Here is a 113,823-nt window from a genome sequence, read left to right as displayed (position 1 = left end):
TCAGAGCGTCTAGCGAAAGAGAAATCAGAGGCTGAGGAATTGGCGCGTAAAGAAGCTTTAAAAACAGCAGAAGATAAAGAAATAGACAATTTGTCAAACGTTATTGAAGATTCTCAAAAATTACAATCGGAATCAATTAAAAAATTCCAAAGTATAGTATTAGAAAAAGAGAAAGAATTAATGGCTATGCGTAAAGCAAATGATGATTCGGAAAAAGGAATTGTAGCTCCTGTTCAAGAAGTAGAATTTAAGAGCATGAGTCAAGCTAACAAAGCAATAGAATCATTAAAAAGTGAAATAGCATTAAACATAAAACAACAAGATCAGTTTATTGCGGAATATCAGACTTTGGCAGCAGAACGTTTGAAAAAAATACCTAATAAAAATGATGTTATTAACCAGTCTTATCTTAAAACAATAGAAAAATTAAAACAAGATAAAGCTCGATCAGAGGAAGAGAGTAAACAGTTAATTACTAAATTGGAGGATATTAAGACTCAAACGGAAATAGAAAAAAGACGCCGTATTAAACGTGCTAATTTTGAAGATGCTTCTGCTAAATATCAAAAAGATCGTGCTACTTTAAGTCAAATTAAGGCAAGCACAACTCCAACGGATCAAGCTTATAAATCAACAGATTTTGATTATGGAGATAGCGATCAAATGAATATGCAAATTGTTAAAAATGTACCTAATGAAAAAGCAGGTTTTTATATGGTATTAGCTACTCATAAGGATGAAGCAAGACGTGATGCTTTTGTGAAAAAAGCAATACAAGCAGGAGAAAAAAATATAGATTTCTTTTATGATATAAGTACAGGAACTTACTTTATCTACAGTAAACATTATGATGAAATAAATGAAGCGGATGAAGCTATGAAAAATAAAGGAGAAAAACCTTATAATGGTAAAATGGTAATTATTAAAATAGAAAAATAATTATTTTAGATTATATATGATTTGTTACTAAAACAAGTTCATAAGAAAATTATATAACTTTATGAGTTTTTAAATAATAAACGAATGCCCTATGAGATCGAGTTATTACTTATGTATTTTATTGTTCTGGAGCTTAGGATTTCATCAATCCTTTGCACAACAATTTAAGCCTTTTTCTGTTGTCAATCAGACAAATGGTCTTAATGCAGATATTTTATTAATAGGAAATAATAATTTATCGCAGCACTCAACTTTGCCATACGATGGAGTTGTAACTAATGATAGGATTAATCTGGTTTATGTTAATGTAGATGCTGCAGATCGAAGCGTTTACAATGCTAGTAAAGCTGAATTAAAAATTCCTACTGCTTACCAAGCCTGTCATAAAGTAAAATATGCGGCATTATATTGGGCAGGGATTTATAAAAATACAACTTTAGATATTAAGAAAGTTAAATTAAAACTTCCAAGATCTACAGTTTATGAAGATATATCAGGTACCCTTATCTATAATCAAACCACTGAAGTAAATAAGCCTTATGCAGCTTTTGCCGATGTTACTGATTTATTAAATAAATTGGTAGATATTCAAGGTGATTATACTGTGGCCAATATTGTTTGTTCAGAAGGTAACGACGCTTTAGGAGGAGGTTATTCAGGAGGATGGCATTTGTATGTTATATACGAAAATCCTAATTTGCCAGCTAAAAATATTACTTCTTTTAATGGGTTTACAAAGTTGAATAATACTAATTCTTTAGATGTACCTGTTAGTGGATTTAAAACAATACCTACAGGAAACGTAGGAGCTTGGGTAGCATTTGGAGCATTAGAAGGAGATCAACAAATATCAGGTGATTTTTTTAAAATTAATAATGTATTAATGCAACCTCCTTTTAGAAAAATCAACCAATTTACTTCTGATTATAAACAAAATTTCTTTAATAGTACTTTAACTGATCCTTCAGGACTTTTATCAGGTAGAACACCTAGTAGTAAGAATACCTTAGGTTATGACGCTGGTATTTTTAAAGTAGATAATCCTAGTAATTCTGTAATTAAAAATAATGATACATCAGCTTCTATTAATCTAGGGACAAATGGTGATCAGTACTTTGTTTTTTTTACAGCTTTTGCTGTTGATGTTATTGGACCTAGAGTCATATTAAGGAAAAATGTAACAAATAACGCAGGTTTAGATATTTCTAATCAAACCGTAGATATATGTGATGAAATTAATTACAATATATATTTTGATAATATAGGTAATGACGATGCACAAGGTTTAACATCTCATAAATATGGAACTAATTATGTATTGTTAAAGGATATTCTTCCTAAAAATGTAAGTTTCCAAAGTATTACATCTACAAATACGGCATTAAATACTTCAATGAAATATGAGACAAATCCTACAAATCCTAGGGAGTTGTTTATTTATATTCCTAAAGCATATCTAAAAAAAGATGCTCCAGAGTATTCAATTAAAATCAAGGTAAAAATTGCTTGTTCTTGTGATGAGTTTACAACAGCTTGCTCAAATGAAATTAAAAACCAAGCTTTTGTTGAATACAGTGGTGTTATTAATAATGCGGAAAATCACAATGATCCTAGTTATTCTCAAATAGATCCTAATTGTTTGGTAGGTTCTACAAATTCAACAAACTTCATTGTTGGTTTAGATAAGAAATGTAATTTCACTACAGAAGTTCTTTATTGTGGTAATACAACCACACTAAAAGCAGGAGATAATTATGGTAATTATGTTTGGACTGGGCCTGCAGGAGCAATTTTTACTCCTAATAAAACAAGTCAAGAAGTAACAGTAAATTTACCAGGAACTTATACTGTAACAGGCACAGATGCTATTTGTAGATCTATTGTTCAAACATTTAATGTTAAACTATACGGAGCAGATCTTGAAAATCCTCTAATTAAATACGATCAAAGTCTTACTCCTGTTCAGTGTACTGATTCAGGTGAAAGAATTCCTAGTATTTATCTTTGCGGTAAAGATGATAGTAAATTATTACAACCTAATATCGCAGGAGCTATAAAAGTAGAATGGCAATTATATGATGAAGCTAAAGCAGGTTGTGGTCCCTATAATCCTGTAACAAACTGTCCTGTTACAACAGATTCTTGTTGGAATAAAATAGTTGAGGCAAATGAATACACTGTTTCAAATGAAGGAAAATACAGACTTATTTATACTTTTATTGGAGGATGTACAAGAACTTTTTATTTTAACGTTTATAAAAATTTAATAGAAACTGAAGTTAAAGTATTACCTATTGTATGTGGTGCCCCAGGTTCTATAACAGTTATTAAACCTGTTAATAGTACCGGTAAATTTCAATTCCAATTAGTACAACCTAATGGAACGTTGGGTGTTTGGACCGTTAATCCTGTATTTCAAATATTAACAGCAGGTAATTACACAATAAATGTAAAAGATAATACGGTTCCTGGTTCTTGTCAAATTCCTATTAAAAACATCGAGGTACCAGCTAATAATATATCCGTTTTACCAACGGTTTCACAACCTAAATGTAATGGAGATTTAGGATCTGTTAATTTAGGTGTTTCTGGAGTAGATGGTCCTTATACATATACTTTATATCAAGGAACAAATGCCTCTGGATTAATCGTAGGAAACTCGGTTACTACGGCACAGGCATATAATATCTTTGATAATTTAACACCTGGTTTGTCCTACTATTGGATTGTTACCACTCCAAGTTGTACCAAAGACGGAACTTTTACTTTAATTAACCCTGCTCAATTGGTATTAAATGCCTCTATAACAAAACCTTTAAGTACATGTTCAGATGGCGAAATTACAATATCAGCAACTGGAGGTACTGCACCATACTTTTTCTATTTGAATAGTGCTCCTCCTGCCCCATTTTTAACAACTAATGTTATTTCTGTTACAAATCCTGGAATTAATACCATTACTGTATATGATTCTAATAACTGTACTCAAACAACTCAAATTAATGTTGTAAAAGTTCCAGCTCCTGTATATACAGTAAGCTATACTGATGTAAAATGTTATAATGATACTTCTGGGACCATTACATTTAATGTTACGAATGCAAATGGAAATACATTAGGATATAGCATTACTGGAGGTGCTCCTTTTACTAATAATTCATCGTTTACAAATTTAGCACCAGGTATTTATACACCTGTAATTCAATATACCATAGGTACTGCGGTTTGTACAAAAACAGAACCTAATATTACGATTTCTCAACCTGAAAATCCATTAACTGCTTCTGGAGGTGTTATGGCATTAGCCTGTAATACGACTGGAGGTAAAGGAATTATTCGTATCACAAATGTAGAAGGAGGAAAACCTTTCACTGGACCATCTCCTTATTTATACAACTTTGGGAATGGTTGGACTAACGTAAGCCAAATTTCAGTAGCTCCAGGTACTTATACTGTTTCTGTTAAAGATGCTGCTGATTGTGTGTTTCCAATGACGGTTACTTTAGATCCTATTCCTCCTGATCCAACAATTAACACGTCTGCACCTGCCTTTAATTGTAATGGTTCCGCTACGAGTACGGTTACCGTTAATAATGGTTCTACGGCTTATACATATACCTATTCTATCTCACCGGCATTGAATCCTCCACACGATCCTACTTCTAATGTATTCAAGAACGTTCAGTGTGGGAACTCTGTAATAACAGTAAATTATAATTTAACCAACCCTCCTACTTTTAGTAATTTATTAAAAGAAGATTTTGGATCGGGTCCTGATGTGTCTTCTCCAGGTATTAACCCTGCTTTTTGTTGGGAGAGACAAGTAGAGGCTACGAAATGTCATGGGAATAAACTTTTTGGTAACGGAGAATATACAGTCACACAATTCTTACTTAATAATCCTTATTCAGGTTGGTCTATTCCTTTGGATCATACTACTGGAGCAAGGCCAGGTAGATATTTAGCTGTAGATGCTGGAAATGCTATACCTAATAATGCTGTTTTATATAGAAAAACAATCAAAGATATTATTCCGAATCAGGATATTCAAGTTCGTTTTTATGCAAGAAATCTATTAAGAATTGGAAATACACAACCAGATGCTTCTTTAACAGTAGAGTTACAAGATAGCGCAGGCGTAGCTCTATCCTCTAGTTCTACAGGAGCTATACCTAAAACGGAAAAATGGGAAGTATACAACAAAACTATAAATCCAGGAAATAATACAACCCTTGATTTTGTTCTAAGATTAGAAGTTGCACAACAAAATGGTATCGATTTTGCTGTAGACGATATAGAAGCGTATCAATTGCCTATAACTTGTATTGCAACTAAAACTATTCCTGTAAATATCCCATGTGGACAAGCTTTTACGGCTCAAATTACATCTCATAAAGATGTGAGCTGCGCAGGATTAAATGATGCTACAATTACCATAGCTGCACAAAACTTTAATACAACTTCAGGGTATCAAGTATCAATGAATAATGGTGCTACTTGGATATCTTATAAAACATCTCCAGCAGTAGTACCTGTCCCTCCAGCAGGATATCCAGGATTTGTATTGGTAAAATACGACTTAACTGCTGCTAATGCAGGTTGTAGTTTTAATTTACCACAAGCCATAATTGTACCAGCTCAATTGCAAGTACAAACTAATATAACTCCAGCTACTTGTACTACTGGTGCTATTGTATCAGTTACTGCTACTGGAGGTACTCCTGCTTATCAGTACCAATTAGAAACTACTACGGGTGTTCCTGTTATAAATTATCAATCAAATAATAAATTTAATAACGTTGCACCAGGTGATTATGTGGTTGTGGTAAAAGATGCTAATGGATGCACACAAAAAACAACAATTACGATTGGTATTGCACCTAAACCAACTATACAGGTACTAGCAACATCTGATTTTTGTTATGATGGAACCAATGCTGCTACTATAGTAGTAAGTGCATCAGGTGGTACTCCAGGTTATCAATATCAATTAGAAAATAATACAGGAACTATTTTAATTCCTTTCCAAAATAATGCTACTTTTTCAAACTTAACACCAGGGAGTTATGTTGTAGTAGTAAGAGATACTTTTGGCTGTACTGCGGCTACATCAGCGCAACAAATTAATGCACAATTGGTAGCAACAGCTACTTTAACAAAAGATGCTGATTGTAATCCATCAAATCCAAATGCAGAAATTACACTTGCAATTTCAAATGGTTATCCAAATTATTCATATCAAGTAAGTACAGATGGAGGTGTAAATTATACTCCAGCAGTACCTACTCCTATAGCTAATTTGCCATTTAAATACTCAATACCTCCTGTTTTAGCTGATACTACATATCAATTTTTAGTAACAGATAGTAAAGGATGTAAAGTAACCACGAATACTGTAACCGTTAAAAAATTAGTACCTATAATTGCTAATCCTTCTACCGTAGCTGTAACCTGTAATGGAGGAGCGGATGGAAGTGTTACCTTTGCTCCTACTGGTGGTGCGGGTGGTTATCAAATTAACTTTAATAATGCTGGTTTCTCTAATCAGACTAGCTATGCTGGTTTGGCACAAGGAACTTATAATTATATTATTCGAGATCTTAAACTGTGTACTATTACAGGAACTATTACAATTAGTCAACCTAATATTTTAAAGGCTACAGCTGCACTAAATCCAAATTACACGTGTAAAACGAATGCTACTATCACAGTTACAGTGTTACCAAATGAAAATGGTGCTGGAGGTGTTGAGTATAGTAATAATAACGGTAATACATGGCAGTCATCTAACGTTTTCAGTAATTTAATTGCGGGTACTTATACCATAGTAGTCAGAGACAAAAATGGTTGTCGTTTTACGATTAACCCTCCATTTGTAGTAGTTCCATTAACCCCTCCAACGGATTTAACGGTTACTCCTACTTCTTCTATGACTTGTCCTGCTAAAACAATTAATGTACAAGTGACCGTTACAGGTGGTAGCTTACCTTTAAAAGAGTATGCTATAACAGATCCAGTAGCTGCGGCTGTAACAAATACTACAGGTGCTTTTACTAATCTATCTGCGGGTACCTATACCTTTGTAGTTACTGATGCAAAAGATTGTACGTATACTGAAAAATATACTATCAATCCATTACCAGATATGTCAATATCTAATCGAATTCTATCAGATATTAAATGTTTAAATGGAACTGAAGGATCTGTTGAAATATCGGTATCAAATTTTGGAACAGGTTATTCATACGTAGTAACAGGTCCTACTCCTTCTGTAGGTACAGGAACTACATCGCCTTTTGTATTAAACAATTTAAGAGCAGGAAATTACACAGTTGATGTAACTAATACTACAACAAAGTGTAAGATAACTACTTTATTTGAGATAAAAACACCTACAGTTGCTTTAGATGCAACATTGGATAAAGATCCTATTACTTGTACAAAACAAGGAAGTATCATTGTTAATGCTACTGGAGGATGGGGAGGTTATACCTATACAATTAGTCCTGCTGCGGGTACTTTAACTGGTAATATATTTAGTAATTTGCCAGCTAACAACTATACTGTAACTATTAAGGATGCAGGAGGGTGTCAAGTATCTAAAACAATTAATTTAACGAACCCAAATCGTCCTACGATTGCTTTAGTAGGAGCTTCTGATTTTTGTTATGACAATACAAACAAAGCATCTTTAGTTGTATCCGCTTCAGGAGGGATTTCTCCTTATAGTTTCAGTTTGAATGGAGGGGCTTTTGTACCAAGCAATACACCTACTGATAGCCATACTTTTAATGGGCTAATTCCAGGTACCTATACAATAGTTGTGCGAGATGCTTATGGATGTACAAATCCTACAGTATTCCAACAAACAATTAATAGCGAATTAAATGCAACAATTGTTTTAAATAAGGGATACGATTGTACGGCTACGCCAGATGCTGTTATTAATGGTAGTATTTCAAACGGTTATTTACCGTATGGCAAATATGAAGTAAGTTATAATGGTGGTGCTTACACCGTAGTAGGCACTATTACAGGTTCTACCTTTACATATCCTGTTTTATTAGCAAACTCAGGTACTTATAAATTCCGTATTACAGATGCTAAAGGATGTCAAATAGAGACTAATATATTAGATATAAAACCACGTTCGTTACCTAATTTATCTTTAAACATAACTAGTCCAACCGTAAAATGTCATGGTGATGCCACAGGTGCCTTTACTTGGACCGTTACAAACGGGACACCTGATTATACCATATCAGTTGTAAATACAACAACAGGTATTAATTATGGTACACAAACAGCTGGTTTACCTGCTGGTAATTATTCTGTTACTGTTACAGATGCAAAATCTTGTACTGATACTAAAACTTTCAGTATTACAGAACCAGCTTTATTAAATTATACAATTAAAATTAATCCTATTACTTGTAATATTGCAACTAATACTTATAATTTAGGTTCTATCTGTGTAAATACAGATTTAACAGGAGGAACATTGCCTATTACCTTTACATTAATTAACGCATCAGGTGTACAAGTAGGTACTCCGATTGTTGTTAATTCTTTACCATTAGCGGCTACAGTTTGTTTCCCTAATATTGATTATGGTGTTTATACTGTAAAGGCAGTTGATGCTAATGGTTGTTCTAAAGTAGTTCCAAATCAAATTGTATCTAGCCCACCTTCAGGTTTAACATTTGCTTTTACAGGTGTAGCTACTTGTGCAACAGGTGCAAGTTTAAAAGTGGATATTTCAGGAGGAGTTATCGGACCAGGTACTTATCAGTTTGGAATTGTTGATTTACCAGCTGCTCCATGGTCAACTACTCTTGTTAATTCTAATAATGGTGCTGCTTCTCATATTTTTAATGGTTTAATCCCAGGAGCCACTTATAGTATAGTGGTATATGATACAACAACAGGATGTTATCACTTCCAAACGGCCCCTACGACACCTTCGTTTATCAATCCTACTTTATCTCCGGTTATTAATAATGTGACGTGTAGAGGTGCTGCTGATGGATCTATTAAATTTACTTTAAGTAATTTAAGTGCAGGTGTTACTCAGTTTTCATACCAATTAGTTAATGCGGCTACTAATGTAAACATTGGAGCCCCTGTAATAATTAATTCGCCTTTTGTTTATCCATATTCAATTAATCCTTTAGCACCAGGTTCGTATAATATCTTAATACGTGAAATCAATGGAGCAAATGCAGGATGTGGAAAGACATTCGGTCCTTATGAAATAAAAGAGTCTGCAACGGATTTAATACTTGATTTGACAAGCACAAATGATAATTGTAAACCTAATGCTGGTATTATTACAGCTGCTGCTTCAGGTGGTACAGGACCTTACTTATATCAAGTATTTGTTGATTCTGGTGCAACTGGGGTAATAGATGGTACTGATCCTATAACGACAAATTCTGCATTTATTAGTTCTTTTAATCCATTAACCCATAAATCTAATGTATTTAATTTAGAAGGAGGAAAATATATAGTATATGTAAAAGACGCTAATGGTTGTATTAAATTTAATTTCATAACGGTTGCTGTAGATTCAGAACCAATTATTTCTGCAACGGTTAATAATTTATGTGCTGCTGAGGGTAATTTTGCTATTGATGTAGTACTTACAACTTCTGGTATTGCACCTCATGTGTATAGTATAGATGGTGGTGCTTTTCAAGCACAGACAGCACCGTTTACTATTTCTAATCTTTCTTCAGGAGTACATACCGTAGAAGTAAAAGATAAAAATAATTGTGGTAATAAGGTTACAGTTACAATTTTAAAACCTTTAAAAGCAATTGGAGATTTTACCTTACTTCCTACTTGTAATACAGCTACTGGTACGATTACTATTAAGGCAAATGATGGAAGTGGTAACTACAGTTATAGTCAAATAGCTCCTCTAGGAGCCACTAATTTAAATGGTATTTTTAATTCTTTAGCTCCAGGTAACTACACTTTTGAAGTAACGGATCTTACAACAAATTGTAAAGTAACTGTTCCTGTAAATTTAGCACCTGCTAAAGATGTTCTTTTCGTAGCAGCAACAGTTACTAATACTAAATGTATTGGTAGTAATGATGGTAGTATAACTGTAAATTTAGATACTACTAATACAGATGCACCGTACAAATATAGTATAGCTCCTGATCCAAACGGTGTGGGAGTACAAGATACGAACCTCTTTGCAGGTTTACCTTTAGGCAATTATGTTGTCACAGTAACTTCTGCAAGAGGTTGCTCGGCTACTCAAAACGTAAGAGTAGATGAGCCAACACCTATTAGCATTACCGCTGTAGCTACTCAGTTTGCATGTAATGCTACGAATGCTTATAATCCTGCAGAAATCAAAGTTACAAATGTTACAGGAGGTACAGGAATATATACAACTTATGAGTTTGAACTGGCTGGTGTTGTTTTACAATCTGGTGCTAGCTCTGCATTTAAAACACAAGATACAGCTGGTGGTTCTTACACAATAAGAGTGTTTGATTCTAACAGATGTATCGGAACTACAAAAGTTGATATTAATGCTATAACACCATTAGGAGCAACCATAGTTAAAAATCAAGCTATTGATTGTACTCAAAATGAAATTATTAGTATTAATGCTACAGGAGGTTCAGGTAATTATACTTACCAAGTAATTCCTTTTGGAGCAACTAACGTGGTTGCTGGACCAACTGCTAATCAATTTACAATTAGTGCAGCAGGTTCTTATACTTTCCAAGTAACAGATGCAACTACTGGATGTTTTATTCAAATAGGACATCAAATAAATGTATTTAAAACATTAACCGCTACTCTAGCACCTGATGCAAGTGTAAAATGTTTTGGAGATACTACTGGTGGAAGTTTATTATTAAGTGTTCAAGGGTATTCAGGACCTTATGCGTATACTTTATATGATAATACTAACACAATAGTTGCTGGACATAATGGTATTATAGTTGATAATACTGTAACCAATCCGTTTACTATATCAGGTTTACCAGCGGGGACTTATACAGTTAAAATTAAGGAAAATAACTTTCCTAAGTGTGATATTACAACAGCTTCTGCTACTGTAGGTACTCCTACACAATTGGCAATAACAGCTACTGTAGATAAAAATGATAATTGTAATCCTCTAGCAGGTATTATTAAAGTTTTAGGTAATAATGGTACTCCTACCTACTCCTATATTGTAGCGTTAGCTACTGATCCTGCTCCTACAGCTGCTTCTGTGGGATGGACAACTTCTACCGTATTTAATCGTGATGGAGGTAATTACATAGCTTATGTAAAAGATGCCAACAATTGTATCGCACAGGTGCCAGTTATTCTGCCTACTGATACGAATCCTGTACTAACACTCCCAGTGTTTGCTGCTAATCAATGTACTTCTAATGGTACTGATTATGTAATAACAGCAACTAGTGTTGTAGATGGAATAGCTCCTTATACTTATAGTATTACAAATGCTAATGGAACTAGCTCATTTGTAAATGTAATTGCACCGTATACCTTTAATGGATTAATTATAGGAAATAATACGATTACTATAAAAGATGCTAATGGATGTACCGACAGTAAATCAATTACTGTATATCCGCCATTAAATATCAATCCTACTATTGTTGCTCAGCCTACTTGTAATGCTAATGATGGTAAGATAACACTTACTGCTGTTGGCGGATCGGGTAATTATGAATATACGTATGGAGCTACAGTAAATGGTACAGGTATATTTACAGGTTTACCATTTGGAGATTCCACTTTTACAGTTAAAGATTTGACTACTGCTTGTACTAAAAATATTACAGTTAAATTAGAAAAACCAGATGATGTATTGATCGCTTCTATACTACCTACCTCTACTATCTGTAATGGAGATAGTAACGGAACGATTACAGTAAATTTAGAACCGGCTCCATCAAATGGAAATCCTATTTATACTTATGCTTTAGTTTTCCCTTCTCAACAATTGAGGCCAGCACAAACTAATAATGTATTTACAGGATTACCAGCGGGTAATTATACTGTTGAAGTTACTTCAGGTAGAAATTGTAAAGTAAAACAACAAGTTACAATCTCTCAGCCTGACGTGATGACTGTCCCATCTCCTGTTGTTAATCAGTTTGCTTGTACACTAAATACTAACTCTGTTAATGCTGCTTCAATTACTGTTAATGGCGTAACAGGTGGTTCTGGTAAATATGTAAACTATGAGTTTGTTTTAAACGGCAAGCAAGTTTATTTTGGTCCAGAAAAAACCTATTCAACAACGGATATAGTAGGTGGAAAATATACTATAAATGTATATGATGATAAAGGATGTAAAGGAACTGTTACAGCTGATGTAATTCCTTTTGTTAGTATTTCTGGACCTAATATTGTGGTAAATAATGATATTACATGTATTAGTGGTGAGGATATTACGGTAAGTGTTACTACTACAGGTGCACCGGTTCCTGTGTATAATTACAATGTAACTAATATCAGAACAGGAGCATCTATTACTAATACTACAGGTATCTTTACTAATTTAGGAAAAGATAACTACATGGTTACAGTTACTAACCCTGTAACGAATTGTAGTGTTCAAAAAATACATTATGTAGCAGATCCAAATACTTTTGCTATACAATTAGCAAATACCAAGGATGTAACTTGTAAAGGAAGTTTTACAGGTAGTACAGAGGTTTCCATAGTAGATACCATATTAAGTAATGGAAATCAAGCTGGAGAATTTAATTATACGGTTACAAATAACAATACTGGATTTAATTTAGTAGGAAATAGTGCTACTGCAGGACCACTCCTCATTAATGGGCTTTCTGCTGGTACTTATACTCTTAATGTTACTTTAGCTAAAAAACCTAATTGTACTTTCTCGTCTAATTTTACAATTAACGAACCGAACAATGCACTTACGATTGCCACTACTAAAGGATTATTAACTTGTACACCAGGTAATGATGGTTCTATTAGCGCAGTTGCTACAGGTGGTTGGGGTAATTACACCTATACTATATCACCGGTTGAAGGACAGCAATTATCTCCAGGTGTATTTACTGGATTATCGGGTAATTCAGCTTATACCGTAACAGTCAAAGATGATAAAGGTTGTTCTGTAAATCAGATAGTTAATTTATCTAAACCCGCTATTATTGATGCACCTAATATTGCACCAGTACAATTACGTTGTTTTGGTGTAAATGATGGAGTAGTACAAGTAGTAGGCGTAACAGGTGGTTATAATGTTCCTAATGATTATAATTACACTTTACATTATGTAAATCCTGTAGGAGTTACTTCAGGACCTCAAGCATCTAATACGTTTACTAATTTAGCTCCTGGACGTTATTATGTTATTGTGAATGACGCATCTAATTGTCCATCTAAACAATTATTCTTTGATGTATTACCTGCTAAAGAAATTAAAACCTCTTTATCGTTAGTACCTAATTCACAAATTTGTGATACAAGCCAAGCTAGTTTAATTCTTACAGCTACTGGAGGTACAGGTATATTTGAATATAGTAATTCTCAATCAGGACCATGGACACCATTCGTTTCTCCTTTGAGATTAAATAATTTAGCTGCTGGCATAACTTATAAATATTATGTTCGTGATACAAATGCTTGTGCTGGGGTTGAAACAAACGGATACACAATCAGTACTTTGTCACCATTTACGATTGATCCAATTTCACCTATCCAAGTAAATTGTTCGTATGACACAGCTAGAGTTGTTGCCCATGCAAGTGGAGGACAAGGAAACTATACGTATGTGTTATTACCTTCAAATATTTCTAATACTACAGGTATATTTATGAATGTCCCAGTAGGGAATCATACAATTCAAGTTAGAAGTGGTAATTGTACTTCTATAAGTACTCCTGTGTCTATTAGTTCACCAGCTGAATTAAAATTTGACTTAAAAGGAATTCAGACTACTTGTTCATACAAAAGAGATGGAAAAATTGTAGTAACCTTAACAGGTATTGATAATCGTAAATTACAGTATTCTATTAGTTCAGGGGATGGCTCTTATACACATCAACAAGTTTATACTGTTAACGATAGTGATTTAGCCGCTGGTACTTTTACAATTAGTAATCTAAAACCAGATACGTATGAGATAAATGTGTTTACAGTTGCTACTTCATGCCATCCACCAGTACAATCTGTACGTATTACAGCACCAGCAGAACTTAAAGGTACTGTGACTGGTATTGATGAAATATGTGCTAATGAAAATAGAGGAGAAATTCATATTACAAATATTCAAGGAGGTACAGGGCCTTATTTTGTAACAAAAGAATATAAAACAAGTTTTGATAATTCAACCCCACCAGTTGAAGTTGATGATTCAATTTATGAACCAATTAACAATCTAGACGGTGTGAACTCTCATGTATTTAATGGATTAGACGGTAAAAAATATTCTATTGCTATTAAAGATTCTAATGCTACAAATTGTAAAGCCTTATATTTTGTTACAATAGGTCCTGGTGATAGTTTTGAGCCTGTAATTAATGTTACTTATCCTTGTAATCCATTAACAAATAAACCAATGGTACGAATAGAAGTAACAAACAAATTAGACCCTAAAGGTGCTTTTGTTGGTAATTATAAATTTAGTTTAGATAATTTACCTGCTCAAACTAGTAATGTATTCTTATCTACTGATCCGAAATACACAAACCAGTTCTTAGCTCCTGCATTTCATACGGTATTTGTAGAAGGGCCTAATGGATGTCCAAATAACAATGTACTTCCAACTCCATTTATGGTAACTCCTCTAAATGAATTAGATGTTACATTAAGTATTTCAGGTCTTAATACCGCAATGGCAGTTGCTACAGGAGGTTCAGGTAATTATAAGTATACATTCTTTGCAGATGGACAACAGATGCAATCAGGATCTAATAATACTTTTATCTACTACCAACAGTATGAACAGATACGAGTAATAGTTACGGATGATAGTGAATGTAGTGATATAGATGTTAAACGCTTAACTTATATTCCTATTTGTATTCCTGATGTGATGACACCAGATGGCAATGGGGAAAATGATGATTGGGGACCTGGTTGTGTAGATCCTACAGTTTATCCAAGATTAGTGACACATATTTATGATCGTTACGGACGTCTAATTGCTACATTACCAGTAGGGTCAAGATGGAGTGGAAAATATAACGGTAAAGAATTACCTTCTGGTGATTACTGGTATGTTATAAAAGTAGATAATAATGATGGAAAAGAGTTTGTAGGTCACTTCACTCTTTATAGATAATTTAACTTTTGAGTTATGACAGTTCGTACACTATATAATCAAACAAAAAGAGCTTTTACAATATTGGCTTTTTCTGTAGTATCCTCAAGTATTGCTCAGGAGTTACACCTGCCTGCAGCTACTCAATATTTAGCAGATAATCCATTTGTTTTATCACCTACCTATGCTGGGATAGGTGATAATGCAAGGATTCGTGTTAATGGATTTTTTCAATGGGTTGGCATTAAAGATGCCCCTAATAATCAAGCCGCTTATTTTGATATGCGTATATTAGATCAATCGGGAATTGGTTTTCATGTTTATAATGATAAAAATGGAAATAGTCGTCAAATGGGGGCTAAACTATCATTTGCACATCATATCATTTTAGACTATCCAAGTAAACAATATTTTTCTTTTGGTCTATCTTACAATTACAATAACTTTAGACATGAAATTGAAAACTTTCAAACCTTTGATGGAAGCGTGAATAATGATCGACTTATTAATAATAGTAACTTTGATGTTGGTTTTCTATATAGAAAGAGTAAATTTTATATCAATTTGAATTTTAGTAATTTATTACCAAAAGACCTTAAGAAATTTCCTGTTTCACCAGAACCTAATCAATTGCGTAATTATCAACTTTATACAGGTTACCTTTTTAAAGGAAGTCGTGATTCAAGAACCGAAATAGAACCTTCTGCTTATTTTCAATATTTTGAAAGTGATGGACGTTCTTCTACAGATGTTAACCTTAAATACCGTTATATAGATTATCAGCGTACAGGTTATTTTTGGTTAGGAGCGACTTATCGTTTCTTAAATGATCAACCTATGAAGCCTTTGTCAATTGGACCTATGCTTGGATTAAAAAAAGGAGGGTTTTATGCTGGTTACGCTTATCAAGTTACAACCAATGAATTAGTAAAGTATAACTCAGGTACACACATGATTACTTTAGGATGGGATTTCTTTCAAGGTATTAGTAATTGTCCTTGTACACAAAATTCTTTATCTGAAGATTAGTCATTTAATCTAAAAAAAGTAAGGCTAAAAAACAGCTAGATTCTATGATTTAGCATTTTTTTAGCCTTTTTTGTTTTATTTTTGTATATAAAAAATTACAACACAATGAAAACTATTTTTGATATTGATTTTAAAGATAAAAAAGCATTAATCCGAGTTGATTTTAATGTGCCTCTAGACGAAAATTTTAATGTTACAGATACAACCCGTATTGAAGCTGCCAAGCCTACTATTGATAAAATCTTAAATGAAGGAGGGGCGGTTATCTTATTATCGCATCTTGGAAGACCAAAAGGAGTAGAAGATAAGTTTTCATTAAAACACATAGTCTCCAGAACAGCTGAAATTTTAGGTCGACCTGTAACTTTCGCATCGGATTGTATTGGATCTATTGCAGAAAATGCGGCAACGAATGTTAAAGCAGGGGATGTTTTATTACTAGAAAATCTACGCTTTTACAAAGAAGAAGAAGAAGGATCTGTTGAGTTTTCTCAAAAATTAGCTTCCTTAGGTGATGTTTATGTAAATGATGCTTTTGGTACAGCACATAGAGCGCACGCTTCTACTACTATAATAGCACAGTTTTTTCCTGATAATAAATGTTTTGGAACTCTTTTAGCTAAAGAAATTGAAAGTTTGAATAAGGTTTTAAATAATAGTATAAAACCTGTAACAGCTGTATTAGGAGGAAGTAAAGTTTCTTCAAAAATTACAGTTATTGAAAATATTTTAGATAAAATAGACCACATGATTATTGGTGGAGGTATGACTTTTACTTTTATTAAAGCATTAGGGGGGCAGATTGGTAACTCATTGTGTGAAGAGGATAAGTTAGATTTGGCTCTTGAAATTCTTGAAAAAGCTAAATCCAAAGGAGTTCAAATTCATTTACCTGTTGATGTATTAGCAGCTAATTCTTTTTCTAATACAGCAGATACTGAGTTAATAGATGTTAATTCTATTCCTGACGGATGGTTAGGTATGGATGTAGGTCCTAAATCATTAGAAACGATTAAAGAGGTTATTTTAAATTCAAAAACCATTTTATGGAACGGTCCTTTAGGTGTTTTTGAAATGGATCGTTTTGCAAACGGCACGATTGAATTAGGGAATTATATAGCTGAATCTACACAAAATGGAGCTTTTTCATTAGTTGGAGGAGGAGACAGCGTTGCGGCCGTAAAACAGTTTGGATTCGAACCAAAAATGAGCTACGTTTCAACAGGTGGAGGTGCCATGTTAGAAATGTTAGAAGGTAAAATCTTACCTGGAATTGCTGCCATTTTAAATTAATTAAATTTTAACATTTTTTATTATTGTAAATCAAAATTAGGTTTTATGTTTGTAAATCTAATTTAAATAGCTGAAAATAAGTTATTTAATAAATTAAAGCTGATGATTAGAAAGAAACTTGCTCTCAATCTATTTTTACTGGTAGCTGCTTTTGGAACGTATGCACAAAATAAGATTCCACAAGATTCTGTTTTAAAACCTATAGTTAAACGATCTTATTTAGATTCTATAAAAGGAACTTTTGTGGTTAATGAAACGTCAGATTGCATAGACAATCAACATATAAAGGAACTATCTAATACACAAGATATTTTTGATGGAATTGTTTCAGATATAAAAAATCTTGATTTAAATATAAAAGTAGACTTTGATTTGCCAACAGATGTATTCAAGGAAAGATTACGCTTATTAGATGAAAAGTCTCCTTTTAATATTGAATATAATCCACAATTAGAAAACTTAGTTAAAAATTTTCTAAAAAACCGCAAACGATCTTATGAACGTTTAATGGGATTATCTCAGTTTTATTTCCCCTTATTTGAAGAAGCAATGGCTCGTTATGATGTGCCTTTGGAAATCAAATATCTTTCCATTGTAGAATCAGCATTACGATCTAGTGCCGTATCCAGAGTGGGAGCAACAGGTTTGTGGCAGTTTATGTACGAAACAGGTAAACAATATGGTTTAAAAATTGATTCTTACATAGATGAACGTAAAGATACTTTTAAAGCTACCGATGCTGCTGCACGTTATATGCAGGGTATGTACAAAATTTTTGGAGATTGGGAACTTGTGTTGGCTTCCTATAACTCAGGAGCTGGAAACGTGAGTAAAGCTATTCGTCGTTCTGGAGGATTTCAAAATTTTTGGAATATTAAACATAAATTACCCCGTGAAACACAAGGTTATGTGCCTGCTTTCTTAGCCACCATGTATATTTTTGAGTATCATAAAGAACATGGATTAGTACCTTATAAACCTGTAGCAAAACATTTTGAAACAGATACTATTGCTCTAAAAAGAAAAGTAAGCTTTAAGCAATTAGCAAGTTTGTTGGATATGCCTGAGTCTGATATTGAATTTTTAAACCCTTCTTATAAAATGAAGGTTGTTCCTTATGTAACAGGTAAAAACCATTTCATTTGTTTGCCCAAAAAGAAATTAGCCATTTTGGCATCTAATGAAGATAAAGTTTATGCTTATATTGATCACCAAGAAAGTAAGAGAGAAAGACCCTTCATAAGACAAATTAAACCACGCATTGTTAAAGAAATATTTGATACAGAAAAAGGCATAGAAGAAAGCTTCGTTAATAAAACGGAATCTAAAAAACCTTTATTACAAAAATTTCATATTGTTAAAAAGGGCGAAGATGCGAGAAAACTTGCAGAGAAATATAACGTAGCAATTGCTGATATAAAAAGATGGAATAGATTAAGAGGAATACATCTTTTAAAAGGTTCCAGAATTCGTATTAAATACGATGAATCCAATACGATTGCTGCAAATGCCGTTCAAGAAATAGAAGAAAGCAATCCAGTTGCTTTAACTACAGGAGGAAACGGGTCTAAAATAAAAACAGTAGATTTAGTTAACAAAGAGGTAAAAATTAAAAATGAAGTAAATACAACTACTGATACACCTCTTTCTGAACATACTGTTTTACAAGGAGAAACACTTTATGGTATAGCTAAAAAACATCGTTTGTTTGTATCAGATTTAAAAAAATGGAATCAAATTGAAAATGGGATCGTAAATCCAGGAGATGTTATTAAACTAATTGAACCTAAACAAGAAGTTATTGTTCAGACCGATTTATACACCGTAAAAAAAGGAGATAATTTCGGAAAAATTGCTAAAAATTATGGTGTAACTGTTGATGAACTCATGCAGTGGAATGATAAAACATCAAAAGATATTAAAGTAGGAGAACAGCTAAAAGTTGAAAAAGCTATTGTTGCTAAAGTTGAATTGCCAAAAAAGAAACTTCCATTTGATGAGCAAAAATTATATATAGTTCAAAAAGGAGATTCGTTATTTAAAATTTCTAAAAAGTATAATACAACAGTTGCAGAGCTAAGAAAGAAAAATAACATAAAAGAAAATGATCTACAACCAGGAATGAAAATAAAAATTTAACATATACTAAAGGACGCACTAGCGTCTTTTAATTTTTTAAAAGAATTAATTATGCAGGAATTTAAAATAAAGCGTTTTGAAGAACTTTCTGTGAACGAGTTGTATGATATGTTGCATTTACGTTCAGAAGTCTTTGTAGTAGAACAGAATTGTCCTTATTTGGATATTGATAAAAAGGATTCGAAAGCAATTCATGTGTTAGGTTATTTAAATGGAGAATTAGCTAGTTATTGTCGTATGTTTAATGCAGGTGATTATTTTGAAGAATCCTCAATTGGTAGAGTCGTAGTTTCTCCTAAATATCGTAGTCTTAAGTTAGGTCATGAGTTGATGAAAGTTGCTGTTGATACACTAGAAACCATTTATAACCAAAAGAATATCACAATATCAGCACAAGAATATCTAGTCAAGTTTTATAAAACTCATGGTTTCATACAAACCTCCGAAGTATATTTAGAAGATGATATTCCACATATAGAGATGAAAAGAAAATCTTTTTAGGTACTATAACATAAACTGTGTAAGTATAAAAAAGAGGCTGTCTAAAAAGTTCGCAATCTTGTCATTTCGACCAAAGGGATAAATCACATAATACTGATTATGAGACTACTAACGTCGGAGTGATAAACTGCATGTTGATTTATTACTTTTTGGACAGTCTCTTTTTTTGTTTAAATTTAAATATAATACAGTTTTATGAAAAAAGAAGATTTATTATCGGATGCATTTTTGAAGCAATTCAAAACGGGCGAGGATTTAAGTGGATTTCTTGCTCAACTACAAAAATGTGGATTAGATGCAATTTTAAATGGTGAGCTAGATGCCGATTTGGGTTATGATAAACACGAAAAATCGACAAGATCTAATTCTAGGAACGGATATTCTACTAAAAAAGTTAAAACCTTTTTTAGAAAATCGAAGCTTCATTCAATCCTATAATTGTTCCTAAGAGGCAAAATATGGTTGATGGTTTAGAGAATGTAATCGTATCATTATAGCCAAAGGGATGAGTGTTAGCGATATTGAAGAACAAATTAGAGAGGTGTATAATTTTGATATTTCAACTTCCACCATATCTCGCATAACAGAATCAATAGCTAATGATAGAATAGCTTGGCAAAACAGACCATTAGAACCTATTTATTTAATTGTTTGGATGGATGGTATAGTGTTTAAAGTTCGTGAAAGTTCTAAGGTCATCAATAAGACTATTTATCTGGCTATAGGCTTAAATAGAGACGGTAAAAAAGAAGTTTTAGGATGTGGTTAGGCAAAAGAATGAAAGTGCCAGCTTTTGGCTGGGCGTATTGACCGATTTAAAAGCTCGTGGTTGAGGATATCTTAATTACAGCAACTGATAACCTCAATGGCTTTACCCAAACTATTAAAAATGTATTCCCTGAATCACAAACACAAATCTGTGTAGTGCATCAAATTAGAAACTCAGCGCGTTATGTAGTCTGCAAGGATAAGAAAGAGTTTTCAAAGGATATGAAGCTAATTTATGATGCTCCAACCAAACAAGCCGCTAAAGGAGCATTGGAAGATTTTGCAAGCAAATGGAATCATAAATATCCTTATGCGGTAAAATCTTGGAAAGAAAACTGGGAGGAACTCCACAGTGTTTTTTGACTTTCCAATAGAAATTAGAAAAATCATTCACACTACTAATCTAATCGAAAATCTAAATGAAAAAATTAGAAAATATACCAAAAATAAATTATTATTCCCAACAGATGAAGCTGTTTTAAAATCTGTATATTTGGCATTAAAAGAAGCAACCAAAAAACGGTCAATGCAATACAAAACTGGGGATTAATCCTCAATAAGTTCTTAACTATATTTGAAAAAAGGGTTCAACTTTAATAAAAAGTCAAACCCATTATTATAATTTACACACTTTTAGGGATAGTGTCTTTATATAGTTCAATTTTATTCCAACAACTGTATTTTCCAAATTGACTTTGCATATCTTGCCATTTCTCGTTGTCTAGAAATAAGTTTGCTTTCATTCCAAGTTTCAAACTCTTCAGTAATTCTTTTCGTAAATTTGGCATTACTCTTTGAAAACACCTCTTTTTTTACTTCAAATTTTGAATTATCTATTTCTCGATTCAAACTTTTTTCAAGCAATGCTAAATTACCTAATCTAAATATTGAACGATTGATTTCTTCATCTGTAAAATCACCCCAGTTTTCATCTGCACTTTCTGGCAATATATGTTCAATGGTAAATATATCACTTTCAAAAGAAATATCATTTGAAAATATTTTCTTTTCAATATTCCCTAAAATATATTTCACTATTTTATGGTTTCTAGTTGTTCTTTTAAAACTTTTTGAAATATAATCTTGCTCAAAATCTGCATCATTGATATAAATAGATCTCAGTAATTCTATATTATAGTTGCCATTTTTAAATATTTCAAGTGCAACTTTATTATAAGCATCTTCTTGATCATTAGGATTTAAGCCTCCAATTACATTATATCTAAATGAAATAATTGAACAGTATTTTACCAATTTTGTAAAATCGTCTATGTTTAATTTTTGATAAGCAATTAAAAACAAAGAATAGACTTGTCTTACTTGATAAAGTTTTAATTCATTCAAATAATTACTCAATTGCTTATTACTAAACCATAATTCATCATTTGGATTTTGTATAGCAGTAAAGATATCTGCATTTGTGTTCAAATCCCTAATTAAAGTAAAAGCTTGTTCTTTATTTAGGATCGATTTCTTTATAGTTTTAAATAAATTATTTTTTCTGACTATTTTATTTTTACTATTCCAATAATATCTCAAATATTCTTCAAATTTTTGACTGCCAAGTTTGCCTAAAACTTTGCTCCACAAAGATTCTAACTCCTCAATTTCTGATTTATGGGGTTTTGTCTCATCTACGATAGAAAACAAATAGTTTTTTAATAAATCAGAAGATGGTAATTGAACTCCTCTTGCATTAAGTGTTTCAAAAACTTTAAAAGCATTTAATGGATCTGTAACTTCAATTACAGTAAACGATAGTTTATCTACTATATTATCAACAAAACCAGCTAATTCCTCACCTGTTTTAAAAGTTTTTTTTGACTTATCATAAAACCATAAAAAACATTCTCTCAGATGTTTTTCTGATGAGTTTGTGTTTCTAATTGGCAAATCTTTTAACAAAACTAAATGTTGTCTATAATAATCATCACTATTTCTATTTAATTTAATTTTATTATCAGAAATCAATGTAACTGGATTTATGTTGCCAATATAACTGTTTCGTAATGCTTCTTTTCTTCTATTATTGTTATCGCTATCAACATTATTATTTATTAAATCATCCAAACATTTTAACACGGATAGGATTAGTAAACTCATCGTAGTTAACCTTTGTTGTCCATCAATAATAGAAAAAATTTTATTATTAGATGTTTGTAAAACAAGACAACCCATATAATGCTCAGATTCTTCATCTTCAAAGAGCGAAATAAGATCTAACCACAAATCGTCCCATTGTTCAACTTCCCAAGAATAGTCTCTCTGAAATTTAGGTATTTCAAAACGAAGACCATTACCGATTAATTGCCTATAAGTTTTATTTGAAGTATCTTGAATTCCTCTCATAATTGGAATTTTATCCCACCAAGTTAATAATTTTTCCTGGTACTATAATCACTTTATTAGGTGTTCTACCTTGTAATTGGTTTTGCGTGCGTTCGTCAGCCATAACTTTTTCTTGGATTTGCTCTACTGTTAAATCCAAAGGCAACTTAATCGTAAAACGCATTTTCCCATTAAAAGAAACTGGATATTCTTTTTCGCTTTCTACCAAGTATTTTTCTTCAAATTGAGGAAAAGCTACCGTTGCAATAGAACCTTCGTGACCTAAAGCATTCCATAACTCCTCGGCAATATGAGGCGCATAAGGCGAAATAATTACTGCCAATGGTTCTAAAATAGCTCTATGATGGCATTTTTGTTGTGATAATTCATTTACACAAATCATAAATTGGGAAACCGAGGTATTGAAAGAGAAATTCTCAATATCTTCCGTTACTTTTTTAATGGTTTTATGCAAAGATTTGTACATATCTGCCGTTGGTTCCTCATTAGTAACAATACTTCCATTATCATCAAAGTACAACCTCCATAATTTCTTTAAGAAACCATACACACCCGTAATACCCGCCGTATTCCAAGGTTTAGCTTGTTCTAGAGGTCCTAAGAACATTTCGTATAAACGCAACGTATCGGCACCGTATTCGTTACAGATGTCGTCTGGGTTGACTACGTTGTATTTCGATTTTGACATTTTTTCTACTTCGCGACCCACAATATAAGCCCCATCCGACTTCCTCGAAGGGGAAGAGACTGGCACGTATAGCTCACCATTGTCTAAAATGAATTCAGCGTCTTTATAATCGGAATACAAAGGATGATTTCTGAATTTCTGAATATCCAATTCATTTGTAATGTCGTTAATACACGATAAATCAACGTGAATAGGATGAACCTTTTTGTCTTTAATTAATCCTTTTGAATATATTTTTTTAGAATCTTCACTTCTATAAACAAAAGCACTCATCCCCAAAATCATCCCTTGATTGATTAATTTTTTGAAGGGTTCTTCGGTTGGTGCAAAACCTCTGTCTTTAAGAAATTTGTTCCAAAAACGAGAATATAATAAGTGACCAGTAGCGTGTTCGCTTCCACCTATGTATAAATCGACATTTTCCCAGTATTTTAAAGCTGCTTCACTTGCAAATTCATTTTCATTAGTCGCATCCATATAACGCATCCAGTACCAAGACGAACCTGCCCAACCTGGCATAGTATTTAATTCCAAAGGAAAAACAGATACATTATCAATTAACGTATTACTAACTACTGCACACTGTACACTATCCCACGCCCAAACTGATGCGTTTCCTAATGGTGGTTGACCATCTTCGGTTGGTAAGTATTTTTCTACTTCTGGTAAAATAATTGGTAAATGTTTCGCTTCAATCATTTGAGGCAATCCATTTACATAATACACTGGGAAAGGTTCGCCCCAATAACGTTGGCGTGAGAAAACGGCATCACGCAAACGGTAATTTACTTTGGCTTTTCCTGCTCCTATTTTTTCTAATTCCTCAATAACTTTCTTGGTTCCAGATTTGTAATCTAATCCGTTTAAGAAATCAGAATCTACTAATTCAAAACCAGATTTTTCCGCAAAAGCGCCAGCCTCCCCCGACCCCTCCAAAGGAGGGGAGGTAAGACTGAATATATTCTTAATTGGAATATTAAAGTGTTTTGCGAATGCGTAATCTCTTTCATCTCCAATTGGTACTGCCATTACTGCACCTGTTCCGTAGCCTGCTAATACATAATCGCCAATCCAAACGGGAATAGGTTCTTTGGTAAACGGATGTTCTGCATACGCACCTGTAAATACACCCGAAATAGTTTTTACATCGGCCATACGCTCTCTTTCTGAACGTTTTGCCGTTGCTTCAATATACGCATCTACCGCAGCTTTTTGCTCAGGAGTCGTAATTTGGGCAACCAATTCGTGTTCAGGAGCTAATGTCATAAATGTTACTCCAAAAATCGTATCAGGACGAGTTGTAAATACTTCTATATAGTTGAAAGTGGAAAGTCCAACGTCTGAAAGATCTTCTTTTGATTTTTGACTTTGAACTTTGAACTTAACAGTGGCTCCAACCGATTTTCCTATCCAGTTACGTTGCGATTCTTTCAACGATTCAGTCCAATCAATGGTATGAAGACCTTGTAGTAATCTTTCGGCATAGGCAGAAATTCGCATTGACCATTGGGTCATTTTTTTACGAATTACAGGATGGCCACCACGTTCTGAAACACCGTTTACAATTTCGTCATTAGCCAAAACTGTTCCTAATGCAGGACACCAGTTTACTTCGGTTTCTGCCAAATAGGTTAATCGATATTGTAGCAATATTTTTTGTTGCTCTTCAGAAGTGTATGATTTCCAGTCATTAGCCGTAAACACAGTAATATTATCATCAGATACCGCATTAACATTTGCATTTCCATCTTTTTCAAAAACGGAAATTAAAGTTGAAATATCTTCGGCTTTATCAGTATCGTTATTATACCACGAATTAAACAATTGAATAAAAATCCATTGGGTATGTTTGTAATAATCAGGATTAGAAGTACGTACTTCACGATCCCAATCAAATGAAAAACCTATTTTATCTAATTGTTCACGATAACGAGCAATGTTTTCGCGAGTTGTTTTTTCAGGATGTTGACCAGTTTGTATGGCATATTGTTCCGCTGGCAAACCAAAAGAATCATACCCTTGAGGATGTAATACATTATATCCTTGATGGCGTTTATAACGTGCCACAATATCAGAAGCGATATATCCCAGCGGGTGCCCTACGTGTAATCCAGCTCCCGAAGGATACGGAAACATATCTAATACGTAGTATTTTGGTTGGTTTGAATTGTTTGATGCAGCAAATGTTTTATTATTTGCCCAGTATTTTTGCCATTTGGCTTCAATTTCGTTGTGAAAATATTTCATATTATTTTTTATTTGGGTATAATGCCAAATGATTTTTAGTTTTAAAATAAATAGTTAAAAGTTTAATCAAGTTTTCCAATGAAACCCAGACCATAGGTTTTTTCATTTAAAATAGGATAAGCAATATAGCTCATTCTTTTATCTTTCTTTGTTTGGTCCCATTTAAAAGGACTCCAATAATGTACTACAATAGCGGATGCCATTCCTATACCTGCACCTGCGGCAACATCGCCAGGCCAATGACGTGTGTTAGCTACTCGTAAGACTCCTGTAGCAGTGGCAAATAAGAAACCAGAGGCTGCATACCATTTATTAGAATCTTTATATTCTAGATATTGAAGCATGGCATTTGTAAAAGCGGTTGCAGCATGTCCTGATGGGAATGAATTTTTAGCAGATCCATCAGGACGTAAGTCCCCTACAGAGTTCTTTAATCCGTGTACAATAGCAGCACTGATAGCATTTGAAACGATTTGATTTGTAATTATTTGCTTATATCCGTGCGTACTTTCAATACCTATGCTTTTACCACCTAAGGTTTGAACAATAGGAATATACTGTATATAATCATCAATTTTGGTACTAAAAGAAGCGCCAAATAATTGATTTTTAAAATCTAATAATTGATTACGCCAAGCCGGATTACGTAAAATAACACCAGATACTATTAATGTAGTAGGAATAATCATTTTCTTTATGTTAAAGGTATTATGATAATCTACCTTTTTTCCATGTATTGTATCTATTATTTGTGCAAAACTAGAAAAAGTGCATAAATAACTTATTAATATACAATAAATTAATTTTTGTTTTTTCATAATTTATCTAAAAAGTAATGGATAATCCTAATGTTTTAAAACCAGCCTTATTGGAACCTATCACATTCATTTCATATTTAGGTTTATTTAATTGTAATCCTATGTTTTTATTCACATCTTTAAATCTTCTTTTGGCAATATTTTTACCAGAAAAATATCCTATTAATAAAGCTAGAGGATAATCTGAAATCCAATGTACTTCACTTTGAACCATCTGAAAACACATACCTGCTATTAATGTATATCCAACAGGTTTAATCCATTTATAATCTGGATAATTGGTCGTAATCACGGTTAAAGCAGACATAATTGTAGTAAGATGTCCTGAAGGCATAGCGTCATAATGTGGGGTAGATTTTGCATAGGCTGAAAAACTAGGAAAAGGATTCCAATCGCCTCCTGGGTTACCATTTTCACGTGCGATAAATGGACTTTCACGTCCTGTAACTCGTTTTAAAAATTGAACATACACTCCTGATAATGCTAAACTTTCTATTAAGCCGCTGGCGGTTGATAACGCTCTATAGTCATTGTTAAACAAACCAAAGGTTGTAAATCCAGCTGTTAGTAATATAACTGTAGTACCATTTCCTATTAGATAAAAACCAGCGCCAAGATTTTTAGGGATATTCTGTAACGGACCAAATTTACCATATATATTATTAGAACTTAATCCTATACGATCTGAAAATTCACGTGATGAATTCGTGATTGATTGATCAAACGGAACTAAAAGAGCTGTACTTGCAACTGCTCCTCCTAAATACCAAGCATGATCTTTAGCAATAAAGTCTTTACTGGTAGTAACAAAATCCTTTGGTAAAAAAGTAATGGCATCTAAAATTCGAGGTTTGTTATAAATTCGACTCGTATTTGGATTGATTTGATAAGACTGTGTTTTTTGTTCTGTTTCAAGTTTATCGGTTTTGATTCCCACTAAAGTATCGTTACTTTGACTGAATAAACCTAGATTTAACAGTAAACAACAGTAAAAAGCTATTTTTTTCAACTCTTTTAAATTTTTAAGATCCTTGCAAATTTACATTTATTATAAGAAAGTGGAAACTTTGAGCATTATTAACTTTACATAAAGAAAATCTTTGTTATTTTTACCGCAAATAAATATACTGTATGAGTTCATCTTTTGATAAGTTTCAAAAACGTCGATTAATTACATCGTATTTTTCAGTAGTACTAAGTGTCGGTTTAGTACTTTTTATGTTAGGATTATTAGCATTGTTTATCGTTAATGCAAAAAAATTGTCAAATGATTTTAAAGAAGGTATTACCATGACCGTTTTCTTTAAAGATGATGCTAAGGATACCACATTAACAAAGTATGGAGAAATGCTTAAAGAAGCAAAGTTTGCTAAAGATTATATTTTTATATCAAAAGATCAAGCTGCTAAAGAGCATGAAAAAACATTAGGAGAAAATTTTACAGAATTCTTAGGAATGAACCCGCTTAAAAATTCTTTTGATATTCATCTACGTGCTGACTATGTTGAAAACGATAGCGTAGCTAAAATTGAACGTAAACTAAGGGAAAATCCCCTAGTCGTTGATATTTTTTATGATAAACAATTAGTGAAAATGGTAAATGAAAATGTTAAAAAAGCTAGTATGTGGATACTGATCATAAGCGGCTTTCTTACTGTGGTAGCTGTCTTATTAATTAATAGTTCTTTACGTTTATCCATTTATGCTAACCGTTTTATTATTAAAACCATGCAAATGGTAGGGGCCACTAAATCGTTTATCAGAAAACCTTTTATAGTAAGAAGTGTTAAATTAGGAATGATAGGAGCTGGTGTTGCTATTATAGGTTTGTTAGGTGCATTGTTTTATATAGATACTATTTGGCCTACTCTAGGTGTGTTTAACGATATGTTCTCAATTGTTAGCATTCTATTAATTGTATTTGGAATTGGAGTATTAATTACTTGGTTAAGTACTTATTTTGCTACACAACGTTTTTTAAATTTGAGAACGGATGACTTATATTAATTTTTAGATTTAAGTATTGAATGCCATATTTTAGTAGAGTTCATTCTGAGTTCTATTTTCTAAATTTTAAATTTTTTTTTATGGAAAATAAAAAACATGAATTTCTTTTTGAAAAAGTAAATTATAAATTTTTACTAATAGGTATTGCTATTATTGCATTAGGTTTTGTACTAATGGCTGGTGGCGGTAGTGATGATCCTACTGTTTTCAATCCTGAAATATTTAGTTTTAGAAGAATACGATTAGCACCAACCATGGTTTTAGCTGGTTTTGGTGTGGTCATTTATTCTATTTTCAAACAAGAAAAATAAAATAATGAAGTGATTTGTGAAGAGTAAATAATTTTGCTGACCAATTTCTTTTCGCTAATCAGTAATCGCTCAATTTAAAAATGGATGTACTCAAAGCAATTATTATCGCTATAGTAGAAGGGTTAACAGAATATTTACCTGTTTCTTCCACTGCTCACATGATTTTTACAAGTTCTTTTTTTGGCGTTCAAAATGATGATTTTGTAAAACTATTTCAAGTTTCAATACAATTTGGTGCTATTTTAGCGGTAGTTTTCTTGTATTGGAAAAAGTTTTTTGATTTTACTAAATTTAATTTTTATATTAAGTTGGCAGCAGCTGTTGTTCCCGCTTTAATATTAGGTAAACTGTTTGATGATAAAATAGAAGCTGTTTTAGAAAAACCCATTCCAATTGCTTTTGTATTAATAGTAGGAGGTGTTATTTTATTATTTATTGACCGTTTTTTTCAAAATCCTCAGATTACTTCCGAAGAAGAAATTTCTATTAAAAAAGCTATCACTATTGGATTTTGGCAATGTCTAGCTATGATGCCAGGAACGAGTAGAAGTGCTGCATCTATAATTGGAGGAATGCAACAAGGCCTCACACGTCACGTAGCTGCCGAATTTTCTTTCTTTTTAGCGGTTCCCACTATGTTGGCTGTAACTTGCTACTCTGTGTTTTTAAAAACGTATGAACATAGTCAAATGAAAGGCTATGAGTTAATCTTACAATCAAAAGACACTATTACAATGTTTATTATAGGAAATATAGTAGCATTTATAGTAGCCGTATTAGCCATCAAATTATTCATAGGAATAATCAAAAAATATGGTTTTAAACCTTGGGGCTGGTATCGTATTATTGCAGGAAGCTTATTGTTAATCTATTTTTCTATTAATAAATAAAACGTTGTACACAAAAGAAGACATATTAAACGGACAGATCTTATTGATAGACAAACCTCTCAATTGGAGCTCTTTTCAAGCGGTTAATAAATTAAAATATGTATTAAAAAACCGATTAGATTTACCTAAAAAATTTAAAATAGGTCATTCAGGTACCTTAGACCCCTTAGCAACGGGGTTACTGATTGTTTGCACAGGAAAATACACCAAAAAAATTCCTGAATTAATGGGACAAACGAAGGAATATACAGGTACTATACAATTAGGTGCTACAACTCCTTCTTATGATTTAGAAACACCTGTAAACGCTACTTTTCCTATCAATCATATTACGCCTGTACTCATAACAGAAACCGTTAAACAATTTATAGGTGAAATAGAACAAAAACCACCTGTCTTTTCTGCCTTAAAAAAAGAGGGTAAACGCTTATATGAGTACGCACGGACTGGAACCGAAATAGAAATAGAAGCACGAAAAACAACTATTTACGAATTTGAGATAACCCGAATTGAGTTACCTGAAATTGATTTTAGGGTCAGTTGTAGTAAAGGTACTTATATTCGCTCTCTAGCTCATGATCTAGGAGCTGCCTTAGAATCTGGTGGGCATTTAACGGCTTTAAGACGTACAAAAAGTGGTGATTTTTCTGTAGAAAAAGCATTAACACCTGATGCGTTTTCAGAATTAATTACTAATAATTAATTTTAAAATGAGATTATTCTAAAAGTGAAACCACATCTAGAGAAACATATATAAAATTCGGCATTGTGGTAAAAATTCATTTTTAATAGGCTTCCCAATATTTACTAATAAAAATAGGCTATCCTTCTTTTTAGGATAGCCTATTTTTAATTTTTAATTATAAGTTTTATGATGTACAAGTTCTTCTAGACGCATCATGATAGATGTTAATTCCTCCATTGTGCTTTTTCCTTTATCATGCAAATACCAAAGTTGTAATTCTTTTTTTGCTGTTTGATCTACTATCCCATGTTGAGCCTTATAATTTTTAATCAGATTAGTCGCTCCTTCAGGTCGAGGACCCCAAGTTGCTTTTAACTCCTTGTTTTCATTATCTAAAATAATAACTTTTGGTATAGCACGCGCATCATTAGTTAAAAAACAACTCATTAGAGGATCATTTGCATCTCTAAATACGAATCGTAAATTAATTTTATCCGTTACAGAACTTATCTTTGATAAAACAGGTGCTATTTGAGCCACATCTCCACACCAACCCTCTGCTAATACTAACCAAGTATATTCATTTTTTATATTTTTTAATTTTTCCAAAACATCTTCAGGAATCTGCAAAGTTTTATCTAAACGATTCATGCGAGTTTGGTTTAATTGGCTATAATACAGATGATCTTCCGACTGATCATTACCTGAAGACTTTCCTTGAACTAATAAGTCGGCTAGTGATTTTCTATACTCTGAATAGGTATAACTATTTAATAGACCTTGGATAATTTCTGTTTTCATAATAGTTAATAGTTTGTGTGTTTTTTTTAGATTTTCGAAATTATAATCTTCTAATAAAAATATTAAAATTAATTATATTATACGTAATTAATATGTAAATTTATATGTAAAAAAATATTTTTATTGTAACAAAAATTACATAATATGAAAAAAATACGTTGCAACTGGTGTGAAAAAGATGATTTATATCGTAACTACCATGATAATGAATGGGGTACCCCAGTGTACGATGATGAAACAATTTTTGAATTTTTGGTATTAGAAACCTTTCAAGCAGGGTTGAGCTGGTATACCATTCTTTGTAAGAGAGAAAATTTCAGAAAAGCTTTCAATAATTTTGATTTTGAAAAAATTGCAAAATATAGTCAAAAGAAGATGGAACTACTAGCACAAGATTCGGGTATTATTCGTCATAAACTTAAAATAAAAGCAACCGTAACAAACGCACAAGCGTTTATTAAAATCAGGGAAGAATTTGGAACTTTTTCGGAATACATTTGGGGCTTTGTAGATGGCAAACCTATAGATAATACTCCTCAAACGTTAAAAGATGTTCCAGCTACCACCGAAATATCAAACAAATTAAGTAAAGATCTTAAAAAAAGAGGATTTAAATTTGTGGGTTCTACCGTAGTCTATGCCTATATGCAGGCGATAGGTATGGTAAACGATCACATAGAAGATTGTTGGAAGAGGAATAACTGATTCAAAATTTAACATTTATAATTTAAAATAAAAGTTTACATTTGTCTCGTACTTTAGGGGTGTTTGCATAGCAAGCTGAGATTTTACCCTTTGAACCTGATCTAGTTCATACTAGCGTAGGGAAAAGTAAATGACTTCTTTTATAGCATCCTAAGCTATACCTGTGGCCATTCCTAAAGTGATAAAACTAACAAAGAATGGAACTTATAATTAATCAAGAAAAAAAAATATTTGAGAATGAAGCACTCACTGTGCAACAATTACTCGATATTGAATTACCTAATAAACAAAGAGGTATTGCAATTGCAATAAATGAACAAGTAATCCCAAAATCACAATGGGACAGTACTTCTATACAACCTAATCAAAATATAATTATTATTAAAGCTACTCAAGGAGGTTAAAATTCTAGATTTCTGAATATTACTTCTGTTTTTAAGATTTAAACCTATCCCAAAACTATTTATATAATTCTGTTAAGTATAAAACTATGGAAAATACAATCACTAGAGCACCTTTCCCGAACTCAAAAAAGGTGTACGTTCAAGGCGAAATACACGACATTCAAGTAGCAATGCGTGAAATTACTTTATCGGATACTAAACTAACTAACGGACAAGTAGAACAAAATCCACCCGTTACTGTTTATGATACTTCTGGTGCCTATACTGATCCAACTATGGAAATTGATGTACGTAAAGGGTTACCTCGTTTACGTGAACAATGGATTTTAGATAGAAAAGATGTTAATATATTAGATAGCCTAAGTTCTGAATATGGAAAACAGCGTTTAGCGGATAAAAAATTAGATCATTTACGCTTTGAGTACCTACATCAACCAATGCGTGCCAAAAAAGGAGCCAATGTAACGCAACTTTACTACGCAAAACAAGGAATCATTACTCCCGAAATGGAATATATTGCCATACGTGAAAACCAACGCATTGAACAATTAGAAACGGCACAAAAGGCGATGTGTCAGCAACACGTAGGGGAAAGTTTTGGAGCAAGAACACCTAAAGGCAAAATTACAGCCGAGTTTGTTCGTAGCGAAGTAGCAGCAGGAAGAGCCGTTATCCCAAATAATATCAATCATCCAGAAAGTGAACCTATGATTATAGGGCGTAACTTTTTGGTAAAAATTAATGCGAATATAGGTAACAGTGCAGTAACTTCAAGTATTGAAGAAGAAGTTGAAAAAGCTGTTTGGGCTTGTCGTTGGGGAGCTGATACTATTATGGATTTATCTACAGGCAAGAACATTCATGAAACTCGCGAATGGATTATTCGAAACTCTCCTGTACCTATTGGAACTGTGCCTATTTATCAAGCTTTAGAAAAGGTAAAAGGGGTTGCTGAGGATTTAACTTGGGAAATTTTCCGCGATACCTTAATTGAACAATGCGAACAAGGGGTTTCTTATTTCACTATTCACGCAGGTGTTTTATTGCGTTATATTCATTTGACGGCAAATAGAGTAACAGGAATTGTATCTCGTGGCGGTTCTATTATGGCAAAGTGGTGCTTATTTCACCATAAAGAAAATTTCTTATACACGCATTTTGAAGACATTTGCCAAATTTTAAAACAATATGATGTAGCCTTTTCATTAGGTGACGGTTTACGTCCTGGTTCTATTGCCGATGCCAATGATGCTGCTCAATTTGCCGAATTAGAAACTTTGGGTGAATTAACAAAAATTGCTTGGAAACACGATGTACAAGTATTTATTGAAGGTCCAGGTCACGTGCCTATGCACCTGATTAAGGAAAATATGGAAAAACAATTGGAATGTTGTTCTGAAGCTCCTTTTTACACCTTAGGTCCTTTAACTACCGATATTGCACCAGGTTACGACCATATTACATCGGGAATTGGAGCAGCCATGATTGGGTGGTATGGTTGTGCCATGTTGTGTTATGTAACACCTAAAGAACATTTGGGTCTGCCGAATAAAAAAGACGTGAAAGACGGAGTAATCACCTATAAAATTGCAGCTCATGCAGCCGATTTAGCAAAAGGTCACCCAGGAGCGCAATACCGTGATAATGCTTTAAGTAAAGCCCGATTTGAATTCCGTTGGGAGGATCAATTCAATCTTTCCTTAGATCCTGACACTGCTCGTGAATTCCACGATGAAACTCTACCTGCCGATGCGGCTAAAGTAGCTCACTTCTGCTCAATGTGTGGTCCTAAATTCTGTTCGATGAAAATTTCACAAGAAATTAGAGATACTGCTGTCGAAGAAGGACTTAAAGCCAAATCGGAGGAATTTATTGAAAACGGTAAAGAGATTTATGTATAATATGATGAATTCACAGAGATACATAAAGAAGCTATGTGAACTTTGTGTGACTCTGTGAAAAAACTTTGTGATACGAGCGAAGCGAACTAAAGAAGTAAACTCTGTGTAAGAACTTTGTGAAACTTAGTGAACCAAAAAAAATGATTCTACTATCAACAGAACATACTATAGAAAATGAAATTCAAACCCTGCATCAGTTATTTGATGCAGGGCTTACTCATTTTCATATCAGAAAACCTAACTACACTTTACAAGAAACAAAAGCATATTTAGAAAAAATTGACACTTATTTTCATCCATTTTGTGTAGTATATTATCCTGAATTAGTAAATGAATACGATTTGAAAGGAATCCATCAAACTAGTCAAAATAGAAATTCGATAGTAAAAAATACAAAAAGTTTATCCACCTCAACGCATAGTATTACAGAATTTAATGAACTCGATTCGGCTTATCATTATGCCTTTTTGAGTCCAGTATTTCCAAGTATTTCGAAAGTTAATTATCAAAATCCTGAGATTCTTCATCAAATTGCTCAACGTACAAATTTTAATACCCAACTTATAGCTTTGGGAGGAATTTCAGAAAAAAACATTTCCGAAGTACTTCTGTATTTTAACTCGGTTGCCTTATTAGGTGCTATTTGGTTACATCCTAATCCTATAGAACAATGGAAAAAATGTCAAAACATCGTCCTTTCGTACTCAGTCTAGCAGGCTTTGATCCTTCGGCTGGAGCGGGGGTTCTTGCCGATGTTAAAACATTTGAAATGCAGAAAGTATATGGATTAGCCGTGATTACTGGTAATACTATTCAAACGGAAGATAGGTTTCTCAAAATGGAGTGGATGAACACTTCTTGGGTAATTGATAGTCTCAATCATCTTGCTAAACAGTATGAAGTACAAGCTGTGAAAATTGGAATTATTCCCAGCTTAGAAACATTGGATACGTATCTAAAAACAATAAAACTCTTGTGGCCAAAGGCTAAAATTGTTTGGGATCCCGTTTTAAAAGCCACCGCAAATTATGAATTCACTCCGCTTATTTACGATTGTTTACCATCTATTTTAGAACAAGTTGATCTCATCACTCCTAATCATAATGAATTAGACATCTTAGTTCCTCAATCCATAAGCCCTCTAGAAAAAACTGAGTTATTGGCACAACATACGGCAGTTTTATGGAAAGGAGGACATAATATATCCCAACTAGGAACAGATTATTTGATTATAAGCCATGAAACTCATACTTTAAAACCCTCTACTAACAAAATATATCCCAAACACGGTTCAGGTTGTATTTTATCATCTGCCATCACGGCACATTTAGCTCTAGATAAATCACTTCCAGAAAGTTGTAAAAAAGCCAAACAATTTATAGAACAAACATTAAACTCAAATAAAAAATTATTAGCCTACTATGTTACCTAAAATTCAATTTATATCGCAGGGGGCAACGCCTGAAAAGCAACTTAATTCGATTCGAAAAGCCTTAGATGCGGGAATTACTTGGACTCAATTACGTTATAAAAACGCTTCTAAAATTGATGTTTTTAGATTGGCCGAAAAAGTTAAAAAAGAAACGGATCAATATAATGCTTTGCTTACCATAAATGATTTTCCTACCATAGCCAAAGCCATAGATGCTCACGGATTACATTTAGGACTTACTGATGGAAGTATTGATCAAGCACGTGAATTATTAGGTAATGTTAAAATTATAGGAGGTACAGCCAACACTCTTGAAGATGTACAACAACGATTAGCTGAAAGATGTGATTATCTGGGTTTAGGTCCATTGCGATTTACTACCACTAAAGAAAAACTAAGCCCCCCGTTAGGTTTTGAAGGTTATAAAAAAATTATCAATACCAGCTCAAATACAGCATTGGTAAAACCCATTTTTGCCATTGGAGGAATAGTAGAAAATGACCTCCCTAAACTAGTAGAAATTGGAGTGTATGGCATAGCCGTTTCTGGTTTAATTTGTAATGCCACACAACCTAGTCAAATTGTAAAACAACTCAACGAAACACTTTATACGTATGCTTAAAATAGGAAATACCACATTTAGCTCCCGATTGTTTGTTGGTACTGGAAAATTTGGTTCTAGTCAAATAATGGAAGAAGCTATTTTAGCCTCTGGTTCAGAATTAGTAACGGTAGCCTTAAAAAGAGTCGATTTTGAAACCGAAACCGATGCCATTCTTTCGCACCTCAACCATTCGCATATTCAATTATTACCCAATACTTCTGGAGCAAGAAATGTTAAAGAAGCTGTTTTCGCAGCGCAATTAGCTCGAGAAGCAATGGAAACGAATTTAGTAAAACTCGAAATTCATCCGGATCCAAAATATTTACTTCCTGACCCTATCGAAACCTTAAAAGCTACGGAAGAACTCGCTAAACTAGGATTTGAAGTCTATCCTTACATTCATGCCGACCCCGTTTTATGTAAGTTACTTGAAGAAGTAGGTACCGCGGCGGTTATGCCTTTAGGTTCTCCCATAGGAAGTAACAAAGGACTTCGAACCATTGATTTTTTAGAAATCATCATCGAACAAAGTAAAGTACCTGTAATTATTGATGCAGGTATAGGTGCGCCGTCCGATGCTGCTAAAGCAATGGAATTAGGCGCTGATGCCGTGTTAGTAAACACCGCAATTGCCGTAGCTGGAAATCCAGTAGCCATGGCACAAGCATTTAAAGAAGCCGTTATTGCAGGACGTAGAGCCTTTGAAGCTCAGTTAGCCAATCCGCTAGCACAAGCCGAAGCCTCTAGTCCGTTAACGTCGTTTTTATAGAAAAGTTGTCCGAAAATTAAAAAATCAACGCACCGTTTGTCACTCCGACGCAAGGAGGAGTCTCATAATCAATATTATGTGATTTTCTTCGCCTATTCGAGCAAAGCTCTCGGGGCTCCCGTTGATCGAAATGAGAAGATTGCGACCTTTTAGGACTACCTCTTAAAATCTAAAAATTATGACCTTTAAAACTGTATTTGAAAACTATTCTTGGGAAACTGTTGCTAACCAAATTGCTTCGGTAACGCATCGTGATATAGAAAATGTTTTGCGTAAACCTAAACGAACCGTTGAGGATTTTCTGGTGCTTTTATCTCCCTTAGCCCAAGAGTATTTAGAACCTATGGCGCAACTGGCTCATCAACTCACGCAAAAACGCTTTGGGAAAACTATTCAACTGTATGCGCCTATGTATTTGAGTAACGAGTGCCAAAATATTTGTACCTATTGTGGTTTTAGCCTTGACAATAAAATCAAAAGAAAAACACTTTCAGATAGTGAAATTCGTCAGGAAGTAAAAGCTCTAAAAGCTATGGGCTACGATCACGTTTTGTTGGTAACGGGTGAAGCTAATTATACCGTAAATATTGGTTATTTCCTAAATGCTATTGAAGTCATTAAAAACGATTTTGCCAATATTTCTGTTGAAGTACAACCGCTTTCACAAGAAGAATACGAACAATTGCATCAAGCGGGTGTGTATTCTGTATTAGTATATCAGGAAACCTATCATAAAGAAGTTTATAAACAATACCATCCTAAAGGAAAAAAGTCCAACTTCGATTTTAGGTTAGAAACGCCTGACCGAGTAGGGAAATCAGGGGTTCACAAAATAGGATTGGGTGTCTTATTAGGACTAGAGGATTGGCGAGTAGATAGCTTTTTTAATGCCTTACATATTGATTATTTACAAAAAACCTATTGGAAAAGCAAATACTCTGTTTCTTTTCCACGATTGCGACCTGCTGAAGGGATCATTGAACCCAATTTTATTATGGAAGATAAAGATTTGCTCCAACTTATTTGTGCGTACCGCATTTGGAATGAAGATCTTGAAATTTCGATTTCTACTCGCGAGAATGAACATTTTCGGAATCATATTATTCCTATTGGGGTCACAACAATGAGTGCTGGATCTAAGACTAATCCAGGTGGTTATGTTGTCGATCCGCAAACATTAGAACAATTTGAAATTAGTGATGAACGCCCTGTGGCTGAAATTGCGCAGTTGATTAGTGCAAAGGGTTATCAACCTGTTTGGAAGGACTGGGATAAGGCATTTAGAATTTAGAAATGACCTCTGTAAAACTTTGTGCTTTACTTTGTGAACCTCTGTGTAACAAAAAAATACAATTTAGAATTGAAAAATTGAAACACTCAGACTTGAAACCTATTTGTCTTCAAAAAATTAAAAGCTCCAGAGGAGCGATATATTACTATGCTTACAATATCCGATTATTTGCGTTATTCCAAACATCTTCTTGTGCCTGAAATAAGGGAAGAAGGTCAATTAAAAATCAAAAATGCTAAAGTCCTCGTCATTGGTGCGGGTGGTTTAGGATGTCCCATTTTGCAATACCTCACTTCGGCTGGTGTAGGTACGCTGGGTGTGATTGATTTTGATACAGTAGCTTTACATAACTTACATCGTCAAGTTCTTTACAACGAAACTGATATTAATTTACCAAAAGTTACGCAAGCAAAAATTGTCCTTGAAAAACTAAACCCATCAGTTAATATACAAATTTTCAAGGAAAAACTAACTTCTAAAAACGCTCCAGATCTATTTGAAAGCTATGACATTATTGTAGATGGTTCGGATAATTTTACTACTCGATACTTGGTAAATGATGTTTGTGTACAATTAGAAAAGCCTTTAGTTTATGGCAGTATTTTTAAGTTTGAAGGACAACTAGCGGTATTCAATCATAACGGAAGCAAACAACTTCGCGATATATTTCCAGATTCACCTAACCCTGAAGACGTTCCTGATTGTTCATTAAACGGCGTAATTAGTTCGTTACCTGGCATTATAGGTACGATGATGGCACAAGAAACATTGAAAATGATTATAGGATTACCGGTTTTGAAAAACGAATTAATTGTTTTTTCAACTTTAAACTGGCAATTTCAAAAATTTGAGTTTTAATAATCTTTTAAAAATAGATTCTAGATAATCTTTTGCTATTTTTGTTAAAAACACAAAAAATTGGACACATATCAAGCAATATTAATTCATCCAGATGTTTTTGGAGGAAGAATTTCAGGAAATTTACAGATAAAAACAAACGGAGTTTTTTTTGAATCCAGTTCTATAAATTATCACATAGAGTTTGCAAATCTATCCATTAGTGTTGGAGGTGCCTCTAATAGATTTATCTTTTTTTCTGATTCAACCATTAATTCCATTTCTGTTTATACTTCTGATAAATCCATTTTAAAAAATACTATTCTTGTATCAAATAATAAATTCAAACAAGAAATCAAAAAATCAAAAAGCACTTTAAACACCCCTCTTAAAGGAATAATAGTTTTTTTAATTATTATTACATTATTCATTACCTCTCTTTATCTTTTAAAAGATAAAATGGTGGAAGGAATAGCAAATCAAGTACCTATTTCTTGGGAGAAAAAAGCGGGAGATAAACTATTTAGTACATTATCTTTGCAATATCATTTTATAAAAAATGATTCATTAAAAAAGGAATTTATAAAAGTAGCTAAGCCATTATTTTGTCAAATTGAAAAAGAAGGTTATAAAATAGATTTACATTTTGTAAAAGATCCAACTATAAACGCATTTGCTCTACCAGGAGGAAAGGTTATTATTCAAACAGGGTTAATAAAAAATGCTAAATCTTGGGAAGAAGTTATGGGGGTACTCAGCCATGAGCTTTCACATGTAACAAAACGTCATCACATCAGAGGAATCATCAATAATTTAGGTGTTTTTGCTATTTTATCAGCTACCGTTGGAGATGTAAGCGCCATAGCAGGTACATTTATTAATATGGGGGGCGAATTAGCTTCACTATCCAATAGTAGAGATTTTGAAATTGAGGCCGATGAAAAGGGAATGAAATATCTAATAAACGCCAAAATAAACCCAGCTGGATTAATTTCTTTTTTTGAAACTTTAGAAAAAGAAGAAAAAACAATTTTAGATTCTACTTCAGTTAAAAACATAGATTTATCTTTTTTATCAACACATCCTGATACAAAAAGCCGTATCAAAAAATTAAAGGAACAACAAAAAGAAGATAAAACACAACATACGGTGTTGCCTAATACATTTAATGCTTTTAAAACAAAACTTTTAAACTTAAAATAAAACTATGAGAATTAAAACAGAAGGAAAACCTGCTTTTGCTTACGTAATGGTTGAACTCGAACCAGGAGAAACCATTGTTGCAGAATCAGACGCAATGTCTAGTATGTCGGCCGAGCTAGATTTAGATGCTAAATTCAATGGAGGATTTTTTGTGGGTTTGGCAAAAAAAATCTTAGGAGGTGAAAGTCTTTTTATCAACCATTTTACAAATAATACCAATAAAACACTTTCATTGCATCTAACTCAATCAACACCAGGAGATATAGAGATTAAAGAATTAGACGGTACACAAAGTTATTGTATTCAAAGAGGAGCCTATATTGCTTCCGAAAAAGGAGTTAAACTAAGTGTAAAATGGGCTGGTTTAGGATCGCTAATTGGGGGGGAAGGACTATTCAAATTAGTAGTTTCTGGAACTGGAAAAGTAATTTTTGGTGCTTATGGAGGTTTACTTGAAAAAGAAATAGATGGTGAATATATTGTAGATACAGGACATCTTGTAGCTTATGAACCTAATATGAAACTTAAACCACAACTATCAGGAGGTATATTTAGTAGTTTTTTTGGAGGTGAAGGCTTTGTTACTAGAATAGAAGGAAAAGGAAAAATATATATCCAAACAAGGAATTTATCTGGTTTAGTTTCTTGGATTAACAGACAAATATAATTGCTTACAATGGATACATTAAATATGGAAATACAAAAAAAATCAACTGCTTTAAATGTTGATTTACAAATGCGACCAAGTTCTACTGCTGCTGTAATAAAATTACAACCTGGAGAAGAATTTACCGCAGAAGCGGGATCTATGATCGCCATGACTCCAAGTGTCACTATGACAACTTCCTCACAACAAAAAAAATCGGGAGGTTTCTTAAAAGGTTTAAAAAGAATGTTATCTGGAGAGAGCTTTTTCTTAAATCATTATAAAGCAAGTAGCGAAGGGGGAACTGTTTTTTTAAGTACTACGCTCGCTGGCGATATGATGGTAAAAGAACTTCAGGGCGAAGGTATTATTGTTCAAGGTGGGTCTTATGTGGCAAGTTCACCAAATATTACTATTGACATGAGCTTTCAAGGGTTCAAAAATTTAGTTTCTAAAGAAAGCCTTTTTTGGTTATCAGTCAAAGGAGAAGGAACTGTAATTGTAAATTCATTTGGTGCTATCTACCCTATCCAAATTGATGGTGAATATATAGTAGATACAGGACATATTGTAGCTTTTGAAGAAACCCTAAATTTCACACTAACAAAAGCGGGTAAAAGTTGGATAAGTTCAATTTTAGGAGGTGAAGGATTAGTATGTAAATTTGAAGGGAAAGGAACTGTATGGGTACAATCTCATAATACTTCAACGTTTGGAGGAATTCTAGGACCTAAACTTAAACCAAGAGGCTAACAACATTATGGAAACACAAAATAAAGGATTTAAATTTACAATGGATTGCAAACCAGATTTTGGTTTTGTGACCATCAACATACCAGCAGGAGAAAAACTAAAGGTAGAGGCTAGTGCTATGGCAACTATGGATACCAATCTAGAAATGAAAACAACTTTGAAAGGCGGTTTTTCAAGATTTTTAACGGGTGAGTCATTATTTATCAATGAATTCACAGCAAAAAATGGTTCAGGTGATATTCAGTTAGCGCCCGCTTGTCCTGGAGATATAGAACACATTTATTTAAACAACGAAACTGTCTATATTCAGAACAGTGCCTTTTTAGCTTCTTCAGAAAACATAACTATTGATTCAAAATTTCAAGGTTTAACAAAAGGGTTTTTCTCAGGTGAAAATTTATTTTTAATTAAATGTTCTGGAGAAGGGGATCTTTGGTTTAATTCTTATGGTGGAATCATACCGATTAACGTAGAAGATGGTTATGTAATAGATACGGGACATATTGTAGCGTTTACAGAAGGATTAACGTATGATGTAACCAGAGTTGGTGGATATAAATCGCTGTTCTTTTCAGGAGAAGGATTAGTATGCAGATTTCAAGGAAAAGGACGAATCTGGATTCAAACTAGAAAAATAACCCCATTCTTGAGCTGGACTTATCCATTTAGACCTGAGAAAAAAAGTAAATAATATTCAAGAGGCTGTCTAAAAAGGCAGCCTTTTTATCACTTAATACATCTAGTGAGAATATCTTTTGTATGGGATTCTATAAACTAGGGTCCTTTTTTATAAAACTCTCTTTATTTTTCTTTTAAAAGAGCTATAAAGTCTTCTCTTGGTATTTCATAACATCCTAAAGAAGCCAAATGGTCGTTGTATATTTGACAATCTAACAATTTATATTTATTCCCCTTTAGATAATCTACTAATGCAATAAAAGCTATTTTAGAAGCATTACTTACATGAGAAAACATACTTTCTCCACAAAAAACAGGATTCATATCTACCCCATACAATCCACCTACTAATTCCTCACCTAACCAAACCTCAACGGACATTGCCTTTCCTCTTTCATGTAAATATGTGTAGGAATCTATCATTTCATCTGTAATCCAAGTTCCGTATTGGTTTGGACGATAAATTTGTTGACAATTAATCATTACATCACGGAAACATGTATTAAAGGTAATTTTAAAAATACCTTTATTTATTACATTTCGCATGCTTTTAGAGGGTTTAAATTCATTAGGAAATAAAACCATACGCTGAGGTGGACACCACCATAAAATAGGATCATTATCATCAAACCAAGGGAAAATACCGTTTTTATAAGCCAATAGCAATCGTTCAGGCGATAAATCGCCACCTACTGCTAGTACGCCTTCTTTTGATGTCTCTTCTACTGGTGGAAAATATAATTCTTTAGTTATAAAGTACATAATTTATTAGAAAAATAAAAAAGTACAAAGATATTATTAAACTAAAAAGTCATTCAAATATTTTGCATACTGAATGACTTTTTTATCTTTTATCTTTCCTTTCAATTAAAAAGGAAGATCGTCATGTTCTTCTTCATTAAAACTAGGCGCTGGTTCAAAAGCTTGTGCGGCAGGCATTGGAGGCATTTGTTGGGACATAGCAGGTTGTGTTGCTTGCATAGGTTGCACTCTTTCAATTCTCCACCCTTGAATGGTGTTAAAATATTTAGCTTCTCCTTGTGGATTAATCCACTCGCGACCACGTAAATTAATGGATACTTTTACCTGTTCTCCCACTTGGAAGTTATTCAAATCATCTACTTTTGCTTGAGTAAACTCAATCATGATATGTTGTGGATATTGCTCCTCTGTTGTAACTACTAATTCTCTTTTTTTAAAAGATGCACTAACCTCTTGTGTAGGGTTAATCATTTTAATTCTTCCTGTAACTTCCATGATAACTTGTATTAATTATTTTGCTAACAACACTTTCCATGCCGAAAGTATGTCCTGTTTTTTTAAATACTCTTTAGCTAATTCCTTGATTATTATAGGATTATTAGCTTGCAAAGCTTCTTTAATTGAATTGTTTTCTTGGACAAAGATAAGGATTTCTTCTTCTTTTGGCAAAGCCTCTATATTTCCTAACATACCTAAATCATTTCCTGTAAAAAAAGAATCTTCTTTAATAAAGTTAGGAATTGCATCTACTCCAATCCCCAAAGTGATCAAAGGTTTTGGAACTTCAAACAACCCCATATTAGAACGCGAATACCAATTTCCGCCTAAACGAGCCACTAAATCAATTTTATGTTGATCAATCATCCCATTTTCATCTAAGATAGTTTCATCTACATGGATTTTGAGAACTTCACAAATTATTAAATTACCAGCACCTCCTTCTGTTCCTAATGCAATTATCTCATTTACTTTACATTCAAATTGTACGGGTGATTCGGCAACACGAAATGGTTTTACAAGATCAGAAGATAAAGCCGTGAGACCTGCTTTTTCAAATTCATTTATTCCTTCGGGATACTCCGTGCTAGAAAGTGACATTTGTTGTACCATATCATAGTTTACAACATTTATTACTACTTCTTTAGTTTCTAATGCGTTTTCTAAGGTGTGCTTAGTCGTATTACCTCTTACTCTTCTGGCAGGAGAAAAAACTAATATAGGAGGATTAGCACTAAAAACATTAAAAAAGCTAAAAGGAGATAAATTAGGTCTACCTTGTGCATCTATCGTACTAGCAAATGCAATGGGTCTTGGTGCAATGGCCCCTTGTAAATAGGACTGAACCTGTGGGGTAGATAATTCAGTAGGAATGAAACTTTTCATCTATAAATTGGTTTTTAAACAAAAATAAGAAAAGAAGCTATAAAATAAAGTAAAGAAAATAGACTTTTATTATATTTAGACTTTTAAGTATAAATATGAATTTTACCAATAAAAATAATTCTATTCGTTGGCTACTAGTAGGGTTTTCTTTCCTAATTATTAGCCTTATTTTGTGGAACACCTATACTTTGATGCAAATTTTTAGAAAAGAAGAGCGTCATAAAATGGAACTTTGGGCTACAGCTCAAAAAACATTACAAAATGCAACAGATGAAACCGAAGTAGATTTGCCTCTACAAATACTAACCAATAATGAAACTATTCCTACAATACTATTAGATGAAAAAGACAATATATTGAGTTTTACCAATCTAGATGAAGCTCTATTTAAGAGCCCTAAAAAAACGAAACATCTTATTCTACAATTTAAACAAGCTAATAACAAAATTAATATTGAATACGACAAAGGAAAACGTCGCTATTTATATTATATGGACTCGGCGTTATTAAGCCAACTAAAATATTATCCTATAGCATTGATTACGATCATTGTGCTATTTGGTGCTTTAGTTTATAATTATTATAGAACCAATAAAATTTCAGCTCAAAGCAAACTCTGGGCGGGTATGGCCAAAGAAACAGCACATCAAATAGGTACACCGCTTTCATCACTAATGGGATGGGTCGAAATTATGAAAGCTGAGCAAGTAGATGAAATTATCGTTTCTGAAATTGAAAAAGATCTTTTTAGACTTCAAAACATAACGGAACGTTTTTCTAAAATAGGCTCTGAACCTAATTTAGAAAATAAAAATATTGTGGAAGAAACAAAATTAGTATACGATTATTTAGCTTCCCGATTTGAAGGACAAGTGAAATTTCAGTTTTTTTCGGCTGAACAAGATTTGTTTGTCAAAATAAATCCTACATTACATAGTTGGACAATAGAAAATTTAGTAAAAAATGCTGTAGATGCTATGCGAGGTAGAGGAGATATAGATCTAATTATAGTAAATGAAGATGATTATATTAAAATAAAAATATCCGATTCAGGTAAAGGCATTCCAAGAAATCATTTCAAAAAAATATTTGAGCCTGGTTTTACTACTAAAAAAAGAGGTTGGGGGCTTGGATTATCTTTGACTAAACGTATAGTAGAAGAATATCATAAAGGAAAAATAAAAGTTTTACATTCTGAAATTAACAAAGGAACGATCTTTCAAATTAGTTATAAAAAATGCGTCTAAGTTACTGGGAAATAAAAAATTGGTTTACAGCCGTTGATTTTGCCATAGTAGGCAGTGGAATCGTAGGTTTGCATACCGCTTTACGTCTGCGCGAACGATATCCTAACAGCAAAATACTTGTTTTAGAAAAAGGGAAACTCCCAGAAGGAGCTAGTACCAAAAATGCTGGGTTCGCTTGTTTTGGTTCTCTATCAGAGATTCTAGACGATCTAAAAACACATACAGAAGAAGAAGTTATTCAACTCGTAAAAAAACGTTGGAATGGATTACAACTACTACGTAAAAATTTAGGAGATGTTTCTATTGATTTAAAACGCTATGGTGGGTATGAATTATTTTTATCGGAAAATGAAGACTGTTATGAAGACTGTTTGCAAAAAATGCCATTTATAAATAATCTTCTTCGTCCTTTGTTTAAAGCAGATACTTTTGAAAAACAAACAAATCGTTTTAATTTTAAGAACATAAAAAAATATAGCCTATTTAATCCATTTGAGGCACAAATAGATACAGGCCAAATGATGCAAGCATTGTTAAAAAAAGGATTCGAAAATAATATTCTCATTTTAAATAATCAAACGGTTAAAAATTATGCAGACTTAGGGAATGAAGTAGAAGTAGAATTAGGGGATTATACCTTTAAAACCCAAAAACTACTCTTTGCAACCAACGGATTTGCTGAAAATTTAACAAATGGTGAAGTAAAACCTGCGAGAGCACAAGTACTCATAACTGAACCTATACCTAATTTAGAAATAAAAGGAACTTTTCATTTAGATAAAGGATATTATTATTTCAGAAATATAGACAATCGGATTTTATTAGGAGGAGGACGAAATTTAGATTTTATAGGTGAAACAACTATTTCACTGGATCAAACAGCTTTAATACAAAACAAATTGGAAGAATTATTAAAAACTGTAATTTTGCCACAAAATAAAGTAACCATTGCTCATCGTTGGAGCGGTATTATGGGAGTAGGCATTCACAAAAAACCAATAGTAAAATCGCTTTCAACAAATGTTTTTTGCGGGGTACGAATGGGAGGTATGGGTGTTGCCATAGGGAGTTTAATAGGACAAGAATTAGCGGATTTAATATAAATGACAACAAAAAAAAACATAAATAACAAAACAAATACAAAAACGAAGTCTAAAAAACCATCGTCTACTTTTACGACTAAGGTTAAATTGTTTTTATGGAAGTGTTTTTTGTATTTTAATGTAATCTCTATAGCTTTTGTATTTTTATTTAAATACATACCAGTACCTTTTACTCCTTTAATGATAATACGAGCAATAGAAAATAAAGCAGCTGGTAAAGAAGTTATCTTTTCACATGATTGGGTACCCATTGATGATCTATCCCTTAATTTACAAAAAGCCGTTATATCTAGCGAAGACGGTCTTTTTCTTCAACACAACGGATTTGATTTTTCTGCTATGAATAAAGCATTTAAAGGAAATCTAAAAGGAAAAAAATTAAAAGGAGGAAGCACCATATCACAACAAACAGCTAAAAACGTTTTTTTATGGCAAGGACGTAGTTACTTACGTAAAGCATTAGAAGCTTATTACACTGTTTTGATTGAATTAGTATGGGGTAAAAAACGCATTATGGAAGTTTATTTAAACAGCATCGAAATGGGGAATGGTATTTATGGAGCAGAAGCCGCATGTCAATACTGGTTTCACAAAAGCTCTAAAAGCCTCACAAAATACGAAGCTGCTTCAATAGCAGCCATATTACCAAGTCCAAGAAAATACAAAGCCGTTGGATCTTCTAACTATGTTGAAAAAAGAAAAAATAAAACCATCCGTGTAATGCGTCATATAGGAACTTTAGAATATTAAAAATTAAAGATAATTTTTCTAGTTCCTTTAAGTAATTATAAAGTGTTTTAATAAACCATATATTATGAGTCTATCCATAAAAAAAAGATATATTTTACCTGTACTTGCAGGAGGTTTTTTGTTTGTAGGAGCTAGTTTCAAAGAAGATTTTTTTGAAATAGCCAAGCAGATTGAAATTTTTACAACCTTATTTAAGACCGTTAATATGAATTATGTTGACCAAACAAATCCTGCTGAATTAATGGATAAGTCAATAAAAAGTATGTTAGCTGAATTAGATCCCTATACTGTTTATTTTAATGAAGCTGACGTAGTTCGCTTCAAAATAAATAATACAGGTGAATATACAGGTATAGGTGCCATGATTACCAGAAAAGAAGGTAGAACTTATATACGTGAACCTTATAAAGGTTATCCTGCAGACAAAGCGGGTTTAAAAGCAGGTGATGAAATCATTCAAGTTAATGATGTCATCCTTTCTGATTTTAAAGAAGATGTATCTCAATTACTCAAAGGGAGTAAGAATACCAAAATTTCCATACAATATAAAAGAAATAATGAACTCAAAACGACTCAATTACTTTTAGATGAAATAGATGTAAAAGCAGTTCCTTATTATGGTATGGCTGACTCTAAAACAGGTTATATCGTACTCTCACAATTTAATGCAAAAGCTTCCAGCGAAACACGCGAAGCATTAGAAAATTTAAAAGATCAAGGAGCCACTCAAATCATATTAGATCTTAGAGGTAATCCAGGTGGACTTTTACACGAAGCAGTCAATATATGCAATTTATTCGTTCCCGCTGGAGAGATCATTGTAACCACAAAATCTAAAATAGAAAAACACAATAACATCTACAAAACATCTAAGCAACCCGTAGATTTAGATATTCCTCTTGCTATCATTGTAGATGGTAAAAGTGCTTCCGCAAGTGAAATTGTTTCAGGCGCATTACAAGACCTAGACCGAGCAGTAATCATAGGTTCTAGAAGTTTTGGTAAAGGATTAGTTCAACGTCCTATTGATTTAACATACGGTACGCAACTAAAAGTAACGATTTCTAGATACTATACACCATCAGGACGTTGTATTCAAGCATTAGATTATTCAAAAAAAGATGCTAATGGTAAAGCTATACGTACAGATGCAAAAAATTATAATGCTTTTAAAACACGCAAAGGAAGAACAGTATATGATGGTGGAGGTATTCAACCTGATATTGAACTAGAAGAAAGTAAAACGAGTACTATAACTGATGCTTTAGTTAGAGGAGATGCTATTTTTATGTATGCTAATCAATACTATTATAAACATCCAAATTTAGGTAATTCAATCCCAAACTTAGGAGATACAGATTTTAGTGAATTTAAAAATTACTTGAAATCACAAAAATTTTCGTTTGATACTAAAACCGATTTAGCTCTTAAATCCGTTTTAGAACAAGCTAAAAAAGAAAAAATAGAGGGGCAAATTAAAACCCAATATGAGGCTTTGCAACAAGCTTTACAGAAAACAGATGAGGTAGAATTAGATAAGAATAAAAATGAAATTATAAATTTATTAAAAGACGAACTCATCAAAAGGTACCAATATAAAGAAGGTCTTTATCAATACTATGCAAAAAATAATAGCGTTATAAGAAAAGCTACTGATTTGTTAAACAACTCAGTACAGTACAAACAAATTTTATTAAAATAAAAAAGATTCGTTTGCCTATTATAAGAAATCAAAATGGGGAACTTTTATTATTTTTGTAAATAAATGTCAATTTGACATTCTTTAAAAATGGCTTAAAATTTGTAGTTTTATTAAAAAAATAAAATCATGATAGGATATTATATTTTACTTGGAGGTATTGCCCTTGTAAGTTGGTTGGTAAGTAACCGTTTACAAAATAAATTTGAGTATTATTCAAAAGTACATTTGCGAAATGGACTAAGTGGTGCCGAAATTGCAGAAAAAATGCTCCATGATCATGGGATTTATGATGTGAAAGTAATTTCTACACCAGGTAGATTAACGGATCATTATAATCCAGTAGATAAAACGGTAAATCTATCAGAAGCAGTGTATAATCAAAGAAATGCGGCGGCGGCGGCTGTAGCGGCTCATGAGTGCGGTCACGCGGTTCAACATGCAACGGCATATAGTTGGTTAGCAATGCGTTCTAAAATGGTACCGATGGTAAATGTATCCTCTTCTATATCTCAATGGTTGATTATGGGCGGTTTGATTTTAGGAATTGCTTCTAAAGGATTATCAATAGGATATATTGTAGCTTTAATAGGTTTAGCTTTAATGACTATAGCAACTGCTTTTTCGTTAATTACATTACCTGTAGAATATGATGCAAGTAATCGAGCACTGGCTTGGTTAAAAAACAAAAATATGGTAAGTCAACAAGAATATGAAGGGGCAGAAGATTCTTTAAAATGGGCAGCTAGGACTTATTTAGTGGCAGCTATTGGTGCAGTAGCTTCTATGTTGTACTGGGCAATGCAAGTATTTGGTAGGAGAGATTAATTTTTTAAAAGTAAAAGATTTATAAATGCCTTAGAAGTAAAAAACTTTTAAGGCATTTTTTATTAATTTATAATTGTATTTGTCTTTCTATTTGTTGATCTAAGGATATAAAAGTTTCAGTTCTAGAAACACCCTCTATAAATTGAATTTTGGTATTTAATAATTGCATTAAATGTTCATTGTCACGACAGATCATCTTTATTAAAATACTCCAATTACCTGTAGTATAATGACACTCCAATACTTCTGGAATTTTACGTAACTCCTTAACAGCTTCTGAATTTCGCGCGGCGCGATCTAGGTATATTCCTACAAATGCCATAGTGCTATATCCTAAGACTTTTGTATTAACAATAAACTTTGAACCCGAAATGACTTTAGCTTCCTCTAATTTTCGTAATCTTTGATGAATAGCTGCTCCTGAAATTCCTATTTTATTAGCAATCTGTAAAATAGGCTTACGAGCATCGTCCATTAAATAACGCAAGATTTCTTTGTCTATACCGTCAATTTCAATTTGTAAGTGATTTATTCGCATGGATTTAAAATTGAAAATCGAAAGTTAACTTTTGTTTTTAAATAAAACAATAAAACTAAATATTATTCGGTCTTGAAACTTATGAATACAGCCCAAAGCATCCTGTTTACTAGGTGCTTTTTGTCTTATGGCCGAACAAAATTAGAGCGAACTAGATATAAAAAATCACCCATCGAAAAGAATGGGTGACTTAAAAATAAGTAGGAGGGTAGATTAATTATATCCTTTGTATGGAACTTCTTTTTCATTAAAAATAACTCCATATTCCTCTAACTCTTTTAGTATAGGTATATAAACTTCTTTTTTAATTGGTAATTGCACGCCAGGTGTGGTAATATTCCCATTTAAGATTTGTAAAGTAGCCATTGCTACAGGCAAACCTACCGTTTTAGCCATAGCAGTATAAGTCTGATCATCGCCTATGCAAACCATCGTAGCATCTATTTGTTTGAGCTGACCATTTAATTCATAACCAAACTTATGATACATCACAATCATATCTTTATCATTTGATTGTAATGTCCATGAATCAGTTAATATTTTTTCTAAAGCTTGTGCTGGTGTAGCGTTCTTAATACCTAATGTTTTTTGACTATTAAATAAGTCCAATTCCACAAGTTTGTCCCACATTACATCGTCTTGATCTATTTTTAATTGATGACGTAATTTTATTTCAACGGAGTCACTAGCATGGTATGGCAAAAATAGATTTACAAAATCACGATAGCTCATTTTTTCAGAATCATCAATTACATAAGAATCATCTGTCATACCCAGTTGGACAAACATATCCCATGCTTTAGAATAGCCTACACGACGGATAGTTCCTCTATAAAGAGTTAAAGCATCATCTAAATTATAGATGCTTTTATATTTTAGTGAATCTCGATTAGCGTATCCTTCAAAACGCCCAAATCCATCAATTTCTAGAAATTCCGTTCTACGAAATAATTTATTATACGGAATGTACTTGTAAGTTCCTTCTTGTATGAATTTGGCAGCTCCACCTTGACCTGCTAACACAACATTTCTAGGAGCCCAAGTAAATTTATAATTCCAAAGGTTAGAGTCATTTTCAGGAGCTACTAATCCACCACAAAATGATTCAAAGAGTATTGTTTTACCTCCTTGTTCGCGGATTTCATCTAATACTTTCATCGCACTCATGTGATCTATACCAGGATCTAATCCTACTTCATTCATGAATACTAAACCATTTTTTTTTGCCTGTTCATCTAAAGCTTGCATGGCATCACTAATGTATGAAGCGGTAACCATGTGTTTTTTGTATACAATACAATCTTTTGCTACCTCAATATGCATATGAGCAGGAAGCATTGAAATTACTATGTCCGCTTTTTGAATTTCAACTTGTCGCTGATTTGCATCATGAATATCTAAAGCAATAGGCGTTGCGTTCTTATGACCCAATGTTTTACGTTGTGCTAATTCTAATGACAAATCACCTATGGTAAGATGTAAATTTTCGCTTTCAGATTTTTCTAAAAGGTATTTTATTAAAGAAGAAGCAGAACGACCTGCTCCGATAATTAGTACATTTCTCATTTTTAGTTTGGTAAAAAATCACACAAATGTAATCAAATGTTGTTTTTTCAAAAACGAAATAGGTAAAATATATAGTTTTTTTTGAGAAGACTGTGGTAAATTTGGAAAAAAATTCAATAAAATGGACAAGAAAATTCTATTAGCAGCTTTGCTCTTTGGGGCAGTTTCAATTATTCTGGGAGCTTTTGGAGCGCATGCCCTTAAAAAAACCTTGGATTCAGATCAATTAGTTTCTTTTGAAGTAGGGGTGCGTTATATGATGTATCATGCTTTATTTTTACTGTTTTTAGCTACAACCAATGTGTTCTTACCTGAACAAAAAAATATAATTTTTAATTTGGTAGTATTAGGAATATTGTTTTTTTCTGTTTCCATTTTCCTTCTTTCTACACAGTCTATCACAAGTTTTAATTTAAAATTCCTAGGGCCTATAACGCCTGTAGGAGGAATATTGTTAATATCTGCTTGGGTTCTGGCATTTTATTACATTTTTACAAAAAAAATCTAAACTGTGAGTCTATTTAAATAATATTTATACTTTTGTCGTTAAAATTGAACACACACATCATAAATTTTATGGAAGCATACACACCACCTACGAAAACGATTTCGTTAGAAAAGTACGGAATTAGTGGCGTTAAAGAAATTGTATATAATCCTACATACGAATTGTTGTATCAGGAAGAATTAAGCCCTGAATTAGAAGGTTACGAAAAAGGGCAGTTAACTGAATTGGGGGCAGTTAATGTAATGACAGGTGAGTTTACAGGTCGTTCTCCTAAAGATAAATATATTGTTAAAGATGCTGTAACAGAAGATACTATTTGGTGGACTTCTGAAAAGGCTGTAAACGATAACAAGCCTATTAGTACTGATACTTGGAATGCTTTAAAGCAAAATACAATTGAACAATTATCAGGAAAAAGACTTTTTGTAGTTGATACTTTTTGCGGGGCCAATGAAAACACACGATTAAAAGTTCGTTTCATTGTAGAAGTTGCATGGCAGGCGCATTTTGTGAAAAATATGTTTATTCGTCCAACAGAAGAAGAGTTAGCTGATTATGGCGAACCTGATTTTGTAGTAATGAATGCCTCAAAACGCGGTTTTGCAGATTATAAAACGCACGGGCTGAATTCTGAAGTTTACATTGCTTTTAACCTAACAGAAAAAATCCAACTAATTGGAGGGACTTGGTATGGTGGAGAAATGAAGAAAGGTTTGTTTTCAATGATGAACTACTATTTACCCTTACAAGGGATGGCTTCTATGCACTGTTCAGCAAATAAAGGAAAAGACGGCGATGTTGCCGTATTCTTTGGTTTGTCAGGAACAGGAAAAACTACTTTATCTACAGATCCTAAACGTGAATTAATTGGAGACGATGAGCATGGATGGGATAATGACGGTGTTTTTAACTTTGAAGGAGGTTGTTATGCAAAAACAATTGATTTAAGTAAAGAAAACGAACCAGATATTTACGGCGCCATCAAACGCGATGCTTTGTTAGAAAACGTGACGGTTGATGCGGATGGTAAAATTGATTTTAAAGATGGTTCTGTAACACAAAACACACGTGTTTCATATCCTATTTATCATATTAATAATGTTGTAACTCCAGTATCAAAAGCAGGTCATGCTACTAAGGTAATATTTTTAACAGCAGATGCTTTTGGTGTAATGCCTCCCGTTTCTAAGTTAACTCCTGAACAAACAAAATATTATTTCTTGTCAGGATTTACAGCTAAATTAGCAGGAACTGAAAGAGGAGTAACACAACCAGAGCCAACTTTTTCAGCGTGTTTTGGTAAGGCGTTCTTGTCTTTGCATCCTACAAAGTATGGGGAAGAATTGGTGAAGAAAATGGAAGAACACAATGCTAAGGCCTATATGGTAAATACAGGGTGGAATGGTACAGGTAAACGTATTTCTATTAAAGACACACGTGCTATCATTGATGCTATTTTAGATGGTTCTATTGAAAATGCAGAAACAACCGTTGTACCAGTATTTAATTTTGAAGTTCCTACAGCATTACATGATGTTAATTCTGAAATTTTAGATCCTCGTAATACGTATGTTGATGCTTCAGAATGGCAAACTAAAGCAGAGGATTTAGCAGGAAGATTTATTAAAAACTTTGTACAATATACAGATAATGAAGAAGGCGAACGTTTAGTAGAAGCGGGACCCCAATTATAAAACAAGAATATCTAAAACAAGACGGGCTTTCCTAAAGGAAAGCCCGTCTTGTTTAGAATACATATTTTTGAATTTATTTTTCAGAATACTTATGAATAATTTCTTCAAAAACAAATAATAAATCTTGATAATTATCTAATGTAACCAATTGGTTACGATACTCCTTAAAATGAGGAACTCCTTTAAAATAATTGGTGTAATGACGACGCATTTCTACAATACCCACACGTTCACCTTTCCATTCAATAGACCATGTTAAATGGTTTTTAGCTGCTTCTACTCGATCTGTAATATTAGGTAAGTTTAATAATTCGCCAGTAGTAAAATAATGTTTAATCTCATTAAAAATCCAAGGATATCCAATAGCAGCACGACCAATCATAATGCCATCTAACCCATAAGTATTTTTGTATTCTAATGCTTTTTCCGCGGAATCAATATCACCATTACCAAAAATAGGTATTTTTATTCGTGGGTTGTTTTTTACACGTGCAATGTGTGACCAATCGGAATGACCTTTATACATTTGTGCACGCGTACGTCCGTGAATAGTTAAAGCCTGAATACCTACATCTTGTAATCGCTCAGCTACTTCATCAATATTGATAGAAGCATCATCCCAACCCAAACGAGTTTTAACCGTTACAGGTAGATTTGTGCTATTTACAACGGCTTTGGTTAAACGTACCATCAAGTCAATATCTTTTAAAACGCCTGCGCCAGCTCCTTTACAGACTACTTTTTTTACTGGACAACCAAAGTTGATGTCTAATAAATCAGGTTGCACGGTTTCTACTATTTTAGCACTCATGGCCATCGCCTCTTCATCTCCACCAAAAATTTGGATGCCTACCGGGCGTTCATAATCAAATATGTCAAGTTTTTGACGGCTTTTAATAGCATCACGAATTAGTCCCTCACTAGAAATAAATTCAGAGTACATCAAATCAGCACCATGCATCTTACACAAGCGACGAAAAGGAGGGTCACTCACGTCTTCCATAGGAGCTAATAACAAAGGAAAATCAGGTAGCTCTATATTGCCTATTTTAACCATCGGTCTATATTTTGGTGCAAAATTACAAAATAATGAGAACATACTTTAACTTAAAGTATGATTAGGTTCTAAGCATTTTTTGAAAATTCAGATTAAATTTTAAATTTATTTATCTGAAGATCTAAAGGTAAATTATATGTCTTTAATCTAGATCATGTATTAGAAAATTATTGCAGATAAAAAGGACTTTAAATCTGAAAACACTCAATTTTTATTTTTTTATTTTCATCAAAAAGTCTAATGTATATAGTTTAGGTTAAAACTTTAAATATCAAATAAATTAGGTTTTTGTACATCGTGTTTTTAAATAAAAATAATGTTTTGTCTATTTTATATGATATTATTGAATTATGATAGAAGAAGTAATGCCTAATTTTCTGTAAAAACACAAAGAAAAGGATAGGATTAATAAATGAATTTGTAATTCTAGTTGAGATATATGAATTTGATTATATTTGCATATTAAAGATTCCGCAATTTTTTGGAAGGTAAGAACGATGAAGAAAATTAGAAATTTTTGCATTATTGCACATATTGACCATGGTAAAAGTACCTTGGCTGACCGTTTATTAGATGCCACGCAAACTGTAACGGCACGTGAAGCGCAAGCGCAGTTGTTAGATAATATGGATTTAGAGCGCGAACGTGGGATTACCATTAAAAGTCATGCCATCCAAATGGAATACAATTATAAAGGAGAACAATACATCTTAAATTTAATTGATACGCCAGGACACGTGGATTTTTCCTATGAAGTTTCACGCTCAATTGCTGCTTGTGAAGGTGCTTTATTGATTGTAGATGCGGCACAAAGTATACAAGCGCAAACAATTTCTAATTTATACTTAGCATTAGAGAATGACTTAGAAATTATTCCTGTATTGAATAAGGTAGATTTGCCAAGTGCTAACCCAGAGGAAGTAAGTGATGATATAGTAGAATTACTAGGATGTAAATTAGAAGATATCATTCATGCTTCTGGAAAAACAGGATTTGGTGTGGATAAAATCTTAGAAGCTATAGTAGAGCGTATTCCTGCTCCAGAAGGAAATCCAGAAGAGCCTTTACAAGCATTAATTTTTGACTCGGTATACAATCCGTTTAGAGGTATTGAAGTTATTTTCCGAGTAAAAAATGGCGAAATTAAAAAAGGTCAAAAAATTAAATTCATGGCTACAGGCAATGAATATTTTGCGGATGAAATAGGTACTTTAAAACTAAACCAAGTTCCTAAAAACGTTGTTTCTACAGGCGATGTTGGGTACTTAATTTCTGGAATCAAAGAAGCTAAAGAAGTTAAGGTAGGGGATACTATTACAGATGCTAAAACACCTACTACTAATATGATTCACGGTTTTGAAGATGTGAAACCCATGGTTTTTGCTGGAATTTATCCAGTAGATACAGAAGATTATGAAGAATTGCGTGCCTCAATGGAAAAGTTGCAGCTAAATGATGCTTCATTAGTTTTTGCTCCCGAAAGTTCAGCAGCCTTAGGGTTTGGCTTCCGTTGTGGTTTCTTAGGTATGTTACACATGGAAATCATTCAAGAGCGTTTAGAACGTGAATTTAATATGACTGTAATTACTACAGTACCTAACGTTTCGTATTTAGCTTATACAAAAAAAGACCCTGAAACAGCATTTATTGTTAACAACCCTTCGGATTTGCCAGAACCGTCTAAATTAGATAGAGTTGAGGAACCATTTATAAAAGCAACCATTATTACAAAATCGGATTTTGTGGGTAATGTTATGAGTTTATGTATTGAAAAAAGAGGACAAATTACAAATCAGACTTATTTGACTCCTGAGCGTGTTGAATTAAATTTTGATATGCCGTTAGCTGAAATCGTTTTTGACTTCTATGATCGCTTAAAAACGGTCTCTAAAGGGTATGCTTCTTTTGATTATCATCCTATCGGAATGCGTACCTCTAAGTTAGTTCGTTTAGATGTATTATTAAACGCACAGAATGTAGATGCCTTATCTGCCTTAATTCATGAAGATAATGCGTATCATATTGGTAAAAAAATGTGTGAAAAATTAAGAGAGTTAATCCCACGTCAGCAATTTGAAATTCCTATTCAAGCTGCTATTGGAGCTAAGATTATTGCTCGTGAAACCATTAAAGCTTTGCGTAAAGACGTAACCGCTAAATGTTATGGAGGTGATATATCACGTAAACGTAAACTTCTTGAAAAACAAAAACAAGGTAAGAAGCGTATGCGTCAAGTAGGAAATGTAGAAATTCCACAATCAGCATTTATGGCAGTATTAAAATTAAATGATTAATAAGAAGAATAATTTATAATCAAAAGGCGATCAGAAATGATTGCCTTTTTTTGTATTAATGATTTTTAAAGAAGGATGTAAATTATAGTTATAAAATCATCTTAGTGATCTTTTAGAGATTTTAAAAGATTTGTGTTTAATATTCTGATGTATCTTTTGCCTCCCCCATGTTCTATATTAGGAAAAGGGAGAAAGTAAAAAGGCACGGAATTTTTTTGACATAGCTGTGGTTTTACATGGAAGGGAAAAATGGAGTGCTTTTCTATTCAAATCCATTTTTATCTGTAATCCATTTCTAATGCGTAATCTGAGGTTAAAATCAGGGTATAAAAAACCCAAGTTAAAAATTTTTAACTTGGGTTTTTAAAAGGTATAAATAAGTTTATTATTCTTTATCTTTATTAAGCTTACTATTTTTTTTGCCGTATATAAAGTATATAATGATGCCCAATGCCATCCAAATAACTAAACGCATCCAGCTTTCAAGTGGTAACGAATACATTAAATACAAACAAACCAAAATACCTGCAATAGGAACGAATGGTACTAATGGAGTCTTAAACGCTCTTGGAATATCTGGCATTTTAACACGCATTACCAGTACGCCAATACATACCAAAACAAAGGCTAAAAGGGTACCAATACTTACCATGTGACCTAAATCGGATACAGGAACAAAACCAGCAAAAACACTCACAAAAAGTAAGAAAAAGATATTTGTTTTCCAAGGAGTTCTGTATTTAGGGTGAATAGTACTGAAAAACTTTGGTAATAAGCCGTCATTACTCATTGTGTAAAACACGCGACTTTGTCCCATTAGCATAACTAACATTACAGAGGTATAGCCAGCTAATACAGCAACTATAAGACCTGTTTGCAAGAATGTATAAGGGGTTTTTGAAAACGCAGTGGCAGCTGGTTTCGCATCTCCAGCAAATTCATGATAAGGTACTAAACCAGTCATAACATGTGCAAAAAGAACATATAATATTGTACAAACAATCAAGGAACCTAATATACCTATTGGCATGCCTTTTTGTGGGTTTTTTGCTTCTTGTGCTGCTGTAGATACAGCATCAAAGCCTATAAAAGCAAAGAATACAGTTGCAGCACCAGCAGCAATACCTGACCATCCAAATTGACCTTTTACACCTGTGTTTTCAGGGATATATGGACTATAATTGTCAGGGTTGATGTAATTCCAGCCTAATATGATGAAAAGTATTACAACAGCAACTTTTAGAATCACTAAGAAATTATTTAAATTGGCAGATTCTTTTGTTCCTCTAATTAATAGTAAGGAAAGTAATGAAACTACAAGAACAGCAGGTAAATTTATAACGCCCCCTTCTATGACTGTACCATCGCTTAATTTTAGAGTTTCCCAAGGTGAACATATTAAGCTATGAGGTAAATGAATTCCAAATTTATTTAATAATTCTAGAAAATATCGTGACCAACTTACGCCCACTGTTGCAGCACCTAATGCGTATTCTAAAACTAAATCCCAGCCAATGATCCAAGCCATGAATTCACCCATAGTAGCATAAGAATAAGTATATGCACTTCCTGCAACTGGAATCATTGAAGCAAATTCAGCATAACATAGTCCAGCAAAAGCACAACCAATTGCAGCTAAAACAAAAGACAGAGTCACAGCAGGGCCTGCATTTTCAGCAGCGGCAATACCTGTTAGCGAAAATAGTCCTGCCCCTATAATTGCTCCAATTCCTAAGGCAACTAAGGCACCCGAAGACAGAGTTCTTTTTAGACCTTTTTCTGAATCAGAAGCTTCAGCTAATAAAAGATCAATAGATTTTCTTTTCCAAATAGACATAAAATTTAAAAGTTTGGTTTATATCGTTCCAAAAATAGCTTTTTTAGAAATAATAAACGAATAAAAATGAATTTTATAAATATCTTTAACATAAAAATTAAAAATAAAATCCTACGCTAAAGAAAGTATAATGATTGGTGGTTTCAGGAGACCAAGAATGTTTGATTTCAATGGGACCAATAAGAGTCTCTAATCCATAGCCTAAAGCATATCCTGTATAGTCTGGTTTTGTAATCCATTCGCCATTATTGAATATTTTTTTTCCAACATTTGAAAAATTCGCAGTAAAGTTAAGATGATGTTTTTTATAAAATATATAATCACAACTCAAACTTCCTTTTACATAACTATCGCCACTTTTTGATAAAAAATCATATCCTAAAAAAGGTCTAAAATTTCCAAAATGATGAAATCCATAACCTCCTAATACAAAATCATTAATGTTATTGAGTTTTTTGCCAATGGTAAATCCTCCTTCTGATTGTATTTTTATTGAAAAATGATTCCAAAACGTTTTTACGTATGCCATATCTGCCATAAATAATGAAGCTTTTTCAAAATCGCCTGAATAATTTGATGAATGAAAAATACTATTGATATCACCAAAAAAGTACCAACCCGATTTCGGAAAATATTTGTTATCGAACGAGTCAAACCTCATAAAGCCTATTGCGCTCAAATAATGGCTTTTATCTAATTGAGGAGAGAGAGAACCTGTTGAGTTGGATGTTATATCTATGTATTTGTGCTCTATTCCAGCACCAATTAAAAATTTTTGAGCAAAAATAGTTTGTAAATATGTTTTGTTTGATACTGATTTGTAGTTAATGTCTATTGAATTTCTATTGAAATGATTCATTAATTTATTTCCTTTGAAATCTACGAGACTAGTTCTGCTAAATTGATCGTAATTGCTTTTGATACCAAAACTCCAACGATATCCGTTATCAATGTAATAATCAAGGTTAAAACGGGTATTATCTCCTAGTATTAAATCGAAAGAGGCCACATCGTTTTTAAAAATCAAATTTTTTTGTGTAACATTAAATAATATTCCTGATTTAAAAATATTGTCATAATGCAAACCTAATTTAAGGTAGGTTTTTATAGGATTATCGACTACATTAATAATCAAATCATCTTTATTGTTATTTTTTATAAATTGATATGTAATAGAAGTGAAATTTTGTGTGGCATTTAGATTATTCAATCCTGAATGCAACTGATTATAAGTAATTTTGTTTTCAGGAAGAAAACGTAATTTTCCCAAAAAATAACTTCGAGTATAATTTTTAGAACCTTCAATACCTATACCGTTTATGTCTAATGTATTTTCTTTTTCCTTTTTGGTTACAGATGGAATATGTATACCTAACGTTTTTAATTTTTCCCAATGAGGTTTGCAGGCATCTACTCCTGTTTGTATAATTTCTTTGCCTTCTTCAAAAGAAATAACGGAATAAGGTTTGATATTAGGTTTGATGTATAAGTCAATTAATTGTTTTTTCTTTTCAATGCTTTGTAATGTACTAAAGTTTGATATTTGAGATAGTACATCCGTTGCCCCACTAATATCATCAATGTTTTTTAGATTATCTTGTACATCTATAGCTATAATTATATCGGCTCCCATTTTTTTAACTTCTTCAACAGGAAAATTATTTGTTACCCCTCCATCTATATAAAAACGATTGTCTATTTGTACAGGAGAATATAAAGAGGGAAAGGCACCACTTGCGGATAAACATAATGGCAGGATTCCTTTTTTTAAAACTATTTCTTGACCCGTTTCTAAATCAGTAGTGATACATAAAAAGGGGATTTTTAATAAACTAAAATCCGTAATATGTCGGTATGGGTGAGTTAATTTGCTAATCAAGTTGAAGTTGTAAAGCCCTTTTGAAATTCCTTTAGGAACCGATATTTTTAATTTTTGAAAAGGAAGTGTTACAGCATATACTTCATTGTTGTATTTTTCATAAAAAGTTTGATTGTCTCTAGGTATTCTGTCTCGTAATATAGAGTCAGGATCTGTTTCACTAAAGATAGAGTCAAGTTCGTGTGCTGTATATCCACAAGCATATAGTCCACCTATAATAGCCCCCATACTTGTACCTCCTATATAATCTATTTTGATGCCTGCTCTTTCAATTTCTTTTAATGCGCCAATATGCGCCAGTCCTTTAGCTCCGCCACCGCTTAGAACAAGACCAATTTTAGGTTTTTTGTTGAGTTCTTGTGCGGAAAGAGTTGTGTTAAAAAGAATAAGATAAGTAATGAACCCCAAATAATACGAGAATATACTTGCTAAACGACTAGCAGATTTTAGATTAGGCATATAGCTATTTTTTAGTATAAAAGTCGTGAATTTTTTTGGCTTTTGAAAGCCCTATAACATCAGAAATTTCTTTTTCTGTTGCTTCTTTAATCCTTTTTACACTTTTAAAATGTTTTAGCAGTATTTCTCTTGTTTTTTCGCCTATTCCTGGAATTAGTTCTAATTCTGATTGTATTGCATTTTTGCTTCGTTTATCTCTATGAAAGGTAATGCCAAATCGATGAGCTTCATTTCGCAAATGTTGGATGGTTTTTAGTGTTTCTGATTTTTTATCAAGATATAAAGGAATGGAGTCTCCAGGATAAAAAATTTCTTCTAATTTTTTAGCAATACCTATTATAGCTATTTTTCCTCTTAGCCCTAAATCATCTAAACTTTTTAAAGCAGAAGAGAGTTGACCTTTTCCTCCATCTATAATGATAAGTTGAGGCAAGGGTTCTTGTTCTTCTAACAGGCGTTTGTATCTTCTGTACACTACCTCTTCCATAGAAGCAAAATCATTAGGACCTTCTACTGTTTTGATATTAAAATGGCGATAATCTTTTTTGCTAGGTTTCCCGTTTTTAAAGACAACACAGGCGGAAACAGGATTAGTACCTTGTATGTTAGAATTGTCAAAGCATTCTATATGGCGGGGTTCAATGCTTAGACGCAGATCTTTTTGCATCTGTGCCATTAGTCTGTTAGTATGTCTTTCGGGATCTACGATTTTAATTTGTTTGAGTTGATCTAAACGGTAATATTTAGCATTGCGTTCTGAAAGGTCTAAAATTTGTTTTTTATCACCGGATTTAGGAATTGTTACGGTTATTTTATCCCCTAAATTTACTTCAAAAGGAGCAATGATTTCTTTGGCATTTAAATGAAAACGTTCACGTAATTCAATAATACCCAATTCTAAAAGTTCTGAATCGGTTTCTTCTAATTTTTTCTTAATTTCCATAGTGTGAGATCGAACAATAGCACCATGTGATATTTGTAAAAAATTAATGTAAGCCATTGCTTCATCAGAAATAATTGAAAAGACATCCAGATTAGTGATTTTAGGATTTAATATAGTTGATTTAGCTTGATAATTTTCTAAAACTTCTATTTTTTCTTTTATTTTTTGAGCTTCTTCAAATTGCAAGTCCATAGCCAAATCTTGCATCATTTTCTTGAAGTCACGTAATGAATCTTTAAAATTTCCTTTTAAAATCTCTCGAATAGCATTTACTTGTTCGTGATAACGAACTTGTGTTTCATAACCTTCACACGGGCCTTTGCAATTACCTATATGATACTCGAGACAAACTTTGAATTTTCCAGATCTAATATTAGATTGGCTCAAATCATAACTACAAGTACGTAAGGGATAAAGTTCTTTGATGAGTTCTAAAATAGTATTTACTGTTTTAAAACTTGTATAAGGGCCAAAATATTCGGATCCATCTTTAATCATTCTTCTTGTAGGGAATATTCTGGGAAAAGCTTCATTTTTAATGCAAATCCAAGGATAGGTTTTGTCATCTTTTAGGTTGATGTTATAACGAGGTTGTAGTTTTTTTATCAGATTGTTCTCTAGTAGCAAAGCATCTGTTTCGGTTGGAACTACGATGTGTTTAATTTCGGTGATTTTTTTTACTAAAACATTAATTCTTGCTGTGTCATGTGTTTTTGTAAAATAAGAAGAAACTCGTTTCTTTAAATTTTTTGCTTTTCCAACATATAAAATCTTTCCTTCTTTATCAAAGTATTGATAGACACCTGGTTGATCAGGGAGTGTTTGAATTTGAAGTTCAAGTGAAGAGCTCATACGGGTAGTTTAGTATATGAAAAACAAACAAATTTAATTTATTTTCTGTTAAATTTGTCTTATGAATAAAAAAGACCTTCGAGAAAAGTATAAAACATTGCGTAAATCACTTGTTTTTGATGAAATTATGAATGATAGTTTGAGTATAGCTAATCATTGTTTAGATTTACCCATTTGGGACAAAACGTATTTTCATCTTTTTTTACCTATTGAAAAACAAAAAGAAATTAATACTGAATTTATCCTTCAGATTTTATCAGGTAGGGATAAAGAAGTGGTAGTTTCTAAATCTAATTTTGAGACTAGGGAAATGACTCATTATCTTTTAACGGATAATACACAGTTTCAAGTGAATGATTATGGTATTCCTGAACCAGTAGAAGGTATAGAGGTTCCTGTTTCTAAAATAAATGTAGTCTTTGTTCCTTTATTAGCGTATGATAAGAAAGGAAATCGTGTAGGTTATGGAAAAGGATTTTATGATCAATTCTTATCAGTTTGTAAACCTGAAACAATAAAAATAGGACTTTCTTATTTTGATCCCGAGGAGTTAATATCTGATGTTAGTACTTCTGATATTGTGTTAGATTATTGCGTAACACCATTTGGTGTAATACAATTTAAATAAAAAAGGTGTCCAAAAAACAAAAAATCAATGCTTTGTTTATTGCTCCAACTCTAGTTGGTATTTCATAATCAATATGGTTTGATTTGATGTGCCTTGTTCGAGCCTCTCTTTTGTGGGAAAGACAAGAATTTTTGGTTTTCGGACACCCTTTTTGTTTTATTTATTTTGCTTCGTTATAACGTTTGGTTACTTCTGCCCAATTAATTACATTAAAAAAAGCTTCCATATAATCAGGACGACGGTTTTGATAGTTTAGGTAATAAGCATGTTCCCACACGTCCATTCCTAAGATTGGTGTGCCGCCACAACCTATACCTGGCATTAATGTATTGTCTTGGTTAGCTGTTGCACAAACCTCTAATTTGCCTTCTTTTACACATAACCAAGCCCATCCTGAGCCGAATTGTGTAGCACCCGCTTTTGTAAAAGCCTCTTTAAATGCACCAAAACTTCCAAAAGCTGAATCAATGGCTTCTGCTAATTCGCCTGTAGGCTCTCCACCACCATTTGGAGACATCACAGTCCAGAATAAGTTGTGATTGTAAAAACCACCTCCATTATTACGAATGGCAGCTTTTGTCATATCTAAATTTTTCAGAATTTCTTCTATTGACTTACCTTCTAATTCAGTGCCAGCAATAGCTGCATTTAAATTAGTGGTGTAAGCATTATGGTGTTTTGTATGGTGGATTTCCATAGTTCTCGCATCAATATGAGGTTCTAACGCATCGTATGCGTAAGGTAATTGCGGTAATTCAAATGCCATAATATTATTGTTTTAAATAAATTAATAAATGTGAATTCAAAATTAATCAATTAACTTTGGATAAGGAAATAGTTAGTGATTATTTCTCTAAAAATGTTATTTAACTATTTGTTTTTTATCGCTTTATATATTTGTAAAATTAGAATATAAAAAGTATTCTTTGTAATTTTTTTTTAATGACTAAACAAAATTCCGCTTTCACCATTTATAACGCATCAGCAGGAGCAGGTAAAACGTATACCTTGGTTAAAGAATATTTGAAAATCATTTTATTATCATCTAAAGAAGATGCGTATCGAAATATTTTAGCCATCACTTTTACCAATAAAGCGGTTCATGAAATGAAAAGCAGAATTGTAAATAGCCTTTTTGATTTTACCAGTGATAATCCAGCTCCTAAAACACTTGATCTGATGCAAGACATTGCTATTGATACAGGATTAAGTCTGAATCAAATTACAACAAAAGCACAGACAATTATTAAAAACCTAATTCATAATTATGCCGCTTTTGATATTTCAACGATTGACAAGTTTACACATAAAGTAATCCGTTCGTTTGCAATTGATTTGAATTTACCCATGACTTTTGAGGTTTCTTTAGATACAGATAATTTACTTCAAGAAGCCGTAGACGCCATAGTAGCGCAAGCAGGTAATGATCCAGAATTAACTAAGTTGTTAGTTGATTTTACAATGGAAAAGACAGATGATGATAAATCTTGGGATGTGTCCAATGAAATTTTTAATACAGGAAAATTAATTACTAATGAAAACAGTCGAGAAGAAATAGCTCTACTAAAAGACAAATCTATTCAAGACTTTGTAGTGCTAAGAAATCGTTTGTTAGAACAATGTGAACGGATTCTTCAAGAAACAAGGAGTCAAGCAGCTTTATTGTTAGAATGGATTGAAAACAAAGGAATTGATTTAAAATCATTTTCAGCAGGACATTTTCCAAAACACATACAAGGAATTGCAGAAGGAAAATTTAATCCAAGTAATAAAACCTATCATGAATTTGATGATATAAAAATTAATAAAGCAGCTAAAGATAAAACACTTATAGAATCTTGTATTCCTGAATTATTAAAAGTTTTAGAAGGTATTTATAATCAATTTCAAAAGAAAGATCTATATGATGCTTTTCTAAAAAATATTACTCCCTTATCTTTATTAAATACGGTTAGTAATCAATTAAAAAGTATACAAGAAGACCAACAAATCTTGTCAATTGCAGAATTTAATAAACTAATTAATGAACAAATTCAGAACCAACCTGCACCCTTTATATACGAACGTTTGGGAGAAAAATACAAACATTTTTTTATAGACGAGTTTCAAGATACATCTGAAATGCAATGGCAAAATCTAATTCCTTTGATAGATAACGCTCTTTCAAGTGAAGATTTGCAAGGGGTACGAGGATCGTTACTTCTAGTGGGCGATCCCAAGCAGTCTATTTATCGTTGGAGAGGCGGAAAAGCAGAACAGTTTATCAGTTTAGCCCATCAAACCAATCCTTTTAGTAATAAAGACAAAAGGGTGGTAGATTTAGATACCAATTATAGAAGTTGCGAAAACATAATTTACTTTAATAACGCCTTTTTTAAACATTTATCTTCCAAGTTTGAGGAAGATTCTTATAAAGACTTATATGAAAACAAAAGTTTTCAGAAAACTAAAAATAAAAAAGGAGGTTTTGTAAGTATTCATTTTTTACCTAAAGCAACAGATATAAACTTAGACGATGAGGAAGAAATCTCGCAAGATGATTTGTATCTAAAGAAGACTTGGCAAACTATTTTAGAAATTCAACAAAAAGGATACTCTTATAATGAAATAGTTATTTTGGTTAGAAGTAACAATAAAGGTGTTTTGTTAGCTAATTATTTAACCAAACAAGATATACCTGTTATTTCTTCAGAAAGTTTATTACTCGAAACAGCTTCGGAAGTACAGTTTTTGTTAAATATGCTTCGTTATCTTACCAATACAAAAGATCGAGAAGCATTAGCCTTAGCATTGTATTACTTAGCTACAGAATTTAATACAGTATTGCCTATCCATGATTTTATAGCAGAAGGAATAAAGAAATTAGATGAGGAAATATTACAAAAATGGTTAGTAGATTTTCAAATAACAATTGATTTTAAAAATATACGCCGCAAATCGTTATACGAATTAGTTGAACACATTATTTTAAACGGCATTCCTGCAAAAAAAAACAATGCTTATGTACAGTATTTCCTAGATATTGTATTAGAAAAAGATGTAAAAAATCAATTTTCAATACCTGATTTTCTACATTATTGGGAAAAAAATGGGCACAAGTTAAGTGTACCCACATCAGAAGGAGCTAATGCAATCCGGATTATGACAATACATAAATCAAAAGGATTGGAATTTCCAGTCGTTATTTTTCCTTTTGCGGATGAAAATTACAGTCGGAACAAACGAGAAAAAATGTGGCTAGATGCGCCAGAAGAAACAAAAGAAGTAGAAAAGTTCTTGATAGATAAATCTAGCAAAGTTACAAACTATGGTTCCGAAGCTTCTGAGGCATATCAACAAAAATTGCAAGAAGATTTGTTAGATAATATCAACGTCCTTTATGTGGCCTTAACCAGAGCTGAAGAGCAATTATATATTATATCTTCATGGAAAGAACGAAACAAACAAGGGAATTTACCCAATACTTTAGCTTCCTTTTTTATAGAATATGTTGAAAGTCAAAAAGAATTTGATAAAGAAAAACAATCATACAACTTTGGAAATCCAGAACGAGTATCTATGGCACATTCTATAACCCATTCAGTAGAAGTTATTCCACCTGTAACAACCACAATTAATACAGATGCTATTAAGATTGCTCAACGGGAAGCCATGATGTGGGGAAGTAAACAGCTAGAAGCTATAGAGTTTGGTAATACTTTGCATGAAATATTATCGTACATAAAAACAAAAAATGATATAGAACTTGCCCTAATTAAAGCCGTTGAAAATGGTTTGATCATTAAATCACAAGAAGATCAAATAAAAACGACTTTGAAAGAAATAATAGAACATCCCGAATTAGCAGTTTTTTTTGCTCAAGATGTTGTGGTGTATAATGAAAAAGCAATTCTAAAAAAAGGCGAGTCAAATCATATCCCCGATAGAATAGTTATAAATAAAAACAAAGCTTTTTTGCTGGATTATAAAACAGGTACACCTCATCCAAAATATATTCAACAACTTCTGGATTATGAAAAAGCATTAAGTGAAATGGGATATCAAATCGAAAAAAAATCACTGGTTTATGTTGGTGAAAAGGTGGAAGTGGTAAATTTGTAGCTTAAAAAAGAAAGTTGAAGATTTTTTTGTAACCAAAATACATCTCAGCATTGTACTTAAAACTTTGAACTTAAAAATATGTACGGAAAGATTAAAGATTTTTTAAAAGAAGAATTAGCAAGCATAGAAGCTAATGGATTGTATAAAAAAGAAAGAATTATTACCTCACCACAAGGAGCAGAAATAACCGTAAATGGTAAAACAGTTCTTAATTTCTGTGCTAATAATTATTTAGGATTGTCGTCACATCCTGAAGTTGTACAAGCAGCTAAAGACGCATTAGATACACATGGATTTGGTATGTCATCTGTTCGTTTTATTTGTGGAACACAAGATATTCATAAAGATTTAGAAGCTGCTATTGCTAAATTTTACGGGACAGAAGATACTATTTTATACGCAGCAGCATTTGATGCAAATGGGGGTGTTTTTGAACCTTTATTAAGTGAACAAGATTGTATTATATCAGATAGTTTAAACCACGCCTCTATTATTGATGGAGTTCGTTTGTGTAAAGCTGCTCGTTATCGTTATGAAAATAACAATATGGCGGATTTAGAGCAACAGTTAAAAAAAGCAAATGAAGCAGGTCATAGATTTAAACTAATCGTAACAGATGGTGTTTTTTCTATGGACGGATTGGTAGCCCCTTTAGATAAAATTTGTGATTTAGCAGAGCAGTACGATGCAATGGTAATGGTAGACGAGTGTCATGCGGCAGGTTTTATAGGGCAAACAGGTAAAGGTACTTTAGAAGCTAAAGGCGTAATGGGGCGCGTAGATATTATTACGGGAACTCTAGGGAAAGCCTTAGGCGGTGCAATGGGAGGTTATACAACCGCTAAAAAAGAAATTATCGAAATTTTACGTCAGCGTTCAAGACCTTATTTGTTTTCAAATTCATTGTCTCCAGCCATTGTGGGAGCTTCTTTAAAAGTTTTTGAATTGTTAGAAAAAGATACTTCATTACGTGATCAATTAGAATGGAATACTAATTATTTCAAAGAAGGAATGAAAAAAGCAGGATTTGATATTATAGACGGAGATTCTGCAATAGTACCTGTTATGTTATATGATGCTAAATTATCACAAACTATGGCGGATAAATTATTAGAAGAAGGTATTTATGTCATAGGTTTTTTCTATCCAGTAGTGCCTAAAGATAAAGCACGTATTAGAGTGCAGCTATCAGCTGGACACACAAAAGAACACTTGGATAAGGCAATAGAAGCTTTTGTTAAAATAGGTAAAGAATTAAAAATAATACTGTAGAAAAATTACTAAAGCGTGTATTTTTTTTGAAATAGATTTTGTAATTAGGTACCTATCTATTACATTTGCTGACAATAACGTATTGTAATCAAATAAAAATTTAGTATGAAACATGTTAACAAACTTTTTGTTTCTATGATGATGATTGCTGGTCTAGGTGCTAATGCACAGAGCAGTGATAATCCATGGGCGATATCATTCGGTGTGAATTCTGTAGACACTAGAACGAGTGCTGGACCAGAGGGAGCTTTTGATTCTAAGGAAGGATTCTTAGATAAATTTGCTGGTTTTAGACATTTTGACAGAGACCAAAATATTATTCCATCTGTTTCTTATTTATCTGTTACTAGAAACGTGGGAGGAAACTGGTCGTTTGGAGTAATCGGATCTGTTAACAAAATCACCAAGTTTGACTATGTTGATAGAAACCAATCTATACAAGTTGCTAATCCAGACGTGATGTATTACGGAATTGATGGTAAAATTGGTTATAGCTTCAAAAACCTAATTGGAGTAAAATGGTTTGACCCATCTTTACACTTAGGTGGTGGATACACTTTCTTTGGAAAAGCATCTGGAGGAAATGCAAATGCTGGAGCAGGATTAACTTTTTGGTTAACTGAGCAGGTAGGTCTTTCTTTCAGCACTACATACAAAAAATCTTTTGCTGATAGAGTTGATGTTCCTTCAGTATTCCAAAATATGGCAGGTTTAACTTTCCAATTTGGAGGTAAAGATACAGACAATGACGGTATCTATGATAAATATGATGCTTGTCCAGATGTAGCTGGTTTAAAAGAATTAAATGGTTGTCCTGATGGTGATGGTGATGGTATCGCTGATAAAGACGATGCTTGTCCAGAAGTTAAAGGGTTAGCTAACTTACAAGGTTGTCCTGATGCTGATGGTGATGGTGTAGCTGATAACAAAGACAAATGTCCTAACCAAGCAGGTCCTAGAGATAACGCAGGTTGTCCTTGGCCAGATACTGATGGTGACTCAGTTTTAGATAAAGACGATAAATGTCCATCAGTTAAAGGTACTGTAGCTAACAATGGTTGTCCAGAAGTAAGCGAAGAAGTTGTTAAAAAATTAAATGACTACGCTAAAACAATCTTATTCGATACAGGTAAAGCTAGTTTCCAACAACAAACATTACCAGTTTTAGAAGCTATGTCAGCTATCTTAAACGAGTACCCAAGCTCTAAATTCTCTATCGAAGGGCATACAGATAACGTAGGTAAAAAAGATAAAAACTTACAATTATCTAAAGAAAGAGCAGCAGCTGTTAAATCTTACTTAGAATCTAAAGGTATTGCAGTTGATCGTTTAACTTCAGAAGGTTATGGTGATACTAAACCAGTAGCTCCTAACACTACTAAAGCTAACAAAGCTTTAAACAGAAGAGTTGAAGTAAAATTAGTAAAATAATTTCTTTATAATATTCTTTAAAAACGCCTCAATTTTCGAGGCGTTTTTTTATTTTTAGCACATGATTACTTTTCTTGATAAGCTGACTCTTTTCCTTTTTAATAATCACTCAAATGATTTAGAAAACATTGTAATAGTTTTACCTAATAAAAGGGCAAGAGTTTTTTTATTAGATAAGATAAAACAATATTTTTCCCAATATGCATTTGCACCCACTATTATAAGTATTGAAGAATTTATACAAGACTTAGCGGGAATTCGTCCTTTAGATAACATAGAGTTGCTATTTGCTTTTTATGATGTTTATCTTGAAATAACCCCAATAGATGAACGACAAGATTTTGAACAGTTTTCTAATTGGGCCAAAATCCTATTGCAAGATTTTAACGAAATTGATCGTTATTTGATTAAACCCAATTATGTGTTTTCTTATTTAAAAGAAATAGAAGTTTTAAAACGTTGGAATTTAGAACCCAATCAAAAAACAGAATTAATTCATAAACAAATTTTATTTTGGGACAAAGTCCCAAATTATTATCAAAAATATTATGAATCGCTCCTTTCTAAAGGGGTTGGTTATCAAGGATTAATTTATAAAGAAGCCGTTGAAAACTTAGAGTTTTTTGCGCAACAATTAAAAGCTCAAAAACTAATTTTCGCAGGATTTAACGCACTTAATCAGGCAGAAGAAAAAATAATTCAACATTTGGTGGCTATTGATAAAGCTGAAATCCTTTGGGATATAGATCGTGTTTTTTTAAACGATCCACATCACGATGCGGGTCTCTTCATTCGTAAATTTAAAATGCAATGGGGACATTATAAAAACAATCCTTTGGATTGGATTATAGATGAGTTTTCACAAGAAAAAAAAATAGAAATCATCGGTTCATCAAAATCAATTGGGCAGTCTAAAATTGTATCTAATATTATTCAAAATATAGTAAGTACAGATCCTAATTCACTTAATAAAGTAGCTTTGGTTTTAGGAGATGAAAATTTATTAGTTCCTACCTTGCATTCATTACCTGAAGAAGTTTCCAGTTTAAATATTACAATGGGATATTCTGCTCGGAATAACCCAATACAAATTTTATTGAACAAACTTTTTAAAATGCACACTAATGCCATTCAACGAAATGCTACGAGTTATGTATTTTATTACAAAGATATACTAGATGTTTTATCAAATCCTATTATTGAGAGTTTTGTAAAAGCAAAAGATTTAATCCAGATAATAAAAAAGAATAATCTTACTTTTATTACTCAAGAACGTTTACTCTCTCTTCATACTAACCCATCCGATTTGTTTAATTTATTATTTGAAAGGTGGGACGAAAAGCCATTGGTTGTTGCTCAACGATTAGGTTTTATACTATTACATATAAAACAATGTCTTTCTGATAATACACAAGAAGATAAAATTGCCAAGACATTCTTATATGCCATCTATAAAGTCATTAATAAACTGATTTCCTATTGTGAAAAAAATGATTTTGTACAGTCGTCAGCTGCATTATACTCTATTTATAAACAAATAATTGATTTAGCAGAAGTTTCTTTTGAAGGAGAACCTTTGTCGGGTTTACAAATAATGGGAGTATTAGAAAGCCGTGTTTTAGATTTTGAAACAGTTATCATTACTTCTATGAATGAAGGAAAATTTCCTGCTGGTAAATCTACCAATAGCTTTATTCCGTTCGATGTAAAGCGAGAAATAGGATTGCCTACCTTTAAAGAAAAAGATGCCATTTATACCTATCACTTTTACCATTTGATCCTGCGTGCTAAAAACATTTTTTTAATCTATAATACAGAAAATGAGGGTTTAGATGGAGGTGAAAAAAGCCGATTTATAACCCAATTGCAGGTTGAAAAACAACCCAATCATCAGTTGGTTTTTAAAACCATGCAACCCGAAATTCCAACTATTGCTTATCAACCCATGAGAATTGAAAAATCAGAAGCAGTAATGCAACGATTATATGAAATTGCTTCCAACAAAGGTTTTTCACCATCTGCTTTAACCGCTTATATACGAAATCCTATTCAATTTTATTTTCAACGTATCTTGTCAATCCGAGAAAGTGAAGAGGTAGAAGAAAATATAGCACTCAATACTTTAGGAACTATTATTCATCAGACTTTAGAGGAATTGTATAAACCTTATTTAGATAAATACCTGACAGAAGAAAGCATACAACAAATGTTAATTTCTGTTGATGATGAGGTTTACAAACAATTTAAAGCAGTTTATAAAGAAGGGGAAGTACAAAAAGGGAAAAACCTATTAGCCTATGAAGTAGCCAAACGAAATGTTTCCAATTTTCTCAAACAAGAAAAAAAAAATGTACAGGAAGGAGATACAATAAAGGTTCTAAAATTAGAAACCACTTTGATGGTTGAAATTGAAGATCCACGTTTACCTTATATCGTTAAATTATCAGGAAATGTAGACCGAATAGAGGTTCGAAATAATGCGGTAAGGATTATTGATTATAAAACAGGAAAAGTTGAAGCAAATGGGCTTAAAATTACTTTATGGGATGGTTTGACAACTGATTTGAAAAATGAAAAAATTATTCAATTGCTTTGTTATGCCTTAATGTATCAAAAGGAATTAAATGAATTTCCATTGGAAGTAGGAATTATATCATTTAAAAATATGAAAGCAGGTTTTATGCCTTTTGGATTTAAGGTAGAAAAAGAAATTAAAACCCAGATTACGACAGAAATTCTAGAAAGTTTTAAAACAGAATTAATTCAACTGATTTTAGCGATTTTGAATCCTGAAATAGCTTTTGAAGAAACTGTGGTTTAACATTTTTTAAAAAAGTCTATTAAGAGAGGACCTAATACCTCTTTATTTTCAATATGACTCATGTGTCCATCGGGCAGAGAAACTAATTCAGTTGAAGTATCTTCTAATTGTTTAATGTTTTCATTGTAATTAAGAATGCCATCTTTTTTTCCCAAAATGAGTAACGTAGGATAGAATGCGGTTTGTAAAATCTTGACACGATTTTTTCTTATTTTCATTCCCTCCTGACAAGCAATATAACCTTGTAGAGGAGTTTTAAGTGCTTCCGATTTTACTCGGTTTATTTCATCACTAAGTTGTTCTCTGTTTTCCGTACTAAACAAATTTGCTACAGAAATTTGTACTAAAGAATTGTATTCTCTCTGTGCCATTTTGATAGCTCTGTTACGATTTATTTTGCGCTCGTGATCATCCGCATAAGCTGTAGCGTTTAATAAGACCAAACCACTCATCATTTCAGGGTATTTTTCTGCAAAAGCTAAAGAAACATATCCTCCCATAGAATGTCCTACAAGAGTTGCTTTTTTTATACTTAAATTAGATAAAATAGCAAACACCACTTCTGCCATATCTTCCATGGTGTGAATATACCCTATACATTCAGTTTTTCCGTGACCTAATAAATCAATACAAACCACTTGATATTCCTTAGAGAACTCGTCTTTGTAAAAATCCCACATCGTTGAATTTTCTAAAAAACCATGAAGTAAAACTATAGCTGAACCGTTTCCGTGACTGGAATAAGCAATTTTTGTATTTTTGTAAGTAATGAAATTCATGTTACAAAAGTAGCAAAGTAGTCGTTATAATTCCACTTACTCTATAGAAAGAGCGTAAATAGCAAAAGAAGCCAGCCAATGTTCGCCGCCATATCCACCATCAAAAATAACTTTTAAAGATGTATTGATGAATTGGTTAGCGGTTGTGTTTAACCTCAGCTTTAGTTTGTTATTATCGGGTAATTTTTTGGCAATTTTTTTCATATTCCATGCACGACTGAAAGACAATCCGTCAAGATGTACTATTTGGTAATCGTTTCTATCACTCACAGTAGGAGATTGGCATAGTCTTTCGATCCCCTGTTTTGTTAAGTACTTTGTTAGCCAAGTTTGATATTCTTTAGTAGAAAGTATTCTGGTCATTAAGTCAGCAGCTTGTAAGCTTGGTGAAAAAAAATCAGAACCATCCGGTTCTAAATGTGATGGGATTTGAACATTCTTTAAATAAAAATCATTACTTTTTTTAATGATTAAATTTAAAAAAGCATGTTCCTTGTTGTGATGAGCCCAATCATAAGCAAAACATAACCCAAAAGCTGTATTAGGGTGTACTCCTGTACGATTAGGGTAGGTTTGTTTGGGTAAATATTCTTTCCAAAGGGTTACTATTTTTTGAGTAAGCGGTTGTAATTCCTGATGCCATTTTTGTCCCAAATCGTTATTCCAAGTGCTTAATTCTAAATCTAATTTTAAAAGCCAAGCCCAACCATACGTTCTTTCAAATCCTTTTGAAGCAGTATATTTTCCAAAATATTCAGATTCTATTTGAATTTTATCTTTTTGAAAAGAATGATTTAAAATGTTTATTATTTCATTTTTGTTTTCAATGGACGGAAAATCTTTTAAAAGTTTGACCAACATCCAATGACCATGTACGCTACTGTGCCAATCCAAACAACCATAAAAGGAAGGATGTAAATCTTTCGGTAATAAAAGAGCGTCTTTCTCAGAATCTGAAAGATGATTGGTTTTGTTTGGAAATTGAGTGTTGATGCAATGCAATGGCATTTTACTTAGCTTTAAAGCTAGATCTTGCGTTAATTTTTCTTGAGAATGTAAAGAAAAAGAGACTAAGAATATAAGTAAAATTCCAAGATATTTCATTTCTGTTGCTTTTTTATTTTGGTAAATATATAAAAAAGGGGTGTCTAAAAAGCGTAACTTAACATCTAGTTTGTCACTTCTACGATCGGATCGTACTATGTGATTCGTCTGTTCACTTCGTTCAAGCCTCTCTTTGCAAATACAAGATGACAAGATTGCGTTCTTTTAGGACACCTCCCTTTTTTCTTATTTAAAAATTAAGCGTTCATCAAACTCTCAATTTCATCCGCTTCAATAGGAATGTTTTTCATTAAATTAAATGGTTCACCAGATGGTTGAATAACTACATCATCCTCTAAACGAATACCAAAACCTTCCGCTGGAATATAAATACCTGGTTCAACAGTAAATACCATATTTGCCTGCATAGGTTCATGTAACAAACCATAATCATGTGTGTCTAGCCCCATGTGGTGTGAGGTGCCGTGCATAAAATATTTTTTATAAGCGGGCCAATCTGGATTTTCGTTCTGAACATCCGCTTTATCTAATAAGCCTAAGCCTAATAGTTCAGAAGTCATTATTTTACCAACCTCTATATGATACTCTTTCCATAAAGCACCTGGAACCAATAATTTAGTGGCTTCGTTTTTTACTTTTAAAACAGCATTATAAACAGCTTTTTGTCTTTCAGTAAAACGACCATTTACAGGAATAGTACGTGACAAGTCAGATGAATAATTAGCATATTCAGCCCCTACATCTAACAATAATAAATCGCCATCTTTACAAACTTGGTTGTTTTCTATATAATGCAATACATTAGCGTTAGCACCTGAAGCTATGATTGGTGTATAAGCAAAACCCTTAGAACGGTTTCGTAAGAACTCGTGAGCAAATTCTGCCTCAATTTCATATTCTGTTACGCCAGGTTTTACAAAACCTAGTATACGACGAACTCCTTTTTCTGTAATATTACATGCAGTTTGTATTAATTCTAATTCAATAGAATCTTTTATAGAACGTAATCTTTGTAGAATAGGATTTGATTTTTCAACTTTATGCGCTGGATATTCGTTTTTCCACCATTTGATAAAGCGGTCTTCACGAGTTTCTGTTTCAACACTTGCCCGATAGTGCTCGTTCGTGTTAATGTACATTGTATCCGCATACATCATCACCTCTTTCAATACCTTATGGAAATCTTGTAACCAGTATACAGATTTGATCCCTGAAATTTCAAAAGCACGGTCCTTGGTTAATTTTTCTCCTTCCCAGATGGCAATATGCTCATTGGTTTCTCTTAAAAATAAAATCTCTCTTAAATGTTCATAAGGGGCATCAGGAAATAATACTAGAATACTTTCTTCTTGATCAACACCCGATAAAAAAAGAATATCACGGTGTTGTGCAAATGGTAAAGTACTATCAGCACTCACAGGATAGATGTCATTAGAATTAAATACAGCTACTCCGTTTGATTTCATCTGAGCCATAAAGTTTTTACGATTTTTGATGTACAGCTCTCGGTTTATTGGTAAGTATTTCATTGGTATATTTTTTAGATAACCAAAAGTACTCAAACGGATTTTATTTATAAGTAGCCAAATGGCGTAATTTTTAATTTGAATATTAGTTATGAGCTCTAGTATTTGTTACTACCGCTGCAAACTATTCTTTCTTATTCTACTCATGTGCCTGTTTGAAATTCCTAAAAAAGAGGACAAGTAATGTAAAGGAACTTCATTTAATAATTTAGGTTCGTTTTCTAAAAGTTTTTTATATCGTTCTTCAGGACTTAAAGCCAATAAATCAATGCGATAATCATCAATTAAACAACTTTGTCTTTCGATTAGGTCATAATAAAATTGATTAAAAACAGGATTTTCCTCTTTCAGTTTCATAAAATCCTCTAAAGATATCACCAATAGTTCTGTGTTTACAAGTGCTTTGATGTGCTTTCGAGAAGGACTTTGGGTTAAAAAACTCTTTAGCGAAGCTGTAAAAGTATTTTTTAGAGATAAATAAGTTGTTTTTTCTTCATGATCTATTTCTATAGCATGTTGTAAGATTCCAGAAGTAATAAAACAAAAAAAGCGACAGATTTCGTTTTGTTCCACAAAAAACGTATTCTTTTTTAAGTACAGTGGTTTGAAATGACTTTGAAATTGTTTTATAACATCTGAAAAGTCAATATCGTTTGTAGTAAGTAGTTTATTAGTTTGAACCATAGACTGTAAAAGTTAAACTTCTCCAAGTTGTAAATTTATAAAGGTTTATTGTATTATTTTTATAGAAATCTTAAATCAATTGCATAAATGAAATTCTATACTCCCTTATTTTTGTTTATATCAACTGTTTTTTACACACAAACAAATAGTGACGAAGTTCATAAATCATGGAAACAAAAACAAGAATTAGAAAAAACTTCTTGGTTTAAATCGCTTATTTTTAAAAATATAGGTCCTACTATTATGAGCGGTCGTGTGGTGGATCTTGCCGTTAATCCTCAAAACCCAACGGAGTTTTATGTGGCTTATGCTTCAGGAGGACTTTGGTATACAAATAATAATGGAAACTCATTTGAGCCTGTTTTAGATACTGCTCCAACACAAAATTGTGGAGCAGTATCAGTTGATTGGAAATCAGGAACAATCTGGTTAGGTACTGGGGAAGCTAATTCATCTCGTTCTTCTTATGTAGGAATAGGCTTGTTAAAATCTAAAGACAAAGGTAAAACTTGGGAAAATGTAGGATTAAAAGAATCACATCATATCAGTAAGATTCTTATAAATCCAGATAATTCAGATGAAATTATAGTAGGAGTTATTGGTCATTTATATACTAAAAATAATGAAAGAGGTGTTTTTAAAACCCTCGATGGAGGCAAAACATGGAAGCAAGCATTATTTGCAAATGATGAATCAGGTGTTATTGATGTTACTTATGCGCCTAATGACTTTTCCATTCAATACGCTTCCGTCTGGCAACGTGATAGAAAAGCGTGGCACTTTTCGGGTAGTGGCATCTCCTCTGGAATCTACAAAAGCACGGATGGAGGCACCACTTGGCATTGTGTGACTAATGGAGATAACGGCTTTCCCCATAATGAAGGGATAGGACGTATTGGTCTAGCTTCTTACAATGAAAATGTTATATACGCTATTTTAGATAATCAAAACAAACGACCTAGTGTACAAAAAATAAATTCAAAAGACCCTAATCAAACCTTGTTAGAAACAGAGGTAATAGGAGCTGAAGTGTATAAAACAGAAGATGGTGGAAAAACCTGGAAAAAAACGAATGAAAAATATATAGATGATTTATTTTATACCTACGGTTATTATTTTGCAAATATTGCCGTAGATAAAAAAAATCCAAATCGTATTTTTACAGGAGGTGTTCCCATAGTATTATCGGAAGACGGAGGAAAGACATTTAGATCCATACAAGGAGATAATGTACATGCAGATCATCATGCAATTTGGATAAATCCTAATAATTCCAATCATATCATTAATGGAAATGATGGAGGTGTAAATATTTCATACGATGCAGGGAAAAATTGGTTGAAGTGTAATAATCAAGCAGTAGGTCAATTTTATACTGTAAATGTAGACGAACAAGAACCTTATAATGTATATGGAGGATTACAAGATAATGGCGTTTGGGTTGGACCTAATGATTATAAACATTCTTTAGATTGGCAACAAGAAGGGATATATCCGTATCAGTTTTTGTCAGGAGGCGATGGAATGCAAGTCCAGATTGATAATAGAAACCCTAATATCATCATTACAGGTTCTCAATTTGGATATTACCAAAGAATTGATAGAGCTAAAAACAAATCAGTAAGCATAACACCTAAACCCAATAAAGAAGAAAAACCTTATCGTTTTAATTGGCAAACCCCTATTTTATTATCTTCTCATAATCAAGATATATTATATATGGGCTCTAATTTCTTACATCGTTCAATGAATCAAGGTGATACATGGGAAATTGTTTCGCCCGATTTAACAAAAAAAGCTAAAGAAGGAAACATAACTTTTGGTACTATTACCACTATATCCGAAAGTAAATTACAATTTGGATTGCTGTATACAGGTAGTGATGACGGTTTAATACATATATCAAAAGACGGAGGAGCCAGTTGGCGTAAAATATCCAACTCTTTACCCCAAAATTTTTGGGTATCCAGAATAGTAGCATCAATTCATACTAAAGAAAGAGTATATGCTACCTTAAATGGATATAGAAACGATGTTTTTACAACCATGATTTATATTTCAGATGATTATGGACAAACTTGGAAACCTATCGCATCTAATATGCCAAATAGTCCAGTAAATGTTATTGTAGAAGATTATAAAAATGAAAATATTCTGTACGTAGGAACAGATAATGGTTTATATATTACCTTAGATAGAGGTTTAGTCTGGCAAGATTTTACATCAGGTATGCCAAAAGTTGCTATACATGACCTAGTTTTACAAAAAAAATCAAATGATTTAATTGTAGGTACACACGGACGTTCACTTTACAAAGTAAATGTAGAAAAAGTACAACAAATAAATGACCAAACACATACGAAAAATATTATACTCTACCCAACAAAACCAATCGTTAGAAATGAAGACTGGGGAAGTGCTTGGAGTAATTGGGAAAAGACATTTGAACCTAAAACAGAATTTTGGTTTTATTCAAATAAAACGAGAAAAGTCAAATTAAAACTAAAAAACAGCGTTAATCAAATTGTTTTTTTAAAAGAAATTGAAGCAATGCCAGGATTGAACAAAGTAGATCATAATTTTCAATTGCCAGAATCCATAGTTGAAAAATGGAAGAAAAAAGATCCAAATATAAAAATCGAAAAAGCAAAAAATAATCAATTTTATTTACCCATATCTAAGTATCAATTAGTCTTAGAATCACAGGAAATAAGAGAAGAAACTGTTATAGAAATTGTAGCTTCTAAATAATTCAGCGTTTTTGGATATATTGTTATAAATCCTTTGTTTTTTTAAGAAGTTCCTTTTTATATTCATTATAAATAACATTTGCTAGGTTGTATTTACCCCTAAATTCCTTTATTTTTGCTTGATTTTTTATAAAACTATACAATCAATCTAATACTATGGCAAAATCTGCACTTCTAAAGTCATCTATTGCAAAAAAATACTGGATGGCTCTTACAGGTTTATTTTTATGCTTGTTTTTGGCTGGTCATTTAGCGGGTAACTTACAGTTAATCTTTGGCGATGCGTTACAGTTTAATCAGTATGCGTTATTTATGACTACCAATCCAGCGGTAAAATTACTTTCTTATGTAACTTATTTTTCAATCCTATTCCATGCGGTGGATGGGATTATGTTAACCATTCAAAACAAAAAAGCACGTCCTGTAGCTTATGCAATGAGCAGTCCTCAAAACAGTAGTTCATTGGCATCAAGAAATATGGCAGTTTTAGGAACCTTGATATTGGTTTTTATCATTACGCACATGGCTAATTTTTGGGCTAAAATGCACTTTTCACAAATGCCATTACAAACGATTACTGTTGAACAAATGGGGCAAAAAGCAGACTACATCATTGGTACACAAGCAGGTCAGTTTTTCCCAGCGGACAAGATGTTGTTAGAGCAACAAGGGATGGAAATCAAAAATGGGAAAGATATTTACAACAAAATGGCAAACATCAAAGTAGGTGAAGGCTACAAAGATTTACACAAAATCACGATTGAGTTCTTCAAAAACCCTTCTTTTGGTTTGATTGCTACTATTTTATATGTGTTAGCTATGGCTGTATTGGCTTTCCACTTATTACATGGATTCCAAAGTGCTTTCCAATCGTTAGGAGTTAACAACGGATTCACGCCAGCTATCAAAACATTCGGAAAATTATTTGCAATCATCGTTCCATTATTGTTTGCTATCATTCCGGTTTATATTCACTTTGTTAAATAATCAGCTTACTATATAAGATATGAAGTTAGATTCTAAAATACCTGAAGGTCACATTTCTCAGAAATGGACAAATCATAAAAATAATTTAAAATTAGTTGCTCCAAACAACCGTCCAAAAATCGATGTTATCGTTGTTGGTACAGGTTTAGCAGGTGCTTCGGCTGCTGCTTCTTTAGGAGAAATGGGATATAATGTAAAAGCATTTTGTTTCCAAGATTCACCACGTCGTGCGCACTCTATTGCAGCACAAGGAGGGGTAAATGCAGCTAAAAACTACCAAAATGACGGTGACTCAGTATACCGTTTATTTTACGATACAATCAAAGGGGGTGACTACCGTGCTCGTGAGGCTAACGTACACCGTTTAGCTGAGGTTTCAGGTAATATCATCGACCAATGTGTGGCACAAGGGGTTCCTTTTGCTCGCGAATACGGAGGTATGTTAGACAACCGTTCCTTTGGGGGTACGCAAGTACAACGTACATTCTATGCGGCGGGTCAAACAGGACAGCAATTATTATTAGGGGCTTATTCTGCTTTATCTCGTCAAATTGGTTTAGGACGTGTAAAAATGTACAACCGTCACGAGATGTTAGAATTAGTGAAAGTTGATGGTAAAGCTCGTGGTATCATTGCTCGTAACTTAATTACAGGTGAAATTGAAAGACATTCAGCGCATGCCGTAATCATTGCATCTGGTGGATATGGAAACGTATATTTCTTATCAACTAACGCAATGGGAAGTAACGTAACGGCAGCGTGGAAAATCCACAAACAAGGGGCTTATTTTGCAAATCCTTGTTATGTGCAAATTCACCCAACTTGTATTCCAGTTCACGGAACCAATCAATCAAAGTTAACCTTAATGTCGGAATCATTACGTAACTCAGGTCGTATTTGGGTTCCAAAGAAAAAAGAAGATGCAGAAGCAATTCGTGAAGGGAAATTAAAACCCGTTCAAATTGCTGAAGAAGATAGAGATTATTTCTTAGAAAGAAGATACCCAGCGTTTGGTAACTTAGTACCGCGTGACGTAGCTTCTCGTGCAGCAAAAGAGCGTTGTGATGCTGGTTTTGGTATTGAAGCTAACGACACGAATGAAGGGGTTTACTTAGATTTTGCTTCTGAGGTAATCGCAAAAGGTAAGCAAGCGGCTTATGCTAAAGGAAATCACAATCCTTCGCAAGAGGAAATTGTTGCTTTAGGAAAAGCTTGGTTAGAAGAAAAATATGGTAACTTATTTACCATGTACCAAAAAATTACGGATGAAAATCCTTATGAAACCCCAATGAAAATTTACCCAGCAGTACACTATACTATGGGTGGTGTATGGGTTGATTATAACTTACAATCTACTATTCCAGGATGTTTCGTAGCGGGTGAAGCCAACTTCTCTGACCACGGAGCCAACCGTTTAGGAGCATCCGCTTTAATGCAAGGGTTAGCAGATGGTTATTTCGTATTACCTTATACAGTTTCTAACTATTTAGCAGATGAAATTCGTACAGGGGCAATTTCTACTGATTTACCTGAATTCGTTGAAGCAGAGAAAAACGTTAGAGACCAAATTAATGCGTTCTTAAACAATAATGGTTCTAAATCGGTTGATTACTTCCATAAAAAACTAGGACTTATTATGTGGAATAAAGTAGGTATGGGGCGTAACGCTCAAGGCTTAACGGAAGCCATTGCTGAAATTGATGCCTTACGAAAAGAGTTTTATGCTGATGTGTATGTTCCTGGTGCTGCTGATGAAATGAATACGGAGTTAGAAAAAGTATTACGTGTAGCTGACTTTATGGAATTAGGTCAATTAATGGCAATGGATGCGTTACAACGTAAAGAATCGTGTGGAGGTCACTTCCGTGAAGAGTATCAAGATGCTGAAGGAGAAACCTTACGTGATGATGAAAACTTCGCATTCGTAGGCGCATGGGAATACCAAGGGGCAGACATTAATAAATCGGTATTGCATAAAGAGGAGTTGAAATACGAATACATTAAAATTGCAGCTCGTAATTATAAGTAGTAAATAGTAAAAAGTAAATAGTGAAAAGTAAATAGAAGTTTAGATTGCGCTAATCACTTTTTACTAGTCACTAATCACTTAAAAAATAAAATTATGGCATCAAAGAAAACCATCAATATAAAATTAAAAGTTTGGCGTCAGAAAAAAGCTTCTGACAAAGGACAAATGGTAGATTATTCGCTAAACAATGTATCTACTGATAGTTCATTCTTAGAAATGATGGACCAATTAAACGAGCAATTAATCGCTGAAAAGAAAGAACCTATTGCTTTTGACCACGATTGTCGCGAAGGAATTTGCGGGATGTGTTCTATGTTTATCAATGGTCGTGCGCACGGACCTGATACAGGAATTACGACGTGTCAGTTACACATGCGTATGTTTAACGACGGTGATACAATTTATGTAGAGCCATGGAGAAGTAAAGCTTTCCCTGTAATCAAAGACTTAGTAGTAGACAGAACAGCTTTCGATCGTATTCAACAAGCGGGTGGATTTGTTTCTGTAAACACTTCTGGTAATACGATTGATGCAAATGCAATTCCTGTGCCTAAAGTAGATGCTGACAAAGCTTTCGAAGCAGCGGCATGTATTGGTTGTGGTGCTTGTGTGGCTACTTGTAAAAATGGTTCTGCCATGTTATTCGTAGGAGCAAAAGTTTCTCAATATGCCTTGTTACCACAAGGAAAGGTAGAAGCTACACAGCGTGTAATGAATATGGTGCGCCAAATGGATGAAGAAGGATTCGGTAACTGTACAAATACAGGAGCTTGTGAAATCGAATGTCCAAAAGGTATTTCATTAGAAAATATCGCTCGTATGAATAGTGAATACTTAAAAGCGAGTTTGAAATAATCGCTTTAACATAAGTTTATAACCCTTTCGGTCTATCTTGACTGAAAGGGTTTTCTTTTTTTAGTATATTCACGTAAAATTTTTTTATAAATGAAAAAGTTAATCTTGTGCTTGCTTTTAATAGGTCAAGCTAACTTCGCTCAAACCACCGATGAAAAAGCAGAAGCTAAAAAGAAAGTCGAACAGGAAAAAGCGGTTTTAGCCAAACCGTATCATGAAGAGGAAGATGCCTCACTTAAAGTAAAAGAATTGCTGGCTGTTGCCCAAAAAGAACACAAGAAAGTCTTAATTCAAGTAGGAGGAAACTGGTGTATTTGGTGTTTGCGATTGAATGATTTTATCAATAAAAATGAGGCATTGAAACAACTGGTTGATGCCAATTATTTGTATTATCATTTGAATTGGTCTCCTAAGAATAAAAACGAAAAGTTCTTTAGTCAATATGAGGGCAATCCTGGAGAAAAACACGGTTACCCCGTTTTTATGATTTTAGAGGCTTCAGGTAAATTGGTCAAGGTGCAAGAAACAGGTTCTTTAGAAGAAGGAAAGGGCTATAGCTTTGAAAAAGTAAAGACATTTTTAGCATCAAATGCTTCTAATTAAGCTCACTAAAAACTAAACTAATATATGCAATTTCTAAAAAATGTTTTCGTAACCTTGTTGATTGTTTGTTTGTACAGTTGCAAGGACAACACAGTTGCATTACAAAAAGAACCACAAGAGCAATCCTCCAAGATAAATAAAACGCAAGCTTCTAAGTTATTTTCAGATGTTTTTGAATTTGTTAGTTATAATGATGAAGGTGATTATCATCTGATAAATTTCAGAAAGGAGGCTAAAATATACAGTTTTATCAATGATACTAACGACGATAGAACATTACTTCGAGGAGATAAAGTAGAAGTGCATTGGAAAATAGACACTATTTATATTGCAGGAGATGGTGAAACACCTGAGCAGGCGGAGTGGTTGGTTTCCTTTAAGAAAATAAAGGAAGGAAAACTGTCTCAATTTCGTAAAACTTACAAAAAAGAGTTCAAATACCATTGGTTTAATGAAAACGAATATTCCGAAGGATATTTGAAACAACTATATAACTGGGTCGAATATTATGTGGCTAATTCTGATGATGGATTATTAAAAGCACATCTCGAAGCAGGAGATGCGTTAGAGTATTCCATTGAACAGCAAGTACGTGAAGGCAAAACCTATACGCTTATAGGTTTAGGTACTTCTTTTGAAGGTAGAACAACTAAAATTAAATGGTTGTATTATGATGCTGAAAAAGACGATTTGTACGCTTACGATTTAGGCAATGATGTTTTAGTGCTATTTCCGTAAACTTTAACTAATTAAACGATGAAACTAACTATATTCAGTATTTCTATGCTTTGTTTTTTGCTAGGAAGCTGTAAAAACGATAAACCCATTGCAGAGGTTGCTAAGCCTCAACCTAAAGTAGCTAAAGAAAACCCTAATCCTCCGCAAATTCAAAATGCTATTCAAGAGTATATTCCCGAGGGTTTTGAAATTCAGTACGAATGTGATGGCGATTTGAATCAAGATGGGTTAAAAGATTATGCTTATGTGCTTAGAAATATAGAAGACGATACTATGGCTAGAAAGACCTTAGTGTTTTTGGGTGATAAGGAAAAAGGAAGGCAGTTGTTCCAGCAGTCAGAACAAGTCTTTCCTGTTGAATATAGTGGTGAAGGATATAAAATTTATGACTCCGAAACCATATCTATAGTGGAAAATCAGTTGATGATGGAGCTTTCGGGACTGGGGCCTTCGGGTACGACCACTATTATTTTTCAATTTGAAAATGGAGGATTATTTCTTAAGTCGTTGGAAAGTTTTCATGCAGGTGCTGGAGGGCAAACCATCGCTAATTATGAGGTGATGACTGGTAAGATTGAAATGACGCAAGTAAATACCATGAAAGAGGATATGCCCTCAGAAACTGAAGTGAAAAATTTTGCCCCTTTGAAACTAGCTTTTGAGAAAGTAAATCCTATGGAACTTTTTGACCAACAAATTCTTAAATTTGGGTTCTAAAAAACAAACAATGAAAAAACTATTTTTACTGGCTACCCTCTGGATTACGAATTCCTTTCAGGCACAAGTAACCACTGTAGTTAGTGCTTTTACACAAAATCTGACCAAGAATGACCTTCCTTTTCAAGGCGACCGAAAAATGTTTGCTACAGGAATCAATGATACCCGAACCGAGAATGTTTTGGTAGTTTCTAAAAACAAATCTGGCGCTGCGAACGACGAACTTTTTATCGAAAAATTCACCAAAACTCCAGATGGCTATACCAAATCTTTTTCTACCGTATTTACACACCCCGTAAATAAATCCTTGGCTTTTGTTAATAATAGGATGATGTATAGCGATGCCGATAGGGATGGTAATGCCGAAATGTTATTGGTAGTTGACGAAAATGAGGCAGGACCTGAAAGTCCATTGCAAAAAGTTTGGGGCGTACTTGTTTACAAGAATGTGGTTTACAAATTTTGGGTGACCGCCGAAGATAATTTTACTGAAACAAAATACGATGCTGATTTTGAAACTTTACCTGAAAAGATAAAAAAGGATTTTTTAGCATTTTGGGAAAAATTAGACAAAGCAAATTAAACAGTTAAAAATCATGAAAAATATTTTAAGTATTGCTCTATTTTTTATCGTTCAAACATTCTTAGCACAAAATACTAATGAAATTCTTGTATTGAGTGCCGTGGTAAAAGATAAAGTGATTCCGAATGCTCAAGTTATCTTTCAAAAAAATGGAGAAACCTCATTAACACGTATGACCAATTCCGCTGGAAAAGTGATGATTCCAGAGGAATTTCGAAATACCAATGACTTAACCCTTATTATTAAAAAAGAAGGGTATTCCACCTTGGTTTCTAAATGTCCTTGCGGAGGTTTAACCTATGCCATCAGTCCGTTTATGACCGAATTAGATGGAATGCGTATCGTGTTAAGTTGGGGACAACGACCGTTGGATATTGATTCGCACTTGTCTTATCAAGGAGGATACGTGTGTTATTACCAAATGGATGCGGTGAATGCAAAATTAGACGTGGACGACACAGACAGTTTTGGACCGGAAACCATCACTATTTCTAAAAAATTACAAGGTAAAAAGTATGTGTATGCGGTGCATAATTTTTCTGATAAGGATAATCCAAATAATGCAAATTTGGCCAACATCAGTAGAGCAAAAGTATATGTGTACATTGGAAATACTTTAATCAAAACCTATACGCCACAAGCAGGTAAAGTAGGAACCGTTTGGATTCCTTTTATCATTGATGAAAATGGAAACTTAGTGGATATTAATGATTACAGAGATGCTTCGTCTTGGGAAGGTGTACGTTCAATACTACGTGAATACCGCCCTTCAGAACAGCAAACAATGGTTTCTGCCAGTGATGTTGCAACTGCAAAGCAAATTAATAAAAGAGGGGAAGAACAATACCACGCTGGTAATTATGAAACCGCAATAGGTTTTTATCAAGATGCTATTGAATTAAATCCTACAGAAGGATTGTTTTACGGGAATTTAGGATTGGTATTTCAAAAATCAGGGAGAGAAGCGGAGGCTTTATGGGCCAATCGTAAAGCCATTGCCTTAGCTAATGGTACTACGGCAAATACGGTGAAAGCAGGTTCTTATTATAACATTGCTCGTATTTATGAAGCAAAAAATCATTTCCAGGAAGCATTAGAAAATTATCAATTGGCCAAACAACATAAACAAAATCCAGTGTATGACAAAGCGATTAGCAGAGTACAACAACGTTTATAAGCTTGCTAAAACAATAGTTATTGGATTCTTGTTGCTGACGAATTTTTGTTTGGCAAGTAACGGACCCGATAAAATTGCAAAAATAGATAGGACTTTATGGCCCTATCCTATCCATAGTGCACATAATTTTGATGTGGCATCCAAGTGCGAAATGATAGCTTTTTCAAAAGCATTTAAAGCTTATGAAGGACTTAATGAAGCCGAATTGCAACAAAAACTTGATTTGAAAAAAGTATCGGTGACTTCCGTTCGGGAATGGGAAACAAAAACAAAACAAATCATTCTAGCTAATTTTAAGTCGTTAACGAAAGCTTCGCTTCAAGATTTGATTGCAATAAATGAAATCAATACATGGGAAGATGTTGCTAAAATGCATCCAGAAGTAAAAATGCCTTCTGCTTTGAAAGCGTGGTATCAAGCCAGTTTGGATTTTTATGATAAATATCTGTATGAGCAATGTCGTTTAGCCTCTTTGTACCCTAGAATTACGAGTGAAATAGGATTGATGGCAAAAAATGAAATCAATGGTTTTAATTTGCCTGCAAAGCAATTCTTATTAACCTTTGATGATGGGCCAACGGTAAAAAATGGGAATACGGATAAGATGGTTAAAGTCCTAAATGAGCAACATCAAAAAGGTGTTTTCTTTGTTCTTGGTGACGCCTTACAAAAACGAATGCAGACGGATAAACAAATTCAAAATTTATATCAAGGTCATTTGTTGGCATCGCATGGAAAAACACATGTTTCACACCAGAGATTAGCAGAATGGAAAACTTCACTTACTTATACGAGTGATTTAATTCAACAATTGACCGATTCTGATAAACCCGTATATTTTCGTCCGCCGTATGGTCAAAGAACAGAAGAATTAGCTAAAAGTTTGGGAGCTACGCAGTCTAAAGTGGTTTTGTGGAATATCGATTCGCAAGATTGGAATGCACATATCACCGCTAGGGAAGTGGCTGACAGACAAATAAGTTTGATGTTATTGTGGCGAAGAGGGATTTTGCTTTTCCACGATGTTCATGAAAAAGCACAAACAGCAGTACCGTATATTCTGAATTATTTTAAAGGTTCAGGAATACAATGGATGCAACCTAATGAAATTTAAGAGATGCAAATGAAAATTGCCTTAATACAATCTGATTTGGTTTGGGAAAATCCTCAAGCCAATCGAAATTATTTAGAAGAAAAAATCAATGCTATTCAAGAAGCTACTGATTTAATCGTGTTGCCAGAAATGTTTACCACGGGTTTTACTATGAATCCTTCCGCGGTTGCCGAAACCATGACGGGTGCGACCGTGCAATGGATGCAAACACTAGCTATACAAAATGCCTGTGCGATTACAGGAAGCGTGGTGATTGAAGAAGAAGGGAATTACTACAACCGTATGCTTTTTGTACATCCTGACGGGAGTATGCAGTATTACAACAAGCGTCACTTGTTTACTTTGGCAAAAGAAGAAGCCGTTTTTACTGCGGGTAAAGAAAAAGTAATTGTAGAATACAAAGACTGGAAAATCTGTCTCCAAATTTGTTACGATTTACGTTTTCCAGTATTCGCACGTAATGTCGAAAACTATGATGTACTCATTTATGTAGCCAGTTGGCCGAAACCAAGAGTACAAGCTTGGGATATTTTATTGCGCGCCCGTGCGGTAGAAAATCTTTCGTATGTGATAGGCGTTAATCGTATAGGTACTGATGGCAGTCAACTGGAATACGTAGGACATTCGCAAGTGGTAGATTATCTTGGAAATTATATAGTTGAACCTTTTGAAACTTCTGATGTGCAATTAGTAACCCTCAATAAAGAAGCACTTTTGGAAACAAGAAGTCGTTTGAATTTTCTGAATGATAAGGATTCTTTTTGTCTTATTTTTTAAAAGAGTATATAATTAGATAAAGATTTTTGGAAGACTTCATCGTTTGAAACTTTAGTAATAAATGGTATTTGTAATTTTACTTTTTGTATAATTTTTATTAATTGATTTTAAGCCCAGATTATATATTATAAATTTAGTGTAGATAAAGATAACTTTCAATCTAAAAAAGTACTCCATTTTTTGTGTTCAATACAGTATAACGATAGCTGTGATAAAAAAACGTGTACTTTTATCTTCAAGACAAAGTCTAACGCATAATCTAGGTTAAACAAATTTAAAAATAGGGATCGAATTAATTCATAGAATTAATTCGTATACTGGCTTTAATTAAGGCTAGAGCTCTTATTTTGCTTATTTCTACTTCCTTGTCTTGGTGATGTTTGTTTTGACTAACTAATTTTACAAAGTTTGCGTTTTCTGATTTTTGAATGTATTTAACCATTACAAATTCTTCACCACTCATTTCAATACTTAACAAATACATTTCTCCCCAAAATATTTCATTTTGAATATCATTTATTTCCTTGTATAATACAATGTCACCACTTTTTAGTAAAGGATACATACTGTCACCTGTTACATAAATAGCACCATCGCATTTAGGTAAGTTAGGAATCGAAATATAATCTAAAGGGACATTGTTTGAAGACTCCGAAAATAAAGGAACTAAACCAGCTGTAGCCTCAATGTCATATAAAGGGATTTGTTGATAATGAACAGAATTATCTGTTTTTAAAGGAAAAGCTTGGATAGATTTGTTTAAGATAAAATCATCATCCTTTAGCATATTTCCCTCTCCTGTTAAGAGCCATGTAGGATTTAAATCAATGTACAATGAAAGAATATTTTCTAGCATACTTGAACCAATGCTTTTTCCTTCTTTTACGGCTTTAGAAATACTTCCTCTTCCAGCATTTAAGCTGTTTTCAAAAGCATAAAAACTAATTCCTTTTTTCTCTAAATAATGTCCTAATCGTTCTGAAACCATACTGTAATCGTAAAATTTGAAGTAAAAGTATGAAAAATTTCTTTACATAATGGTTTAAAGTCTTATAAAGCTTATTTGGTTTGATTTATTTCTAATTTAATCAGAAAATAATCTAATAATTACTTGTTATTACGAAAATAATCTTGTATATTTGTATTGTTGAAAGATTATAGTCTACTTGTTAAGATTATAATCGTTTAAATGCCAAATGAAGGTGTTTAAGTCAAATAGTTTTTTAAATCATTTTAGCATAAAAAATTATTGTATGAAACAAATAAAGTACTGGGATAGTTCTTAAGACTAGAATTATTCCAATAGGAATTCTTGTGTCTATTTTAAAAATAAAAAAAAAGATAAACGATAAAAAGATGTCTAGTAAAATAAGAATTTTAAGTTTAGATGGAGGCGGAATAAGAGGTATTATAACCTGTGTTATTCTTAAGTATATAGAAGAACAATTGCAAAAAGAAGACAATCCTAATGCTAAAATTGGAAATTATTTTGATTTAATAGCAGGGAGTAGCACAGGAGGGTTATTAGCTTGTTTTCTTTTACATCCTGATAATAGTAATCAAGCATTATTTTCGGTTAACAAAGCCATGGATTTATACCAAAAAGAAGGCGAAAAAATATTCAACACTTCATTTTGGGAAGGAATATTTAATCCATTTGGTCTATTTAATGAAAAAATATCTCAGAAAAATATTGAAAAAGAACTGGATATTATTTTTGGAAAAACAGAACTTAAAAAACTAATAAAACCATGTCTTATTACTTCTTATGATATCCATCAACGAAAAGCCAAGTTTTTTTGTAGTCATGAAGCACATACTGATTTAGAAAATTTTTATGTAAAAGATGTTTGTAGAGCCACAAGCGCAGCTCCTACCTATTTTGAACCAGCAAAAATTAAATCGCTGTATGGTCAAGAATTTACATTAATTGATGGAGGCGTTTATGCTAATAACCCTGCTTTATGCGCCTTTGCCGAAGCTAGTAAAATTCCATTTTCAAAAATTCTTAATAACCCGAATAAAGTAGATTATCCTGAGGTTAAAGATCTGATCATTGTATCCATTGGAACTGGAGAGGTGTTAAAACCCTATGCTTTTGAAAAGTTTCAAGAGGCAGGTAAAATTAAATGGATTAGTCCATTGATAGATATTTTATTGTCTTCAAATGCTGAAACAGTTAATTATCATTTAAGCACAATGTATCAGGCATTAGGTACGCGTAACCGTAAAAACTATTATCGCTTAGCCCCTTTATTACGAAACGCTTCTCCTGAAATGGATAATACTACAGAAAAGAATATTTATGAGCTTATACAAGCGGGAATGTACTATGTAGACCAAAATAGAGAAAAACTAGATGAGATAGTAAAAAAGTTGGTGAAAAACAAATGATCCGTTTTGCCTATCCCTCCATCTATCATAAACAGAAACAAAAATAATAATTCATTAGTAATTTTAAATAATAAAAAATGAGTACAAGAAATGATGCGTCACAAACGCTTTTTAGAATGGTGAGTTTAAGAAACCCACAATTAACAGAAACTAAAATAAAAAATTTAAGCTTTATACAAAGACCTAAAGTAGTAAAAGGAGTTTTTGATGAAGTAATTATGAACTGCCCTCAAAACACCTCAAAAATTAAGGCAATAGAAGATTTTATTGAAAGAAAAGGACTAAAATTCATTCCTTTTAATTCAGAAGAAGAATTAAAAAATGAGAATTATGAACAGTTACTATCTATTGGTAGAAAAATTACAAAAAGAGAAGAAATTACAGACCAAGATTGGGAAAAGACTGATTATTATTACAAACAAATGATGGATTCTAACAGAGGATTAACCTCAGAAGCCATTAGTAAATTAACAATACTTTGGGATAATTTAATTTATCAAATAATAACCCAAAAAAACTTTTATATAAAAGAAGCTCTTTGCGATATACTAAAAGCTATTCACACAGGCTTTGCACAAAATATAGAAATAGATGAAGAATTTGTAAAAATAAATGGTGAAGATCCTGCAAAAAATAGCTTGAATGGAAAAATAGTAATTCCTAAAGAATTGTTTTTACATGAAGAAACAGTTAAAGAAACAAATGAAGAAACAAATGATCCTAGGTTGTCCAGAGTTGATCAAACACAACTACGATTATATGCACAAAATAATTTAACGATTCAAACCGCTATTTATAAAAGAGAAGAACTCAAAAAATTAGATTTAGAGCTAAAATCCGTTCAACAGCACTATTTTAAAGAAAGAGAAGAAACTTATAAGAGAACATATCGTAATTACGCAGAGCAAAACCAATTAAAATTTCAAGAACAAGATCTCGTATCATCTGAAATTAATAAATTAATTAATGTAAAAGCATCAGAAGAAGAATTACAGCCTTTATATGATAAATTGAAAAAAATAGAAATTGTTCCCTACGAATTTGAATATAAAAATGAAATAGATTTAGCTGTATTTAAGACTAAACTATCTTCAGAATCATTTGATACCCTAATAGGATCCTTTACAAATTCAAAACCTTCTGTTTTCTTAACTCAAAAGACCATGTTAAAGCCAGAAAATGTGTCGAGTAGAGAAATACAATTAGGAGAAAATGTAATTCAATTAGATGATACATTAAAAACCATAGAAGATATACTAACAAAAATACAAGATAAAATATCAAATCTTGATCAAATTATTTTAGACAATACACCATTAGTTCAAGAACAATACATAAATCTAGAAGGAGCAACAATTCCAGTACACAATAACAATAATAAAATTATTCCTTTTGGATACCATGCAACAGTTGGTTCGGGAGATTCAGGTTCTTTTGTGAGTTTTTTATTTGATACTTATGAACTTGATCCCATGCTTGTAAAAGCTAAAATTATTGCAGATACTGATTTAGGACATTTTGAGGAAATTTATACCAATATTCAAGGGAAAGACCAAAAAATAATATTTCCACCCATTTTAGTTAGAAAATTTCAATCCGTAGCTAATTTTAGAGTAGAGCTAATTTTTTCAGATAATAAAGAATATTATGCCCAAATAGATAAACTTGCGTTTTCTGATGGAAAAGTAGGAATGTTAACCCCCGTTCATAAAGAAAATATTCGCTCTAAAAGAAATAATTTCGGTATAAAAAGAGTGGGTATTGCAGATTACCTAAAAGTAGTTCAAAGTGTTCATGCCTACGTGCCAGGGTTAGTTTCAAACATTGAAAACATAATGGCTAGTGAGTTACGACATAAATCATCCGTTTCTAGAGATTACTCTGAAATTACAGATACAACCTCAAAATATCAAGAATCGGAAAAATTATCAGATACCTCTAAAACATCAAGAGCTGATATGCAAACTGAAATTGCAAAAGAAATTAAGAAAGAACAAAATATAACCTCAAATACACGATTTAGTTATAATACAGGAGCTTATAATTTTGAAATGACAGGTGGTTATGCTAACAATTCAGCTCAGCAAGACAGCATTCGTCAAGCCGTTATGAAGTCCCAAGAAATTACGGAAAAAGCAATGGAAAAAGTAGTGAGCAGAGTTTCAGAAGAACGCGTTCAAAAAATTATCAAAGAATATACAGAAACAAACGTACATGAATTTGATAACAGAGGAAAAGTATCTGAAATCAATAACCCAAAAAGCATTAGACCTAAACACATTTCAGGTGTATATAGATGGATAGACATTAAATATAAAAATCAAATTTATAATTATGGTAAAAGAACCATGTTTGAATTTATGGTGCCAGAACCAGCAAGGCTGCATCGTTTAGCGTTTATGGTTTCTAAAGGTCAAATACTTACAACACCTGTAGACCCTAGAAATGCCACAGGAGAATTAAAAATGACAACTGGAAAAGAGGCAACAAGAAAATTATTAGAATATTGGGCTAAAATCTACAAAGTAGAGTTGACCCCTTTAAAAGAAACAGATACACAACATTATTCTTTTGTGGAAAAATTTAATAATGGAGGTAATTGTCCTGTATATCAAAGAAATATAAAAATAAATGATGGATATGTAGCTAAATCAGTGAAAATTGACTTCACTTATTGGAGAAAAGATTCAGGACCTTCCAGCAGAATTAATTTAGATTTTAGCAATGGTATTAACAAAGAATTTTGGTTTGAAACAATATCTGGAACAATAGCAATTGATGACCTAAACCTATCAGATACTTTTAGCCTAAAAAACTCAGGTTATAACTTAGGTGGAATTGAATACAATATGTATTTCAATTTAAAAATAAATCCTAACAAATTAGAAGCTTGGCAAACCGAAAATTTCAATGCAATAATCAAAGCCTATGAAGAAGCCTATAAAAAATTTCAAGAAGAACAAGCAAAGTTAGATGAAGAACAAAAGAAAAAAGAAAAAAATGCAAAAGAACAAATGAGTAACTTTTATCGCTTCATGGAGCAAGATGTGTTAAAACACAACTGTATAGCTTATTTACTACAAGATTATATAGGCACTTTAGGAGCCAGTTTTTCCATAGGAGATAGAATGGAAGACTTTCAAGTACTTTTAGATAAAGATCTTGATAAATATACTGCATTGGCAAAATTTATGGAACAGGCGTTTGAATGGCAAATTATGGATTATACTTTTTATCCTTACTATTGGGGAAAAAGAGAAAAATGGCAAGAAATGTATATTTCTAATTCGGTAGACCCTTTATTCAGAAGTTTTTTACAAGCAGGATTAGCAAGAATTATTGTAACGGTAAAACCTGGTTTTGAAGATGCCGTACAATTCTTTATGACTACTGGAAAAATCTGGAACGGTGGCGAAGTACCCGTAATTGGTGATCCACTATACATGAGTATCGCAGACGAAATGCGTGCTCCTGTAGGAGAACCTCAGGGTAAATACTGGATAACTAAGTTACCTACAACGCTTACTATTTTGCAAGATAAGTCAACTGGATCCGTAGATCAACCACTACCTATTTTCCCTGAAGCTGAGCCTAACAAGTGTGAAAATCCTGGTGAGTTGGAAAGGGATTCAAGCTTTAGATTGGACAACGCAAACTTGTGGAGATCAGAAAACACAGAAAGTACATTACCTAAAAACTAAGTTCAAAATAAAAATTCTAGCGATGTGTAAAGCATCGCTAGCTATTTATTTTAATAAAAAAATTAAAGAAAAATGAATCAGCCTGAAGCAACAAAACTTACAGCCTTACGATTGCCTAAAAACACAATCGACACTGTGAATCCTAGACCTTCAAATGAGGGATATAGTGCTGAATTTTATGGAAATAGATCCAATGAAGGAGTTGATTTTCTTTCATTAATAAGGTTTATTAAAAAAGCAAGCACAAATCCTCAATGTATTTTTAATTGGAAAGATTTTGAAAGAGCACCAATAGTACAAACGTACTCCACAAGAGATGGAGAAGGTGGAACTATCCAAAGGATGAAAATCATTAATAATAACATTCCTTTCACTTATAAAGATGAATCTGGAAAAATAAACACCTCTTTCTTGCAAGCCCGTTTAAACAAACGAATCGATGCTATTGATTACGATTGGGGGTTTAATATTCAAATTAATGCCAAAACAAAATTGATTTTTGCGCAATTATCATTATACTATGTTAATACAGCTAAATTTAGAAATAAAGTAACAGCAACTCCAAACCCAAACGATTTTACCGTGAATGACCAATATCGTGGTATTGTATTTCAGTCTGAAAATTTAACCGATTTTGCCTATTTAATAAATGCCATAGATCCTAGCCAATTTGAATTTATCAAGAATAAAATCAAAACCAAGTTCGTTGATGCCATACAAAAAGCCAAAAACGAAGACGAAATCGTATTTCTTTTTGAAAATGCTCCTAATTGGATAGCCGAAAATTTTAAAAGTGATGAGTTAATTAACTATTTAAAAACTATTTTAAGTTATGATATTGAGGGATGGTTTAGCGGATATATAGACGGAAGCTGTGCTTTTATTAATGTATTACGCGGATTCAACACACTCGACAAATGGGTAGATTTGTATAACTTTTTAAAAAAAAACCCTGAATTTGTCAAGAAAGCCTATCATGGTTTAGACAGTACTTCAATTTGGGAAGGTGTAAAACAAACAAATAAAACCATTTTTGCTTCCTTTTTAACCAGTCTAAGTTATGCCGTTATGGGTTCCGAAAAAGTGGCTATTGAACGACCTACCAAAACGTTTTATTTAGGTGATGGTTATACTGTAAATACGTCTGCTTTAGGAGCCTTAGATTTTAATGATACGCAATACTTTTTAAAACAAGAAAGAACTAAGTTAGTAGGTATGATTCCTATAGCAAACTCTTGGTTCTATCCTGTTACGTATGACGAAGATTTAGAAGAAGGGGCTTATTACAATCCATTGCAAATGGTACAAGTATACAATGTTGCTCAAAAAACAGCCATGGTAGTGCCCGCTATATTCTTACATGATACGGCTTCTCGGGATGAATTAGCGCAAATCATGAAAGCCGTTCGTATAGGAGTAAATGTATTTACGATAGCAGTTTCCATAGCCTCATTAGGTTCTGCATCGCCACTCATCGCTTTAGCAGCAGCAGCAGATATTACACTTGCCACCGCCGATACTATTTTTGCTTTAGCCGAAGACCAACTTTCAAAAGAATTTGTCGAAACCTGGAGTAAAATCTACTTAGTAGGCGGAGCCGCTACAGCAGGGCCTGTATTGCTAAACAGTGTTTTTAAAGGAGGAATGAAAATCCTGAATGGCACTGCTAAAGCCGAATTTAAAAATTTTGTACGCGCTTTTATTTTTAAAGTGGTAATAGAAAAAAATATTGCTAATTTTACAAAAAACACCTTACGCTTTGTTACAGAAAATGTAGAACTTGTTTCCATAAGTAATGGTTTGCTCAACACAGGTAAGTTACAAGAACTTAATCGATACGGTGCGATACTTGTAGCTGGTGAAGTTAAAAATGCTGACAAAATAGTTACAGAATATGCGCTTGTTTATAAAGGGGAATTAGTAATAAAAGGTGAAAAAGCTAGTTTTGTAAAAAGGGTAGAGAGGTTCTTTGAAGGAGTTAAAAGTAAAGGTCTTAAAGATTTCTTGGAGGAATTTGTAGGAGGTAATAATTACGGAAAATCGATTGTTGAAACAAAAAACCCTATTAAAGTCCAGCAGTTTGTAGAAGGTTTAGAAAATCTGTCAAAAATAAAAATTGTTAATCCTCTTGAACATATTGAAGATGCTATGCCTTATTTTAATCATAAAGCAATAGATAATGAAGTGATTCAAATTTCTGAATTAAATTGCGGTAATACAATAGAGTCTGTGGTAGTGTTTCTAAAAACAGGAAAAATAAAATTAGCAGAGCCTTCGAAAATGCAAGGTCTTGAGCAAGTCGCATCAAAATTTGGAGGAGGTAGTTTTATACCATCAACAATTCCTCGTATGAAAGAACTAATGAAAGAAGAAGAAATTATTGTTATTTACGCTATCAAAGACAAGAGCACACCAAAAGTTATTGGTCATTATTTCGTAGGAATGAAAAAAAATGGTGTTTTACATTTATTTGATGGGCAAACAGGAGAATATGTAATTTTTTCTCAAACAGATAGAAAATATGCTAATTTTATACAAAGGGGATATAAAGAATTTCAATTTTTAAAAGTAAGGTAATAAATTAATTAAAAAAAGATGATATGTTAACAGATACAGAAATGTTAGAAATAGCAAATAAGTTTTTAAATAGATTAAGTAGAGACAGTAACAATTTAGAACTTGTGCTGTATAGTGACATAATAAAAAAATCATATGGAAATATATATTTTTTTAATTCTAAAAAATTTATTTTGTCAGAGGATCTTAAATATGCTCTAGGTGGTAACGCTCCATTTTTAGTTGAAAAAAAAACAGGAAGAGTTGTTAGTTTTGGTACATCATGCACAATAGAAAATTATATAAAAGATTATGAAAACGGAACTATAGGTAAAAGTTTAGATCGTTATTGGTATCCAGATGAAGATAGGTTTGATTATAAGTAATTTAGATATTTTTAAAAACTGCAATTTTTATATTGCAGTTTTTTTATTTAAAGAATCTAAATCACTCGTTTACAACAAGCCAATGCCACATTTATAAAAGGAATTGGTTTTGATGGAAAAATAAAAGGATATGCTGTAATTTATAAAGGAGAAGAAATTGCGAGTGGAACAGCTAAGGAAGTTCGAGAAACTTTAAGGGATGTTTGGGGAGCAACTGGGAGTAAATTAATAGAAGCTCTAGATGATTTATGGAAACTAAAACCTATAAGCTAACTACAGATTTAAAACATTGGACAGCATTTAATTTAGCAAATACAGAACTAAGATGGTCAAGAGTGATAGAAAAAGAGATACAATCCTCACAAAGATTGTACGTTTAAAAAGACACTTCTCCGAAGTCTGTACACATAAAGTAGAAGTGAAAAATTACTCTTTATAATCGGATTGTCTTGTAAAACACTATAAAACAGGAGGTTTTAAGAGGTAGATGTTAGGTGTTTGTTTAATACAATTCCAAGATTGTTTTTAATATTAAAAAGATTAAATTATATATTTAATCCAATGTTATTTTGTTTGCCTCCTAAGAAAATCTTAGTGTATGTAGAAAAAAGCGGTGTTCATAAAAAGGATGTTGATTGGATATTTTTCTAATATTGATTGATTTTTTTCTAATTAATTTAGATTTTTTTCTTTTAAAATTTGCTTTTTAGATTGTTTTCCTTTATATTTAGAATTTAATTGTAAATAGAAGAAAATGGACAAAATAACTAAAGAACGAATTGAAAAACTCCATCCCTTAGTGCGTGACGAAGTTACAAAAATTATTAACGAATGCAATCAATCATTAACAGGAAGAGCGCAAGTTAGAATTACACAAGGACTACGGACATTTAAAGAACAAGAGGATTTATATGCTTTAGGAAGAACTAAACCGGGTAAAAAAGTAACCAATGCAAAAGGAGGGCAATCTATCCATAATTACGGTTTTGCAGTAGATATTTGCTTGATTATTGATGGAAAAGTTGCATCATGGGACACCGTAAAAGATTGGGACAATGACGGTGTTGCAGATTGGTATGAATGCGTGAAAATTTTTGCTAAACATGGATGGGATTGGGGAGGTAACTGGAAAACATTTAAAGATTTACCTCATTTTGAAAAAAAAGGTTTTTCAGATTGGAAAGAATTAAAAAAAAGACCTTTGGATGATCATGGTTATGTAAAACTCTAAATCGTATTGTTTTATAATATAGAACGAAGAGGTTGTTTAGCCCAGATTACACATTAAAAAATGTATTACAGATAAAAATGATTTTGAATTTAAAAAAGGACTCAATCTTTGTTCTCAATGTACTAAAAATCAGTTGCGGTAAAAAATTTCCGCGTATTTTTACCTTCTTGGCTCTTTTTATCTTCATGACAAAGCCTAATGCATAATCTGGGGTTAAAAAGGATGTCTTGTTGTTTGATTTTCTTTAATCGTTTTATCCTAGTTAACCGCCAAGGAGTCTCATATTGTTGATAATGTGACTGCCCTTGAAGGTTAAACAGATGATAAAAAGTTGAGATGTTCCTTTCTGAACAGTCTTCCTAGCCAAAACAGATCATTTTTGAAAACATAAAAAGGATATATATAGCTACATTATTTTCCTAAATCAATTTCCTGATTGACATCCCAGTTTGCTCGAACGTCAAGGATCGTTGGAAAATGATAAACCTCTTCGGGTTGTTTGTTTTCTAAGAAAGAACCGGCATCCCATTGTCCATTGTTGTTAAGATCATAGATAACTCGAATGTAATATTTTTCAGGATTTATTAGAATGAAATCCACATCCGTAGTATTACCACTCACAGGTTTCGTATAGAAAACCTTTCCTTTTTCGTTCGTAAGTTCTACAATAAGAGGTGTATTTTTTTTATTCTTAAAGTGTATTTTTAAATTTCCGTAATCTTCCACTTTCTTTGTTGAAAAATTAAACTTTAGAGTATCTTTGTTTTTATTTCCTATATAATCCTCTATTGCGCCTGGTAATAGTTTTAAATCATATTTTTCATTTTCTTCCTTTTCAAAATCCAATACAAATTTTTGAGTATAATCTTCGTATTTTGCTTTAAAAGGAATAAGTGTTTTATTTCCTTTAGTTAGTAAAATTTTATTAATGTCCCATTTTTCAATAGGGGTTGATGATTTAAGTGCAAAGTTTTCTTTTAAATGCAAATAGGATGTTTTAGAGTCAAGATGTAAAGTATCTTTTTTATATTCTTTAAATTTTACAGAATAACGCTCTTGGTATTTATCTTTAGATAATTCTAACTGAATAGAATCATTCTTTATATAAGGAGTCCATATTTGTAAGGAATCTTTATCCTGAATTTTTGAAACACGCACAGGTATTTTGTTGCCTTTTAACTGTGCTTGAATTTGTATATTTTGTATATTATTCCCTTCATAACCTAATAAAATTCGATTGCCAGAAGCTTGTGTAGGTCTTTTAGGTTTAAAAGGTGGTTGTTCTTTGTATAATTCTAATTCAAATATTGAATTATCAGGTATATTAATTACTTGATTATAAACGCCTATTTTATCTTTTTTAGGATCGTATTTATAATTTGAAACATTTTCTTTTAAAGCTATTAATTTATATTTTCCTGCTTTTATGTTTTCAATTTTAAAGGTAGCGGTACTATCTAATGTATTGGTAATATAACGAGGTGTTTGTTTGTAAATAGTAGAATCATTATATTTTTCATCTACTTCATACAACATTACATTTACAAAATTTGGAGTAGCTCTTTCATAAGCATCTTTTATAATACCTTGTATAGATAATGAATCTAAATTTTTTCCTGTTGAAAAAACATATTGAAAATTTTTCAATTTATTTCCTTCATTATTGTCTGCAATGCTTTCGCCAAAATTAAAGCTATAAGTTGCATTGGGGATTAATTCCTCATTAAATTTTATGGTCAACTGTTTGCTAACTCCTCCTACAGGTTGAATATTGGGTTGGTTTTTTAAAGGAGGTGATATGATGAGGTTTTTTTGTAGATCATTTATTTTTATATATTCATCAAAAGTAATTCGGATACTTTTTTCTTTAAAATCAGTTGAAAAATTTTTCGGGTAACTACTTATCATCTTTGGAGGGGTTATGTCTTTATCGCCTCCTGTTATTGAACCTCTTTTGGCGCAATTCATAAGAGTTAAAGCAAAGAATAATAATAAAATAAATGATTTATTTTTCATTAGGATCAATTTTATGCTCATTAGACAACAAGTATCTATAACGGCTAGGTATTAAATTTATTAGAACTACAAAATAACAACATTTATTTAAGATTGTGAAAAAGCCATAGTTACTATGCTGATTTTTATTTTATCAGATTGTTGCAATGCCTTGGCGCAAGCTTCTAGTGTAGCTCCAGTGGTGAGAACATCATCTACTAAAAGAAAATGAATAGGTTCATCAAGGGTTTCGAGTTTACTGATAAAACGGTTTTTTTCAACGTTATTGCGTTCGGTCAATCTTTTTTTGGATTGACTTATGCCATATTCTTGTCTAAATAAAAGATTTTTGTTAATTGGGATTTTTAATACTTCCGATAAGCTTTCACAATAGGTGTCAATCTGATTGTATCCTCGTTCTTTTAACTTTTTAGGATGTAAGGGTACTGGAATGATATAGTTTACAGTACTAAAAACAGGAAGGTTTTGGAGGTGTTGAGCATGCCATTTGCCTAGTAAATTTCCTATTTCAGTACGTCCTTTGTATTTTAGATTATGAATGAGTTGTTGACCTATTCCTTTTTTGTGGTAATAAAACATAGAAGAAACATGTTCAATATTTATTCTTCCATAAAATTTAATAAATGCTTCATTATTGGTTTTTGTCCATTGATAGGTTAGGGGGAGTTCATGCCTGCATTCAAGGCATATTATTTGTTCATTATTAACTAATAAATTTTGACATCCTAAACATAAATCAGGGAAAAATAAATTAATCAGTTTTTTTAGCATTTCGTCGATTTTTTTTTCTGTAATAAAATTATTAAAATACATTTGATTAGTAACAAATTGAAATTAGAATGTTGTTAACGGATTCATTAACAGCCTATAAAATGGTTTCTGTAGCGCTGCTTTCAATAGCAGTTTCATTAAGCGTTAAATGTTATCAAGTTGTAGAGGAAAATCTTAAGCTTCAGGAAGAAAAGGTTTTAGATAGAACGACTTATACTAATGATTTGAGTGAAATATTATTTCGATTCGATGCAGAAGTAAGAAAGAATAAAGAGTTAGTCGATAAACAAGTACAGCTTGAAAATGAACTAGTAAAAGTAAAAAAGAAACCATCTTAGGTGGTATAGATACTAACTAAGTTGGGGTTTTTAAGATGTTTTAATAGAGTTCTTGCTGTAAAATAGTTAAGAATACGAAACTCTTTTGTAGTTAAAAGAACTTGAGAGTATAAAGTAAGAGTAAGTGTTTTTTTAAAAACCAAAAAGAATGTATTAAATTGATTACTAAAGGTTAGATAAGTTTATATCCCTAATATGACTTAATGAGAAGAAATATTGAGTGATATTATAAACACAATGCCAACTAAATAACTGATCTAATTGGTGGAGTGGGGGTTATACTTAAATAACTTTTTTAAAATTGTTGATTATATAAGGGGAGAAAACGGATTTTTTAAATCCGTTTTTTTATTTTTGCAATACTATGGCAAAACAAGACGATTTATTTAAAAATGTTATTTCGCACGCAAAGGAATACGGATTTATATTTCCGTCAAGCGAAATTTATGATGGTTTGAGCGCTGTGTATGATTATGCTCAAAACGGGGTAGAGTTAAAAAAGAATATTCGTGACTATTGGTGGAAATCAATGGTGCAAATGCATGAAAATATTGTAGGAATAGATGCTGCTATTTTTATGCACCCTACTACTTGGAAAGCTTCGGGTCACGTAGATGCTTTTAATGATCCGTTGATTGATAATAAAGATTCTAAAAAAAGATATCGTGCAGACGTTTTAATTGAAGACTATTGTGAAAAATTAAATCAAAAAGCACAAAAAGAAATAGAAAAGGCCAAATCTCGTTTTGGAGATGCTTTTGATGAAACTCAGTTTGTAGCTACTAATCCTAGAGTCGTTGAATATCTTTCTAAGAAAAAAGAAATCTTAGAACGTATGGCTCGTGGTTTAGATACTGGAAATTTAGCTGATGTTAAAGCGTTGATAGAAGAATTGGGTATTGCTTGCCCTGAATCCGGTTCAAAAAATTGGACTGAAGTACGCCAGTTTAACCTTATGTTTGGAACTAAATTAGGAGCTTCCGCAGATACTGCAATGGATTTGTATTTGCGTCCAGAAACAGCCCAAGGGATATTTGTAAACTTTTTAAACGTTCAAAAAACAGGGCGTATGAAGGTGCCTTTTGGTATTGCGCAAACAGGTAAAGCCTTTCGTAATGAAATCGTGGCACGTCAGTTTATTTTTCGTATGCGTGAGTTTGAACAAATGGAAATGCAATTTTTTGTAAAACCAGGAGAGGAAATGAAATGGTACGAATACTGGAAACAAACACGTTTAAAATGGCATAAGTCTTTAGGTTTGGGGGCTGAAAACTACCGTTACCACGACCATGAAAAATTAGCACATTATGCTAATGCTGCTTGTGACATTGAATTTAATTTTCCTTTTGGATTTAAGGAATTAGAGGGTATTCATTCACGTACTGATTTTGATTTAAAAGCACACGAACAACATTCGGGTAAAAAATTACAATATTTTGACAATGAGGAAAATGCAAGTTATGTGCCTTACGTAGTAGAAACCTCTGTTGGTTTAGATAGAATGTTCTTAGCTGTTTTTTCAAAAGCATTGCAAGAAGAAACTTTAGAAGATGGTTCTACACGTACAGTTTTGCGTTTGCCGTCAGTTCTTGCGCCTACAAAAGCAGCGGTTTTACCACTCATAAAAAGAGATGGTTTGCCAGAGTTAGCCAAAGAAATTATTGAAGACTTAAAATGGGATTTTAACGTAGCTTATGATGAAAAAGATGCTGTAGGTCGTCGTTACCGCCGTCAAGATGCTCTTGGTACACCGTTTTGTATTACGGTAGATCATCAAACATTAGAGGATAAAACGGTTACGATACGTCATCGTGACTCTATGCAACAAGATCGTGTAGCAATTGCTGATTTAAGAGCTATTATTCATAGTGAAGTTTCAGTTCGTAATTGGTTGTTAAAAATGAAATAGGTTTTTATTTTTAATCATAAAGATTTTAAGAGCCTGTCTGAAAAGGTATAAAACAATATTTAATTTGTCAATCTCTACGATAGGAAATATCAGAGTATCAACGTTATGTGATTTGTTTCGCTGGTTCGATTTGCTCAACCCTTCCTTTGGTCGAAATCATAAGATTGCATCTTTTCGGACAGCCTCTTTTATAAAATAAAAAACCTTGCAAAATCAACAAGGCATTTTTATCTATAATGTTTTTTTAGGCGTAATCAGGTTTAAAAGACATAGAATAAATAAAAAAAAGCTTTTTTTATACTTTAGTCTTGCTTTATGATTTAAAAATAATTTATTTATCCTCAGTTAAAGCATTCCAGCCCCTCGCTTTTAATTCAATTTTTGTATTGGCACGAGTAACTAGATGTATGCCTTCTTCATCAGGTGCTATATGACCTATGATAGTAAAATTGGGATTTCCTTTTAATTTATCGTAATCATCCATTTTAATGGTAAATAACAACTCATAATCTTCGCCACCATTTAATGCTATTGTAGTACTATCTATATTAAATTCTTCGCATACGTTAATAAACTGAGGGTCCAATGGTAGTTTTTCTTCATACAGATTACAGCCTACTTGGGATTGTTTGCATAAATGTAGGATTTCAGAAGATAAGCCATCTGAAATATCAATCATAGAAGTAGGGCGTATTCCTAATGCTTTTAAAATTTCAGGAACATCTTTTCTGGCCTCTGGTTTTAATTGGCGTTCAACCAAGTAAGCGTATTGATCTAAATCCGGTTGATTATTAGGGTTAACTAAAAAAACCTGTTTTTCTCTTTCAAGCACTTGCAACCCCATGTAAGCAGCCCCTAAATCGCCCGATACAACTAACAAATCATTTGGTTTTGCACCATTTCTATACACAATATCTTTTTCTTCTGCCTCCCCTAGCGCGGTAATAGATAGGATTAAGCCTTTTTGAGAAGAAGTGGTATCGCCCCCTATTACGTCTACTCCATATTGTTTAGCTGCTAAAGAAATGCCTGCATATAACTCTTCTAGTGCTTCCAAACTAAAACGATTGGATATAGCAATAGATACTGTAATTTGAGTTGCTTTTGCATTCATAGCATAAATGTCAGATAAATTGACTACTACTGACTTATAGCCAAGATGCTTTAAAGGCATATAGGCCAAATCAAAATGAACGCCTTCAATTAATAAATCCGTTGAAACTACTGTTTGTTTAGAACCAAAATTCAATACCGCCGCATCATCTCCAATTCCTTTTAAAGTAGAAGCATTGGTAATTTTAAAATGCTTGGTTAAATGTTCTATTAATCCAAATTCCCCTAATTGACCTACACTTGTTCTTGGAGACATTTTATCTTCAATCATAATTTTTTAATTTACAAAACAAAGGTACAAACTAAAAGTGAAACCCTATATAATCCCAAATTACACATTAAAAATTTATTATAAATAAAAAGTTGTAAATCTATTTTAGGATTAAGTATAAATATGTGAACTTTTTTAGGACGAGACAAGCTGCAAAAAATGTATGGAGTAACAAAAAAAGAAAATCAACTGCAATCTAAAGTAAATTGAAGTTAATTTTCTTTTATAATTTCTATCGTTTAAAAATCACTTTTTTGTAATATTCTTATTATCAAATACTTCCCTTATAAGGGACTCTTTTTTCTAAAAAGATCGTAGAAGTAGCAGAGCAGTTTTTTAATAAAAACGTAGCTACTTTATAATAAAAAAGCTGTCATTTTCGACAGCTTTTTTGTTTTATTATCTTAACCACACGAAAGGATTCGTGCGGTAGCGGTGGTGTTTTTCTTAAACGAATTCAAATGATTCTTCTTTCAGAGAATTTATCTTCCTATATTCTTGATCCCATTCCAAATAATCAATAGGTTCATCGCTATTAATACCATTTAACCAATAGTTATCACCATATACAAGTAACATAGCCCAGTGATATTCAGTGTCATGGCTGTAAAATATCACCTGATTATATGTTTCAGGCATTAAAAAATTTCTTTTCATAATTAAATCTTCAGCTTCAAGAGATGCTTTATTTGTATATTTAACTATGATCCCTTTAATTACTTCAATCCAAGTGTTAAAATTAAAAATTAATTTTTCGCCTGTTTCATTATTAATAAATACTAATTCGTCTTTATATTTCATATTTAACTACATTTTACTTTAAAATTATCAAATAGTTTAGCGGCTTTATCAGTAAATATAGCAAACTGACTTCCTATTGGTTTAGGGTTTTTACCTCTTGGGTTTGCTAACATAGGACCACTAACAGCATCAAAGTTGTGTTCTAATTTACCCGCTCTACCATCTGTAACAAACTTAGCCCATTCATCACTCGCCCCATCAAATTTTTTAATATTCAATTTTTCAAGTTCTGAATTTGGCACATCAAATTGAGTTATTTCAGGATGACCTCTCATTTCCGCCCATTGTTGAGCCTGTGCCTTATCTGTAGTTACATAAAACCCTCCTTGTCCAGATGGATTAAAATCTAAATTTGTTCTACCTTTTGATGGATCAATTGGTCCACTTAAACTACCAGCATGATAAAAAGTTGTGATATCTAGTCCAAAAATATCAATCCAACTATTACTATCTTTCACATACCCATAAAAAGTCGGGTTATTTCCTGCCAGTCCAATAGGATCTTGAGAGATATAATTTCCAATAGTACAATCGTAATATCGAAACCTGTTGTAATAAAGACCTTCTAATTCGGGGTCTTCATACTGTCCGAGTTGTCTAAAAGGAATAAAGTCTGGGGTTAGATTAATAGGCGAGCTAAAATTGCGTAAACCTCCATAAATATCATAGTCTGTGCTCCATATTAAAGAGCCCTTTTCGTTATAACATTGTAGGGGTCTGCCTATATAATCAGAAATTATACTAAATTGCTCTTCTCCTTGTATTTTAGCACTAGGTACAAAGCTATTTTCTTGGTAAATCCAAGTAACTAAATCCTCTACGGTTTCTTTTTGACTTAGATAAACTTCTCCTAGATCGTTAACAGAAGTTTCTGCCTCTTGCCCTTTTAGATATGTCCACTGGTGTAAAAGAACGTTTCCATCCTAAAAAGATGAAACAACGAACAGACTAAAAAACTGTTCGTTGTTTGGTATTATTAAAATTTTAGAAAACTCACAAAGTATTATTGATATACTTTTTTAATATGTAGATAGGTTAAAAACATACTTATCATCTTCTCTAGGATCTTTATAACCTATAAATTGCTCTACTTTTTTAAACTCGAATGAATAACCATAATTAGCTTCTGGATATTCAAGCGCACTTTTTCTTTTATAACCTATTATGTTTACTAAATATTTTCCATTTTCAATATTGAATTTGAATGATTTGAATAAAGTAACTCCATCAAGTGTTTGATAAGAAATACTTTCATTGATAGAATTTGTAAATTGTTCTAAATTAAAGTTCAATAAACTTCCAAAGGATCCAATCCAATATGCTCCATCATTTACATTAAGGTTAAAATCTTCATATCTAAATTCTTCTTGCCATTCGTTATTAAGAGGGATGTTATTAATAATATATTTAGTTGATTCTATTGGTAAAATAGGAATCCAAATCCCCTCTTCTAATGATTTTAGATATAATTCATGATTTTTTTGAAAAACTTCTAATACTTTTTTACTTTTTATTTTATTCTCTTTAAAAAAACTCAATAATTTGTCTATTGACATTATATATATGCCATAATCTGTGATAGTTAATTTTTTTTCTAACATATAATTATTTACAAGGTATTTTTTTGTTTTTATATAATTCTTTTAATTTATCCAAAGCTTCTCTAGGTGTCATATTTTCAAATAAAATATCGTCTGTTCCAGGTATTTTCATATATCCTTTTACATCAATGTCTTTATAGGCTTTAGCTCCTTTGTCAAAAAAATCGTCTACTGTTCCAGTAAACTTAGAACCATGATAAGGAACTCCTTCATTGATAAGATTTGTGTGCATCTCTCCGTGTAAAGTAGCTGTATTAATACCATTATTAGGATACCAAGCTATAGAATTTGTTTGTGCTAATTCAGTAATGTCTAATTTTTTTGCTACAGATCTTGGCATAAGATGGTGTCCCATTCCACTACCTAATAAATCTGAATACCACCCGAATTTATCAATTTGTATATTTGAATTTTTCACATAAGCATATAATTCGTTTCCACCCAAGAGTCCAATAGGATCTTGACTTAAATACAACCCTGTTTCTGGATTATAATACCTAAATCGGTTATATGCTAACTCAATATCGTGATCATAATATTGTCCTTGATATAAGAACGGAATCAAGTTTTGATCTCCTTCTATTTTACGTGTCTTTCCGTAAATATCAAGTTCTCTTTCCCAAATTAATTTTCCGTTACTATTATAAGCTTGTACAGGAGTTCCTAAATAATCATTTATGATGCTATAAACTTCCTCTCCTAAAATCTTTGCGCTTGGGTTGTAATTATTCGTATCATATACCCACGTAACTAGATTATTAACCTTTTCTTTTTGACTTAAAAAAACTTCTCCTAAATTATTAACAGAAGTTTCATGTTCTTCTCCTTTTTGGTAATCCCACTCATGTAAAAGAACGTTCCCATCTCATACAAAATGCCGTAACTCTTTTTACTCCTCTACAACCCCCTTTTGAGCCATTGACAAACATCCTTTTGGTATTCGTGGTATGAGTTCCAAGATATTAGCAACAGGATAAAAAAGAGTCCTAGTAATTTCATAGTTTCAAAAATAGCGTAATAATGTTTTTGATACAAAATTTGATACCAAAAAATAAGGATATTTTTTACATTCGCCTTTTTTCAAAATGCAGACTGTTAAACACAGAAATTCCTATCATACCAATACCAAAATTTTTGCTCGTAAGGGATTATTATCAACAGAACTTTTAAAGTTGATCCCTTCCAGTAATTTATCTAGATGGTTGAAAGAGCCTGAAAACAAATATATTGATTATACTTTAAATGGGTTGATTGATCAAGATATTGAATTATTTCAAAATCAAAATGAGTTTCCTAGTAGCAAAAAACTTTCCAGAGCTTATATACAACTACTCAAAGGAGCGTATACAATTTTTGATCAAATCAAAGATTTCAATAAAGTTCTTAAAAAAAATAAGGATATAATTGTGAATACCATAGAGAGCATTAAAAATTGGATTTCTATAGATGAAGCAATTAAGTTATTTAGGATTTCACGTGCCACTTACCAAAACTATAAAATACAAGTATTAAACAAATGTGAAGCTTCGTATATTTTTTGGTGTGTAAAACGTTACCCACAACAACTTTTGAACCAAGAAGTTATCAAGATAAAAGAATATTTTAACAATAGTGATTATAAATCTTGGTCAAAGTCTTCTATCTATTATATGGGATTGCGCAAAAAAGATTTCAGTTTTTGTTTAGCCACATTTTATAAGTACAGCAGTTTACTTGGAATTGATAATGGTAGACATTTACAAAACAAGCCTGAATATTCACCACTTCTAACTACTAAACCTAATCAAATTTGGTGTGCTGATATCACAATCTTTAAAACAGCTAATGGCGTAAAACATTACATCCACTTACTTATAGATCATTACTCCCGAATGATTTTAGGATGGTATATCGGTTTAAAACCAAGTCCAAAAGCTATTAAAGAATTATTGCAAAATACTTTTAAGGAACTCCCTAAACCTACTACAATAGAGTTTGTAACCGATGGCGGGGTAGAAAATATAAACACAACTGTCAAAGAATACATTAAAAGTATTGAACCAAATATTATTCACAACATTGCTCAAAAGGATATTGCTAGTTCTAACTCTATGATTGAAGCTATTAATAAAATCCTAAAGTATCAATATCTTTATCAGTTGCATATCGAAAATACTCTGCAACTTTATAATACATTCCCACAGATTATACGTAATTACTGTAATATTCGTCCACAGCATTCATTAAAAGGAAATACTCCTTTTGAAACTTACAACGGAAAAACGATATCTATTTCGCACTATAATTCTCATTTTCAAGCTCAAAAGCAATTTAGAAAAGAGCAAAACAACAAAAATAATTGCAAAAAATGTATGGAGTAACAAAAAAAGAAAATCAACTACAATCTAAAGTAAATTGAAGTTAATTTTCTTTTATAATTTCTATCGTTTAAAAATCACTTTTTTGTAATATTCTTATTATCAAATACTTCCCTTGTAAGGGACACTTTTTTCTAAAAAGATCGTAGAAGTAGCAGGGGACTCTTTTTTCTAAAAAGATCGTAGAAGTAGCAGGACTTTTTCAATAAAAACGTAGCTACTTTATAATAAAAAAGCCGTCAAAAATGACAGCTTTTTTACTTTTATAATTTCTATCGTTTAAAAATCACTTTTTTGTAATGTTCTTATTCTCAAACACTTCCCTTATAAGGGACTCTTTTTTCTAAAAAGATCGTAGAAGTAGCAGGACTTTGCGGAGCTGGGTTTATTCATACATATAGTTATATCTTGAAGCTAATATTTCTATATAACTATCATATCCTATAATTAAATAATGCTTCAAATTTAAATTTCCTGTTGGATCATAAAGTTTATACTTTGTCTGTAACCATTCAGAATTTTCTACTCTATAAAAACCCGAATCAGGATTGTGATTATTTATTTTCCAATATTCAACCTTTTCAATATCATAATCATCTTTTAAAATCTCAAATTCATTATAATTGAACTCATAAAAATTTAAAGTTGTACATTTTACTTCTGCCACTTTTTCAAAAATAATTTTAATATTAGAATAGGTTTCACCATCTAAATATTGTTTCAAAGTCTGTCCTTCAACATTTACCTTTGATTTGGTTTCGGTGTAGATTAATTCAATATCTGTACAAGATATTTGAAAATCAACTTTTTCTGATATCAATTTATACATTAATTACAATTTTTTATTATTCTTAAAAGTCCTGAACCGTCTTTATTTTTTGTTACAGCAATTGTTTTTGATGGCACAATATCCCCACTTGGTCCTTTTAATCCAAAATCAGATTTTAAATGTGGTGGAACTTTGTCAAAAGGAACCAAAATAGCATTAGTAGGAAATTTACCCGACTCTGCCAAAGCTGCTAATCCTCGATTATTTAAAGTAACTGCCTTGCCCGTTGTTGGGTCAATTGTATATGATATCTGAAAAACATTCGGATCAATTTTATTAGCTTTTAAATCATCAGCAACATCTTTAATTGATCTTCCTCTTATAGCATCATCAGCTTGTGAACCAATATCACTAAAATTTGGACCAATTCGCTTTTGACCAAAATGTAAATCTTTTGGAAAATCTGTAATTTCACCAAATTGAAATGGATCAAATGAAGACAACCCAAACGGGTCAACCCACGAATTAGAATCGTGTACATACGCATAAAACGTTGGGTTATTTCCTGCGAGTCCAATAGGATCTTGACTTATGTAAG

82 protein-coding genes, 3 pseudogenes and 1 riboswitch are annotated in these 113,823 nt (G+C 32.5%); of the genes and pseudogenes, 56 read left to right on the top strand and 29 right to left on the bottom strand.

The features are described from left to right. The 7 genes and pseudogenes from B0A78_RS14425 to B0A78_RS04290 all read left to right on the top strand — a co-directional run. A pseudogene (locus B0A78_RS14425) lies at positions 1–939 on the top strand (PorP/SprF family type IX secretion system membrane protein); the annotation flags it as partial. 91 nt (positions 940–1,030) lie between these two features. Next, positions 1,031–15,247, top strand: a complete 14,217-nt coding sequence (locus B0A78_RS04315; RefSeq protein ID WP_075348567.1) for a T9SS type B sorting domain-containing protein — start codon at positions 1,031–1,033, stop codon at positions 15,245–15,247. Positions 15,248–15,262: 15 nt separating this feature from the next. Beyond that, a complete protein-coding gene (locus B0A78_RS04310) occupies positions 15,263–16,255 on the top strand; it encodes a PorP/SprF family type IX secretion system membrane protein (RefSeq protein WP_014165857.1) in 993 nt (330 codons plus the stop codon). A gap of 105 nt (positions 16,256–16,360) precedes the next feature. After that, positions 16,361–17,548 (top strand): phosphoglycerate kinase, encoded by a 1,188-nt coding sequence (locus B0A78_RS04305; RefSeq protein WP_065212854.1) that lies wholly within the window; start codon positions 16,361–16,363, stop codon positions 17,546–17,548. Positions 17,549–17,650: 102 nt separating this feature from the next. Further along, on the top strand, positions 17,651–19,687 hold the full coding sequence (locus B0A78_RS04300) for a LysM peptidoglycan-binding domain-containing protein (RefSeq protein ID WP_065212855.1): 2,037 nt from the start codon (positions 17,651–17,653) through the stop codon (positions 19,685–19,687). A gap of 51 nt (positions 19,688–19,738) precedes the next feature. Then, positions 19,739–20,188, top strand: coding sequence for a GNAT family N-acetyltransferase (locus B0A78_RS04295; RefSeq protein ID WP_014165860.1), 450 nt, complete (start codon positions 19,739–19,741; stop codon positions 20,186–20,188). Between the two features lie 195 nt (positions 20,189–20,383). Beyond that, positions 20,384–21,553 (top strand): annotated as a pseudogene (locus tag B0A78_RS04290) (IS256 family transposase). A gap of 66 nt (positions 21,554–21,619) precedes the next feature. Here B0A78_RS04290 and B0A78_RS04285 read toward each other — a convergent pair. The 4 genes from B0A78_RS04285 to B0A78_RS04270 form a co-directional block, all read right to left on the bottom strand. After that, entirely contained in the window at positions 21,620–23,305 is a 1,686-nt protein-coding gene (locus B0A78_RS04285; protein ID WP_097609417.1) for a DUF262 domain-containing protein, read from the bottom strand. 10 nt (positions 23,306–23,315) lie between these two features. Continuing rightward, positions 23,316–26,240 (bottom strand): leucine--tRNA ligase, encoded by a 2,925-nt coding sequence (gene leuS, locus B0A78_RS04280; RefSeq protein WP_097609416.1) that lies wholly within the window; start codon positions 26,238–26,240, stop codon positions 23,316–23,318. Between the two features lie 62 nt (positions 26,241–26,302). Then, positions 26,303–27,058 carry a phosphatase PAP2 family protein gene (locus B0A78_RS04275; protein ID WP_077225834.1) on the bottom strand — a complete coding sequence of 252 codons (756 nt, stop codon included), beginning with the start codon at positions 27,056–27,058 and terminating at the stop codon, positions 26,303–26,305. A gap of 7 nt (positions 27,059–27,065) precedes the next feature. After that, entirely contained in the window at positions 27,066–28,067 is a 1,002-nt protein-coding gene (locus tag B0A78_RS04270; protein ID WP_014165865.1) for a phosphatase PAP2 family protein, read from the bottom strand. Between the two features lie 122 nt (positions 28,068–28,189). Between B0A78_RS04270 and B0A78_RS04265 the strand changes: the two genes are divergently transcribed. The 4 genes from B0A78_RS04265 to truB all read left to right on the top strand — a co-directional run bounded on the left by B0A78_RS04265 (position 28,190) and on the right by truB (position 30,969). Then, entirely contained in the window at positions 28,190–29,065 is an 876-nt protein-coding gene (locus tag B0A78_RS04265; protein WP_065212857.1) for a cell division protein FtsX, read from the top strand. Positions 29,066–29,145: 80 nt separating this feature from the next. Continuing rightward, entirely contained in the window at positions 29,146–29,376 is a 231-nt protein-coding gene (locus B0A78_RS04260; RefSeq protein ID WP_014165867.1) for a DUF3098 domain-containing protein, read from the top strand. Between the two features lie 80 nt (positions 29,377–29,456). Next, positions 29,457–30,266: an undecaprenyl-diphosphate phosphatase gene (locus B0A78_RS04255; RefSeq protein WP_014165868.1), complete on the top strand. Its 810-nt coding sequence runs from the start codon at positions 29,457–29,459 to the stop codon at positions 30,264–30,266. A gap of 4 nt (positions 30,267–30,270) precedes the next feature. Further along, positions 30,271–30,969 carry a tRNA pseudouridine(55) synthase TruB gene (gene truB / locus B0A78_RS04250; protein WP_014165869.1) on the top strand — a complete coding sequence of 233 codons (699 nt, stop codon included), beginning with the start codon at positions 30,271–30,273 and terminating at the stop codon, positions 30,967–30,969. A gap of 153 nt (positions 30,970–31,122) precedes the next feature. Here truB and B0A78_RS04245 read toward each other — a convergent pair whose 3' ends face one another. Next, positions 31,123–31,752 carry a thioredoxin family protein gene (locus B0A78_RS04245; protein ID WP_014165870.1) on the bottom strand — a complete coding sequence of 210 codons (630 nt, stop codon included), beginning with the start codon at positions 31,750–31,752 and terminating at the stop codon, positions 31,123–31,125. A gap of 144 nt (positions 31,753–31,896) precedes the next feature. Between B0A78_RS04245 and B0A78_RS04240 the strand changes: the two genes are divergently transcribed. The 13 genes from B0A78_RS04240 (at position 31,897) to B0A78_RS04180 (ending at position 42,988) form a co-directional block, all read left to right on the top strand. Then, entirely contained in the window at positions 31,897–32,457 is a 561-nt protein-coding gene (locus B0A78_RS04240; RefSeq protein ID WP_014165871.1) for a DNA-3-methyladenine glycosylase I, read from the top strand. A 45-nt stretch (positions 32,458–32,502) separates the two neighbouring features. Further along, a riboswitch (TPP riboswitch) is annotated at positions 32,503–32,597 on the top strand. A 57-nt stretch (positions 32,598–32,654) separates the two neighbouring features. Continuing rightward, positions 32,655–32,861, top strand: a complete 207-nt coding sequence (gene thiS, locus B0A78_RS04235; RefSeq protein ID WP_014165872.1) for a sulfur carrier protein ThiS — start codon at positions 32,655–32,657, stop codon at positions 32,859–32,861. An 86-nt stretch (positions 32,862–32,947) separates the two neighbouring features. Next, entirely contained in the window at positions 32,948–34,762 is a 1,815-nt protein-coding gene (thiC, locus tag B0A78_RS04230; protein ID WP_014165873.1) for a phosphomethylpyrimidine synthase ThiC, read from the top strand. 140 nt (positions 34,763–34,902) lie between these two features. Beyond that, complete coding sequence (locus tag B0A78_RS04225) at positions 34,903–35,475, top strand: thiamine phosphate synthase (protein WP_014165874.1); 573 nt, start codon at positions 34,903–34,905, stop codon at positions 35,473–35,475. Continuing rightward, positions 35,442–36,194 (top strand): hydroxymethylpyrimidine/phosphomethylpyrimidine kinase, encoded by a 753-nt coding sequence (locus B0A78_RS04220; RefSeq protein WP_041253451.1) that lies wholly within the window; start codon positions 35,442–35,444, stop codon positions 36,192–36,194. The genes B0A78_RS04225 and B0A78_RS04220 overlap by 34 nt, the downstream gene beginning before the upstream one ends. Then, positions 36,184–36,816 (top strand): thiamine phosphate synthase, encoded by a 633-nt coding sequence (gene thiE, locus B0A78_RS04215; RefSeq protein ID WP_014165876.1) that lies wholly within the window; start codon positions 36,184–36,186, stop codon positions 36,814–36,816. The genes B0A78_RS04220 and thiE overlap by 11 nt, the downstream gene beginning before the upstream one ends. Beyond that, the gene (locus B0A78_RS04210; protein WP_065212859.1) at positions 36,809–37,567 is read left to right on the top strand and encodes a thiazole synthase; all 759 of its coding nucleotides are present in this window, start codon (positions 36,809–36,811) and stop codon (positions 37,565–37,567) included. Before thiE ends, B0A78_RS04210 begins: the two co-directional genes overlap by 8 nt. A 178-nt stretch (positions 37,568–37,745) precedes the next feature. Further along, on the top strand, positions 37,746–38,858 hold the full coding sequence (gene thiH, locus B0A78_RS04205) for a 2-iminoacetate synthase ThiH (RefSeq protein ID WP_014165878.1): 1,113 nt from the start codon (positions 37,746–37,748) through the stop codon (positions 38,856–38,858). A gap of 147 nt (positions 38,859–39,005) precedes the next feature. Further along, positions 39,006–39,716, top strand: a complete 711-nt coding sequence (locus B0A78_RS04200) for a HesA/MoeB/ThiF family protein (protein WP_065212860.1) — start codon at positions 39,006–39,008, stop codon at positions 39,714–39,716. A 60-nt stretch (positions 39,717–39,776) separates the two neighbouring features. Next, positions 39,777–40,898 (top strand): M48 family metallopeptidase, encoded by a 1,122-nt coding sequence (locus tag B0A78_RS04195; RefSeq protein ID WP_014165880.1) that lies wholly within the window; start codon positions 39,777–39,779, stop codon positions 40,896–40,898. Between the two features lie 4 nt (positions 40,899–40,902). Continuing rightward, positions 40,903–41,565: a TIGR00266 family protein gene (locus B0A78_RS04190; protein WP_014165881.1), complete on the top strand. Its 663-nt coding sequence runs from the start codon at positions 40,903–40,905 to the stop codon at positions 41,563–41,565. Positions 41,566–41,574: 9 nt separating this feature from the next. After that, positions 41,575–42,297 carry a TIGR00266 family protein gene (locus B0A78_RS04185; RefSeq protein ID WP_014165882.1) on the top strand — a complete coding sequence of 241 codons (723 nt, stop codon included), beginning with the start codon at positions 41,575–41,577 and terminating at the stop codon, positions 42,295–42,297. A gap of 7 nt (positions 42,298–42,304) precedes the next feature. Then, positions 42,305–42,988 (top strand): TIGR00266 family protein, encoded by a 684-nt coding sequence (locus B0A78_RS04180; RefSeq protein WP_014165883.1) that lies wholly within the window; start codon positions 42,305–42,307, stop codon positions 42,986–42,988. Positions 42,989–43,098: 110 nt separating this feature from the next. Here the strand turns inward: B0A78_RS04180 and aat are convergent, their stop codons facing one another. From aat to B0A78_RS04165, 3 genes are all read right to left on the bottom strand, one after another. Then, complete coding sequence (gene aat, locus B0A78_RS04175) at positions 43,099–43,737, bottom strand: leucyl/phenylalanyl-tRNA--protein transferase (RefSeq protein ID WP_014165884.1); 639 nt, start codon at positions 43,735–43,737, stop codon at positions 43,099–43,101. 105 nt (positions 43,738–43,842) lie between these two features. Further along, the gene (locus tag B0A78_RS04170) at positions 43,843–44,232 is read right to left on the bottom strand and encodes a DUF3127 domain-containing protein (RefSeq protein ID WP_014165885.1); all 390 of its coding nucleotides are present in this window, start codon (positions 44,230–44,232) and stop codon (positions 43,843–43,845) included. A 15-nt stretch (positions 44,233–44,247) separates the two neighbouring features. Beyond that, positions 44,248–45,120, bottom strand: a complete 873-nt coding sequence (locus tag B0A78_RS04165; protein ID WP_014165886.1) for a flavin reductase family protein — start codon at positions 45,118–45,120, stop codon at positions 44,248–44,250. A gap of 95 nt (positions 45,121–45,215) precedes the next feature. On the opposite strand from B0A78_RS04165, the gene B0A78_RS04160 reads away from it, so the two are divergent. The 5 genes from B0A78_RS04160 to B0A78_RS04140 all read left to right on the top strand — a co-directional run bounded on the left by B0A78_RS04160 (position 45,216) and on the right by B0A78_RS04140 (position 50,747). After that, positions 45,216–46,367, top strand: a complete 1,152-nt coding sequence (locus B0A78_RS04160) for a sensor histidine kinase (RefSeq protein ID WP_014165887.1) — start codon at positions 45,216–45,218, stop codon at positions 46,365–46,367. Continuing rightward, complete coding sequence (locus B0A78_RS04155) at positions 46,358–47,470, top strand: NAD(P)/FAD-dependent oxidoreductase (protein WP_014165888.1); 1,113 nt, start codon at positions 46,358–46,360, stop codon at positions 47,468–47,470. Before B0A78_RS04160 ends, B0A78_RS04155 begins: the two co-directional genes overlap by 10 nt. Then, on the top strand, positions 47,471–48,220 hold the full coding sequence (gene mtgA / locus B0A78_RS04150) for a monofunctional biosynthetic peptidoglycan transglycosylase (RefSeq protein WP_014165889.1): 750 nt from the start codon (positions 47,471–47,473) through the stop codon (positions 48,218–48,220). Between the two features lie 64 nt (positions 48,221–48,284). Beyond that, positions 48,285–49,922, top strand: a complete 1,638-nt coding sequence (locus B0A78_RS04145) for a S41 family peptidase (protein ID WP_097609414.1) — start codon at positions 48,285–48,287, stop codon at positions 49,920–49,922. A gap of 126 nt (positions 49,923–50,048) precedes the next feature. Continuing rightward, positions 50,049–50,747, top strand: coding sequence for a zinc metallopeptidase (locus B0A78_RS04140; RefSeq protein ID WP_088418301.1), 699 nt, complete (start codon positions 50,049–50,051; stop codon positions 50,745–50,747). Between the two features lie 67 nt (positions 50,748–50,814). Here the strand turns inward: B0A78_RS04140 and B0A78_RS04135 are convergent, their stop codons facing one another. Together B0A78_RS04135 and B0A78_RS04130 are read right to left on the bottom strand one after the other, a co-directional pair. Continuing rightward, positions 50,815–51,285, bottom strand: coding sequence for an Lrp/AsnC family transcriptional regulator (locus B0A78_RS04135; RefSeq protein WP_060383689.1), 471 nt, complete (start codon positions 51,283–51,285; stop codon positions 50,815–50,817). Between the two features lie 213 nt (positions 51,286–51,498). Further along, positions 51,499–52,851: a saccharopine dehydrogenase family protein gene (locus B0A78_RS04130; RefSeq protein WP_097609413.1), complete on the bottom strand. Its 1,353-nt coding sequence runs from the start codon at positions 52,849–52,851 to the stop codon at positions 51,499–51,501. Between the two features lie 121 nt (positions 52,852–52,972). Between B0A78_RS04130 and B0A78_RS04125 the strand changes: the two genes are divergently transcribed. Then, positions 52,973–53,359: a DUF423 domain-containing protein gene (locus B0A78_RS04125; protein WP_014165894.1), complete on the top strand. Its 387-nt coding sequence runs from the start codon at positions 52,973–52,975 to the stop codon at positions 53,357–53,359. A gap of 68 nt (positions 53,360–53,427) precedes the next feature. Beyond that, entirely contained in the window at positions 53,428–55,053 is a 1,626-nt protein-coding gene (pckA, locus tag B0A78_RS04120) for a phosphoenolpyruvate carboxykinase (ATP) (RefSeq protein WP_097609412.1), read from the top strand. Between the two features lie 73 nt (positions 55,054–55,126). On the opposite strand, the gene dusB is transcribed toward pckA, so the two are convergent. Next, complete coding sequence (dusB, locus tag B0A78_RS04115; RefSeq protein ID WP_014165896.1) at positions 55,127–56,110, bottom strand: tRNA dihydrouridine synthase DusB; 984 nt, start codon at positions 56,108–56,110, stop codon at positions 55,127–55,129. 497 nt (positions 56,111–56,607) lie between these two features. Between dusB and lepA the strand changes: the two genes are divergently transcribed. Continuing rightward, the gene (gene lepA, locus B0A78_RS04110) at positions 56,608–58,404 is read left to right on the top strand and encodes a translation elongation factor 4 (RefSeq protein WP_014165897.1); all 1,797 of its coding nucleotides are present in this window, start codon (positions 56,608–56,610) and stop codon (positions 58,402–58,404) included. A gap of 385 nt (positions 58,405–58,789) precedes the next feature. Here lepA and B0A78_RS04105 read toward each other — a convergent pair whose 3' ends face one another. The 3 genes from B0A78_RS04105 to uvrC all read right to left on the bottom strand — a co-directional run bounded on the left by B0A78_RS04105 (position 58,790) and on the right by uvrC (position 64,374). Beyond that, entirely contained in the window at positions 58,790–60,241 is a 1,452-nt protein-coding gene (locus B0A78_RS04105; RefSeq protein ID WP_014165898.1) for an amino acid permease, read from the bottom strand. Between the two features lie 97 nt (positions 60,242–60,338). Further along, entirely contained in the window at positions 60,339–62,579 is a 2,241-nt protein-coding gene (locus tag B0A78_RS04100) for a patatin-like phospholipase family protein (protein ID WP_077225830.1), read from the bottom strand. Positions 62,580–62,583: 4 nt separating this feature from the next. Beyond that, a complete protein-coding gene (gene uvrC / locus B0A78_RS04095) occupies positions 62,584–64,374 on the bottom strand; it encodes an excinuclease ABC subunit UvrC (RefSeq protein WP_014165900.1) in 1,791 nt (596 codons plus the stop codon). Positions 64,375–64,435: 61 nt separating this feature from the next. Between uvrC and B0A78_RS04090 the strand changes: the two genes are divergently transcribed. Further along, positions 64,436–65,002, top strand: a complete 567-nt coding sequence (locus B0A78_RS04090) for a 5-formyltetrahydrofolate cyclo-ligase (protein WP_014165901.1) — start codon at positions 64,436–64,438, stop codon at positions 65,000–65,002. A 160-nt stretch (positions 65,003–65,162) separates the two neighbouring features. On the opposite strand, the gene B0A78_RS04085 is transcribed toward B0A78_RS04090, so the two are convergent. Continuing rightward, on the bottom strand, positions 65,163–65,768 hold the full coding sequence (locus tag B0A78_RS04085) for a superoxide dismutase (RefSeq protein WP_065212864.1): 606 nt from the start codon (positions 65,766–65,768) through the stop codon (positions 65,163–65,165). 176 nt (positions 65,769–65,944) lie between these two features. Here B0A78_RS04085 and B0A78_RS04080 point away from each other — a divergent pair, with 176 nt between their 5' ends. The 4 genes from B0A78_RS04080 (at position 65,945) to B0A78_RS04065 (ending at position 74,627) form a co-directional block, all read left to right on the top strand. Further along, positions 65,945–69,103: a UvrD-helicase domain-containing protein gene (locus tag B0A78_RS04080; RefSeq protein ID WP_097609411.1), complete on the top strand. Its 3,159-nt coding sequence runs from the start codon at positions 65,945–65,947 to the stop codon at positions 69,101–69,103. Positions 69,104–69,181: 78 nt separating this feature from the next. Further along, positions 69,182–70,375 (top strand): glycine C-acetyltransferase, encoded by a 1,194-nt coding sequence (kbl, locus tag B0A78_RS04075; protein ID WP_014165904.1) that lies wholly within the window; start codon positions 69,182–69,184, stop codon positions 70,373–70,375. 105 nt (positions 70,376–70,480) lie between these two features. Further along, positions 70,481–71,806: an OmpA family protein gene (locus B0A78_RS04070; RefSeq protein WP_097609410.1), complete on the top strand. Its 1,326-nt coding sequence runs from the start codon at positions 70,481–70,483 to the stop codon at positions 71,804–71,806. A 61-nt stretch (positions 71,807–71,867) separates the two neighbouring features. Continuing rightward, on the top strand, positions 71,868–74,627 hold the full coding sequence (locus tag B0A78_RS04065) for a PD-(D/E)XK nuclease family protein (protein ID WP_065212867.1): 2,760 nt from the start codon (positions 71,868–71,870) through the stop codon (positions 74,625–74,627). On the opposite strand, the gene B0A78_RS04060 is transcribed toward B0A78_RS04065, so the two are convergent. From B0A78_RS04060 to B0A78_RS04045, 4 genes are all read right to left on the bottom strand, one after another. Next, positions 74,624–75,406: an alpha/beta fold hydrolase gene (locus B0A78_RS04060; protein WP_014165907.1), complete on the bottom strand. Its 783-nt coding sequence runs from the start codon at positions 75,404–75,406 to the stop codon at positions 74,624–74,626. The two genes, B0A78_RS04065 and B0A78_RS04060, sit on opposite strands and share 4 nt — an antisense overlap. Positions 75,407–75,442: 36 nt before the next feature. Continuing rightward, entirely contained in the window at positions 75,443–76,510 is a 1,068-nt protein-coding gene (locus tag B0A78_RS04055) for a DUF2891 domain-containing protein (protein ID WP_097609409.1), read from the bottom strand. 197 nt (positions 76,511–76,707) lie between these two features. Next, positions 76,708–78,000, bottom strand: a complete 1,293-nt coding sequence (locus tag B0A78_RS04050) for an aminopeptidase P family protein (protein ID WP_065212869.1) — start codon at positions 77,998–78,000, stop codon at positions 76,708–76,710. Between the two features lie 108 nt (positions 78,001–78,108). Then, the gene (locus B0A78_RS04045) at positions 78,109–78,681 is read right to left on the bottom strand and encodes a Crp/Fnr family transcriptional regulator (RefSeq protein WP_014165910.1); all 573 of its coding nucleotides are present in this window, start codon (positions 78,679–78,681) and stop codon (positions 78,109–78,111) included. An 87-nt stretch (positions 78,682–78,768) separates the two neighbouring features. On the opposite strand from B0A78_RS04045, the gene B0A78_RS04040 reads away from it, so the two are divergent. The 11 genes from B0A78_RS04040 (at position 78,769) to B0A78_RS03990 (ending at position 91,011) form a co-directional block, all read left to right on the top strand. Beyond that, positions 78,769–81,432, top strand: a complete 2,664-nt coding sequence (locus tag B0A78_RS04040) for a WD40/YVTN/BNR-like repeat-containing protein (RefSeq protein WP_186808985.1) — start codon at positions 78,769–78,771, stop codon at positions 81,430–81,432. Positions 81,433–81,587: 155 nt separating this feature from the next. Then, positions 81,588–82,418, top strand: a complete 831-nt coding sequence (locus B0A78_RS04035) for a succinate dehydrogenase cytochrome b subunit (RefSeq protein WP_014165912.1) — start codon at positions 81,588–81,590, stop codon at positions 82,416–82,418. Positions 82,419–82,437: 19 nt separating this feature from the next. Continuing rightward, the gene (locus B0A78_RS04030) at positions 82,438–84,447 is read left to right on the top strand and encodes a fumarate reductase/succinate dehydrogenase flavoprotein subunit (RefSeq protein ID WP_014165913.1); all 2,010 of its coding nucleotides are present in this window, start codon (positions 82,438–82,440) and stop codon (positions 84,445–84,447) included. 93 nt (positions 84,448–84,540) lie between these two features. Next, positions 84,541–85,302 (top strand): succinate dehydrogenase/fumarate reductase iron-sulfur subunit, encoded by a 762-nt coding sequence (locus B0A78_RS04025; RefSeq protein ID WP_014165914.1) that lies wholly within the window; start codon positions 84,541–84,543, stop codon positions 85,300–85,302. Between the two features lie 90 nt (positions 85,303–85,392). Further along, entirely contained in the window at positions 85,393–85,905 is a 513-nt protein-coding gene (locus tag B0A78_RS04020) for a thioredoxin family protein (protein ID WP_097609408.1), read from the top strand. A gap of 24 nt (positions 85,906–85,929) precedes the next feature. Continuing rightward, complete coding sequence (locus B0A78_RS04015) at positions 85,930–86,643, top strand: hypothetical protein (RefSeq protein ID WP_097609407.1); 714 nt, start codon at positions 85,930–85,932, stop codon at positions 86,641–86,643. Between the two features lie 18 nt (positions 86,644–86,661). Continuing rightward, complete coding sequence (locus B0A78_RS04010; protein ID WP_123907263.1) at positions 86,662–87,360, top strand: hypothetical protein; 699 nt, start codon at positions 86,662–86,664, stop codon at positions 87,358–87,360. Between the two features lie 10 nt (positions 87,361–87,370). Beyond that, positions 87,371–87,943, top strand: a complete 573-nt coding sequence (locus tag B0A78_RS04005; protein WP_123906731.1) for a hypothetical protein — start codon at positions 87,371–87,373, stop codon at positions 87,941–87,943. Positions 87,944–87,956: 13 nt separating this feature from the next. Continuing rightward, on the top strand, positions 87,957–89,120 hold the full coding sequence (locus tag B0A78_RS04000; protein WP_097609405.1) for a YfaP family protein: 1,164 nt from the start codon (positions 87,957–87,959) through the stop codon (positions 89,118–89,120). Beyond that, entirely contained in the window at positions 89,083–90,234 is a 1,152-nt protein-coding gene (locus B0A78_RS03995) for a polysaccharide deacetylase family protein (protein WP_097609404.1), read from the top strand. The genes B0A78_RS04000 and B0A78_RS03995 overlap by 38 nt, the downstream gene beginning before the upstream one ends. Before the next feature lie 9 nt (positions 90,235–90,243). Further along, a complete protein-coding gene (locus B0A78_RS03990; protein ID WP_169859089.1) occupies positions 90,244–91,011 on the top strand; it encodes an amidohydrolase in 768 nt (255 codons plus the stop codon). A gap of 292 nt (positions 91,012–91,303) precedes the next feature. Here B0A78_RS03990 and B0A78_RS03985 read toward each other — a convergent pair whose 3' ends face one another. Further along, complete coding sequence (locus B0A78_RS03985) at positions 91,304–91,999, bottom strand: S24 family peptidase (protein WP_065212875.1); 696 nt, start codon at positions 91,997–91,999, stop codon at positions 91,304–91,306. 368 nt (positions 92,000–92,367) lie between these two features. Between B0A78_RS03985 and B0A78_RS03980 the strand changes: the two genes are divergently transcribed. The 5 genes from B0A78_RS03980 (at position 92,368) to B0A78_RS03960 (ending at position 101,279) form a co-directional block, all read left to right on the top strand. Next, positions 92,368–93,405, top strand: a complete 1,038-nt coding sequence (locus B0A78_RS03980; RefSeq protein WP_088466274.1) for a patatin-like phospholipase family protein — start codon at positions 92,368–92,370, stop codon at positions 93,403–93,405. 77 nt (positions 93,406–93,482) lie between these two features. After that, the gene (locus B0A78_RS03975; RefSeq protein WP_123907261.1) at positions 93,483–97,106 is read left to right on the top strand and encodes a hypothetical protein; all 3,624 of its coding nucleotides are present in this window, start codon (positions 93,483–93,485) and stop codon (positions 97,104–97,106) included. A 72-nt stretch (positions 97,107–97,178) separates the two neighbouring features. Beyond that, positions 97,179–99,683 (top strand): hypothetical protein, encoded by a 2,505-nt coding sequence (locus tag B0A78_RS03970; protein ID WP_097609401.1) that lies wholly within the window; start codon positions 97,179–97,181, stop codon positions 99,681–99,683. 23 nt (positions 99,684–99,706) lie between these two features. Further along, a complete protein-coding gene (locus tag B0A78_RS03965; protein WP_065212878.1) occupies positions 99,707–100,048 on the top strand; it encodes a hypothetical protein in 342 nt (113 codons plus the stop codon). Between the two features lie 754 nt (positions 100,049–100,802). Next, positions 100,803–101,279 carry a M15 family metallopeptidase gene (locus B0A78_RS03960; RefSeq protein ID WP_065212879.1) on the top strand — a complete coding sequence of 159 codons (477 nt, stop codon included), beginning with the start codon at positions 100,803–100,805 and terminating at the stop codon, positions 101,277–101,279. A gap of 411 nt (positions 101,280–101,690) precedes the next feature. Here B0A78_RS03960 and B0A78_RS03955 read toward each other — a convergent pair whose 3' ends face one another. Both B0A78_RS03955 and B0A78_RS03950 read right to left on the bottom strand, forming a co-directional pair. Next, the gene (locus B0A78_RS03955) at positions 101,691–103,295 is read right to left on the bottom strand and encodes an Ig-like domain-containing protein (protein WP_225556530.1); all 1,605 of its coding nucleotides are present in this window, start codon (positions 103,293–103,295) and stop codon (positions 101,691–101,693) included. Positions 103,296–103,382: 87 nt separating this feature from the next. Then, on the bottom strand, positions 103,383–104,066 hold the full coding sequence (locus B0A78_RS03950; RefSeq protein ID WP_041253462.1) for a ComF family protein: 684 nt from the start codon (positions 104,064–104,066) through the stop codon (positions 103,383–103,385). A gap of 68 nt (positions 104,067–104,134) precedes the next feature. On the opposite strand from B0A78_RS03950, the gene B0A78_RS03945 reads away from it, so the two are divergent. Then, on the top strand, positions 104,135–104,404 hold the full coding sequence (locus B0A78_RS03945; protein WP_014165934.1) for a hypothetical protein: 270 nt from the start codon (positions 104,135–104,137) through the stop codon (positions 104,402–104,404). Between the two features lie 364 nt (positions 104,405–104,768). After that, a complete protein-coding gene (locus tag B0A78_RS03940; protein WP_014165935.1) occupies positions 104,769–106,313 on the top strand; it encodes a glycine--tRNA ligase in 1,545 nt (514 codons plus the stop codon). Positions 106,314–106,644: 331 nt separating this feature from the next. On the opposite strand, the gene thiL is transcribed toward B0A78_RS03940, so the two are convergent. The 5 genes from thiL to B0A78_RS14945 form a co-directional block, all read right to left on the bottom strand. Next, positions 106,645–107,697, bottom strand: coding sequence for a thiamine-phosphate kinase (gene thiL, locus B0A78_RS03935; RefSeq protein WP_014165936.1), 1,053 nt, complete (start codon positions 107,695–107,697; stop codon positions 106,645–106,647). Positions 107,698–108,144: 447 nt separating this feature from the next. Further along, positions 108,145–108,498: a hypothetical protein gene (locus B0A78_RS03930; RefSeq protein ID WP_063743529.1), complete on the bottom strand. Its 354-nt coding sequence runs from the start codon at positions 108,496–108,498 to the stop codon at positions 108,145–108,147. Between the two features lie 2 nt (positions 108,499–108,500). Beyond that, the gene (locus B0A78_RS14820; RefSeq protein ID WP_262494790.1) at positions 108,501–109,160 is read right to left on the bottom strand and encodes a DUF3990 domain-containing protein; all 660 of its coding nucleotides are present in this window, start codon (positions 109,158–109,160) and stop codon (positions 108,501–108,503) included. A 357-nt stretch (positions 109,161–109,517) separates the two neighbouring features. Beyond that, positions 109,518–110,054 carry a hypothetical protein gene (locus B0A78_RS03920; protein ID WP_235820824.1) on the bottom strand — a complete coding sequence of 179 codons (537 nt, stop codon included), beginning with the start codon at positions 110,052–110,054 and terminating at the stop codon, positions 109,518–109,520. Between the two features lie 49 nt (positions 110,055–110,103). Continuing rightward, positions 110,104–110,703 (bottom strand): RHS repeat domain-containing protein, encoded by a 600-nt coding sequence (locus B0A78_RS14945; RefSeq protein ID WP_317044834.1) that lies wholly within the window; start codon positions 110,701–110,703, stop codon positions 110,104–110,106. A 481-nt stretch (positions 110,704–111,184) separates the two neighbouring features. Here B0A78_RS14945 and B0A78_RS03910 point away from each other — a divergent pair, with 481 nt between their 5' ends. Next, on the top strand, positions 111,185–112,459 hold the full coding sequence (locus B0A78_RS03910; RefSeq protein WP_065212887.1) for a DDE-type integrase/transposase/recombinase: 1,275 nt from the start codon (positions 111,185–111,187) through the stop codon (positions 112,457–112,459). A 382-nt stretch (positions 112,460–112,841) separates the two neighbouring features. Here B0A78_RS03910 and B0A78_RS03905 read toward each other — a convergent pair whose 3' ends face one another. Continuing rightward, positions 112,842–113,285: a hypothetical protein gene (locus B0A78_RS03905; protein WP_097609400.1), complete on the bottom strand. Its 444-nt coding sequence runs from the start codon at positions 113,283–113,285 to the stop codon at positions 112,842–112,844. Beyond that, a pseudogene (locus B0A78_RS14810) lies at positions 113,285–113,823 on the bottom strand (hypothetical protein); the annotation flags it as partial. The pseudogene B0A78_RS14810 and the gene B0A78_RS03905, both read right to left, overlap by 1 nt.

The sequence above is a fragment of the Flavobacterium columnare NBRC 100251 = ATCC 23463 genome, from assembly GCF_002530675.1.
GTDB lineage: Bacteria > Bacteroidota > Bacteroidia > Flavobacteriales > Flavobacteriaceae > Flavobacterium > Flavobacterium columnare.
The sequence above is the reverse complement of the archived record's forward strand: the minus strand, read 5'-3'. Positions and strand labels throughout refer to the sequence as shown.

Bases quoted from the DNA above. Each gene is read 5' to 3' on its own strand.
- B0A78_RS03990 (WP_169859089.1), top strand. From the start codon at position 90,244: ATGAAAATTGCCTTAATACAATCTGATTTGGTTTGGGAAAATCCTCAA.
- B0A78_RS04225 (WP_014165874.1), top strand. From the start codon at position 34,903: ATGATTCTACTATCAACAGAACATACTATAGAAAATGAAATTCAAACC.
- B0A78_RS04085 (WP_065212864.1), bottom strand. From the start codon at position 65,768: ATGGCATTTGAATTACCGCAATTACCTTACGCATACGATGCGTTAGAA.
- B0A78_RS03920 (WP_235820824.1), bottom strand. From the start codon at position 110,054: ATGTCAATAGACAAATTATTGAGTTTTTTTAAAGAGAATAAAATAAAA.
- B0A78_RS04145 (WP_097609414.1), top strand. From the start codon at position 48,285: ATGAGTCTATCCATAAAAAAAAGATATATTTTACCTGTACTTGCAGGA.
- B0A78_RS04185 (WP_014165882.1), top strand. From the start codon at position 41,575: ATGGATACATTAAATATGGAAATACAAAAAAAATCAACTGCTTTAAAT.
- B0A78_RS04000 (WP_097609405.1), top strand. From the start codon at position 87,957: ATGAAAAATATTTTAAGTATTGCTCTATTTTTTATCGTTCAAACATTC.
- B0A78_RS03945 (WP_014165934.1), top strand. From the start codon at position 104,135: ATGTTGTTAACGGATTCATTAACAGCCTATAAAATGGTTTCTGTAGCG.
- B0A78_RS04190 (WP_014165881.1), top strand. From the start codon at position 40,903: ATGAGAATTAAAACAGAAGGAAAACCTGCTTTTGCTTACGTAATGGTT.
- B0A78_RS04245 (WP_014165870.1), bottom strand. From the start codon at position 31,752: ATGAAAACAGAAATTATCCAAGGTCTATTAAATAGTTATACCTATTCA.
- thiS (WP_014165872.1), top strand. From the start codon at position 32,655: ATGGAACTTATAATTAATCAAGAAAAAAAAATATTTGAGAATGAAGCA.
- B0A78_RS04025 (WP_014165914.1), top strand. From the start codon at position 84,541: ATGGCATCAAAGAAAACCATCAATATAAAATTAAAAGTTTGGCGTCAG.
- B0A78_RS04160 (WP_014165887.1), top strand. From the start codon at position 45,216: ATGAATTTTACCAATAAAAATAATTCTATTCGTTGGCTACTAGTAGGG.
- lepA (WP_014165897.1), top strand. From the start codon at position 56,608: ATGAAGAAAATTAGAAATTTTTGCATTATTGCACATATTGACCATGGT.
- B0A78_RS04045 (WP_014165910.1), bottom strand. From the start codon at position 78,681: ATGGTTCAAACTAATAAACTACTTACTACAAACGATATTGACTTTTCA.
- B0A78_RS04125 (WP_014165894.1), top strand. From the start codon at position 52,973: ATGGACAAGAAAATTCTATTAGCAGCTTTGCTCTTTGGGGCAGTTTCA.
- pckA (WP_097609412.1), top strand. From the start codon at position 53,428: ATGGAAGCATACACACCACCTACGAAAACGATTTCGTTAGAAAAGTAC.
- B0A78_RS04220 (WP_041253451.1), top strand. From the start codon at position 35,442: ATGTCAAAACATCGTCCTTTCGTACTCAGTCTAGCAGGCTTTGATCCT.
- dusB (WP_014165896.1), bottom strand. From the start codon at position 56,110: ATGGTTAAAATAGGCAATATAGAGCTACCTGATTTTCCTTTGTTATTA.
- B0A78_RS04315 (WP_075348567.1), top strand. From the start codon at position 1,031: ATGAGATCGAGTTATTACTTATGTATTTTATTGTTCTGGAGCTTAGGA.
- B0A78_RS04255 (WP_014165868.1), top strand. From the start codon at position 29,457: ATGGATGTACTCAAAGCAATTATTATCGCTATAGTAGAAGGGTTAACA.
- B0A78_RS03960 (WP_065212879.1), top strand. From the start codon at position 100,803: ATGGACAAAATAACTAAAGAACGAATTGAAAAACTCCATCCCTTAGTG.
- B0A78_RS04135 (WP_060383689.1), bottom strand. From the start codon at position 51,285: ATGCGAATAAATCACTTACAAATTGAAATTGACGGTATAGACAAAGAA.
- B0A78_RS04080 (WP_097609411.1), top strand. From the start codon at position 65,945: ATGACTAAACAAAATTCCGCTTTCACCATTTATAACGCATCAGCAGGA.
- B0A78_RS04015 (WP_097609407.1), top strand. From the start codon at position 85,930: ATGCAATTTCTAAAAAATGTTTTCGTAACCTTGTTGATTGTTTGTTTG.
- B0A78_RS03905 (WP_097609400.1), bottom strand. From the start codon at position 113,285: ATGTATAAATTGATATCAGAAAAAGTTGATTTTCAAATATCTTGTACA.
- thiE (WP_014165876.1), top strand. From the start codon at position 36,184: ATGTTACCTAAAATTCAATTTATATCGCAGGGGGCAACGCCTGAAAAG.
- B0A78_RS04200 (WP_065212860.1), top strand. From the start codon at position 39,006: ATGCTTACAATATCCGATTATTTGCGTTATTCCAAACATCTTCTTGTG.
- B0A78_RS04020 (WP_097609408.1), top strand. From the start codon at position 85,393: ATGAAAAAGTTAATCTTGTGCTTGCTTTTAATAGGTCAAGCTAACTTC.
- B0A78_RS03995 (WP_097609404.1), top strand. From the start codon at position 89,083: ATGACAAAGCGATTAGCAGAGTACAACAACGTTTATAAGCTTGCTAAA.
- B0A78_RS04165 (WP_014165886.1), bottom strand. From the start codon at position 45,120: ATGAAAAGTTTCATTCCTACTGAATTATCTACCCCACAGGTTCAGTCC.
- B0A78_RS04100 (WP_077225830.1), bottom strand. From the start codon at position 62,579: ATGCCTAATCTAAAATCTGCTAGTCGTTTAGCAAGTATATTCTCGTAT.
- B0A78_RS04295 (WP_014165860.1), top strand. From the start codon at position 19,739: ATGCAGGAATTTAAAATAAAGCGTTTTGAAGAACTTTCTGTGAACGAG.
- thiC (WP_014165873.1), top strand. From the start codon at position 32,948: ATGGAAAATACAATCACTAGAGCACCTTTCCCGAACTCAAAAAAGGTG.
- B0A78_RS04210 (WP_065212859.1), top strand. From the start codon at position 36,809: ATGCTTAAAATAGGAAATACCACATTTAGCTCCCGATTGTTTGTTGGT.
- B0A78_RS03980 (WP_088466274.1), top strand. From the start codon at position 92,368: ATGTCTAGTAAAATAAGAATTTTAAGTTTAGATGGAGGCGGAATAAGA.
- B0A78_RS04105 (WP_014165898.1), bottom strand. From the start codon at position 60,241: ATGTCTATTTGGAAAAGAAAATCTATTGATCTTTTATTAGCTGAAGCT.
- B0A78_RS04040 (WP_186808985.1), top strand. From the start codon at position 78,769: ATGAAATTCTATACTCCCTTATTTTTGTTTATATCAACTGTTTTTTAC.
- B0A78_RS03940 (WP_014165935.1), top strand. From the start codon at position 104,769: ATGGCAAAACAAGACGATTTATTTAAAAATGTTATTTCGCACGCAAAG.
- B0A78_RS04065 (WP_065212867.1), top strand. From the start codon at position 71,868: ATGATTACTTTTCTTGATAAGCTGACTCTTTTCCTTTTTAATAATCAC.
- B0A78_RS04265 (WP_065212857.1), top strand. From the start codon at position 28,190: ATGAGTTCATCTTTTGATAAGTTTCAAAAACGTCGATTAATTACATCG.
- B0A78_RS04140 (WP_088418301.1), top strand. From the start codon at position 50,049: ATGATAGGATATTATATTTTACTTGGAGGTATTGCCCTTGTAAGTTGG.
- B0A78_RS03950 (WP_041253462.1), bottom strand. From the start codon at position 104,066: ATGCTAAAAAAACTGATTAATTTATTTTTCCCTGATTTATGTTTAGGA.
- B0A78_RS04305 (WP_065212854.1), top strand. From the start codon at position 16,361: ATGAAAACTATTTTTGATATTGATTTTAAAGATAAAAAAGCATTAATC.
- aat (WP_014165884.1), bottom strand. From the start codon at position 43,737: ATGTACTTTATAACTAAAGAATTATATTTTCCACCAGTAGAAGAGACA.
- B0A78_RS03965 (WP_065212878.1), top strand. From the start codon at position 99,707: ATGTTAACAGATACAGAAATGTTAGAAATAGCAAATAAGTTTTTAAAT.
- B0A78_RS04060 (WP_014165907.1), bottom strand. From the start codon at position 75,406: ATGAATTTCATTACTTACAAAAATACAAAAATTGCTTATTCCAGTCAC.
- B0A78_RS04055 (WP_097609409.1), bottom strand. From the start codon at position 76,510: ATGAAATATCTTGGAATTTTACTTATATTCTTAGTCTCTTTTTCTTTA.
- uvrC (WP_014165900.1), bottom strand. From the start codon at position 64,374: ATGAGCTCTTCACTTGAACTTCAAATTCAAACACTCCCTGATCAACCA.
- B0A78_RS03975 (WP_123907261.1), top strand. From the start codon at position 93,483: ATGAGTACAAGAAATGATGCGTCACAAACGCTTTTTAGAATGGTGAGT.
- B0A78_RS04070 (WP_097609410.1), top strand. From the start codon at position 70,481: ATGAAACATGTTAACAAACTTTTTGTTTCTATGATGATGATTGCTGGT.
- mtgA (WP_014165889.1), top strand. From the start codon at position 47,471: ATGACAACAAAAAAAAACATAAATAACAAAACAAATACAAAAACGAAG.
- thiL (WP_014165936.1), bottom strand. From the start codon at position 107,697: ATGATTGAAGATAAAATGTCTCCAAGAACAAGTGTAGGTCAATTAGGG.
- B0A78_RS04030 (WP_014165913.1), top strand. From the start codon at position 82,438: ATGAAGTTAGATTCTAAAATACCTGAAGGTCACATTTCTCAGAAATGG.
- B0A78_RS04310 (WP_014165857.1), top strand. From the start codon at position 15,263: ATGACAGTTCGTACACTATATAATCAAACAAAAAGAGCTTTTACAATA.
- B0A78_RS04300 (WP_065212855.1), top strand. From the start codon at position 17,651: ATGATTAGAAAGAAACTTGCTCTCAATCTATTTTTACTGGTAGCTGCT.
- B0A78_RS03955 (WP_225556530.1), bottom strand. From the start codon at position 103,295: ATGAAAAATAAATCATTTATTTTATTATTATTCTTTGCTTTAACTCTT.
- B0A78_RS04050 (WP_065212869.1), bottom strand. From the start codon at position 78,000: ATGAAATACTTACCAATAAACCGAGAGCTGTACATCAAAAATCGTAAA.
- B0A78_RS03985 (WP_065212875.1), bottom strand. From the start codon at position 91,999: ATGGTTTCAGAACGATTAGGACATTATTTAGAGAAAAAAGGAATTAGT.
- B0A78_RS04260 (WP_014165867.1), top strand. From the start codon at position 29,146: ATGGAAAATAAAAAACATGAATTTCTTTTTGAAAAAGTAAATTATAAA.
- B0A78_RS03970 (WP_097609401.1), top strand. From the start codon at position 97,179: ATGAATCAGCCTGAAGCAACAAAACTTACAGCCTTACGATTGCCTAAA.
- B0A78_RS04285 (WP_097609417.1), bottom strand. From the start codon at position 23,305: ATGAGAGGAATTCAAGATACTTCAAATAAAACTTATAGGCAATTAATC.
- B0A78_RS04090 (WP_014165901.1), top strand. From the start codon at position 64,436: ATGAATAAAAAAGACCTTCGAGAAAAGTATAAAACATTGCGTAAATCA.
- kbl (WP_014165904.1), top strand. From the start codon at position 69,182: ATGTACGGAAAGATTAAAGATTTTTTAAAAGAAGAATTAGCAAGCATA.
- B0A78_RS04180 (WP_014165883.1), top strand. From the start codon at position 42,305: ATGGAAACACAAAATAAAGGATTTAAATTTACAATGGATTGCAAACCA.
- B0A78_RS04010 (WP_123907263.1), top strand. From the start codon at position 86,662: ATGAAACTAACTATATTCAGTATTTCTATGCTTTGTTTTTTGCTAGGA.
- leuS (WP_097609416.1), bottom strand. From the start codon at position 26,240: ATGAAATATTTTCACAACGAAATTGAAGCCAAATGGCAAAAATACTGG.
- B0A78_RS04275 (WP_077225834.1), bottom strand. From the start codon at position 27,058: ATGAAAAAACAAAAATTAATTTATTGTATATTAATAAGTTATTTATGC.
- B0A78_RS04005 (WP_123906731.1), top strand. From the start codon at position 87,371: ATGAAAAAACTATTTTTACTGGCTACCCTCTGGATTACGAATTCCTTT.
- B0A78_RS04170 (WP_014165885.1), bottom strand. From the start codon at position 44,232: ATGGAAGTTACAGGAAGAATTAAAATGATTAACCCTACACAAGAGGTT.
- B0A78_RS04240 (WP_014165871.1), top strand. From the start codon at position 31,897: ATGAAAAAAATACGTTGCAACTGGTGTGAAAAAGATGATTTATATCGT.
- B0A78_RS04035 (WP_014165912.1), top strand. From the start codon at position 81,588: ATGGCAAAATCTGCACTTCTAAAGTCATCTATTGCAAAAAAATACTGG.
- B0A78_RS04155 (WP_014165888.1), top strand. From the start codon at position 46,358: ATGCGTCTAAGTTACTGGGAAATAAAAAATTGGTTTACAGCCGTTGAT.
- B0A78_RS03910 (WP_065212887.1), top strand. From the start codon at position 111,185: ATGCAGACTGTTAAACACAGAAATTCCTATCATACCAATACCAAAATT.
- B0A78_RS03930 (WP_063743529.1), bottom strand. From the start codon at position 108,498: ATGAAATATAAAGACGAATTAGTATTTATTAATAATGAAACAGGCGAA.
- B0A78_RS04130 (WP_097609413.1), bottom strand. From the start codon at position 52,851: ATGAGAAATGTACTAATTATCGGAGCAGGTCGTTCTGCTTCTTCTTTA.
- thiH (WP_014165878.1), top strand. From the start codon at position 37,746: ATGACCTTTAAAACTGTATTTGAAAACTATTCTTGGGAAACTGTTGCT.